Below are 115,343 nucleotides of genomic sequence, written 5' to 3' on the forward strand. Positions count from 1 at the left end.
ATTCCTGAATTTCACGATGGGGTAGTTGCCCTGTAAATCATCAAAAAAAATAGAAGTTATGCGCGTGCTGCTTGTCGAGGATGATCCCATGATTGCCGAGGCGGTTTCGGTGGCGCTGAAGGATGCGGCGTATGCGGTGGACTGGGTGCGCGATGGCGAGAAGGCTGCCGACGCGCTTCGTTATGGCGAGCATCAGGCCGTGCTGCTCGACCTGGGGCTTCCGGGGCGCGGCGGTCTGGAGGTGCTCGCGGCGCTTCGGGAGGGCGGGAGTTCGATTCCCGTCATCATCATCACCGCCCGCGACGGTCTCGGCGAGCGCATCGCGGGGCTGGATTCGGGCGCGGACGATTATCTCGTCAAGCCGTTTGATCTCGATGAACTGCTGGCGCGGCTCCGGGCGGTGATCCGGCGTCAGGGCGGGCAGGCTTCGGGGCTGATCGGCAATGGCCAGATCACGCTCGATCCCGCCACGCACACAGCATTCTGCGGCGAGGAGCGGGCCGTGCTCAGCTCGCGCGAGTTCGCGGTGCTGCACGCGCTTCTGCTCCAGCCGGGCCGCATCCTGAGCCGCTCGGCGCTCGAAGAGCGGGTCTATGGCTGGGACGAGGAGGTCGAGAGCAACGCCATCGATTACCTGATCCACCAGCTCCGCCGCAAGCTCGGCGCGACGAGCATCAAAAACATACGGGGTGCGGGATGGATGGTCGAAAAACAGCCATGACGCCCTCGCTGCAACGGCGTCTGACCGCGATGCTGGCCGGGGCGATCGTGCTGGCGGCACTGGTCGCGGCGGCGACTTCGTTCTATTTTTCCTACCGCGAGGCCAAAGAGTTTCAGGACGACATGCTCCGCCAGATCGCGGTGCTTCAGTCTCGCGGCGAGTGGGAGACCGTTGGAGCCGGAGCATTGTCAGTCCCCTCGTCTTCGGCCTCTCTGAGCGATCCCGAGTCCAGAATCACGATTTTTCATTTCACTGACCGATCCGCGCCGCGCTGGCTTGCCGGGCATCTCGCGCCCGGCTTTCACACGCTCCGGCAGGAGGGCGAACCGGTGCGGGTGTTCATCGTTCACGGGCCGTCCGCGATGACGGCGGTCGCGCAACCGACCGATACGCGCGATGAACTCGCGCTCAACAGCGCCTTGCGCACGCTCGCGCCGGGCCTGTTGCTGCTGCCGCTCATGGCGCTGCTCGTCATGCGCATCGTCCGTTCCGCGCTCAAGCCCGTCACCACGCTGTCGCGCCTGCTCGACCAGCAGCAGCCCGGCCAGCCGGTTCCGCTGCCGGAGCGCGGCATTCCCGAAGAGATAATGCCGTTCGTGGAGGCGCTCAACCGGCTGCTTGGGCGCATTTCACTTTTGCTTGGCCAGCAGCGGCGTTTCATTGCCGACGCGGCCCACGAGCTGCGCAGTCCGCTGACGGCGCTCTCCCTTCAGGCGGAGAATCTCCGGCAGGCGTCAAGCGCCGACCAGATGCGCGCCCGGCTTGTGCCGCTTCAGTCGGGCATCGAACGCGCCCGCCAGCTTACCGCGCAGCTTCTCGATCTGGCGCGGGTGCAGGCGCACCCTTCCGGCGCGGCTCCGGTCGATCTTCCGGCGCTGGCGCGAGAGCTGATCGCCGGGTACCTGCCGCTGGCGGAGGCTCGCGGCATCGATCTCGGCCTTGACGATTCAGGCCCGGTGTTGCTCGACGGCGATCCTGAAAGCTTCACGCTGATTCTGAAAAACGGCCTCGAAAACGCCCTGAAATACGTTCAGCCGGGCGGAACGGTGACGGTCAGGCTCGCCGTCGAACATGGCGACGGAATCGCGGAGGTGATCGATAACGGCCCCGGCATTCCGGAGAGCGAGCGGGAGCGGGTGTTCGATGCGTTTTACCGCACGCCCGGTTCCGGCCAGCCCGGCAGCGGCCTCGGCCTGACTATCGCGCGCGAAGCTGCCCGCTCGCTCGGCGGCGACCTCCGTGTGCTGTCTGGCCCCGATGGCCAGGGCACGGTATTTCGCTACCGGCAACGCGGGCGCGAAGCCGGGTGATTTTTGGAGCTGGAATTCTTCCTTGAAAAAAACTGCAATTGCATTGCCGATCGCTGGTTTATCGATTATCCGGCGGTTGCCGAACGGTGATGCTCCGCTATTAAATTGGCTATGGTTCGCTGAACCTCCGCTCTCTCAAACCGTTCGAGATGAATTCTCCGGCTTTCATCGCCCATTCGCCGTCTCAACCCCTCGTTGAGCACCAGTTGTTCGAGCGCATCGAGCCACTCTTTCGCGCTGTCCGCCAGAAATCCGTTCACCCCTTGTTCAATGGTTGACCTGTTGGCTCCGACATTTGAGGCGACCACCGGTTTTCCGTAAGCCATGTACTGGATCAGCTTGAACGCGCACTTGCCCCGACACCACTCGTCGTCGGTCAGCGGCATGATGCCAATGTCGATTTCGGACAGCCACGATTTCTCGCTTTCCGACGACCACGGCGTCAGTTTCCACGGCGTTTTCATTCCGCTCGCCATTTTTCCGCTCATCAGCGAAAATTGCACCCACGGATATTTTTCGGCGAGCAGGCTGAGCGTTTCATCGATTTGCCGGAGGAAATAGAGATTAGCGTTGATGCCGATCCAGCCGATGGTGACGGTTTTGTTTTTCTGGTGGACGTTGAGTTTTTGCGGCGGAGTTTCAAAAGGGGTCGGCACCAGATGCACGTTGCCGTTGTATTGCTCCGCATAATCCTTGAGCGCATCGCTGCCCGCCAGCACCATGGCCGAGCGTTGCAGTGTGCGGGCGATCCATTGGCGTTTCAGCCAGCTTTCAGGCTCCTGTTTTCCGGTGAGCATCACTTGCTTGACATGGATGGCGTCGTCGAAATCAAAGATCACGTTCGCCTTGCGCGAGAACAGCCAGACCAGCGGCGGCGGAAACACCTTGCGCTGAATCCACACGTAGTCGTAATTTCCGCAAACGGCCAGCGCCCTCGCGATGTTTCTTGACGCCTCTTTTCCCGAAACGCAGAGGGTATCGGCCTGAATGCCGTACTGATTCCAGTGCGGCAGGAACTGCCCCATCCTGTAACGAAAACTCGGACGGTGTGGCGAAAGGTGCAGACACAAAATGGAGATCATGATGATGGTATCGAAAGTTCGCAGTCCGCGCACATCGTTGTCCGTCGGAACAACTTGTTTCATAAGCACTTGAAAGAAATGTAGAGGGCGATGATTAGGCAGGAATTAGGGGAGGCGGGATCATCGGTTTTCGGCGAACTTGCGGTAAGGAAGTGGTGCCGCTAACTCTGCGCTAATTCTCTTTTCGTATCCTGAATCATTCGTTTCATGATCCAATTGACAGAGGAGATAACGTAATGCTGCAAAACACGATGAATAAAAACGATGCCGCCGCTCAGGCGTTGAGCAAGGTGCCGCAGGTGACGCTGATGTTCTGGGCGATAAAGATTCTGGCGACCACGCTTGGCGAGACTGGCGGGGATGCGGTCACCATGTCGATGAAGCTCGGGTACGCCGAGGGGAGCCTGATTTTCCTCGCCTTTTTCGCTGTGGCGCTGCTCTTCCAGGTTTTCTCCGTCGGGTATCATCCGGCGCGGTACTGGGCGGTGGTGGTCGCCACGACGACTGTCGGCACCACCATGTCGGACTACCTCGATCGCACGCTCGGCCTCGGCTACGTCAACTCATCGGCGATTCTTTTGCTTGGCGTGCTGCTGGTGCTGTTTGCGTGGAACCGGATCATGGGCAGGATCGAGTTCGAGGGGATTGCCGACCGGCGCGACGAGCTTTTTTACTGGCTGACCATTCTGGTCTCCAACACGCTCGGCACGGCGCTCGGCGACTTCGTGGCTGACGATGTCGGTCTCGGCTTCCAGCTCGGTGCGTTGCTCTTTGGCGTGCTGATTGTCGCGGTCGCCATCGCGTATTACAAGACGAGCATTTCGCCCAACATCCTTTTTTGGGCGGCCTACGTGCTGACCCGCCCGCTCGGCGCGACGCTTGGCGACACGCTCACCAAGCCGCTCGCGCATGGCGGCCTGTCGCTCGGCCGCATCAGCTCGTCGCTGGTGATTCTCGCGCTCATGGTGGCGGCGATCACGCTCAACCACCGGGCCGAACAGCGCCGCGCCGTGGCGGTCGCATCCTGAATGAGCCGGCGATGAATTTGTGGCGGCTGTTCCGGTGTTTGAAGAGGTTAAACGGGCGTGGTGGTTGTCAAATCAAACCAGATGGAGATGAAGCAGGAGAAGCGCTTTTTCGGGTTGAGCGGCAACGTCTTTTTTGCCGGGCTGGTGAGCTTCTGCATGGACGTCAGTTCCGAGATGATCTACCCGCTGGTGCCGCTGTTTCTGGCCAGCGTGCTTGGGGTGAACAAGGCCATGATCGGCCTCATCGAGGGGAGCGCCGAGTCGATGGCGAGCCTGGTCAAGGTCTTTTCCGGCTGGTACTCCGACCGGCTCGGCAAGCGCAAGCGGCTGATGCTGGCGGGCTATTCGGTCTCGACGTTGAGCCGTCCGCTGATGGCGCTGGCTGGCGGCTGGCATCAGGTGCTGGCCGCGCGTCTCGTTGACCGCTTCGGCAAGGGCGTCCGCACCGCGCCGCGTGACGCCATTATTGCGGATTCCACCGAACCGTCATGGCTTGGCCGCGCTTTCAGCTTTCACCGCTCGATGGACACTATGGGCGCGGTTGTCGGCCCGGCCATCGCCTTTATCGGCTTGCAAGTGTACCACAGCTCTTACCGTCAGCTTTTCTGGCTCTCGAGCCTGCCGGGCGTTCTCGCCGTGCTCATCATCGTCTTCTTCATCCGGGAAAAGCGGGACGCGCCGGTCAGGGCTGACGCTGAAAAGCCGCGGAGTACCGGAGGCGGGAAGCTCGACCGGCGGGCGTGGTTTTTCATCGTGATCGTCGCGGTCTTCGCGCTGGGCAATTCGAGCGATGCGTTTCTGATCCTCCGTGCCGGCCAGCTCGGCGTTCCGGCGGCGATGATTCCCGCCGTTTATCTGCTCTTCAATCTCGTCTATTCCATCACGGCCATTCCCGCCGGAATCGTCGCCGACCGGTATGGCCGCAAGCGGCTCATTCTCGCAGGATTCGTGCTGTTCGCCGCCCTGTACGCAGGGTTCGCCGTGGCGGGAAGTCCGCTTGCCGTGTGGGTTTTGTTCGCACTTTACGGAGTCTTCATGGGGCTGACCGAGGGGATCCAGAAGGCGTTTCTCGCTACGCTGACGCCGGAAGGTCTCAAAGGCACGGCATTCGGCCTCTATGCCGGAGCCGTCGGATTGGCGGCATTGCCGTCGAGCCTGATCGCCGGAGTGTTGTGGGACAGGGTTTCGCCATCAGCGACATTCTGGTTCGGCGCGGCGACAGCCTTGCTCGCAGCCGCGCTGTTCGCGGTGTTTATCGCGGGGATAAAGTCGAAGCCCTCTTTCGGGGAGTGAGGGAGGAGTTGTGCCGAAGGCGGGAATCGAACCCGCACGTCCATTGCTGAACACGGGATTTTAAGTCCCGGGCGTCTACCAGTTCCGCCACTTCGGCAACCTTTCCGGTTGGAACTCGTTTAATGTACTATCTTTAAAGGGAATGCACAAGCTTCAGGGATCGTCGTCCGCCCTCACCCCGCGAAGTGATCGAATCCCCGTTTCATGTCGGCCATGTCGATGGTCATGCCGAAGATGTCGGTCAGCATCATGCCCTCTTCTTTCTCGGAGATTTCGCCGATGACCGTGATGTCGCGGTGGCTGGCGATGAGGTCGTACTGCGATTTCGGGACGGTGAAGAGGAGCTGGTAGTCTTCGCCGCCGGTGAGCGCCCAGTCGAAGACGTCCTGCTGGAACTCTTCGGCCACGGCTCGCGCTTCGGGCAGGACGGGCAGCTTGCTCTCGTCGATCTTCGCGCCGACACCGGAGCGGCGGCAGAGGTGGCCGAGGTCGGAGACCAGGCCGTCCGAAATATCGATCATGGCGGTCGGTACGATGCCCTCTTCGCTGAAAAAGTCGATGATGTCGATGCGTGCTTTCGGCAGCAGGTGGCAGCGAATTGCTTCGGTGTATTCCTGCAACTCGGCCATCACCTCCTTGTTGTACGGTTCGTTGTTGCGCATCTGCTCGATCATCGTCGCCTTTTCACGCTGCAACAGGTGCAGGCCGGCGGTCGAGCCGCCAAGCGTTCCCGTCACACAGATCAAATCGCCCGGCGACGCGCCTTTGCGCAATGTGAGCAGCTCCGGCGTTGTCGTTCCGGTCATTGAAACCGAGATGAACAGCCCCGACGCCGACGACGAGGTGTCGCCGCCCGCGATGGCGAGGCCATAGATTTCGGCGGCGTGGTTCATTCCCTTGTACAGCTCTTCGACCATCTCCACTGGCATCTTCGGCGGTACGGCGATCGAGATCACGGCGTAATCCGGCATGGCGTTCATCGCGCAGATGTCCGAGACGTTGACGCTGATTGCCTTGCTTCCGAGGTGGTGTAGTGGCGTGGTCAAGAGGTCGAAGTGGACGTGTTCGGTCAGAATGTCGGTCGTCGCGACCTGCACCACCGACTCGTCGCTTTGCCACACCGCGCAGTCGTCGCCGATCCCTTCGATCAGCTCCGGTCGCTGCTTTGTGGAGGGGGCGGTAATCTTTGCAAGCCGGTCGATCAGACCGAATTCGCCAATCTCGGAAATAGGGTTATATGACATATATTTGCGTACATTGAATTCAATCCGGAATCCGTTCCGATCCCTTCGTCTGTAAACATAGCCAATTTCTCATTTTCCATGGGCTTTTTTGACAAGTTAGGGCTGTCGCGCCTCAAGGAGGGGCTCACCAAAACCCGCGACACGCTTCGCGACAAACTGGCGTTTGTTTCCCGGGGCAAAACCGAGGTGGATGACGAGTTCCTCGAAGAGCTCGAAAACATTCTCGTTGCCGCCGATGTGGGTGTCGAGACCACGCTTGACATTGTCGATGCGGTCACCGTGCGCTCCAAAGGCAAAACCTACCGTTCGGAGGAGGAGCTGAACGAGATGGTGATGGGCGAAATTCGCAACCTGCTTGTCGAGTCGGGCCACGAGCATCCGGTTGATTTCGACGCGCCGTTGTCGGCAAAACCCTACGTCATCATGATCGTCGGCGTCAACGGCGCGGGCAAGACCACCACCGTGGCCAAGCTGGCGCACAACTACGACAAGGCGGGCAAGAAGGTGGTGATCGCCGCCGCCGACACCTTCCGCGCCGCGGCCTACGAGCAACTCAAAATCTGGGCTGATCGCGCCGGAGTGCCGATCATCGGCCAGGGGCAGGGAGCCGATCCGGCCTCGGTGGTGTTCGACTCGGTCAGCTCGGCGGTTTCGAAGGGCACGGATGTGGTGCTGGTCGATACGGCGGGCAGGCTGCACAACAAGAGCCACCTGATGGAGGAGCTGGCCAAAATCATGCGCGTGGCCAAGAAAAAGATCCCCGAAGCGCCGCACGAAGTGCTGCTGGTGCTCGACGGCACCACCGGCCAGAACGCCGTACAGCAGGCTCGCGAGTTTACGAAGTTCGTCAACGTCACCGGCCTCGTCATGACCAAACTCGACGGCACCTCAAAAGGAGGCATCGTGCTTTCGATCTCCCGCGAACTGAACCTGCCGGTCAAGTACATCGGGGTCGGCGAAAAGATCGACGACCTCCAGCTCTTCGACCGCAAGAGCTTCGTCGAAGCGCTGCTCGAAAAAGAGAAGTGAAAACGTTCAGCCTTGCCGGATCAGATCAGGCATTGCTTTTTCGAGGCACGGCAACAAGGGTTCCAGCTTGTCAATCCTGAAAAGATGCGTACCTGCGGCGGCGTCCTGGGCGCCGAGGCGGTCGGCGACGGGCGTGGTTTCTGGCATTGCGGCGAGCGTTGCGGCGAGTCGCGCTTCAATGCGCTCCGCTCCCGGAAAAATAAACACATGCGCGAGTTCGGCTTCCTCGCGGTCGAGCAAAAAGTCGATGTGCCAGTGCAGTTTTTTATCCCCCCGACTGGCCGGCGCGCGGTATCCCCATGACATGAACAGTTCGAGCAACGCGCTCCTGATGGCGTGCGGCGGCTTGCTGTCGCTTCGCGAGGCGTGACGGAGCAGGCGCGAGGCGAGCGGGAAGCGCCCTTTCGCGCTGCCGAGCGCCGAGCCGACGTAGAGGTAGTGGCTCGGTTGCAGTTCGAGCGGTTCACTTTTGCGGAATTTGCCGAACGCCACTTTGATTGCGCGGTCGAGGTTGATCAGCAAGATGTAGCTGCCCTGTCGGGAATTCTGCCCGAAAATGGTATACTGCATTGCCCGGAATTGCATTATCTTTTATCAGATGCAATAGTAGCGAATCTTCGGCGGATTCCATGACGGTGTGCTGACTGGAACAGGTTGGGAAACGTATGAGGATGCAACAGGATGACGACATGGCTCGGGAGCGCCAGGAGATGGTGGTAGAGCTCAAGCGTTACGGTATCAGCAACGCCCGAGTGCTCGATGCGTTTCTGACGGTCAGGCGTCATCTCTTTGTCGATGCACAGAGCCGGCCCTACGCCTACAGCGACAATGCTATGCCGATCGGATTCGGCCAGACCATTTCGCAGCCCTATACGGTGGCGTACATGACTTCGCTGCTGGTGGAGCGCGTTCCATCCGGCAAGGTGCTTGAAATCGGTACCGGTTCGGGCTACCAGGCGGCTATTCTCGCCGAGCTTGGCTATCGTGTCTATACCATCGAGCGGATTGCCGGGTTGTACGCAGCGGCGGGGCGCGTGCTCGATGCGCTTGGTTTGCCCGTTCACCCGCGTCTCGGTGATGGAACGCTCGGCTGGCCGGAGGAGGCGCCGTTCGACGGCATCATCGTGACCGCCGCCGCGCCGCGCGAGCCGCATACGCTCATGAGCCAGCTTGCCGAAGGCGGCGTGCTCGTTGTGCCGATTGGCGACCTCGGTTCACAGCAGATGACCGTCATTCGGCGCAGGGGCGAGCGGTTCGAGCATGAGATTTTTCACAACTTCGCCTTCGTGCCGCTCTGCGGGCGTGAAGGTTGGGCAGACAACAACGAATAAACAGTCAAAGACAGAAAAGAGAAGTTATGGCACTAATGAGCAAGTTGAGGGATAAAACGCACATCGTGTTGTTTGTCCTCGTGGCGGCGTTCCTTGCCCTGATCGTTTTCGAGTGGGGGATGAACTTCACCGGCCCCACCAGAAAAGCGGGCGTAGCCGGGAAGGTCAATGGCGAGTCGATCTCCATGAATGAATACGAAGCGTTGTACAACAACATTGTCGCCGGGTTCCGGCAGAGCAATCCAGGCGTAGAAATCACCTCCGGCCTCGACGCGAAGTTTCGCGAGCAGGCCTGGAACTATGTTGTCGATCAGACGCTTCTTGCCCAGCTTCTCAAGAAATATGGCATCACCGTCACCGACCAGGAGGTGCTCGACGCGGTCAATAATCCCGTCAATCCGCCAGCGATCATTCGCCAGAACTTCACCGATCCCAGGACTGGCAAGATCGACCGCCAGTTGCTTGAACAGGCGCGTAGCGATCCGAAAGCCAAAGATTTCTGGCTCAACGCCCAGGAGGCGATCAAGCGCGAACTGATGGTCAACAAGCTGGTTATGACACTGAGGACCATGGTTTTCGTTACCGATCCCGAGCTTACTGAAGTGGTGCAGCGCCAGTTCACCACCTTTGCCGGTTCGTTTATTCCCTTTCCGTACAGCTATGCGGGCGCGGAAACCAATTTTCCGGTCAAAGATGACGAGATCAAGGCCTGGTACGACTCTCACAAGGAGCAGTTCCGGGAGGAGCCGGTGCGTAGCGCTGAGTTTGTCTTTTTCCCGTTGACTCCCTCCAGGCAGGATAGCCTTCAGGTTAAAAAGGAGATCGACGGGCTGATTCCGCAGTTCGCTGCGGCAAAGAGCGACAGCGAGTTCGTCAAGATTCAGAGCGACCTGCCGAATTCGGCGAATGTTACGCTTTCAAGAGCGGACTTTTCGCCCGCCGCAGGGCAGGCGCTGTTCAGCTCGCCGAAGCTCGTGCCCGGCCAGATTGTCGGCCCCATCGCCGACGAGGGCTACTACCGCTTGCTCAAGATTAAGAGCGTCACGACCGGCGAACCGGTTGCGAGCGCCTCGCACATTCTGATTCGCCTTAATCCGGCGGACAAGGCCGAGGCCGCGCGCGCCATGGGCCTGCTCAAAAAGATTTCCGAGGAGCTGAAGGGAGGCGCGTCATTCGCCTCGCTGGCCGCTAAATATTCCGAGGATCCCGGCAGCGCCCGCAACGGCGGTTTTGTTGGCTGGTTCACCAAGGATCGCATGGTGCCCCAGTTCGCCCAGGCGGTCTTTGCCGGCAAGCCCGGTCAGATCGTCGGGCCGGTGCAGACCCAGTTCGGCCTGCATATCATCAAGATCGAAGGGTTTGACAACCGGCGCATCGTCTGCTCGGAGGTCGCCCGCCAGATCAAGGCATCGACGCAGACCTCCGAAACGATCAAGCGTCAAGCGCAGGCTTTCCTGACCGAGGCAAAGTCGAAGGGATTTGAAGCGGCGGCGAAGGCGCAGAGGCTCGAAGTGGGCAAAACCGGCGACTTTACGCGCCAGAGCCTGCTCGCCGTGCCGGGCATGGGCGAGGCGATTACTGGCTTCGCATTCAAGGCCAAAGATAGTGATATTTCCGACGTGCTCGATGCCGAGAAGGGATTCGTGGTCGCGAAGTTGTTGACGCAAAACGATACCGGTTATCACCAGCTCGACGCCCAGCTCAAGGAGATGATCAAAACCGAACTGGTTCGTGAAAAACAGGGCGCGGCGCTGAAATCGAAGCTTGTCGCTTTGTCGAAAAGCTCCGGCGGCTCGCTCGACGCCATCGCCGCAAAGGACCCGTCTCTGCGTAAAATCACCTCGAAGGAGATTCGCTGGCGCGACGGCTACATCGACGGGTACGGCGTCGATCCCCAGCTCGTGGAGGGAATGGCGGGCATGAAGCTCAACACGCTTTCGCAGCCGGTACAGACCAGCGGAGGATATGCGCTCGTGCAACTGACCAGCCGCCAGCTTGCACCGGGCACCGATCTTGCCGCCGAGAAACAGAAGGTTTTGCCGCAACTGATGCAGGCCAGGCAGCAGCAGTTCCTTTCCGAGTATCTGCAATCGTATCGCCGGAACGCCAAAATCGAGGATTTCAGGTAGCGCCATTCAGGCAGACCCGATGCCGGAACAGCAAAAAGCCGCCCGGATAATTCCGAGGCGGCTTTTTTGTTATCGAGCTCTTACGGTCTTGCGTGTGATATGCAGGCGGCGGAATCCGGCGCCAGGTTCAGTGCGCCTTGACGAACGCTTCGAGGTGCGCCTTGATGGCCGAGGCGCTGGAGAGTTTCAGGCATTCGGCGGCGAGCGCTTCGCACTCCTCGACCGTGTATTTACCTACCATCGCCTTGAGTGCCGGGATATCAGAGCTGACGATGCTGAACTCCCGGAGGCCGCAGCCAATGAGGTATGGTGTGGCCAAGGGGTCGGAACCCATGTCTCCGCAAAGCGAGACCCGGCAGTGGTTTTTCTGCGCGGTCGAAATGACGCGGTGAAGCTGGCGGATGACCGCCGGGTGGAATTTCTCGAACAGATCCTGCACGATCAGGTTGTTGCGGTCAACGGCAAGGGTGTACTGGGTCAGGTCGTTGGTGCCGATGCTGACGAAATCGACGATTTGCGTGATTTCGTCGATCAGCTCGACGGCCGCCGGCACCTCGATCATGGCGCCGATGCCCGGTTTGTCCAGCGGCTCGGTGGTGAGTGATCTGATATGTTTATAATGCTCCTCGACTGCCTGTTTGATGTGCATGATCTCCTCGACCGACGAAATCATGGGGATCAGCACGTCGATGTTGCCGTGAATGTTGGCCCTGATGACCGCCTGGAGCTGCGCGTCGAGAATCTCCGGCACGTCGATCAGAATCCTGACGCCCCGCCAGCCGAGGTTCGGGTTCGGCTCCTTGACGGGCGAGTAGATGAGCTTGTCGCCGCCGATGTCGAACAGGCGGATGACCAGCGGCTTCGGCGCGAGCATCTCGCCCATCTTGCGGTAATACTCCTGTTGTGCCGCCTCTTTTGGAGGCTTGAGATCGTCGAGGAAAAGATTTTCGGTTCTGAACAATCCCACGCCTTCGGCCCCCATCGAGTCGAGATGTTCGATCTCCTCCTTGAAATCGATGTTCGAATAGACTGAAATCCTCACGCCGCAACGGGTAAAGGCGTGACGATGAGCCATGATCGAGTCATCGGCCTCGCGTTTGCTCTCCTCTTCCCGCTTTTTGAGATAGGTATCGACAGTTTCATCCAGCGGATTAGTGATGACAAGGCCTTCGTTGCCGTCGAGAATGATGCGTTCGCCCGAAACCGCCTTCTGCGAAAAGTTGCCCAGGCCGACTACAATCGGGATGTTGAGCGATTTGCAGATCAGCGAGACGTGCGAAGTTTTGCCGCCGGTGTCAGTGGCGAAGCCCTTGATGTTGCTGCGGCTGAGGAGAATGATGTCCGCCGGCGAGAGGTGGTGCGAGACCACAATGGAGCCTTCGGGCACCCAGGAGTGCAGCTTGCGAATGTGCAGATTTCGGATGATCCGCTCCTTGAGGTCGTGCAGGTCGGCGGCCCGCTCGCGGAAGATGACGTCGTCGGAGTTGAGGAAGTGTTCGAGAAGTTTGCCGAACTCCTGCTCGATAACGATATGCGCGGGCTTCAGCTCCTGGCGGATGCGGCGGGTGATGTTGCCGGTCAGCACCGGATCCTTGAGCAGCATGATCTGCGCCTGGAACAGATCGGAGTAGAGGCGCCCGATTTTGCGGGTGGTCACCCGTTCGATCTTTTTCAGCTCCTTTTCCGACCGGTGCAGGGCGGTCATGAAGCGCTCGATCTCCCCCTCGATGTTCTCCGGCGAGAGGTCGGCGGTTTCGTGCTCGATGGTCTCTCTGACGAATTCGTAGGTCTCTCCGATGGCGAATCCCTTCGCGCTGCCGATGCCTTGATAACGGCGCTCCTTGCCTGTCGAAGCAGGGCGATCGGCAGGGTTTGCGCTCGAGTCCGGCGCGTCGCCGGAATGTTTCGGGGCTTTTCTGTAAACCATGACCGGCAGGGTTAAAAGGGTGCGGCGTCCGAATTGTTGATAAAGCTGTCCATATCGAGCGGCGGCGGCTCCGGCAGGGATGCCTCCGGATAGCCATCTCCACGGGCGGGTTCTGGCTGCTGCTGTCCGCTATCGGCGGCTGTCAGGTAGCTGTTGGCCGTGGACTGGAAGCGCCCGTACTTTTTCAGGAAAAGCAGCCTGACCGTGCCGATCGGGCCGTTTCGCTGCTTGCCGATGACCACCTCGGTTATGTCCTTGGTCGAGGAGCCATCCTCGAAGTTCTTGATGCCGTACATCTCCGGTCTCGACAGGAATATCACCATATCGGCGTCCTGCTCGATCGAGCCGGATTCGCGAAGGTCGCTGAGCTGAGGCCGGCGGTCGCCGGAGCGCTGTTCGACCGAGCGGTTGAGCTGCGCCAGCGCGATCACCGGAATGTTCAGCTCCTTGGCGAGCGCCTTGAGCGAGCGAGAAATCTGCGCGATCTCCTGCTCGCGGTTCGAGCGCCCGTCCCTGACCGGCGTGACGAGCTGGAGGTAGTCAACCACCACCATGCCGATGCCATGCTCCTGCTTCATGCGGCGGGTCTTGGCGGTCAGCTCCATGATCGAGATGCCCGGCGTGTCGTCGATGAAGAGCTTGGCGTCGGCCAGCGCGTCCATGCTGTTGATGATCTTGTTCATCATCTCCGGCGAAATCTGGCCGCGCCTCACGAGCTGCGACTCGACGTAGGCTTCGGCGCACATCAGCCTGAGCGCGAGCTGAATCTCCGCCATTTCGAGGCTGAAGAAGAGCACCGGCGTGTTGAAGTTCACCGCCGCGTTTCGCGCCAGTGCCAGCGCGAAGGCGGTTTTACCGGCGGACGGACGGGCGGCGATGATAATCATGTCCGACGGCTGGAAGCCCGCCGTGTACTCGTCGAGTTCCGAAAATCCGGATCCGATGCCCGTGACCGACGAGTGTGACGAGCCGAGATTCTCGATCATTCTCGTGGCGGTTTTGAGCAACTCCTTGATGCTGGTGGCCTTTTTCTTGACACCCGCCTGCGAGATGTTGAAGAACTGCTGCGAGGCGTTTTCGACCAGATCGAAGATGTCCATCGAGGTGTTGTAGGCTGCGCTCGAAATGTGCGACGAAATCGAGATCAACCGCCGGTAGAGGTATTTCTCCTTCACCAGCCGGGCGTAGAACTCGATGTTCGCCGAGCTGATCACCTTTCCCGAAAGTTCGCCGAGGTAGGGGCGTCCGCCGATGTTCTCCAGCTCGCCTATGCGCGACAGCTCTTCGCTTACCGTGATGAGGTCGATGGCCTGCCGCTTCTGGTAGAGCAGCATCATCGCCTTGTAGATGATCTGGTGGCGCTTTTCGTAAAAGACCGCTTCGCCGTTGTCGCCGAAAATCTGGATCACCTGTTCGATCGGATCGTCTTCGAGCAGGATGCAGGCAAGCACCTCCTGTTCGACCTCCAGCGAGTAGGGGGGCACCCGGCTCTCCTTGCTGAAGTCGATGTCACGGCTCAAATCGAGTTGCGGTTCGCGCGGCTTCATTCCTTTTCTTTTCCTCGTCTTCTCATGGTTTCCTGTGCGGTCAGCCGTTCGGGCAGACCTTGTCGTAATGCGCCCGGAGCATCTGCACATCCTCCCAGCAGAGGCGCTTCCAGTTCGGATTGCGGAGCAGCGCCGCCGGGTGGTAGGTCACGACGCAGTCAAACCCTTTCCACTTGATGATGCGACCTCGCATCAAACCCATCGATTGCGTGTTTTCGAGTATCGTGTTGGCCGCCACTTTGCCGAGCAGGAGCAGCACCTTCGGTTTGATGATGCCGAGCTGTTGCATGAGCCACGGCTTGCAGCAGTCGATTTCGTCCGCGAGCGGATTGCGATTCTCCGGCGGACGGCACTTGATGATGTTGCCGATATAGACGTCTTGGCGCTCGAAGCCGATGGCGAGCAGTATCTTGTCGAGCAGCTGGCCCGAGCGGCCCACGAAGGGGCGGCCCTGCGCATCTTCATCCGCTCCCGGAGCCTCTCCTATAACGAACAGACCGGCCTGGGGATTCCCTTCGCCGAAGACCACGTTTTTGCGCGTTTGGGCCAGACGGCACTTGCGGCATTCGACGGTGATGCGGCACAATTCGCCGAGGCCCTCCAGCGGAGAGTTCGGCTGCGCGGCTTCTTCCGGAGCGGGATCGAACAGGGATTCCTGCGTTATCATGAACGGTCGTGCTTTGAAATTAACGGGGCAGAAGCGATTCGACCGCGTCGAGCAGTCTGGCTGCGGCCTCTTCCTTCGGGAGTAGCGGCAGTTCGGTGACGCCGCCGTCGCGAGCGAGGAGCGTCAGTGCGTTGGTATCGACTTCGAAGCCCGAAGTGCGGCCATCGTACACGTTGAAGGCGACCAGGTCGAGCTTTTTGTCTGCCAGTTTTTTCCGTGCGTAATCGATGCCGCCGGCCGTCTCCAGCGCGAAGCCGACGGCGAGCTGGCCTAGCTTTCGGTTCGTCGCGAATTCGGCGAGAATGTCCGGATTCCTGACAAGACGAATCTCCATCTCCGCTTCGTTCTTCTTGATCTTGCCCTCGACCGGCGCTTCGGGGCGGTAGTCGGCCACCGCCGCTGCGCCGATGAAGAGATCGCATTCGCCGAACAATGGTTGTGCCGCTTCCAGCATTTCGACCGCGCTCTCGACGTCGATTCGCTCCACGCCCGACGGCGTCGGCAGATTGACTGGCCCCGTTACAAGGTGAACCCTTGCGCCGCGCCGCGCTGCGTTGGCGGCGATGGCGAAGCCCATCTTGCCGGAGGAGTAGTTCGAGAGAAAGCGCACACCATCGATTTTCTCCCGCGTTGGCCCGGCGGTCACGACCACCGATTTGCCGCAAAGCGCGGACGCTTCCGGCGCGGCGAGCATTCCTGTGAGCGCCTCGAAGATCGTCTCCGGTTCGGGCATTCGCCCCAGGCCGCACTGGCCCGAGGCGAGCGAGCCGCTTTCGGGTTCCATCAAGCGGCACCCCTGCGCCCTGAGCGTCGCGAGGTTGCGCTGCACCGAGGGGGAGTCGTACATATGGCCGTCCATCGCCGGAACGATGAGCACCGGCTTGCCGGGGCGGAGGGTGAGAAAACAGAGCGAGAGCATGTCGTCGCAGAGCCCGGTGGCGAGGCGAGCGAGGGTGTTGGCGGTGGCGGGTGCGATGACGAACGCGTCGGCCCACTCGCCGAGCGCAATGTGGCGGGTGTATTCGTCTTCCCGTGCCTCATGGCTTGGGAAAATGCCTGTGAGCACTGGATGGTTCGAGACCGTAGCAAGCGACAGTTCGCTGACAAACTTCAGCGCCGACGCGGTGGCCAGCACCTGCACGCCGGCTCCCGACTTTTTCAGAAGCCTGACCAGTTGCGGCGTTTTGTAGGCAGCGATGCCGCCGGAGATGCCGAGAAGAATGTTTCTGCCAGTCAGCACTGTTGACTCAGGAATCGATGGTTCCGTTCTGTGAAAAATATTCTTAAAGGTATTAAAAATAACAACTATACGAAGCTTTACTCTTTTTTGTCTTTGTCTTTCTCCCGCCCCTTCTTTTTCCCGCCGAACAGGTGATCCCAGAACTGGCTCCAGGTGTGGAATTTTTCGCGGTATGACACGCTGACGCCCCAGTTTTCGGTCGGCTTTTGCAGGTTGGTGTAGGTTGCGTCGCTGGTGGTCATGCCATAGGAGCGGAACGCTTCGACGTACACTTTTGGCGTGACGCGGTATTCGATCTTCTGCGACGAACCGTTGTAGTAGTTCGTGGTGGTTCTGCTGCCCGCGACGGGCGTTGTGTTGGTGCCGACAAACCTCACCTTGCCGCCGGTGCCCGGCACGAGCATGGCGTAGGAGACCTCCAGGCCGCTGAGGTTGCCGTTCGCGCCAGCGCCGAGGTTGACGTTGAAGCTCTCAAGCCCGGCCAGATTCTGCACGATACTCGAAACCTGCGAGGAGAGCAGGCCGGTTCCGGCAGAGATGCCGACGCTTGATACGGGGCTGACTCCTCGCGAACCCTGCCGTTCCGGATTGAGGTACCACTGCCTTGAAAAGAGCATCGAGATGACGTTCAGATCGGCGTTTGGATCGACGTGGCTCGACTGGCGCCCGATCATGTTGGCTGATGAGTACGGCTGCGTATCATCGTTCAGGTAGTAGCCCATGCGCACGTCCGGCTTTTCGATGGTGCCGCTGACGGCGATGAGCAGCCGGACGTTGTCGCGCTCGCCGGTCTGGACGTCGGTTGCCGTCACCTGTTTGACGCCATAGATGTCGATCAGGCGGCCATCCCTGATCTCTTCGTTATTCCACGCCACTCGTCCGCTGTTTTCGAGCTCGAAGCTCGTGTTCGAGAAGGTGTACTTGCCGCCGGTAATATCGATCGAGCCGAACAGGCTGAATCGCTGGCCGGTTTTGTTGACCACGAGCGAGAGGTTGTTCATCTGCGCTTCGACCCGTTCGCCCCTGATCCGGTCGAAAATCATGGTGCCCTTGACCGGCGCGCTGTTCGAGAGCCTGAGATTTTTGATTTGCAGGATGTCGAGCAGGTTGTAGTGAAACTCCAGCTTTTCGGGTGGCGCGGCGGCTTCGACCGGTTTTGGCGCGGGACGGCGCGGCACGAATTTGATGAATTTTTCAACGCCGATGTACTTGGCGCTTTCGTTCGATCCTTTGCGGTAAAGGCTGAAGTTGACCGAATTCAGCACCAGATCGCCCTCGGCGACGGGCGCACTCAGCTCGCCGTAGAAACGAAGGTTGCCGGTTGTGCCCCGGATGGTGCCGAAGGAGGTGTCGTCCTTCATGTCCTTTTTGTTGTAGAGCAAGAGGTTGCTGAACGAGCCGCTGAGGTTGACCGTGACCGGCTTGAGGCCGTCGAGGCCGATCATGCCGCTGACCGCGCCCGTGCCATTTTCGGCGTCCTTCACTTCGAGGCGGCCAAAGTCGATGCGCGATGGCGTGCCGATGATCTGGCCGTTGACGCGGTAGGTGACTTGCGTCGGCGCGATGCGGACGTCGGTACCACGGAGGCGGGTGGTCAGGAATATCTCCGGCTTCGGCATCCGGCCAGTAACGCGCAGGTCGGTCGGGATGACTCCTTCGGCATGGTCGAAAATCGGGACGATGTAGGTGATGATGCTGGCCGACAGGTCGTCCGAACGCATCGAGATGCTGACTGGCCGGTTATCGGGAATCCGCGCCTCGAACGGCGAATAGCGCAGTACCAGCGGGATCGATCCGGAACCCGTGATGGTGTTGACTGGTACCGTTGCGGTAGTTCCGGCTGGCGTGGCCGCACCCCGGCTGTTGTACTCGAAACGGAGCTGCTCGCCAGCGTGGCGGGCCGTCAGGTGCACCGCACCGACATTGAGCTGGTCCCAGGTTACGCCGGAGCCTCTCAGGTCGAGGTCGCTCGTCTTCGAACCTGGTGCACCGCTGACGGTAAAGTCCGCGTTGATGGTGCCGCTCATTGGCTTCTGGGCGGAATCGGGCAGGAAGTATTTCGCTTCGGTCAGGTTGATGCCGGAGAGCGTTCCGCGGAAGGTTCCGGAGACGCTGTTGCTGAGCAGCCCGTTCAGTTGCAGCGACTGCGTGCCCTTCGCGAATCTGACGCGGTTGAAACGGATAAACTCTTTTGCGACATCGAGTGTGCCGCCGGGCGCGGTTTGCCAGACGCCACTCGGGGTGGTGAAGGCAAGCCGGTCGATGGAGACGGCGGCAGCGTTGCCGGAGCGCCGGGCAGTGAAGGCTGCGCTTAGCTTTTCCGAGAATCTGGGTATGGCAAGATCGAGCGAGGCCGCAAGGCGGCCATTGTCGAACGATGATACCAGGCGCAGGTTTTTCAGCTCTCTGCCGAACGTGTTTACCGTGCCTGCCGTACCGGAGAGGCGAGCCGCGGCAACGCCAGCCGCCGTGCATTGCATCGAGCCCGTCATCGCGGTGTTGTTCAGCTGGAACGATGGCCCGTTGGAAAGCGTGGTGCTGGAGAGAGCGGTATCCATCGAGAGGCGGCCTCCCGACAAGGTGGCTTTACCGGAGGCGGAGCCTTTGAAGCGGAACTCTTTTGCCGGAAGCAAAGGCTTGAGTGGCGTGAGGTCACGCACGGCAAGTTTGTAGTTGAAGGTCCAGGGCGAAGGTCCGCGCGGAAGCCGAATGGCCGCGGTGCTGCCGGTTTCTCTTGCAATGCAGGCCGCCGCCATTTGAAGGGCCTCAATCATCTGGCTCATCGACGCAGAGCCCTGGACGGCAAGGTCGACGGCTTCACTTTCGAGTGACACCGCCGAGGAGCCGGCGCTCTGCGCGATGCTGGCCGAAATCGCCGAGCGCTCCCTGAAGTGGAAGTCGCTGAACGACGACGGCTCCAGCACGAAGCTGGCCTTGATGTTCAGCGAGGCGGGATCGAACCCCCGCCCTTTCAGATCGAACCGGCCGTTGAGGTCGCTTCTGTAATCCTGAAGTCCGGTGGCTTTGGAGAGATCGAGTTTTTTGACGCTGCCACCAACGCTGTACGAAGGCGCCAGGCTTGAGAAATCGATGAGGCCCGCCATGATGAGGCTGCCGCCGTCAGGGCTTTTGAGGTCGCTTGAAAGATCGGCCTTCTTGCCCTTCAGGTCGAGTGTGACCGAGCCCGACGAGATAGTCTGCTGCTGCCAGAACGCGCTCTTTACGGACGTTTCGAGATGGGCGTTTTCGATGCCGGAAGCGCTGCCGGTACCATTGAACGAGCCCGAACCGGAAAAGCCACTTTTGACGCCTCTGATGCCAAGCAGTCGGTGCGGTTCGGTTTTTTCAATGTTGAAGTCCCCGTCAAGCTGATACTTTCCGCCGCCCAGCCGCTTGGTGTCGAATTTGGTCGATCCGCTGCCGAGGCCAGTCTTGAAATCGATACCGGTCATCCACTGGTCAAGCCGTCCCCTCAACATGCCGCTGAAGTTCACATCACCAGCCTCTTTGGCGAGCGAGCGGTAACGCTCGTCAGTGAGCACCTTCGTGAGCAGTGCTGAAGAGATTTTCGATTTGTCGATTTGCAGATTGAACGAGAGGCTCTCCGGATCGAGGAGGTTGAGTATTTTCCCCTGGAGCGCTACGCTGCTGCCGTCATGCTCGATGCTTACCGGCAGCATTTCGAGGTCGCTGAAGGTGCCTTTCGCATCGCCTTTGATACGGTACACGCCGGAGGGGAGCGCCGGAATCGGGATGAACCGGTTCAGCTCGGAGGTGTCGATGCCCAGCGATTCGATATGGATGAATGTTTTTTTGTTCAGCAGGCTCTTTTTCGAGATGCCGGAGAAAATGTCGAGTCCGTCGATGGAGACCGACAGCTTCGCGTGGCTTTTGGCGGTTTCGAGGTCGAGACCGAGCACGTCGCTTCGTACCGATGAAAAGGCCAGCGATCCGGAACCCTTCTTGAGCGTCAGCCCACGGTCGGGCATGGTGAACTGCATCTGTTTGATCGTGCCCATGAACTCGTACTTGGCAACAAACGCCCTCGACATGTCGAGCTGGAGGTTTTGCAACCGGTAGGCGGGCGCGTTGGCCGGTTTCCATGACACCGTGCTGTTTCTGAGCTTGAGCCGTCTGGCGCGAAATTTCTCGATAGCCAGCATTTCAGGCAATTCCGGATGCCTTCTGGTGAAGATTTTCCCGATATTGAGCTGCCCGTCGGGATACTCGGCGATGCTGGCATGGCCACCGTCAACATCGACCTCCCTGAACGACAACAGCGTGATCTTTGGTCTGAGCAGCGAAAGAAAATTGAACTTCAGGGTGAGTCTGTCCGCGCGGGCCGCGGGTTTTGCGGCTCCTTCCTCGAAGATGCCGGGGCCGACGAGGGTGACCTCATCAGGGAAGCGCAGTTTGACCTCTTTCAGTTCGAGACGTCCCCGGTACTCATTGTTGAACATCGACAGGAGCTGCTTTTTGGCAAACAGATCCACCATGCCGCTGTTGAGCACCAGGGCGGCGGCGATGCAGAGAACGATGACGACGGCCGATGCGGCGGTCATCACGAACAAACTGAATTTCTTGACTCTATCCACCGGTCTGTTGGGGGCAATGAAGTTGAATGATGGTCTCGATGATGCCGGTTGTCGAGCGGCCCTCAAGCAGCGGCACGGTCAAAACGGAGCCGCCGTGTTCGATGACGGCTTTGGCTCCCGCGATTTTTTCGACCGGCCAGTCAGCCCCTTTGACCAGAATGTCCGGCAGGAGCAATTTGATCAGCGTTTCAGGCGTATCGTCGTCGAAGAGCGTGACGGCATCGACCGACGCCAGCGCCGAGAGTACATCAGCCCGGTCTTGCTCCGGCACCACCGGTCTGTTTGGGCCTTTGAGCCGTCTGACCGAAGCGTCAGTGTTCAGCCCGACAACGAGCCGGTCGCCCAGTTCCCGGGCTGCTGAAAGATAGCGCACATGACCGGCGTGGAGAATGTCGAAGCAGCCATTGGTGAAGACGACTTTTTCTCCGGCAGCCTGCCAGTTTCTGGTCTTCAGCACGATTTCGTCTCGGGTGAGCACTTTGGGGGGCATCTCTCTTTTCGGGTCTTCAGATTTCAGGCCTGAAATTCATATTAATAGTAAATATAATCCGAGACGCAAGAGTCCCTAAAAAGTTGTTCGCTCCGTTCGCGGGCGTCTCATTGCCGGTGAAATTTGCCGCCTGCCGTTGTTGCGGTATTCTCTGACCGAGGCCGCACTTTGTGTTTCCCATGTTTTTTCCGGTTTCGTACCTTCAGAAAGGCTTTGCGCTCAGGATTGCTTATTCAGGCGCAGTGCGGCCCTTTTTGACCGTTTTCCGGGATAAAGGATGATTTCAAAGTATGGTGGTTATGAATATGAATGAGGTGCGTGTTTCATGAGCATCGAGCGAAACAGGCGCACAAAGAGAGTTAAACGCACCATGCGCTCGGCATCGAATACCGTGACCTATGGGGCGGTCATGTTGCTTGGCGCTCTGGTTCGGAAGTTGAGCCGGAAACAGACCCGGCGTCTGGCCTGCGTCATCGGGGACTTCATGCACCGGGGCATCGGGCTCAGGCGGGATCTGGTTTACAGGAACCTCAGCCTGACCTTCCCTGAAAAATCTTCAGAAGAGATCGGCCGCATCGCGACGGCCATGTATCGCAATGTTGCCGGTACGCTGCTCGAAGTGCTGCGGCTGCCCTTGATCTGCAACCGCGACGACGCGGCGGCGCTGGTCGATATCAAAGGCGACGAAGCCTTCTGGGAGTGGCATCGTAGCGGGACGACGGGCGCTGTGATGGTGTCAGCCCATTATGGCAACTGGGAGTTGATGGCGATGGCCTTCGGCCTGTTGATCTGCCCCGTTACCATTATCGTCAAGCGGCTGCGCAACGAACGGGTTGATCGCAAGATGAACGAGTACCGGACCATGCGCGGCAACAGCGTGGTCTATCCGAAGCAGTCGGTCAGGGAGGGCTTGCGCCTGTTGCAGAGCGGCGGTACACTGGCCATTCTCGGTGATCAGTCCGATCCCGATGAAGTCAATTTCGGCGAGTTTCTCGGTCGTCGCACCACCATGTTCCACGGCGCAGCCTTCTTTGCGCTCCGGGCGAACGTGCCATTGTTTGTGCCCACGTGCACCAGTAACGGTGATGGACGGTACACGATCAACATTACTCGGGTCAACACCGCTGACCTTACATTCAACAAGGCCGATATTGCCACGCTCGCCGTACGCTACACCAGCGCGATCGAAGCACAGATTCGCCGTCGTCCCGAGGAATGGTTCTGGCTGCACGACCGCTGGAAGCGGGGTCGTGATTGAGGAAAAAGTGGATTTTCAGTATTCTTGATTATTGACGCACACACTTTATGAACGCAGGGAAAAAAGGCGTTATCTACACCTGTATTACTGGTGGGTATGATGAGTTATTGAACCATACATTTATCAGTCCTGAGTGGGATTATGTCTGTTTTTCCGATGATATGGGTATCAACAATGAAAAAAACGCTCAATGGGAAATCAGACCATTGCGTTTTGAAAAACTTGATGATGTTAGGAATCAGCGATGGCACAAGCTGCATCCTCATCTCCTGTTTCCGGAATCTGGGTTGAGTTTGTGGGTTGATGGTAATGTTGATATTTTGGATGGAGAGATCTTTCATGATATAGACAGGGCACTAAACGCCAATCTCTTGATAGCTCCTTCGTTGCATCCGGAGAGGAATTGCATCTATGATGAGTTTGATGCATGTCGTCAGCTTGGTAAGGATGATCCGGATGTCATGGGAAGACAGGAGTATTTGATAAAAAAAGATGGTTTTCCAAAGGCAAAGGGGTTGTTTGAAACAAATATTATTTTTCGATGTCATTCTCACCCGATGGTGATCACTATTATGGAAGAGTGGTGGTATTGGGTGGAGCAGTATTCGAGAAGAGATCAGCTTGGTTTTACCTATGTCCTCTGGAAAAATAATTATACTGTTGAACCTCTCTCGCCTGTTTCGTACAGATTTAGTCCCGGTGTCAGGTTCAGGTATGGTGCTTTTCATATAACAAAGGAGCAGCTGATAAAGGAAAAGGCGGCACTTGAAATAAAGGTGCAAAGATTTGAGGCGTTGATATGCGGGCGACTTGTTAAGGTATTGTACAAAATCAGGAAGTCAACGGTCAAAAGGTGGTGTCGTGTGAAAATGCAGTTACTTAACTCTCTATGTTGTCGTAAATGATGGGCGTTTCAAGTCTGCCAATAGTTTCAGAATCTTGTTCTTTTTCTTATTTCTCTTTCGACATGCTTTGCTGTTTTTAGTAATCTGTACAACGGTTTTTCTTGTAAGGTTTTATAGAAATTATCAATGAGCGCAGTGTTTTGTGTTCGCAGGGTTTCTGATAGCATAATCATCTCACTGATACTTATTTGCGTTTCGTCTCCGCTATCTTTTTCGATTGTTTTTTCCCCGATCATTGAGAGGTCCCCGGATTGAAAACCCTTTTCAAGAAAGTCTGTCGTTTTTGTTATGATTTCGCTGAATCGTCGGTCAATGATGTGCGCTGGTCCCAAGCTTTTTGATGTTGGCTTGTCAGGCATGGAGTGCTTCTCCCAGAACCAGTCTAACCGCCCTTCTTGCGCTATCTTGTAAACAAGTTGATTTTGCCAGCCATGGTTTGGGGGAAATTTGTTTTTTATCTTGAATTCTCCATGTTCTGCCTTGTTTTGCAGGCGTTTCTTTGTTGGATAGGTTAAGTGGGCTGCTTCAATTTCTTTTATGTGTTTGCCTTGGACGTTGCCTTTGAAGTGAATTGCTGAATGTGCCCCTGCTGTTATTTGTAAAAAATCACTGAGTCTTATGATTACTTTTGAAGGAAATGGTATGTCAAAAAATGTGGCATCTCCATCATAAATCAATTCGGGGATCGTTTTGTTTTTTGTGAGGCTTTTATATGGGCGCGTGTTTGCCTTTTTCTCTATCTCTGGATTGGGGACGGATTTATGGATAATGTTTTTGTAGTTATCGAGTATGAGGTCATTAAAATGTCTTGTTGAGATATAGTTGTTGACTGTGTATCTGATTGCCTGGTGACATTTTTCTGTATTTGACAGTATTTTTCTTAACGAAGTTGATTCGTCTACTAATAAGAATTCGTCGGCATCAAAAACATATATCCAGTCAGGGTTTGATTTTTTTGATATCTGTATTATTGTGTTGGTTGCTGCCTCTTGAAAAAAACCGATATTGTTTATCGTTATAATGTGAAGACGTTCTCCCCAGAGTTTTTTAAGATGGTTTAGACCATGAAAGGTTTGGTCTGTGCTGGCGTGGTCAACCACATAGACTTCGTCTACATGGTTTATCAGTGCATGCGATATGGATACGGCGATCAATCCCCATTCATTATGGGCAAAAACAATTCCAACTATCTTCATTGTTTTTTTTGTGAAATATGTAAAAGCCTATATGCTATAGCGTTAACCATGATACTACGCCACGCCAGACATGGTCTTTCAGGTCACGTTGTTTGTTGCCGATTGGCAGCCTGTCCCGTAAACTGGATGTCGTAGAGCATTTTGTACACGCCATTCTTTTCGAGCAGCGCGGCGTGGTTGCCAGCTTCGACCACCTTTCCTCGTTCCATGACGATGATCTTGTCGGCATTCTTGATAGTTGAGAGACGATGTGCCACAACCAGCGCCGTGCGGTTTTCCATGGCGTGGTCGATGGCGTCCTGCACCACCTTTTCCGACTCGTTGTCCAGCGCGCTGGTGGCCTCGTCGAAGATGAGCAGTTCTGGATTCTTGACCATAGCGCGGGCAATGGCAATGCGCTGGCGCTGGCCGCCTGAGAGCTGAATTCCCCGGTCCCCGATCATGGTATCGTACTGTTCCGGTTTTTCCATGATGAACTGGTGCGCATTTGCCAGCTTTGCGGCTTTTTCGATCTGGTCGTGCTCAATCTCTTCATGGACGCCATAAGCGATATTCTGCTCGATGGTGTCGTTGAACAGAATCACCTCCTGGCTGACCACACCGATCATCTTTCTCAACTGTTTGTAATCAAACTCGCGAATGTCAATGTTATCGATGGTGATGCGCCCCGAATCGACGTCATAGAAGCGCATGAGTAGATCGACAGCTGTCGATTTGCCCGATCCCGACTGGCCTACGAGCGCCACCATTTCACCCTTTTTGATTTCGAAGGAGACGTGATCGAGGATGTTCGGGGCGTTGGGATCCTCCTTGTTGTATTTGAAACAGACATCCTCGAAACGAATTGCCTCGTTGAAGGTACTGATGGATCGGTTGCCGTTGACAATCTCTGGTTCGGCGTCCAGCACTTCAAACAGGCGTTCGACTGACACCAGTCCGGCCTCGATAGCGGTGTTTGCGTCGCCAAGCTGCTTGATTGGTCCCATGGTCGAGTACAGCGTGAAGGCGAAGAGCAGGAGTTCATTGGCGGTCATCATGCCGTTGAAGACCTGCAGGCCGCCAAACCAGAGCACCATGGCGATGGCCGCAATCATGAGCGTTTCATTGAGAGGGCCAATCATGTTCTTGAGCTGCGAGATGCGTATGCCGAGCGTACGAAACTCCTTGGTGAACGCCTTGAACTTGTTGAACTCGACCTCTTCGAATGCCGTGGATTTGATGATCTTGATGCCGTTGAATTTTTCCTGCAATACAGAGTTCATGTTGCCCATGTTTACCTGGTAACGGCGCGCCAGGCCCCTGATTTTCTTGCCGATCATGCGGACGAACACAAGGATAAAGATCGACGTGACTGCTGAAAAAAGGGTCAATTGCCAGCTCAGCGTGAGCAGCACGGCAAGAAAGACGATGATGGAAAAAGGGTTTTGCAGGAAGTTGACGAAGGTCGCGCTGATGCTGTTGTTGACGTTTTCGACGTCGTTATAGACGTAGTTCATCAGGTTGCCGACCCGGTTCTTGTTGAAGTAGTCGAGCTGCATTTCGATGATACTGCTGAAGACGTCGTCACGGAGTTTCTTGGCAGTTTTGGTCTGGATGCGGAAAATGATCTGCTTGTTTAGATAGATGAACAGGTTTTTGAGGGCGAATGCCGAGATCAGGAACAGGCAGATTTTTAGGAGCGTCTCTTCTTTGGTGGGAGCGTTGAACATTGCCTGGAACTTTTCGAGAGCCCAGGTTTTCAGCTGAATGGCTTTGCTTTTGAGTGTTTTGTCCCCGGGGTTTTTGCCTGTCGCATCTGTTGTCGATAAACGCTGATCCGGTTGGGGCGGCCTCGTTTTTTGCAGGGCCAACGTTGGATGGGTGGTGGTAGCTGGTTCGGCTTTGAGGGCCGTTTGGTTGGTGGAAAAAACCTCGTTGAGCAGCGGAAGAATCGAATAGATCGACACGACGCTGAAAAGTGAGGTAAGCATGCTCACAACAATGACCAGAGCGATTTTCCCTTTCGATGGAGCTAGGTAGCGAAGTATTCTCAGCAGTATCTTCATGGATAGACACATCCCTCGTTCATATGGCACAAACTTTAATATAATGCAATAATCTGAAACAAAGGGAACCGTTCGTCAGATTATGCTGGCGTGATTTTACTGTGTTTTGTTTAGTGTTTTGACCTTTGCTTGCGGTTTTTTATTTTTTTCAAGCCCTGCTCTATCCCTGAGTACCCCGGCTTCATTTACCCCTACAAAACAAGCCTATACAACAAGCCTATACTCCTATGAGCTGCTCTTTTCAAACCAATCATGAAGGGACTCCCTTTTCAGTATCGGCTGTTATGGCGGTGTATAATCCCAAGCCTGAATTCTTCAGACAGGCCGTTTTGTCGGTGCTTGGCCAGACGATGCCTGTGCTTGAACTGGTGTTGGTTAATGACGGTGGCAGTGATGAGTTCAAGAGCGTTTTGCCGGACGATGATCGGATCAGGGTGTTTACAAAGCCGAATGAAGGGGTGGCTGCAACGCGTAATTTTGCCATTAAGCAATGCCGTGGCGAGTACATTGCGTTTCTGGATCAGGATGATTACTGGTATTCTGACAAACTGGCCGAGCAAATGGCTATGATTTCCGTTAAAGGGGAGGCGTGTATGGTGATTTCCCCGGTGGATATTGTCGATAATCAGGGCGTGCCAATCATAAAACAGAATCGTAAAAAAGTCACAAATAGGTATTTTAGGAAAATAGCGCATCCGGATATTCGTTTTCCGCTTGCCGACGGCAATTTCATATACTCTTCAACTCCGCTCATTCATCGCCGGGTTTTTGAATGTGTCGGTCTGTTCGATTCTTTTACCCAGCCGCATGACGACTGGGATATGTATCTCAGGATCGCTTTAGCCGGGATTTCTGTTCATTGTTACCGTGAACGAGCATTGTCGGTCTGGCGTATGCATGATTCCAACGAGTCACAGAAGCGAATGGCCATGATGCTCTCGAAGTGCGAGGTGGAGTGGAAGATTCTGCAGGGGGGCGTGCCAGAGCCTGTCGCGAAGATCATGCACTCCAATCTTGCGCTGGACCAGATCGTGATGGATAACCTGTGGTACAATGAACGGGAGTTCGCCAGGTTCAGGGAGACGGTGCGTCGTGATCTGCCCGGACTGATGAGGTGCGCCGTGAACAGTGGTCGGCACGATCGTTATGTGACAGGCTATCGAAAGCGGGCTGCCAGCGCAATCATAAAGTCTGCTCGTCGTTACCTGCTCTCTCTTTTCAGCCGCCAGCGATAACACGTTGTACGGTATTGTTGTCCGGAAACTTTTTAAGCAGATCGGCTTCAAACGTGTTCCATTTTCTCAGAATGACCCGTTTAGCAAAGGTGCTCATGTAGTTTGCGATGGGCAGGCACTGGTTGTTGCCGAGTCCGTCGATCAGGATGAGGCGCTGCTGGTTGGGCGTCAGGCGTTGCAGGACGATGTTGTCGGGCTTCAGCTCCCTGACGACAATACGCTCCCTGAGCATGTAGCTCCGGAAGTTGCTGAACAGTTCCGTCAAAACCGTGGCCGGAGGCGTGAGCCGGTCGTCGGCCAGGTAGCTATCGAGCGTGCGGGAGATCGAACCGTCGAAGTCTCGAGCCAGGCTGAACATCACGCCCGAACCCGCGCTGTTTTCTACAGAACCGTAGGTTTTTGCCAGCATTTCCCATGAGATACCGCGTCGCTGGTGGCGACGGTAGTACTTCAGCTCCTGCTTTTCGACATCAGGATTACGGGTATAAGTGATCTTGATGCACTTGTCGGGGTCATCGGGGTGTGCAAGTAACAGAGCCGTGAAGAGCCTTTACCAAGCAATGGTGAATCGGTCAGGTCGAGCACGCTGGTTACGATTGTTAAGAATGTCAACAAATAGTTTTCGTAATTGTAATAAAAAAAAGTTTGTTGCAAAAGCGTGTCGCGTTCTGGATTGTTTTCAGATGTTTGGAGTGAGGCCTATGGCAAGAGCATCGTTATCCCGATCCCGATCCCGATTCGGTTGGGGGGGGGCTGTTGGTCATCTGAGAGCTACGTCATGATGTTGTTGGGGCAATCTCTTGCGGTTGCTCTTCTGTCGTCAGTCAGGTCGGGTCAGCGTGAATGGTGAATTTTCGTTTGCCGGAAATGATCGTGCAGGATGGTTGCCATCTGTTCTTGAACCCGCTGCCGTTCGTATGTTTCCAGAAAGTGTCGGAGGCTTTCCTGGCCCATATTTTTACGTTGTTCTGGATTCAGAATAAGAACTTCGAAAGCTTTTGCCCATTCTTCTTCAGTGTCGGCAAGTATGCCACTTATTCCGTGGATGACTGCTTTTGTATTCGCGCCCACCTTCGAGGCTACGACTGGTTTGCCGTGAGCCATGTATTGCAGCAGTTTGAAGGCGCATTTGCCACGGCTCCATTCGTCATCTTCCAGTGGCATGATGCCGATATCGATCGAATCGAGCCAGCTCTCTTCCGCCTCTTTTGACCACGGCGTGAACTCCCAGCGGGTTTTGAGGCCTTCAGGGGGCTTGCCGCTCATGACCGAAAATCTGACCGATGGGTGGCTTTGCTGGATCGTCGATGCGGCCTGATCAAGCATTTTCAGGAAATAAAGGTTGCCGGTGTTGCCGATCCAGCCGATGGTGACCGTCTCATCGGTCGTCTTTGGTGACGGTGGCTCCAGAAGTTTTCGGTAGGCGGTCGGGACGACGAAGGTGTGTTCGGGATTGAACCTGCGAGCATACTCCGCCAGGGCATCGCTTCCGGCAAAGACCAGTGACGAGTATTTCAGGGCAGTGTTTAGGCGACGGATGATCTGTTTTGATCCCGGCTGGGTCGGTTTTGGCTTGCCATTGAGATAGCTTTCGACAGCATAGAGTGCGTCGTCGTAATCGTAGATGAGCCGGGTTTTTCGTGCAATGATCGAGGTGAAAATGGTGGACAGTGGTTTGCGTTGCAACCAGACGTAATCGTACTCTCCGCTACGGAGCGCAATCGAGAGTTTTTCAGGATAGCTTTTACTGGTGATGCGGAGTGGCTGCATATCAATGCCGTACTCCTTCCAGTAGGGGAGGAACTGCTCGACGCGGTAACGGTAGCTGGCTTGGTTTTCTGCGAGATGCAGACAGAGTATCCGGATCATTGGGAGTTCTCGGATTTGTTGCTTATTCAATAGGTATCATTTTGCCGTGAAGCCCGTCCGCATTTGGAGCGCCAGATTCATCATGACCTCAATTTGTCTTCCAGTCCGTCAACCAGCGCGATCCAGCGGCCATCGGGCATCCGGTGCGGATCGACGGTGTGCATCCCTCTGCCGTTCCAGACCTCGTTTCCTTCTTGGACGACCGGCGTGTCGGAAACTGCCTCCTCGCGGTAGGCGGTAGGCGTCAGCTCGGTGATGCGAAAGCCCCACACCTTGCTGCCGTAGCGAGGCTGGCCGTCCTGCGCGAAGCGGTAGAGCGCCGCGCCGTTCTTGACGACCCGACCGCCGGGTCGCGCGAAGTGGTCGCTGTTTTTGACGACCGGACTTGCCGGATGCTCCCGCCATGGCCCGGTGAGCGTTTCGGCGACATGCAGATGGAGATTGTTCACCTTGCGCATGTAGCTGAAGAGGTACCAGTGGCCGTCGTGAAAGATGATCGACGGGTCGAGCAGCGCCACCTCGCGTTTGTTTCCGCTCAGGAGCGTGGCGATTGGCCGCCAGTCGTCCGGAAACGAGGCGGCCCGGTAGAGGCGGATCGATTTTGATTTGGCGCATTCGGGAATCATGTACACTTCGCCATCGTGTTCAAAAACATAGGGATAGGAGAGGTGGAACCGTTCCCGGAGCACGACGTGGCTGTAGCGCCATGTTTTCAGGTCGTCGCTGACGGCATGGCCGATTTCGCCCATCTTCCGCTTCGTGTTGAGCAGCTCGAAAAAGAGGTGGAACGCGCCGTCCCGCTCTATCATGAACGGATCGGCGATGAATCTCGCGGGCGCATCGGTGACCTCCTTGGCCGTCAGGATCGGATTGCGGATTCCGGCGGCGGGCGAAAGCGTGACGGGATCCGGCCCTTCGTACAGGCCGATCGACCAGACATCGTTTTGCTGCCGCAGCTGCTTTTGCTTCCAGCGCTTGATGCGGTACTTGACGAGCAAGCTGAGTCCGGTAAAGAGCACGATTGCGGTGATGTTGAGGACGAGGGTCATGTGCAGGGGCGATGCTTGATCGGAGAAATTGTGCCCGTTAATTTAAACGATTTCACGCTTCTCTCCCAATGGCGCGGGCCATGAGCCGCCTCACGGCGTCAGCGACGCTTTCCGGCTTGATGCCGCTCACTTCGCCGGTCGGCGAGATGACGATTTCGTACGGAATGGCGTAGGGGCCGAAGCGCGAAATGTCCTGCGGCGCTTCGCGGTACAGCCCGGCGACGGGTGTGCCGGTGGCCGAGGCGACGTGCACCATCGAGGTGTCGGGCGTCACCAGCAGCCGCAGCTTCGCCACGATGCAGCTCGCTTCGTAGAGGTTCCGCGTTGGCGGCGAGGCGACGGCGTTCGGGCACTGCTCTTCGAGGCGGCGCTTGGCATCCAGATCGTCCGGCCCGGAGAGCACCACGAAGCGCTCACCGGGGAAGCGTTCGAGCAGCGCCCGCCACTTCGCCTCCGTCCAGAGCCGGTTCGGCTCGCCCGCGCTGATGTTGACGCCGATCGGACGTATGTCTTCTGCCAGCCGTGATAGCAGTTGCCATATCTCGTTTGATACCGGCATGGCGGGCAGCGATGGGCGGCACGCCTCTGTATCTGCCGTGACGCCAAGCAGCGGGAGCAGGGCGCAATTTTTCACCGCCATGTGGGCGTGAAACTCCGTGTCGAGCAGGCGGTCGTAGAGTCCTTCGTGGAACGGGTTGTTGTGCCCCACCTTGAAGCGGGCGCGAATGAGCGCCGACTGGAGCAAAAACCAGGTCGAGGGGTGATCCTTGGTGTTGAAGAGCAGGTCGAACTTCCGCGAAAGCACTTCCCGGAAATAGCGCCGGGGCTGTTTCTTGACGAGGTGAACTGCCGTGACCTGCGGGTCGTTCATGAAGAAATTTGCTGAGGCGCGGCTGAAGGTGATGAGGTGAATTTCGAGATCGGGAAAGGCCTGCCGCAGATTCCTGACGAGCGGCGTGAGCAAGACGCAGTCGCCGAGTTTTTCCTGCGCGAGAATGGCGACGGAGCGCAACGGGCCGCTGAATTCGGCGCTGCCGCTTCTCGTGCGGGCGAGGCGTTGCAGCGAGCGGGCGAAAAGCTGGCGGAACTGCCGCTTCTTCTTTTTTCGGGGCTTCATCTCCGGGCTGTTTTTCCGGGCCGCATCCGGCGTCATCGATGTTTCGGGATTTTTCGTTATCGAGCAAATCAATGTACGCCATTTTTTATCTTTATGCAGGTCTATCGATTTTCCTGGCAGTAATCTTTTCAAACCATGAGCTTGACAAAAAAGCTGGTCGTGGTGCTCGGCTCCAAGCCGAACGCGGATATTCCTCTGGGAGACGCGGTCTATTGCGCTAACGCCGCCATCGGTTATTACGCAGAGATGGTCAGCCGATTTCCGCGCGTGGTGAGTGTTATGAGTCCGGATGTGATCCATCCTAAAGAGTTCAGGGAAGGGGTGCCGGATAGAGCGTTGAATCAGCGGCAGTTTCAGATGGTCCTCGCCTCGCGGCCCGAAAAAATGATTCTGACAAGAACCGGTCATTTTGAATTTCTGAAGGAGACGCTTGCCGGGGCCGGGTTCAAATCTCCCATGGAGGCTGTTTCGGCGCAAGAGCGGCGAGCGCTTGTCGGCAAAATCAGCGGCTGTTATGATCCGATTGTCACGAGCGATTTTTTCCGGCTGCCGCTGGACAGGAAAATCCGCTACGCCGGTTCGCTGGCAAGCACTTTCCTGAAGCGTCTGCTCAATAAGCGCAAAGATTGCGGGGCTGTTTTCAGGCCATCGACGGGCATTCTCGCGCTCGTTTTCGCCATCGCCGAACATGGCCGGACTGCTGACTACGTCATTTGCGGTATTGGCGTCCGGAAAAGGAACGAATACCTCAGCGGCAAGCAGGTGAAGGGGCATGATCTTCCGCATCATGTTTTCGCCGATGTCAAGGTGCTCCGCAAGCTGGCCCGCCGCTACAATCTTTTCACCACCGAGCCGGAGCTGGAGCACCTCGTTCCGCGTTACCGCTCCGGTTGAGCGCTCGCCGCGATTGCTCCGTTTTCCTCGGGAGCTTTATGGCCTTTGCTGTCGTCATCGCGAGCCATCCCGACAAGTCGGGACACGATACCCCGCGCGAACCTTGAACATCCAGACAAAAACCAATCATTCTCGATTGTAGGAGCGGGTTTTGTGCCCGTCTTCTTCCTCGGTCAGTTCATGGAATGCTGCGAAGCGAAGCGGCAATCCACCCCGCTTGCGCTGGTTTATCGCCATGTCTTTCGTTGCCTGATTGCCATTGAATAACCATCGCAAGAGGGCGAACACACAGGTTCGCCCCTACGGTCGGGAATGACGGGTAATCATGTTTTCCGTCATCATCGCTCGTGGTCAGACTGGCGCGCCGGTCAGCACCGCCCGGCTTTTTCAGCGAGCTTCGATTGCAGGTGTTTTTCGAGATTGTCGATCATGATTGGCACGGTGAAGTGCGTTTCGACGCGCTGGTGTCCGGCTTTGCCGTAGGCTTCGAGGAGGGCGGGGTTGTCGATGATTTGTTCGATGGCCTCGGCGATGGCTGCCGGATTTTTCGGCGGGATGATGAGACCGGTGTCGCAGACGAGGCTTTCCGGGCTCGCGCCCATCAGCTCGCGCGCGCCGTTCACGTCGGTGGCGATGACCGGCTTCTGCATGGCCATCGCCTCCATGACGACGTTCGGCATCCCTTCGAAAAGCGACGCCAGCACGAAGAGGTCGCACCCTTTGAGGAAGGGGTAAATGTCGGGCGTGAAGCCGAGGAAGACGAACGACCCTTTGAGGCCGAGCGCCGCGACCCTGTTTTTCAGCTCGATTTCGAGCTTGCCTTCGCCCGAAATGGCGAAGAGGAGGTCGTCGCGCTTGCGCTTCAGCATGGCGGCGGCGTCGATCAGGTACTCGAACCCCTTCTGTTTCGATAAACGTCCGGCGCTGTAGATGATCTTTTTGCCGGGGTAGCGCGAGGCGAAGTCGAACGCCGTGACCTCTGCCGGAATAGTGAGGCCGTTGTAGATCACCTTGACGAAATTTTCGCTGAACCAGCCGTACCCGGCGTAGGCTTCGCGGATGGTGCGGCTGTTGGTGACGATGCCGTCGGTCAGGCGCGTGAGCGAGAGTTTGTGCTTCCATTTCTTGCTGCACAGCAACATGCCGTGTCGCGCCAGCACCACGGGCCGCCCGACGAGCCGCGCGGCGAGGCCCGCCACGCGCACATCCTTGTTGAGGTTGCAGATGAGGATGTCGGTCTGGTGGCGTTTCATCCACGCGGCGATTTTCAGCGTCGCCAAGGGGCTGAAGTCGCCGCGAATCTCCATCACCTCCGTACGGACGCCGCTCCCGGCGGCGTAATCGAGCAGCCGGGAGTTGCGCTTGCTGGCGAGCACCACGTTATGGCCGCGATCGGTCAAGCCTTTGGCGGCGTTGACCATCCACTTTTCGCCGCCGCCGAATTTGTTGCGGCCAATGGAGTTGATGAAGAGTATGTTCACGTGCCTTTTTTTCGATCATTGATTTCTGAACAGAATTCGAACAGGTCTTTGCGCATCAGCTCGATCGAGAATCGCTGCATTATCGTTTGGTGTGCATTTGCCGCGACAGAGGCGATTTTGCCGGGGTTTTTGTAAAGCTCGCTGAATATCTCCGCAAGCCGTTTTTCGTCACCGTAGCGGACAAGAAAGCCATTCCGGCCATCTTCGATCAGCTCATCGGCTCCTCCAGAGAGCGTACTGACGGGGACGCAATGGAGCGCCATGCTTTCAAGAAGCACGTTTGCCAGACCTTCGGATGTCGATGCCGAGACAAACAGGTCGCAGGCGCGCATCACGGGATAGGGATTGGTCAGATGGCCGGTAAAGCGCACCCGGCCAGAGATGCCGAGATCAGCCGCAAGCTTTTCGAGCGACTCCCGCTCAGGACCCGTTCCCGCGATCACGAGTCCGGCATCGGTTATCTCGTTGCTGCCAGCGCTAAAGCGGGCGAAAGAGCGAATGAGGTAGTCGAATCCTTTGCGCGGGATGAGCGCTCCGGCAGCGCCAATCGTGAATGAAAAAGGTTTTTTACAGGGCAGCACGGAGTCTGGTTCCAGTTTTTCCCGGTCGATGCCATTGTAGATTACCCTGACCTTGTCCGGGTCGATCCACGGAGAGAGAGCAAGGGTTCGCCGAATTTTGTCGGCATTGACGATAATGCCATCGGCCAGCCAACCGTAGATCAGTCGCTGAACAGGCGTATTTTTTAGCGGGCGGTCGATGCCGAGACGGAGGATGTTTGCTGCTCCGGTGAGGCGGCAAACCAGACCGGCAAGTACGTAATCCTTGCGTTTCGTAGGGATCAGAATGTCGATTTTTTTTCGCCAGACGAGTCTGACCAGGCTGAAGATGGTGGGTAGATCGAATTCCCAGCGGAATGGCAGGCGAACTTTTTGGACGTCGATATGGTCGCCGATTGCTGGGTCGCGGTACGCGAGCATCACCAAGTGTTCATCGGCGAGGGCTTCGGCGGCCATTTTGGTCCATTTTTCGTTGCCACCCCATCCGCGACTCGCGGAGTTCAGGAAGAGGAAGTTCACCGGTTCGCGGGTTTGCGGAATTTATCGAAATCTGTACGTGCTTCTCTCATCGTTTCGCCGCCACCTCCCGGCAGAAGCTGGCGATTTCGCTCGCCATCCGCTCCATCGAAAATTGCTCGACGATCCGCGTCGTCGCTTGCCGCGCGAACTCCGCTCGGCGCTCCGGCGATTTGACGAGCAGTTGCAGGGCACTCGCCAGCGCCTCCTCGTCGCCGTAGTCGAGCAGAAGTCCGTTCCGGCCGTCGTCGATCACCTCTTCAACGCCGCCCGCCCGCGTGCTGATCGGCGCGTTGCCGAGGTACATCGCTTCGAGCAGGGCGTTGGGCAAGCCCTCGTTGGTCGAGGTGACGGCAAAAATGTCGCTCGCGGCGAGCCACGAGTAAGGATTTTGCTGGAAGCCCGGAAAGAGCACGCGATCCGCGAGTCCCAGCTCGTCAGCCAATTTCGCGAACTCCTTTTTCTGCGCGCCGTCGCCGATCAGCACGATTCCGGCGTCACGGTTGCCGCTCGCTTCGACGAAGCGCGAGAAGCTGCGGATGAGGAAGTCGTACCCCTTGTTCCAGGTGAGCCGTCCGAGGCCGGTGATTGTCACCGGGAATGGCTTGGCGACGGTCTGTTCCGAGCGCCGCCGGTCGAGTTCGGCGATGTCGAGGCCGTTGTAAATGACGCGGATCTTCGCTTCGGGGATGTAGCCGGTTTCGAGCAGGGTCTTTTTGATTTTGCTCGCGTTGACGATGATGCCGTTGCTGAGGGTGTGGTACATGAAGCGCTGCCAAGGCCATTTCAGCTTGCGGTCCGCGCCGAGGCGTAGAATCATCGCCGCGCCGGTCATTTTTCCGGCCAGACCGCCGAGGAGGTAGTCCTTGCGCTTGGTCGGGATGACGACCTCGATGCCGTTTTGGCGAATGATCGCCACCATCCGGAAGAGCGTGTAGAGATCGATGTGGCTGAGGCAAGGGAGGCGGAATTTCGGCAGGTCGAAGTGTTTGCCCACCGCCTCCTTGCGATAGATGAGCGAGACCTCATGCTGCTCCGAAAGCTTGCGGGCGGCCATCCGCGTCCATTTTTCTGTGCCGCCCCACTCCCGCGCGGAGTTGACGAAGAGAAGCTTCATGCCTCAGAGTCTGCCGTCGATGGCGTCGGTTGGCAGTACGCCCTTCACGTCGTAGATCACGGCGTTATCGCCAGAGCGGAGTTTGCCGATGGCCATTTCCGCGAACGCCGCGTGCGCGACGGCGAGAATGATGGCGTCGTAACCGCCTTCGACCGGCGCGTCGATACAGTCGAGTCCATATTCATGTCGCACCTCCTCCGGGTTAGCCCAGGGGTCGTGAATGTGCACCTGCGCGCCGTACTCCCGCAGTTCGGCCACAATGTCCACGGCGCGGGTGTTGCGGATGTCGGGGCAGTTCTCCTTGAAGGTGATGCCGAGCATGAGCACCTTTGAGCCTTTGACCTTCAGGTCGCGCGAAATCATCAGCTTGACTACCTCCGAGGCGACGTAGCGCCCCATGTTGTCGTTCAGGCGGCGGCCCGCCAGAATGATCTCCGGGTGGTAGCCGTACTCCTGAGCCTTCTGCGCCAGGTAGTAGGGATCGACGCCGATGCAGTGGCCGCCGACCAGACCGGGCCGGAAGGGCAGGAAGTTCCACTTCGTCCCGGCGGCCCGGAGCACGTCGAGCGTGTCGATGCCCATGCGATTGAAGATCATCGCCAGCTCGTTGACGAAGGCGATGTTGATGTCGCGCTGGGAGTTCTCGATCACCTTGGCCGCTTCGGCGACTCTGATCGACGAGGCCAGGTGCGTGCCCGCCGTGATGACCGAAGCGTACAGTTCGTCGATTTTGCGGGCGGCTTCGGGCGTGGAGCCGGAGGTCACCTTTTTGATTTTCGTGACCGTGTGCTCCTTGTCGCCGGGGTTGATCCGTTCGGGAGAGTAGCCCACGAAAAAGTCCCGGTTGAACGTGAGGCCCGAGACCCGTTCGAGCACCGGCACGCAATCCTCCTCGGTAGCGCCGGGATAGACGGTCGATTCGTAGATGACGATGTCCCCCTTTTCGAGCACCTGTCCGACCGTTTCGCTCGCCCGGATGAGCGGGGTGAGCACGGGGCGGTTGTGCTTGTCGGTCGGTGTCGGCACGGTGACGATGTAGATGTTCGCTTTGGCGATCTCCGCGATCGAGGAGGTGACGAAGAGGCCCTTGTCGCCATCGGCGGTCAGCGGGTTGCTCGCTGTGAGCACCGCGCCGAGCGCCTCCGCATCGACTTCGAGCGTCGAGTCGCACCCGTTGTTGAGCTCTTCGATCCGCTCCTGCTTGATGTCGAAGCCGGCCACCGGAAATTTTTTCGCGAACTCGACGGCGAGAGGCAGGCCGACGTAACCCAGGCCGATCAATGCGATCCTTGTTTTGTCCATTGTTACTGGTTGATCATTGAGAGTTTCGCTCAGGCATTTTCGTTATGGCGCTTCCGGGGATTTGCTCTTCGGACAGGCGGCGAGGCTGTTCGCGTTCGGTATAGGCTCAGCTCGGGCTGCAAAATCGGATAAAAAAGCAATGTAACTGCCAGCCAATATAAAAAATCGTCGTGATTTTTAGCTGGCGCGGCTGGTCTGGCGCGCTTGCTTTCTCGTTATTTACAAATGATATTGCTGTAATTATTTGCTGGCAAAGCCAAGCTGTATAGGGGAACAATGGTTCCTCGCTGTTCCAAGTGGGTAGGGCGACATTGAGTTTGCCGCCCGGAAATACCACTTTTTCAGAAACGATTCGGCCAGTGCTGGCGGCTGACTAAAAAGTCCTGAAACGCCAGACGCATCCGGCCTATTGTGCTCGTCGACTATCGTGGCGATCGTCTTGACCGCCATTGACCTGGCCATGAACATAAGGAAACGGATTGCAGCTTGAGAAGACCGCACTCAGGAGAGGAGATTTGCGGTACTCTGGCCGTCAGACAGGCCTTGTGCTGAAAAAAGTTGAGGTGACGCCAGGTTGCCTCTGAAGTTTCACATAGGCTTTCATGCCTTTTTGGCCGCACTCTGGGCAGCAGAATACGCTACCCGGCACGGTACGTCGGACGTTAAAAAAACGAACTCAAGCCGTGGAAGCAGCAAGGATGGGTAAGCCCGCCGAAGCAACTTGATCGCCGAAAGCCGTGGCCGGAGCAGTTGGAAACTCCAGCCACGGCTTTTTCTGTTCGGCGACAGGTCGCCCGTAAACGCTCAGACCTTGAAGAACTCGCGGTACCAGGCGATGAAACGGTTGACGCCCTCCTGCACCGTGGTTTCGGGCTTGTAGTCAAAGTCTTTGACCAGGTCGCTGACATTGGCCCAGGTCGAAGGCACGTCGCCCGGCTGGATCGGTAACAGATTTTTTTCGATGGTGACACCGAGTGCGTTTTCGAGTGCTTCGATGTAATCCATCAGCTTGACCGTCTTGTTGTTGCCGATGTTGTAAACGCGGTACGGGGCGGACGAGGTGCCGGGATCGGGGGCCGCGCCGCTCCAGTCGGGGTTCGGCTGGGCCGGATGGTCGAGCACGCGCACGACGCCCTCGACGATGTCGTCGATGTAGGTGAAGTCGCGCTGCATGTTGCCATAGTTGAAGACATCGATCGGGCGGCCTTCGAGCGCGGCTTTGGTGAAGAGGAAGAGCGCCATGTCGGGCCGTCCCCACGGGCCGTAGACCGTGAAGAAGCGCAGGCCGGTGGTTGGAATGCCGAACAGGTGGCTGTAGGTGTGGGCCATCAGCTCGTTGGACTTTTTGCTGGCCGCGTAGAGGCTGACCGGGTGATCGACGTTGTCGTGCACCGAAAAGGGCTGGCGTTCGTTCAGGCCGTAAACCGATGAGCTTGACGCATAGCAGAAGTTGCCGAGGCTGTTGTGGCGGGCCGCTTCCAAGAGGTTCACGAAGCCGACGATGTTCGAGCTGACGTAGGAGGCGGGATTGGTGAGCGAGTAGCGCACGCCCGCCTGGGCGGCCAGGTTGCAGAGCGCGTCGAACTTCTCCGCCTTGAAGAGGTTGTCGATGCCCTCCTTGTCTTCGAGATTGAGCTTGACGAAACGGTAGTTCGGATATTTCGACGACTGCACGGTTTTGCCGTATTCGATGGCGGATTCAGCGATGCCCGAGTACGCCAGACGCCCGTACTTGACCCGCTGGTCGTAGTAGTCGTTGATGTTGTCGATGCCGACCACGTCGTCGCCCCTCGACGCGAGTCGTTCGCAAAGATGGAAGCCGATGAATCCGGCAGCGCCGGTAACGAGGATTTTCATGCAGTGTGTATGATTTGAAGCCCATCTGTGGGGCTGTTTTCGGGAGCAGGTACGCCACAATCTGGCGGTTCGACTGCGCCGGGAATGTGTTTGTGAACTTAAAGATAATCAGCTTTTTGGGAAAAAAGCGTTTCATTCAGGATGAAAACGAACGCTGTTTTTGCCCATTGTCTGCTCTGTCGAAAATAGGGTATCTTTCTGCCTGCAATGATACAATCATTTTTCAACCGATGAACCGTGCTTCATGAATTTCCCTGACGATCCGAAGCCGCACCGGCGGCCCCGTTTTTTCGATACCGTTTTGGTTTTGCTTTTCGTATTGGCCGCCTATCCGATTGTTGGCGCGCTTCTGACCATACTGGTGGCGGGGGGTAATCCTTTCGGCAATGGATTCGAAGCGGCAACCCATTCGTTCGTGGTGCGTCTTCTCGTAGCTCAGGCATTCGGGCAGATGGTGGTGCTTGCGCTTCCGGTGTTCTGGCTTGCAAGGCGCTTTTCCGGCGACGGATTGTTCGGCAATACAACGCTTGAGTGGCTGGGGATCAGAAAGCACGGCGGCAGCCGACCTGCGTTGATAGCCGGGGCCGGAATGCTGCTGTTGCAACCCGCGCTGTACAGCATTGTCGAGTTGCAGACGCTTCTGCTGCCTTATCTTGGCACTTTTGGGAAGTCGCTTCTGCAGGAGCAGGCCACGCTTGACATTTTTCTCAAAAAACTTGCCGGAGGTGCGTCGATCGGGGGGAGCGTCCTGTCGATTCTTGTGCTTGTCCTGACTCCGGCGATCTGCGAAGAGCTGTTTTTTCGCGGGTACATCCAGAAAAGTTTTGTCCTGAGCCTTTCCCCGCAAAGGGCGGTGCTTTTTACAGGGATTGTGTTTGCCCTGTTTCACATGGAGTGGTTCAATTTCGTGCCGCTGACTTTGCTCGGGTGGTATATTGGGTATATTTACTGGAAATCTGATAATCTCCTGGTTCCCGCCGTCGCGCACGGCACCAACAATCTGGCCGCGCTCGTTCTGCTAAAAAGCGGCATCGATTCAGGCAGCGCAACTGATCCGTCTTCCGGATTGCTTGTTTCCTGGCCGTGGTGGGGTCTTGTGGTGGTTTCGTTGTCTCTTTTTTTTCTGCTGATCCGGTATTTTCCGGTGAGGCCGGCATTGCAGGATGCCGATAACCCGATGCCTCCCGGGCATCGCTGGAAATCTCAGTGTTGATGCAAAGCAATCTCATGCAGAGAGTGGCGGTTGCCATTGTGGGCATTCCGCTGTTACTCTGGCTCAATATGCAAGGTGGTTTGTATTTTCTGGGGCTGGTGCTCGCGCTCAGCCTCATGGCGACCTGGGAGTTCTGGCGCCTGGCCACGCATCGGGCACATCCGCCGTCGGTTGTTATTCTGCTGCCGCTGACTGCCTTTGTGCAGCTCGATTTCTATTACGGCTTCATCGGCTACTGGGAGGCGATTCTCGCCGTGGTCATGCTTCTGTATGTGCTTGAAATATGGCGGAACCAGGGTTCCCAGTTCATGAACCTCGGTGCGACGCTTGTCGGTCTGCTCTACGTGAACCTAAGCTTTGGTGCGTTGCTCAGGCTCCGCTTGTCGGAGACCACCGGCGAGGGTTCCGGCGAGGCGCTGGTGCTGCTCATGTTGCTGTGTGTCTGGGCGGCGGATATTTTCGCCTATTTCGGCGGACGCGGATTCGGAGGCAAGTTTATCAAAAAGAGGCTCTTTGCGCGCATCAGCCCGAAGAAGACCTGGGAGGGCTATCTTGCTGGAATTGCCGGAAGCGCGCTGGCGGCGTGGGCCTGCTCGGCGTACATCTCCGGCTGCCCCGACGGGCGGGCGATACCGGCGGGCCTGCTCATCGGCGTGGTCGCGCCCGCAGGCGACCTGCTCGAATCGATGTTCAAGCGTGATGCGGGAGTCAAGGACTCATCGGGTGTCATTCCGGGGCACGGCGGTGTGCTTGACCGCTTTGATACCGTGATGTTCGTCTCCCCGCTGCTCTATTTCCTCGTGCATCACTGGTGATCTTTCACCGGTTGATGCCGGTACATAAAAGAATGTTTTTCTTATATTCCGGTTTTGTTTTTAGAGGAACTCCTCTGTTGACGGTATCGTGATCTTCGGTTTGCCGGAACCAGGTCTGGAGCACCTGCGGCAGTCTTGCTGTTCGCGGGTTTTCCCCGTTTTTGGCTACTCTGCCTTTTTTCGGTTCTGCGGCTCGCGGCCAGACAATCCGGCATGGTTCCCCGGAGAATGCGGTTTCCCGATCTTGCGTCCACACTCTGCAATGCTGTCATCGACCATGAAAATCGAAGCCCTTCTCACAGAAAAGCACATCAACCTGAATCTCGGTTCCAGTTCAAAGGACGAGGTGATCGATACGCTGATCGCTATGGTGGCTGATCATGACAAGGTCAGGGATTTAAAGCAGCTTGCCGAGGATGTACGAAAGCGGGAACGAGAGATGTCCACGGGCATCGGCAAGAACATCGGGTTGCCGCACGCCAAGACCTCGGCGGTGACCGAACCGGTGCTGGCACTCGCCACGCTTTCCAATGAGGTCGATTTTGAGTCGATCGACAACCAGCCGGTGAAGATCGTGTTCCTGCTTGCCACGCCGGAGACCATGCTTGCCGAGCATCTCAAACTGCTCGGACGCATCACCAGGCTTGCGGGCCGGGACGATGTTCGCCGCAAGCTCATCGACGCGGCAACCCCCGCAGATGTGCTCGAACTTTTCAAGCAGGAGGAGAGGGATCTCCCCCAGATTTAATTTGATGACCGCAAGGCAGCTATGACACAGTTCCAAGGAGTGAAAGGGACGAGAGATATTTTTCCTGATGAGATTTCGAGATGGCACTATGTCGAGGGGGTTGTCCACTCGGTAGCCGCGCTGTACGGATTCAGCGAAATCCGTACGCCTGTTTTCGAGTACACCGAGCTCTTTCAGCGCGGCATAGGAGCGACCACCGATATCGTCGGCAAGGAGATGTTCACCTTTCTTCCCGATCCCAATGGCCGCTCCCTGACGCTTCGTCCCGAGATGACCGCAGGCGTGATGCGCGCCTGCTTGCAGAAGAACCTGCTCTCGCAAGCGCCAGTGCACAAGCTCTGGTACATTAGCGATCTGTTCCGCAAGGAGCGCCCGCAGGCTGGCCGTCAGCGCCAGTTCACGCAGTTCGGCGCGGAGCTGCTCGGTGTATCCAACCCGGCGGCGGTGGCCGAAGTGCTTACCCTCATGATGCAGGTGTTTGAAACGCTCGGGCTGCACGGCTTGCGACTGCGCATCAACTCGCTTGGCGACCTCGACGACCGTGCGCGGTATCGCGAGGCGCTCCGGGCCTACTTCCAGCCTTACGAGGCCGACCTCGACGAGTTGTCGAAGGAGCGGCTTAAAAAGAATCCGTTGCGCATCCTCGATTCGAAAAATCCCGCTTTGCAGGAGATGATCATGGGCGCGCCGAGGCTCTACCATTCGCTCAAGCCGGAGTCTGTGGCCGAATTCGAGCAGGTGCTCGCCTATCTCGACGACAGGCAAATCGCCTACAACGTCGATCACCTGCTGGTGCGCGGACTCGATTATTACTGCCACACGGCTTTCGAGGTGACCAGCTCCGAGCTTGGCGCGCAGGACGCTATTGGCGGCGGCGGGCGCTACGACGGCTTGGCGCGTGAACTTGGAGCTTCCGCTGATCTGCCCGCCGTGGGTTTCGCCGTCGGCATGGAGCGGCTCATGATTGTCATGGAGAAGCAGGGGCTGTTCGCGACGCTCAATCCGCATGGTCCTCTTGTTTCTGTCATCATACAGCAAAAGGAGCTTGCCGGGCATGCCATGCAGGTCGCTTTCCATTTGCGCAAGGCAGGCATCAAAACCGAGATCGATCTTGCCGAACGGAGCATGAAGGCGCAGATGCGTGACGCCAACCGAATGGGTTCGGCCTACGCGCTCTTCGTTGGCCAGTCGGAATTCGAGTCGGGCATCTATGCGCTCAAGAATCTCGTCACTTCCGAGCAGACCTCGCTCGATCTTGACGCCATCATCGAGGTGTTGCGCGAACCGGCGGCGCGGGAGTCGCTCAGGCCATGAGGCCGCAAGTGACCATCTACGGCAAGCCGGAGTGCTGCCTCTGCGACGATGCGCTCAAAGTGCTCGAAGCAGTGCGTAAGCGGATTCCGTTCGATATCGAGAAGCGGGACATCTCCGGCAACGCGGATCTCATCGAGCGTTACGGGTTGAGCATTCCGGTCATCTTCGTCGATGGCAAACTCGCCTTCAAGCACCGGATCGACAAGGAGCGCCTGATTGCTCTGCTCAAAGGGCAATAACTGCCTGTACCCAGCAGCATCTGAACTACCGGTTCGGGTTGGTGATTATCGATGGTATCATGCATTTTTTTTCGAAAAAGAGTCCGTACAGACGGAACGATGTATTGAGGTTGACCATATGCTGAAATTCATTCTTCTCTTGATCGCCCTGTGGCTGGTTGTGCGTTTTTTGCGGCGTCTGATTGGTTTGACTTTTTTTGTCAGGAGCGATGATCGTATGGGGGGCGGCCTCTCATCGTTTTCTTCTTCCGCCGGACGCCAGGCGCAGGTTGAGGAGGCAGAGTATGAAGTGATCGACAGCCAGATCAAACAAAAGGAGTAAAACGCGCAGATTGCGCGATAGTTTTTGGTTTGTGTTCGATTTTTTTTATATATTGTAAGTCATTGGAGCACTAGTCTGTTAAAAGCAAAGTTTCTGAAAGTGGGGGATCCCCACTTTTTTGTTTTCGGAAATTCGAGCGAAGCAATTGATGCGATGACGGATGATTTGATAAAGAAGGCGATTGGCGAAACGATCGGTGAACTCTCTGCCACAAGCGGTGAAGAGATTTACGTTGTCGAAGCTGCCATTCGCGCGGGCGGCAGGAAAATCGAACTGACCGTCGATACCGACAAAGGGGTCAGCATCGATCAGTGTGCAAAGCTAAGCCGGGCCATCAGGGCGCGTCTTGAAGCGTGCGAAGAGGATAGCATGCTTTCGAGCGGAGAGTTCGATCTCATGGTTTCATCTCCCGGTATTGGCGAGCCGATCCAGGTGCAGCGTCAGTACTTGCGGCATCTGGGCCGTTTGATCCGGGTGAACTACCTCGACGAAGAGGAGCAGCCGAAGGAGATTACGGGCAAGTTGCTCGAAGCCGCCGTCGGGCCCGAAGCCGAGCAGCCATCGATCACCATCGAAGCCGTCAAAGAGGGGCGAAAAAAGAGAACCGCCGGAGAGCCGCCGGTGACGATTCGCCTTGCCGATGTCGTCAGGGCGGTGGTGCAGACCGAGTTGTAATAAGTTATAGTTCCGTGAAGTGCAAGAACGAATCGCAGACTATTTTATATCAATAAAGATCACACAGCGATGCCAAGAAAGCAGCTAAAGGGTGAAACTCATGATCAGAAGGCGCAGATTGCCAGCGCTTTCGGAGAAATCGAGCAGTCGAAGATTTTTCTGGACAAGCGTTCCGAAAGCGCTGCTGTCAAGATGGATATTGCCGACCTGCTCAAGGAGATCATCCAGAAACAGCTCAGGAAAGATTACGATCCCGAGGTGGAGTCCAATATCTTCATCAATCCCGAACGCGGCGATTTCGAGGTCTATATTCTGAAAAAAATCGTCAAAGAGGTCGATCTTCCCACTATCGAAATCGGTCTCGACGAAGTTCGCCAGATCGACGATTCGCTTGAGCTGGGTGATTATTACGAGGAAGGGCCGATCAAGCTCGATGATTATCTGACCCGCAAGTCGATACAGATCATCAAGCAGTCGGTGCAGAAAAAGGTTCGCGATCTGGAGCGCCTGGCCGTGTACGAGGAATGCCTCGAAAAGGTCGGCGAGGTGGTGGCCGGTGAGGTTTACCAGGTCAGACCGAACGAGGTGATTTTTACCTACAATACCTCCAAGGATCATCGTGTGGAGCTGGTGCTGCCGAAGTCGGAAATGATGAAGAAGGACAACCCGCGCCGCACGCCGCGTATGAAGTTGTACGTCAAGCGCATCGAGCGCGAGAAGGTCAAGGTGCGAAACGACGACGGCACCGTTGAGGAGCGAGAGAAGCCGGACGGCGGTATGAAGGTGATCGTTTCGCGCGTCGATGACCGCTTCCTTTACAAGCTCTTTGAAAGCGAGGTTCCGGAGATTCTCGATGGTTTGATCGTCATCAAGGGCATCGCCCGCGTGCCGGGCGAACGAGCCAAGGTTGCGGTTGAATCGACCAGCTCGCGTATCGATCCGGTTGGCGCTACGGTCGGTTACCGCGGCAAGCGCATCCAGAGCATCGTCAAGGAGCTGAACAACGAGAACATCGATGTCATCTACTACACCGACGAGCCGCAGGTGTTCATCGCCCGTGCGCTGCAGCCGGCCAAGATCGACCCGATGACCGTGCACGCCGACATGAAGACCCGCAAGGCGCGCGTTATGCTCAAGCCCGACCAGATCAAATACGCTATCGGCAAGAACGGCAACAACATCCATCTGGCCGAAAAGCTGACGGGCTATGAAATCGACGTCTATCGCGACGTGATCGACAAGTCGCTCGAAGACCCGAACGACATCGACATCATCGAGTTCCGCGAAGAGTTCGGCGACGATATGATCTACCAGCTGCTCGACGGCGGTCTCGATACGGCCAAGAAGATTCTGAAAGGCGGCGTCGAAAAAATCGAGGAGGCTCTGCTCGGCACGCAGAAGAGCGAAGAGCTGTTCGTCTTTAACAAGACTCGCAAGCCGGTCAAGCCAAAAGAGCGCCGGATCACCGACGACGAAAAGCGCTACTGGAAGAAGATCGCCGAGACCATCTATCGCACCGTCAGGGAGCAGTTCAACGATGAAGATCTCAAGGCGCTTCTCGATGACAGCCATGAACGGTCGCTCAAGGGCGACGGGATCGATCCGGAAGAGATTCGGGACAAAGAAACAAACTGAGAATGAGTACAGGATTTCCGGGCAGGCGTCGGGGCGGCGAGTGTGAAGGAATTCCGGCAAGAGGATAATTATCCAGGAGGAGTCAATGGCCATCGAGGAAAAGCAAAGCAGGTTCCGTATCAGTGATATCGCCAAGGAGCTGCAGGTCAGCCCGCGGGAAGTTCTGCAGTTTGTCAAGCAGGCAGGGGGCAAGGTTGCCTCGACCTCTTCAATGGTGGGCGAGGACATGCGTGACATGATTTTCGGCAATTTCAGCCAGGAGAAAAAGCGGGTTGATGAGGCTCGCAAGATCAGGGCTGAAAAGCAGAAGCGCCTGACAAGGCTCGAAGAGCAGTCGAGGAAAGCGTACGAAAAGGAGCAGCAGCTCAAGGAGAGCCTGAGCATCGCTCCTCTTCCGGCACCTGTGCTGCATGCGCCCGAAGTCAAAATCGAGATTCCTCCGGAAACCGCAACAACGCCCGTTGCCGCCGAGCCGCCCGCCATTCTTCCGGTTGTTTCCACGCCGCAGCCGGAACCGGTTGCCGACCTGCCACTTGTCACCGAACCTGTTGTCGCCGAGCCTGTTGCTGAAGCAGAGCCTGTGGTTGAGGCGCCTGTTGCGGAGACCGCAGGACCGGAAGTAATGACGCCGCTGGTTCAGACCCTGCCCGAGTCGATGCAGGCTTACGAGGCGCCGCAGAAGATCGGTGGCCTGACGGTTCTCGGCACGATCGATGTCATCAGCGAAGCGGAACGGAAAAAGAAGTCCCGCAAGAAGAGCTTCAGGGAGAGTGCCGTTGAACTCAAGGGCGAGTTTGAAAATGTGCTGAGTGTCGACAGCGAAGATGGTGAAGCAGCCAAGAAAAAGGCAGCCAAACCTGATGGCGGAGAGGACGTCGGTGTCAAGAAAAAGAAGGGCAAGAAGAAAAAGAAGGTCGAGATTGACGACAAGGTCATCTCCAAGAATATCAAGAGCACCATCAGCGGCATGGACGACAGCGGCTTGTCTGGCTCTCGCCAGAAGTTCCGCAAGCAGCGCCGTATGGAGCGCGAACGCGAGTTCGAGGAGGCCGAGGCGATGCGCGAGGCTGAAAAGACTCTGATCAGGGTCACCGAGTACGCCTCACCGCACGAGCTGGCCGAACTGATGGGCCTGACCGCCAAGGAGATCATCCAGAAGTGCTTCTCGATGGGCAAGTTTGTGACCATCAACCAGCGTCTCGACAAGGAGACCATCGAGTTGATCGGTCTTGAATTTGGTTTCGAGGTCGAGTTCATCTCGGAAATCGAAGCAACGACGACCGAAGAGCTGGTGGACAATGCGGAGGATTTGCAGACCCGTCCGCCCGTGGTGACCATCATGGGTCACGTCGATCACGGCAAGACCTCGCTGCTTGACTACATCCGCCGAAGCAACGTGGTTGCGGGCGAATCGGGTGGCATCACCCAGCACATCGGTGCCTACGAGGTTTCGCTCGATGACGGACGCCATATCACCTTTCTTGATACGCCGGGTCACGAGGCCTTCACCGCCATGCGTGCTCGCGGCGCCCAGGTGACCGATATCGTCATTTTGGTGGTGGCTGCCGACGACAGCGTCATGCCGCAGACCATCGAGGCGATCAATCATGCCAAGGCGGCGGGCGTGCCGATCGTTGTGGCGATCAACAAGATCGACAAGCCCGAGGCCAACGTCGAGAAGATCAAGGCGCAGCTTTCCGAGGCGGGCGTGCTGGTCGAGGACTGGGGCGGCGAAAGCCAGTGTCAGGAGATTTCAGCCAAGAAGGGTATCGGCATCAGCGAGCTGCTGGAGAAAGTGCTCGCCGAAGCGGAAATCCGCGAATTGAAGGGTAACTATTCCAGAGACATTCTCGCCAGCGGCGTCATCGTTGAATCCGAGCTTGACAAAGGCAAGGGCGTGGTTTCAACCGTGCTGGTGCAGCGCGGCTTCCTGAAGGTTGGCGATCCGTTCGTGGCTGGGAACTCGATGGGCAAGGTCAGGGCGCTCATGGACGAGCGCGGCAAGCGCATTCACGAGGCCGGTCCCTCGACGCCGGTGCGCGTGCTCGGCTTCGAGGATATGCCGCAGTCCGGCGATGTGCTGACCGTGATGGCCTCCGACCGCGATGCCCGCGACCTGGCCCAGAAACGCCAGATTATCAAGCGTGAGCACGAGTTCCGCCGCAGCACCCGCGTCAAGCTCGACAGCATCGCTCGCCAGATTAAGGAGGGGCTCAAGAAGGAACTCAGCGTCATCATCAAGGCCGATACCGACGGCTCGATCCAGGCGCTGGCTGACGGTCTGATGAAGATTCACAACGAAGAGGTCAAGGTGCAGATCATCCACCAGGGGGTCGGTCAGATCACCGAAACCGACGTGCTGCTGGCCGCCGCTTCGGACGCGATCATCATCGGTTTCAGGGTGCGCCCGAATGTCAACGCCAAGCGGCTTGCCGAGAAAGAAGACCTCGACGTGCGCTTTTACAGCGTTATCTACCACGTGCTCGAAGATGTGGAGAAGGCGCTCGAAGGTATGTTGTCGCCTGAACTGCACGAGGAGAGCCTCGGTTCGCTTGAGATCCGCCAGGTCTTCAGGGTGCCGAAGGTGGGCAATGTCGGCGGCGCTTACGTGCTGGAAGGCAAAGTCTCGCGCGACGCAAAAGTCCGCCTGCTGCGCGATGGTGTGCAGATTTTTGAAGGCCAGCTCGACTCGCTCAAGCGCTTCAAGGATGACGTCAAGGAGGTCGATGCCGGCTACGAGTGCGGCGTCAGTCTCAAAGGGTATGACGATATCAAGGTGGGCGACGTGATCGAGGCCTACAAGATCGTCGAGAAAAAACGCAAGCTCTGAGCTGAAAGGAGAGCCCTCATGTCAATACGTACCGATAAAGTCTCCTCGCTGTTGCAGCGGGAGTTGAGTGCTATTTTCGAAAAAGAGCTGCCAAGAAGCGGCCCGCTGGTGACCGTGACCGAGGTGAGAATGACCGCCGATCTTGGTATCGCCAGGGTTTATGTGTCGGTGATCGGATCCGAGGCGCAACGAGCAGAGGTGATGGAGTATCTGGATGCCGAAAACAAGATGATCCGCAAGACGCTCTCTGCGAAAATTCGCCACCAGTTCAGGCGGATTCCTGAGCTGGAGTTTTACGAAGATCGTCTGTTCGAGCAGGCCAACCGGATCGAGCAACTGCTCAAATCGGTCAAGCCTGCCCGGGATGAAGAGCAGCATTAACTCCGCATTGTTTGGAATCGGGATCACGATGATCGATCAAGGCCGCATATCCGTTCTGAGCGAAGAGGGCGACTATCTGCTGGTGGACAAGCCGCTCGACTGGACATCGTTCGATGTGGTGGCCAAGATTCGCGGCGCGTACAAGCGCAATGGCGCAAAGCGGAAGGTTGGGCACTGCGGCACGCTCGATCCAAAAGCCACCGGTTTGCTGATCCTTGCCACGGGGCGCAAGACCAAGACCATCTCGTCGCTTGAACTGCTCGACAAAGCCTACGAAGGCACGATCAGGCTCGGAGCCAAAACGGTGAGTCACGATACGGAGAGCGAGGAGTATGATCTTCGCGACGTGCCTAGCCTCGACGAGAGGGCGATCCGCGAAGCCGCCACGTCGATGATCGGCGAGCGGATGCAGCAGCCTCCAATGCACTCGGCAGTCTGGCACAACGGCAAGCGCCTCTACGAACTGGCGCGGCAGGGTCACGAAGTCAAGGAGCGCAAGGCTCGCCAGATCGAGATTCACCAGTTCGAGATTACCGGTATTGAGTTGCCGTATGTCCATTTTTACATCAGGGTCTCCAAGGGTGCCTATATCCGGGTGATTGCCCATGAACTTGGGGAACTGCTTGGTGTTGGCGGTTATCTCAAATCATTGAAACGGGTTGCGATTGGTCAGTACCAGCTTTCGGATGCGATGAGCGTCGATGCTGTTGTTGACGAAATAACCCGTGCCGCTTCGGTCATCGAAGAGTAAAACCGCAAGGAGTATGCGCGTCGTAGTTTTGCAGGGCGATACGGTCCTTGATTCCGTAAACGGTTTGCCGGTTCAGCTTTCACCGGAGCCATCGGCGGTGACCATCGGTTCGTTCGACGGACTGCATGTCGGTCACCGGAAGATCGTCGGTTCCATGATCGGACACGCCAGGGAGCTGGGTCTCAGAAGCGTCGTGGTGACCTTCGAGCCCCATCCGAGAATCGTGCTCGAAGGTGGCGATGGCTGTCCGGTGCGCTTGCTGACAACCTTCGACGAGAAGATCAGTCAGTTTAGCTCGATGCCGATTGACCTACTCTTCGTGGTGCGCTTTGACCGGCAGTTCGCCTCGAAAAGCTCCGAAGCGTTTATCCGCGAAGTGCTGGTGAAGATGCTCGGCGCGCGCCATGTCACCGTCGGCTATGACCACGGCTTCGGCAAACGGCGGAGTGGAAGCGAAGAGACGCTGCACATGCTCGGCGCGGAGTGCGGCTTCGGCGTCGATGTGGTCGGCGAAGTGATCGTTGCCGGTTCGCCGGTATCGAGCACTCGGATCAGAGGATTGCTTGAAGCGGCAAGGATACGGGATGCCAACGAATGTCTCGGGGCACCGTACGCGATTAGCGGCACGGTGGTCGAAGGCGACAAACTTGGTCGCACCATCGGGTTCCCGACGGTTAATCTCGCCCTTCCCGACCGTTGCAAAATGGTTCCGGCCCATGGAGTCTACGCAGCCAGTATCGAGATTGACGGCAGGGAGTACTCTGCCATGATGAACATTGGTCGTCGTCCGACTGTATCGGAAGATGGCGAGGTGAGGGTTGAGGCTCACATCATCGGGTTTTCAGGAGATCTGTATGGACGGTTTCTGATTGTGAGGATGCTCGATTTTATCAGGGAAGAACGGCGTTTCGCATCAATCGACGAACTCCGGACGCAGCTCGAACTCGATAAAAAAGAGGCGGGATTCTGCAAGAAATAATGTTATATTAAAGGCTATTTTTTATTTCGTTATTTACTAACATATCATAGAGCAAACATCATGGGTCTGACAAAAGAACACAAAACCGAGATTATTACGAAGTTTGGTGATTCTGCGACGGATACCGGAAAAGCGGAAGTGCAGGTTGCCCTGTTCACCCGCAGGATCACCGATCTGACCGGTCACCTTCAGCAGCATCCCAAAGACAAACACTCACGCCGTGGCCTGCTGATGCTGGTCGGCAAGCGCAAGCGTGTGCTGAACTACCTGAAGAAAGTCGATATCGAGCGTTACCGCAAGGTGCTTGCCGATCTCGATCTGCGTAAATAATGGGCTGTATTGTACGCTGGAACCTGCGGGGCCTCTGCTCCGCAGGTATCTTCAAGAATGTAAGAGGGGACGTGTATGTTGGAAAGCATGACCGGATACGGCAGCGCCGAGCGTTCGGAAAAAGGCATGAAGGTGCTTGTCGAACTGCGTTCGGTCAATAATCGTTTTGCCGAAATCGGCGTCAAGCTGCCCAGGCAGTTGCTGTCGTGGGAGCTGGAGGTTAGGGAGCTGATCCGTGCCAGTTTCCAGCGGGGCAAAATATCGGCGTTTGTCCAGCTTCAGCTCGAAGAGGCCGAAGCGTTGCCGGTGACTGTAAACCCTTCGAAAGTGAGGGGCTACAAGGCTCTTCTTGAAACCGTCCGCCGGGAGGCGGAAATCGAAGCTCCGGTAACCCTCGATCATGTGCTTCGTTTTTCCGAGATTTTCGAGCCTGACCACACCATTCTGGAACACCCGGACGAGATCTGGCCTATCGCTCAGTCGGCACTTATTGAGGCTATCGGCAATCTCAAGGAGATGCGCCGGAAAGAGGGTGAAGAGCTTGCGATTGACTTCCTGTCGAGGATCGACGAAATCGAGCGCACGCTCAAAGAGATCAAGGAGATTGCCGCTGGTAATCTCGAAACGATCCGCAAGCGGCTGGCCTCGAAAATCAGCGCCATTGCTGGGTGCGATGTCGAGTACAGCAAGGATCGCCTTGAAATGGAGATCGTCATGGCCGCCGAGCGGCTCGACATCACCGAGGAGTGCATCCGCTTCAGCAGCCATAACAAGTTTTTCATCGAAGAGCTGAACAACAGTTCGAGCGGCTCGGGCCGCAAGCTCAATTTCCTCCTGCAGGAGCAGCTCCGCGAGGCCAACACTATCGCGTCCAAGTCGCAGAATGCCGATATTTCGCAGAAAGTGGTGCATATCAAGGAGGAGCTCGAAAAGGTCAGGGAGCAGTTGCAAAACATCGAATGAGTCTATGAGCGCAGAACAGGTTTTGGACCAGGGCAGGCTGATCGTCTTTTCCGCGCCTTCCGGCACCGGGAAATCGACGGTTGCAAAACTCGTGATGGAGCGTCTCGGCTCTCTCGAATTTTCTGTTTCGGCTACCACGCGCCAGATGAGAGCTGGCGAGCGCGATGGCGTCGATTACCACTTTCTCTCCCGCGAAGAGTTTGAGAAAAAGATCGCTGAAAATGGCTTCATCGAACACGAGTTCTTTTTCGGTAACTTCTATGGGACGCTCCTCGACAAGACCATCGATGCGATCAAAGCGGGCCACAATCTGCTTTTCGATCTCGATGTGAAGGGTGCGCTGAACCTCAAGAGAATTTTTGGAGACCAGGCGCTGCTCGTTTTCCTCAAACCCCCAAGCATGGAGGAGCTTGCCCGCCGCCTGCAGGCGCGCGATAGCGAGAGTGCCGAAGCGCTGAAAAGCCGTCTCGAACGAGCGGAGATGGAGCTTTCCCATGCCGGAGAGTTCGATTTTGTCGTGGTCAACGACGATCTCGGGCGCACCGTCGATGCGGTTGCGACGCGGATCGCCGAGTTTCTTCCACAACCATAACGCACTATTGCCATGTCGGTCAAACCTGTCGATTTGAACAAGCTGAGAAGTACGCATGAAAATCTCTACGAAACCGTTGTAGCCATTTCAAAGAAAGCGAGGGAGATTCAGGAGGAGGAGCGGGCTGAACTCGAAGAGCGCCTGCTGCCCTACAAGGAGATGATCCGGAACCCCGCGTCGGAGTCCGAATCGGAGAAGGTGTTTCCTGAGCAGATTGCCATCAGCGTGGCGTTCGAGTGCCGCGAAAAGCCTACACAGCAGGCGCTGGCGCAGTATCTCGATCACCAGTACGATTATGTGCTCGAAAAGAGTCCCGAAACGAAAGTAGCGCAGAACGAGGATGAAGATGAATCTGACAGGGATTAACCAGATCACGCTCCGGGTCAACGACGTACGGTTGTCCGAAGAGTTCTATGCCGGAATTCTCGGCTTCCGGGTCGATTACCGCGCCGGGGCGAACATCTCCTACCTCCGGATCAATTCCGACATGCTTGTGCTGGTCAAGGCGGAAACGCCGGGGACCGCCGATGCGCGCGACATCCGCGTGGATCACTTCGGATTCAGGCTGGCCTCTGACGCCGAGGTCGATGAGGCCGCCGTCTATCTCGATGACCGCGGCGTGCACCTGGTGACCCGGCCCGCGCATCGCCGCGAAGGACGCGCCTTTTTCGTGATGGATCCGGATGGCAACCTGATCGAATTTTATTCGATGAATGCCACCGGCCTTCAGCCCCTGGCGGAAAACATTGATACCCGTACGGCCAGCGATATTGCCTCAGACTCCCGCCGGGAGCTTGCCGCTGGCCGCGATCTCAAAAAAACGAGACGCTCACGAAAGTAAGCCGGTTCTTGCCGTTTCTTTGCACCCCAACTCTTTGACGGGATAATTGCCATGCATATCGGTGTTTTGACCGGCGGCGGCGACGCTCCCGGCATCAACGCGTGCATCAAGACCATCGTGACGATCAGCACGGAGAAAGGGTATCGGGTGACCGGTATCCGCAGGGGCTGGAACGGTCTTCTGGCGTTTGATCCCGATGATCCGGCATCCCGCACGGAGCATATCGTCGATCTTGACTCCGAGCTTGTCCGCAGAATCGATCGTACTGGCGGCACCCTGCTTCACACCAGCCGCATCAATCCCGGCAACCTCAAAAAGAAAGAAATTCCACCATTTCTTCGCAACTCGCCACACCTGTTGCGCACGGGCTTGCATCACTCCGGAAACTTTGATCTGACCGATCATGTGTTGCGGAGTATTGATGCGCTTGGCCTGGATGTCATCATTGTCATCGGCGGTGACGACACGATCGGCTATGCCGATCACCTGGCCAAAGCTGCTGTCAAGGTGATTGGCGTGCCAAAGACGATGGACAACGATGTTTATGGCTCGGACTACTGCATCGGGTTTGGCACGGCCGTTACCCGCAGTGTCCAGTACATTCATCAGCTGCGTACCAGTTCCGGCTCGCACGAGCGAATCACTATTGTCGAGCTGTTCGGTCGTAGCACCGGGGAAACCTGCCTCGTCAGTGCCTACCTGGCCGGTGTTGACCGCGCCCTCATTCCGGAAGTGCCTTTCGACCCCGAAACTCTCGCCGATTACGTTATTCAGGACAAAGCAGCCAATCCGAGCCAATATGCCATGATTGCTATCAGTGAAGGTGCGCGGATGATTGGCAGCAAGATGATCGAATATTGCGGACGGCGGTACGACGAGGATGGCCATGAGCCTGCCGGAATTGGCCAATTGACCCGTGAAACCATCTCCATGCTGACCGGCCAGGATGTCATCTGCCAGCAGCTGGGCTATCTGATGCGTTCAGGTATTCCCGATGCTCTGGATCTGATGGTCGGCTTCAATTTTGCGCAGCTTGCCGTGGAACTGATTGCAGAAGGCACCTTCGGTGTCATGGTGGCGCTCCAGAAAGGCATCTACACCTGTCTCCCCCTTGCAGAGGTGTCGTCAAACACCAAGCAGGTCGATATCAGTGAACTGTATGACCCGCGCTACTACCGCCCGAAGATGCGAAGCGTCATGGGCAAGCCGATGTTTCTTTATTAGCGGATTACCGATATGGCTTGGAACACTGGAGATTGGGTGGTGGGGCTGTGCCCGGATTGGCCAGATCAGTCGGATATGACCAATCCCACCGATTTTTTCAGCAATACTTTTCGCCTTGCAGGAGCAGTTCTGCTTCCCTGAGTTGTTCGGGGGTGTTGATGCCGCGGATTTCGTTGGCATCGGCTACCTTGAAGGCGCACACTTTTTTGCCTTTTCCAAAGCAGATACCGAACACATCGGTGAGATAGTACTCCCCTTGGGCGTTTTTGTTGGTGATGCCGTGCAGGGCGGAAAACAGCTCGTTGGCGTTGAAGACGTAAACGCCGGAGTTGATTTCAGTTACCGCTTTTTCTTCTTCCGTGGCATCTTTCTGCTCGACGATTCTGAGCACCTCTTCGCCCGCATCACTTCTGATGATCCGCCCGTATCCTGTTGGGTCGTCCATCTCGGCGGTCAGTACCGTGGCGACAGCTTGCCGCGAACGATGGAAGTCGATCAGCTCTCTGAGTGTGCGCCCGGTGAAGAGCGGCGCGTCTCCCGAGAGGATGATAATCTCTCCGCTGAAATCTTTCAGGAACGGTTCAGCCTGCATGATGGCGTGGCCGGTGCCGAGTTGAGGCTCCTGCAAGGCATAATCGAACGGAAAACCGGCGGTTGCAGCCCGAACCAGCTCGGCCTGATGGCCGATGATGAGCACGATCTTGTCGGGATCGAGCGCCTGCGATTTTTCGATGACATACGCCACGAGCGGTTTGCCATTGGCCTCGTGCAGTACCTTCGGGAGAGCCGATTTCATTCGCGTGCCTTTACCGGCGGCCATGATGACGATTGCCAGGCTCATAAAGTTCTTGCTGAGGGGTTGAGATGGCTTCAGCCAAGATATTCGTCTTCGGAACCTACCCGGTGGCGTCGCTTCGGATTGTTCATCCGGTCAACGATGACAATCATCGGTTTCCAGTTGCGCGCCTCTTCCGGTTCCATTTCGGCGAAGGTCATGATGATGATCTCGTCGCCGGGCAGCGCGCAACGGGCCGCCGCGCCATTGAGCTGGATTTCGCGCAGTCCGCGTGTTCCCTCGATGATGTAAGTCTCGAATCGCTCACCGTTGTTGTTATTGACAACCAGCACCTTTTCATTGGCGATCATATCGGCCATGTCAAGCAGCTCCTTGTCGATGGTGATGCTTCCTTCGTATTCCAGGTCTCCACTGGTGACAATGGCGTTGTGGATCTTGGATTTGAGCATGTGTAATTTCATAACGACGCAAACAGAGTCGAATTATTTTGATAAGGCTTCACCGCTGGCATGGAAAATCCTGTACCGTTTCATGGCGTCATCGCTTTCAAAGCCATAGCCTCGTATGGTACGGGAGGGGCCTGAAATGGTGACATATTTGTCGGACCGTATCATACGGTTGCTGCTTGATCGGGAGATATGTTCGGTGCGAATGACCGTGTTGTCCGCTGAACGGATGACGACGTTATCGAATGCTTCGATATCCTGATTGTCATGCACGATGCCTCGACCTGCCGTTATCAGGGTTACGCTGCCATCACGGTTGATCAGTTGTACGTTGATTCCTCCATCGAGCCGGATTTCCTGTTTCTCTCCCTGACGGTATTCAGCTGCATGACGGGCGCTGACAATCGTTTTGGTTCTGCCATTGTCAGAAACCACCAGGGTGACATTCCAGCTTTCCTGGGAAGGCATATCTTTTGCGTAAACAGCAGCCGCCGGCGTGCGAGCCTCCTTTTTGGGAGCACTACAGCCAGCGGCACCGAACACTATTGCCAGAGAAAAAAAAGTTGTCCGGCGAAAATTCAAAGGGCTTCCAGGCGAATGTTACTTGATGTTCAACTTGTCGAGCACCTTGTAGGTGATATCGGACTGCTCATCGCCGTACACACGGGCGTTCTTGTCGAAAATCATGCTGTACCCGTCTTTTTTGGCGACCGTGGCAACGGCGACGTCGATTTTCTGACGGATAGGAATGATAAGCGCCTGCTCTTTCTGAGCGAGCAGCCTCTGTTTTTCCAAAGCGCTTTTCTGCAGGTTCTCCTCTTGAGCGCGAAGCTCTTTCTCTTTCACTGCGTTTGGTTTCCTTTCTTTCTGATAAGCTTGGATGGCGCTCTGGAGCGCGCTCTGCTGTTTGGCAAGCTCTGCGTTGCTCTGGTTTTTCATCGCCTGGAGGGTCTGGTCGGCGGCTTTGGTTTCCGGCATCATCTGGAAAATCTTGCCATAATCGACCACGCCTATTTTCTGGGCATTATCGGCAGCAAAAGCCTGTGGAGCCGAGAAGCTCATACCGAGCGTGAGCGACATGAACAGAAATCCTGATACCGCTTTTTTGATTCCTTTGAAATCTGACATTATCGGTGTGTTTAGGTTTTTCATGATACAGCGTGTACGGTTCTTTGTTATTGTCATCGAGAATCGATACCCCAAAAAATAACATTTCCGGTTTTAAAATACTATTGCAGCCGAGAAAAACAGGATGAGAGAAACATTCTCTGCGTTGTCGTTACCGTTTGGTTTTTTGAGCGTTTCAGGGGGTACGTTTCCTGAAAATCTGCCCGGGCTCCTGCTCTATGATCCGTTTTAGCTCAAGCTCGAACAGATGCACCAGAAGGGCGTCTATCTTCAGACCGGTTTTTTCAGCGATCAGGTCGATATGCATTGCGCCTGACTGAAGCGCTTCGACGATGCACGACTCCTCGATGTTCAGGTCGAACGGTTCGGAAGCTTCGGGATGTGTTTTCAGCGCAGGATGTTGCGCTGGGTTGAGTTCGGCGAGAATGTCTTCAGCGGAAAATACCGGCTTGGCATGGTTTTGCTGGATGAGGTAGTTGGTGCCGCGTGAGGTGCCTGAAAAAATACTTCCCGGTATAGCAAATACTTCGCGATTCTGTTCGAGGGCATAGGACGCCGTGATCATCGAGCCGCCCTTGATGTCCGATTCGACGATCAGCGTGCCTTGGGCCAGGCCGGCGATCAGGCGGTTTCTTCGCGGAAAATTGCCCGGTTCGGGCTTGATGCCGATCCACTCTTCCGAGACGATCGCGCCTCGTTCGAGTATCCTCGGCCAGAGTCGCCCGGCGGGGTCGGTGTAGATGCGGTCAATGCCGCATCCAAGCACGGCGATCGTCACGCCATTACTCTCCACCGCTGCGCGGTGCGCCATCATGTCGATGCCGTATGCCAGGCCGCTGAGGATGGCGTAACCGTTGTTTACCATTTCGCGGCAGATGAACTCGGTGGCCTGCTTGCCGTATGCCGTGGCCTTGCGGGTGCCGACGACGGCGAGCGAGGGCACGCAGAGCGCCTCGGGATTGCCGCGAGCGAAAAGCAGAAGTGGCGGATCGTAAATCTCTTTCAGGAGTGGTGGATAAGCCGGGTCGAGAATCGTGATGACCGAGGCTTCCAGCCGTTCCGCCCGTGCGAGCTGATTTTCCCCCTTCTCGCGCGCTTTGTCGCGCCACGCCGGGTTTGCGAGCCGCTCGGCGGTTTCGCGGGCGGTGGTCTCTCCAATGCCGGGAATCTGGCGCAGGGCATCATAGTCCGCTTCGAGGAGTGCGGGGGTCGCACCGAAACGGTTCAGCAGGGCGCGAGCTCTCGAGGGGCCGATGCCGGGAAGCTGCGAAACGATGAGCAGCAAAAGCGCTGCGCCTGGCTCAGGGGTTGTGGTCATGGTTGGGGGCAGGGGAGTTGAAGAGCGTTCGGGGGGAGGGGCGACCCCCCGGAACAAGCTCAGAAATCGCGCTTCATGAGAATGTTGGCAAAGCCTCTCAGATAGCCGCGTCCCTCCTCGAACGGAAGGGCGTCGAGCGCTGCCAGCGCTGCTTCGGTATCCTCGTTGATTTTCGCCCTGGTCTCGTTGAGCACACCGCACTTCTCGAAGATCGCCTTGACCGCTGGGACGTTGTCGGGCGAGGTGCCGTTGTTGTCGAAGATCGATTGTAAAAGCTCGCGGTCAGCGCCTTCGGCCAGTTCGAGCGAACGGAGCAGCAGCCAGGTCTTTTTGCCGTTGATGACGTCGCCGCCCGGCACCTTGCCCGACTTGCCGTCTCCGGCCATGATGTCGAGATAGTCATCCTGAATCTGGAAAGCTCGTCCGATCTTTTCGCCGAAGGTGACCAACGCTGCGATCTGCTCCGGCGTGCCGTCGCCCGCAACGCCGCCCGCTTCGAGCGCCGCCGAGATGAGTCGCCCCGTCTTTTTGGAGATCATGTCGAGGTAGTCGGCGATGGTGACATCCTTGCGCTGTTCGAGCTCCATGTCGAGCGCCTGCCCTTCGCAGATCGTGATGTTGGCATCGTTGAAGATGTGGATTATTTCGGCGTGGCGCGAACTGATCGCCTTGAGTGCCAGCTCGTAGGCGTAGGCGATCATCATGTCACCCGAAAGAATCGCCGCGTTGACATTCCACTGCTTGTGCACGGTGGGACGGCCATGGCGCAGATCGGCCTGGTCCATGATGTCGTCGTGCATCAGGGTGAAGTTGTGCAGCACCTCGATACCGAGGGCAACGCCAAGCGCGTTGTCGGACTTGCCGCTGACCGCTTCGGCGGCAAGCAAAGTCAGGAACGGACGGATTCGCTTACCCTTTCCTTCGAGAATGTAGCGCGCAGGGTCGTAAAGGGTTGCCGGCTTCTCTTTCGGAAAGCAGGCGGCAAGCGCTTCGTTGATCTTTGCATGGTATTGCCGGTACTTGCTTTCAACCTGTGCTTGGGTAATCGGTGAGGACATGACTGCTGTCGTCAGGGTTTACGGTAGATTCGTGCGTGTTTAAGCTGTTCGATGGTGGCCGATCCGGTCAGGAACATGGCCGCCCGAAGATCGTTTGCCCATGTCCGGATCGTCTCTTCAAGCGTCCCCGAGTGCAGGGCCTTGAGCAGGTGCTGCGCGGAGGCCGCGATGTTGGCGCCGAGTGCGATTGATTTGGCGATGTCGAGTCCGTTGCGGATGCCGCCCGACGAGATGACGCTGAGTGCGTCGTACTCCGGGTTTTGCCGTTTCAGCGTCTGGATACTGGTTAGGCACTCGGCGGTCGGGATGCCCCAGTTCAGAAATTCATCGAGCGCCGATGGGCTGAAGCGCTCCTCGTGGCCGAAGCGGTCGAGGTAGCGACACTCTTCGACCTTCTGCCAGCTGATGCCGCCCGCTCCGGCCACGTCGATGGCCCTGACGCCCGCGTCGGCGAGTTTCCGGGCGACGGTCGCCGAGATGCCGCAGCCCACCTCCTTGGCGATGACCGGCACGCCGATGGTGGCGGTGATGTCGTGCAGCCGGTCGAGAAATCCGCTGAAGTCGGTGCCGCCCTCCGGCTGGAACAGCTCCTGCGCCGGATTGAGATGCACGATGAGCCCGTTGGCCTCGATCAGATCGATCAATGTCGAGAGCTGATCACGGCTCAGTCCGGCGGCTACTTCGGGCGCGCCGATATTGGCGAAGATCGGCACCGAGGGAGCCGACGAACGCACGACCGAGAAGCTTTCGCGATGCGATGAACCTTCGAGCGCCTGGCGCATGCTGCCCACGCCGAGCGGGATGCGGAAGCGCTCGGCCGCTTCGCCAAGAGCACGGTTCAGGGCGAGTGCATTACCGTAACCTCCGGTCATCGAAGAGATCATCAGCGGCAAACCGATAGCATGGCCGAGAAACTCCGTCGAAAGGTCGATCTGCGCAAAATCGACTTCGGGCGCGGCGTTGTGCTCAAATCTCCAGGAATCAAGACCAGTATCCTGCCCGTCGAAACAGACCGGCCGGTTAAGGCAGATATCGACGTGGCTATGCTTGCGTTCGGCGGTTATGGCTGCGCTGGCTTCTTGCATTGACGGATAGCGGCTCCCGGGTTGAACAATTTTTAGAGGTGCTCTGTAAAGTATAACTTATGGCAAATATACCATAACTTTTTTCGGGCTTGTCCGGTTTGCGCCTTATGTTCAGAACCCTGTTCGATATAGCCATCAGGCACATTCTCGGGCGCAAGCGCCAGACGCTGACCACTATGCTTGCTGTCTCTGTCAGTACGATGGTGCTCATCACCACCATTTCGCTGACGAGAGGGCTGCTCGATTCGTTCACTGAAACCATTATCGACGCGGCGCCGCATATCCGGATCAAAGGCGAGAAGATCGATCCGATGCCGACCAACCTTTTTGATTCGCTGGCTGTTTCGAGAAAGGCTTTCGTGACCGACAATATCGGCAGGGATGAACCCGAGGAGGTGCGCAATTACGGGAGAATCCTCGATATTGTTTCATCTCAGGCGTTCTCCGGAAAAGTCGTCGCCGCGTCGCCGTTCGTCGAGTCGCAGATCATTGCAGTCAAGGGGAATCGCACCCAGCCGGTGGTGCTCAAGGGAGTGGATATTGATCGCGAAGATCGTATTAGCCACATCGGGCGCAGCCTTACCTCCGGCGATCTGGTGCTTTTCAGAAAAACCCCAGATGCGCTGCTGGTCGGCAGTTCCGTAGCCACAGATCTCGGCGTGGAGCTGAACGACCAGGTCACCATCATTACGCCCGACGGACGCAGTCGGCAGGGCAAGGTCACCGGAATATTTTTTACCGGTATTAACGCAGCCGATAACACGATTCTCTCGTCACTCAAACTCGGCCAGATTGTCGAGGGAATGCCACCCAACAAGGTTACCGGCATAGCGCTGAAGGTCGTTGATCCCCTCAATGATGCGCCACTGGCTCGGGATCTGGAGCGGATGACCGGCTACCGGTGCCTGACCTGGCAGGAGGAGAATGCCAGTGTGCTGGTGCTGTTCAAGCGGATCGGTTCCATCGTCCTGTCGCTCGTGGGATTCGTTGGCGTGGTGTCGGGATTTGGCGTGGCCAACATCCTTGTGACGACCGTGTTCGAGAAGAGCCGCGACATTGCCGTCATGAAGTCGTTCGGCTTCTCGTCGGCGCAGATGGTGGGGCTGTTCGTCTTCGAGGGCTTTCTCGTCGGCCTCGGCGGCGCGCTGACCGGCGGCATCTTGGCGACCGGCTCCATTGGCTTTCTGGCCAGCCTGCACATCGAAAGCTCGCAGGGGCCACTCACCAAAAGCGGCTTTAGCATGTCGTGGAATCCCTGGTACTTTTTCTTTGTCATCGTTGTGACGGTCATCATCAGCACGATTGCGGCAGCGATTCCTTCGCTCCGGGCAGCAAGGCTGGAGCCGGTGACGGTGTTGCGGGAGAGCAATTTGTAGAGGGAAGATCGGCCGGCTCGGACTTATCCGACTGACCTGGCGAATTCTTCACCCCCGCGCCTTCCATTCTGCCGCGCTCCGGGTGCTGCAATAAATACAGCTTGTAGTACAAACCGCGCTGGGCGAGCAGCTCCTGGTGGGTGCCGGTTTCGCGGATGGTGCCTTTGTGCAGCACCACGATTTTGTCGGCGTGCTGGATCGTCGAGAGGCGGTGGGCGATGATGATCGAGGTTCGGTGCTTCATCAGCCGGTCGGTTGCCTGTTCGATGAGCGACTCGGTTTCGGTGTCGACCGAGCTGGTGGCTTCGTCGAGCACGAGAATGTCCGGGTTGTAGAGCAGCGCCCGCACGAAGGCGAGAAGCTGCTTCTGGCCCGCCGAGAGGCCGGAGCCGTTCTCGCGGATGCGGTAGTCGTAGCCGTCCGGCAGCTTTTCGATGAAACGGTCAGCGCCTACGATGCGTGCCGCCTCGTGAATCGTTTCGTCCGAAATCGATGGATCGCCGAACGAGAGATTCTCACGGATCGAACCGGTGAAGAGCACCACATCCTGCATCACTACTCCTACGAGCTTGCGCAGATCGTGGCGGGGAATGTCGCTCAGCTCGATGCCGTCGATGGTCACTGAACCCTTTGCGTAGGGATAAAATCTCGAAAGAATGTTGATGAGTGTGGTCTTGCCGCTGCCGGTTGCGCCGACGATGGCCACGGTTTCGCCCGCCTTGATCTCCAGCGAAATGTCGCGCAGCACCCAGTGCTCCTCGTCGTAGGCGAACCACACCTTGTCGAAACGGATCCGATCCCGAAAAGAATCGAGTGAGTGAGCGCTCTCCGTCGGTTCGGCATCGAGCGGCTCTTCGAGCAGCCGGAAGATACGGTCGGAGCTGGTGATGGCGGTCTGCATAATGTTGAACTGGTCGGAGAGGTGCTGCAACGGGCGGAAGAAGAGCCAGATGAACTGCACGAATGACACTACCACGCCCACCGACAGATCGGTCTGCATGATGCGCGTCGCGCTGAACCAGACCACCAGACCCGCCGCCGCCGAGCTGAGGAACTCGATCAGCGGGGAGTAGATCGAAAAGTAGAAGACCGTTTTGATGTTGGCGTCGCGGTGGTCGGCGTTGATGGCGGAGTGCTTCATGAACTCGGCCTCTTCGCGCGAGAAGAGCTGCACCACCTTCATGCCGGTGATGTGCTCCTGGAAAAAGGCGTTCAGGCGGGCCAGATGCGTCCGGACATCGAGAAACGCCTGGCGCATCTTGTTCTTGAAAAAGATGGTCGAGTAGATCATCACCGGCAAAATGCTCAGCACGACCAGCGTCAGCCGCCAGTCGGTCAGGAACATCATCGCCACGATGAAGAGCAGTTGCAGCATGTCGCCGATGATGGTGATGAGGCTGCTTGACAACATTTCGTTGAGCGCCTCGACGTCGTTGGTGGTGCGGGTGATGATGCGCCCCACCGGGTTTCGGTCGAAGTAGCGGATCGGCAGGCGCTGCAAGTGGCGGAAGATGTCGAGGCGGATGGCATAGACCGCTTTCTGGCCGATGAGCTGTGTCAGCCAGGTGGCGGCGTACTGCTTGACGCCGTCGAGCACGATTACGAGCAGCATCAACAGGCTGATGACGGCAAGGCCCTTGTGGTCGCCCTTGGCGATGTGGTCGTCGATGGCGATGCGGGTCAGCCAGGGGCGCAGCGGCGTCAGGATCGCGCCGAAGGCGGTCAGCGCCACCGCGCCCGCCACCAGCCCCTTGAAGGGCTTGATGTAGCCGAGCAGCTGCTTGATAATATAGCGGTCAACGGAACCCTTTTTCCGATTGCCGAGGGTTTCGTCCTGCTGCGTGCGGAATCCCGATGCCGCTCCTGCGCCCATTCTCATGCCTGTCAGTTCTTGGCCGGATTTGCCGAAGCGGCGGTTTCGATCTCTTCGATGAAGCGCGCGGCAAGGGCGTCGGCCTCTGCCTGCGTCGAGGCTTCAGTGTAAATCCTGACGATCGGCTCGGTGTTCGAGGGGCGAAGGTGCACCCATCCATTCTCGAAGTCGAGCTTAAGGCCGTCGAGGCGGTTGCACTCCGCATCGGGATGGTTTGCCGCCACCGTGTCGAAAATTCTGTCGAGCGACTCTTTCGAGAGCGTCGTTAGTTCGACCTTCTTTTTCGACATGAAGTAGTCGGGGAAGGTTTTGCGGAACTCCGAGAGCGTGCCGCCTGTTGCGGATTTCCACCCGGCGAAGGCCTGGATGAAGAGCGCGATGCCGGCGAGCGCGTCGCGTCCGTAGTGCAGCTCCGGCAAAATGATGCCGCCGTTGCCTTCGCCGCCGATTACCGCCTCTTTCTCCTTCATCACCTCGATTACGTTGGCCTCGCCGACTTTCGCGCTGAAGCACTCGACCTCGTGCTTGCGGGCGATGTCGAAGAGCGCGTGGCTGCTCGACAGGTTGTTGACCACCGGGCCTTTGTGGTGCTTCAGGTAGAAATCGGCGCATGCGATGAGGGTATATTCTTCGCCAAAGAGCGTCCCGTCCTCGCACACCAGTGCGAGCCGGTCAACGTCGGGATCGACGATGATGCCGAACTCGCAGCTCTCGCTGGCAAGAATCGCCATCGTCTGGCGGAGGTTCTGCTCTATCGGCTCGGGGTTGCGCGGAAAGATGCCCGTGCCTTCGCAGGCGAGTGTCTTGATTTCGGTGATGCCCAGCTTGCGGCACAGCTCCGGCACGATGTACGAACCGGCCCCTTCGACGGCGTCGATCAGCACCCGGAAGTTCATGCTTTTGACGAGGTCGAGGTCGAGGCAGGAGAGCTTCAGGATTTTGTCGATATGTGCGGCGTCCCACGAGCCGTTTGCCGTCACGGTGCCGATGCCATCCCAGCGGGCGAAGTCGAACGCTTTTTTCTCGGCGATCTCGAGCAGCTCTCCGACGTCGGACGCAGTGAGGAATTCGCCCTTTTCGTCAAGCATTTTCAGCGCATTCCACTCGACGGGGTTGTGCGAGGCGGTGACGATCAGGCCGCCGTCGGCGCCTTCACCGGCGGTGGCGATCTCGACTGTCGGCGTGGTGGTCATGCCGACGTCGATCACGTCGCAGCCGCAGAGCGAGAGCGCGTTGGAGACCAGACCGGTGATGACGGCGCCGGTCGGACGGCTGTCTCTGCCGATGACGATTATCGGCTTCGCCAGCGAGCCGGGATTCAGCGCCTGTTTCCGCCGCCTGATCCAGGTGGCGAAGGCCATGGTGAATGCCGTAAGGTTTTCCGGGGTGAGGCTCTTGCCGACCACGCCGCGGATGCCGGAGACGCTGATCATCAAGCTCATTGGCTTATAATCGTGAGAGTTGACAGTGATATGCTGTTTTGTTGCGGGGGGAATATACAGAAAAAAACACCGAAGCCTGCTTGTCCGTCTGGCGGATTCTGTCAATAATTTGTTTCGATATTTTTTAATTTTCGAGCCGGGTTCGTATATTAAATGCCTTTTGTTGCGGATACCGCACACTCTTAACAAGCATATTATAACAGCACAAGGTTATGCCTCTACACAAATCAGCCGAAAAAAGACTCAGACAGGCAGCGCGCAGAAATGAAAGGAACCGTGCCCGTAAAAAGGAACTCAAGGGCGTTTTGAAGAATATGCAGAAGCTGATCGACGCCAACGCAGCAAAGAGCGAAGTCGAGGCGGCATACAAGGCTGCCGTGCAAAAGCTTGACAGACTTGGCGTGAAGCGCTACATCCACCCCAACAAGGCGTCGCGCAAGAAAGCACAGCTGACCAAAGCGCTCAACAACTACACGCCGACTGCTAGCTGATCATCGGGCTTCTGCAAGCGTGCCGCGAGCGGGCGATGTTTCATATTCAGTCATACCCGGCCAGCAGCTGGCGCTTTGAAGGCGCTAAGAGTTCGCAAACCGGGTATTGTCCATTCCATTCATCATGTTCGCATTTTTGAGAGGTGAGCTGGTAACAGTCTCCCGTGAGGAGGCGGTTGTCGAGGTATCCGGCATCGGGTACCTGCTGCACATCTCGTCCGGCACGAGCCGCCGCCTGCCCCCGGAGGGGAGTCAGGTTCGTCTCTTTACCCATCACTACGTTCGCGAGGATGCTCAGCAACTTTTCGGCTTTCTCGACGAAGAAGAGCTTCAGCTTTTCCGCTTGTTGCTTACCATCGGTGGAGTCGGACCGAAGCTGGCGATGGCTGTGCTGTCGGGTCTGAGCGTTGGCGAAATCCAGGAAGCGATTGTCGCCAATCGTCCGGAAACCCTTTACGGCATTACCGGTGTGGGCAAAAAAACCGCCTCCCGTATCATTCTCGAACTGAGGGACAAGATTCTCAAAATCCAGCCAGCGGCAAGCGGCAAAACGGCGGGTGCGCCTCAAGCTCTTCAACTGAACGAAGATGCCCTCGCGGCGCTCATGACGCTCGGTTTTCCGAAGCCAGCGGCTCAGAAAGCCATTTCGGGCATTCTGGAGACTTCTCCCGGCTTGTCGGTCGAAGAGGTTGTCAGGGCCGCGCTTATCGCTATTCACAACAACTTCTGAGTCACTGTGGATTACCAGCAAGCTATCGATTTCCTGTTTCCCCTTCATCGTTTTGGCATCAAACCCGGCCTTGAACGTATCGAAGCGCTGCTCGACGTGCTCGGTCATCCGGAGCGCAAACTCGGCACCATTGTGCATGTCGCCGGAACCAACGGCAAGGGCACGGTAGCTTCGTGCGTTGCTTCGATTTTCAGCACCTCGGGCCGCAAAACCGGCCTGTTCACATCGCCGCACCTGGTCGATTTCACGGAGCGGATCCGCATCGACGGCCAGCAGATTGGCCAGGCGCGAGTCGCTGAATATTGTACCAAGCTGCAACCGGCGGTCGAAACGGGCGCGACCTTTTTCGAAACGACCACGGCGATGGCGTTTGCCTTTTTCGCCGACGAAGGCGTCGATGCCGCGGTGATCGAAACCGGCATGGGGGGGCGGCTCGATGCGACCAATGTCGTGCAACCGGAGATTGTTATCATTCCGAGCATCGGCATGGATCACACCGAGTGGCTCGGCGGGAGCCTTCGCGAAATAGCCGCCGAGAAGGCGGCGATCATCAAGCGGTGCTCGCGCGTTTTCACCGCCGTGCCGGAAGCGGGCGAGGCGTTCGCGCCGATCCGCGAGGCCGCCGAAGCGGTGGGCGCGGAGCTGCATCAGGTTGAGCGGGAGGCGGAGTGTTTGGTGGAGGAGGTTTGCCCGGGCGCTCTCGCCCTGCGAATTTCGCTCGATGGTGGCGAGTCGCGGCAGTTTCGGGCTGCGCTCACCGGCTCATTCCATGCGCCGAACGTTTGCCTTGCCGTCATGGCCGCCCGTTCCGAGGGGATCTCGTGGGAGCATATCGATGATGGGCTGGCAAGGCTTGGCGCTTCGGGTTACCGGGCACGCCTGGAACGAATCGCGGACAAACCGGTGGTGATGCTTGATGTCTCCCACAATCCGGAAGGGATGCAGAAAACCGCGCAGTCGATTCTGGAGCTTCGAAACTGCTTCCGCTTCCTGTACGTGATCATTGGCGTTGCGGCCGACAAGGATGCTGCCGGTATCGTTCACCATATCGCGCCGATTGCCGACGAAATTGTCGCTGTGGATCTGCCGGTGGAGCGGAGTCTTCAGGCGGAGGTGCTCGAGCGGTTGTGCGTGGAAGCCGGGGCGCAGTATGTCAGCTCGCGCCACTCGGCTGCCGAGGCGCTGGAATTTCTCGATCAGCGCGTCGAACCCGAAGATATGATTCTGGTGACGGGTTCTTTCTATCTTTCCGGAGAGGTGGCGGCGATGGAGCGGTTTCGTTCACCGGGTGCATCGGCCGGCGCGATATGATTCATCTGTTTTTACATAAAATATTTTATATTCGTGTTGACCTCTGAGATTCTCCAGCCAAGGCAGGAGCCTTCCGCTGGCGGTTCTCCTGGTAAATACCGGTTTCATTACATACCATCTTACCTCATACGGCTTCTTTTCTCATTTTCATGTCGCTTTCTGCAGGATCGAAGGTGTCATTCACCATATCCGGCGGCCATCGACGATGATCCCGTTGTTTCTCCTCAGTGATTACGCATGAGGCAGTTCTTTTACTGCATCCTTAACCATTAAGCGTTGACCAATCAATAATGTCGAACAATTCGGTATCCAAAGGCCTGGACATCAATGCACTCCAGAAGAAAAAGGTTCATGAACTCAATGCCATCGCCAAAGAGCTTGGCGTGATTACTGCCGGTTTTCGGAAGGAGGAGTTAATCTACAAGATTATCGAGGCGCAGTCCCTGAAAAATCCTGATTCCGAGAGTGGACAGGTAATGGTCAATACCGGAGTGTTGCAGGTCATACCCGAAGGCTACGGTTTCCTGCGATCCTCAAACTACAACTACCTCTCTTCCCCCGACGACATCTACGTTTCTCCTTCACAGATCAAGCGTTTCAACATGCGAACCGGCGACACCGTCTCCGGTCAGGTCAGGGCGCCGAAAGAGGGAGAGCGCTTCTTTGCGCTGCTGAAGATCAACACCATCAACGGAAAGGATCCCGAAGTGACCCGCGAGCGTCCTTTCTTTGAGAACCTGACGCCGCTCTTTCCCCATTCGCGTCTCAAGCTCGAAACCCGTCAGAACGAGTACTCCGGGCGCATCATGGATATTTTCACGCCCATCGGCAAAGGCCAGCGCGGCCTGATCGTCGCCCAGCCGAAGACCGGTAAGACCATTCTGTTGCAGATGATCGCCAACGCCATCATCAAAAACCATCCGGAGGTTTATCTCATCGTACTGCTTATCGACGAGCGCCCTGAGGAGGTGACCGACATGGCTCGCAGCGTGGAAGCGGAGGTGGTCAGCTCGACCTTCGATGAGGATCCGGAGCGGCACGTGCAGGTGGCCGACATGGTGCTTGAAAAGGCCAAGAGGCTGGTTGAGGTTGGTCACGACGTGGTGATTCTGCTCGACTCTATCACCAGACTCGCCCGCGCGCACAACACCATCATTCCGCATTCCGGCAAGATTCTCTCCGGTGGTATCGACGCCAACGCGCTCACCAAGCCGAAGCGCTTTTTCGGCGCGGCGCGAAATATCGAGGAGGGGGGCAGTCTAACCATTATCGCCACGGCGCTGGTCGATACCGGTTCGCGCATGGATGATGTTATCTTCGAAGAGTTCAAAGGTACTGGTAACATGGAACTTGTGCTCGACCGGCGTCTTTCGGAGCGCAGAATCTTTCCGGCCATCGATATTCTCCGCTCGGGAACCCGAAAAGAGGAGCTGCTGTTTACCCAGGAAGAGCTGTCGCGTACCTGGCTGCTTCGGAAATACCTCGGCGACAAGAACCCCATCGAATGTATGGAGTTCATGCGTGAGAAAATCGTTGAAACCAAGGATAACAAGGAGTTCTTCAAGTACATGAATGCCTGACCTGATTGATCGGGCTGATTCTGCGAATCCGTCGAATTGGCCCATCGGATTCAACTTGCCGCTGTTTCCGGAGTAAAAGTGTCCTCCGGTATTTTTAATTTGGAAGAATTCTCTTGAGGCCCTATATTACTTGCCTTCTAAAACAAAGGAAAGAATTTACTATTCATGCCCTGCGGAAAAAAAAGAAAACGCCATAAAATGGCAGTACACAAACGCAAAAAGATGCGCCGTAAGAACAGGCACAAGAAGCGTTTGCGGTACCAGAACAAGTAGGCTTGTAAAAAGCCGTGAAGCTTGGTTGAGAATATAGCTCAGTCGGTAGAGCAACTGCCTTTTAAGCAGTGGGTCGAAGGTTCGAGTCCTTCTATTCTCACTGGGTACAAGTTTGTTCCCTGAAATACATGCAAAATGCCCGAGTGGTGGAATTGGTAGACACACCATCTTGAGGGGGTGGCGCCGTTAGGTGTAGGAGTTCGAATCTCCTCTCGGGCACATAAACAAAAAAGCCGCAATACGCGGCTTTTTTGTTGTCGTGAAGAAGCTCATCTTCAAGCATGCGGCTTCCTGTTCCGGCGGGTCGTTCCCTTGAGGGTGCTTGCTCTGCAGAGTCGGCCCTTAAGGTTCACGCCGACAAATAAACAGAAGCGCTCCTCTTTGATTGAGAAATGTTTAACGGTACTTTTTCGTTACAGACTCACGGCATAACACCGCTTCCGTTGAAACGATAACTGTTCCTGACATTATGCACAAACTTCAGGTTGATATTCTCGGATTGTCAACGAGTCCGCATACCAACGGCGCCTACGCCTTGATTCTTTATGAAGTAGAAGGCAAACGCAAATTGCCGATCATTATTGGTGGGTTCGAGGCCCAGGCTATTGCGCTCAAGCTCGAAAACATAAAGCCGCCTCGCCCGTTCACTCATGACCTGTTCAAGCAAGTTGCCGATGCTTTTGATCTTCATGTCAATGAAGTGCTCATTGATGAACTGCACAACGAAACCTTTTATGCGAAAGTTATCTGTGAGATGGGGGGAGTGGTGCATGAAATTGATGCGAGGCCGAGCGATGCCATTGCTATAGCGGTTCGTTTCAGTGCTCCGATTTTCGTTTCGGAAGAGATCATGAACGAGGCGGGCATTGTCGAAGAGCGGCCCAAAGAGGATGAAGAGCAGCCTGCCGCCGAAGAGGTTGTCGAGCATCAGGGGGCAGCGCCGGAACCGGCCCAGGGCGAATCCGTTGCCGAGGAGCTGAACCGGAAGCTCGAAGAGGCGATCAACCGTGAAGATTACGAGGAGGCGGCGCGAATAAGAGACGAGCTTTTGCGTCTCAGGAAGGGCGGTAAAGGTGAGGCATAGCCTCCATTAGTGTGCCCGCCAAATCCTTTCGGAGCCATAAAAAAGCCATGACTAAAAACTTTTTAGTCATGGCTTTTTTAGTTTCCAGAAAAGAGCGGTCAGTCGTTGGGCTGACCGAACGAGAAGGTAAAGTTCCAGCCCTGCGGCTTTTTGCCCGGTTCAGACGGGACGGAGTCAAAGCCGTAACCGTAGTCGATGCCGATCTGGCCGATGATTGGCAGATAGAGCCGCAGACCGATACCGGCTGATTTTTTCAGATCGGTCAAATTGAAGTCGGAGGCGCTGGCCCAGAGGTTGCCCGCTTCGGCAAACGCCAGGGCATAGATGCTTGCCGATGAACTCAGCGTGAGCGGATATCGAACTTCGGTGGTAAACTTTGAATAGACTCGTCCGCCGTACAGATCGGTTTCACCCTCGAACTGCTGACCGAGGCTGTGGTCGGGATAACCCCTGAGCGGAATGGTCGGCAGGGATGACATGCCGCTGCCACCCATGTAGAAGTAGTCGGTGTAAGGGATATAGTCGTCCTTGCTGAAGGTGTTGAGGTATCCCTGCTGCGCCGCGACGTTCACGACCAGGTTGTGCGAAACCGGGAAAAACCAGCTTGTTTTTCCGATCAGTTTGTAGAAGTTGATTGTTCCGGGTAACACGCCTCCAGCCAGCTGAGCGGTAAAGACGTTTTTGCTTCCATGTCGCGGATAGATCGGGTTGTCGATACTGTTTCTGCTGATTGTCTGGGTGATCGAGAACTCCTCGGCCTCTTCAGGCGCATTCGTCTCGTTGAGGAAGCTGACGAAGCCGCCCTTGGTATGCAGGTAACCCAGGCGCCAGCTGATAGCGAAATAGTCGTCTGGCCAGGTGAGTCTTCTTCCGATGGTGATGTCAGCGCCGTACTGGTTGATCGTCTTTGTGGAGAGGTTGCTGCTGGTCAGGTCGTAGGTCTGCTTGGTCTTGAAGGCGGTGAAGCCCAGAGAGGTATGGGTGCCGAACGCCCAAGGATCGCTTGCCGACAGCGAAAGGGTGCGATAGTGGTTCGATCCGAACTGCCATTGCAAAGCAAGTGTCTGGCCGTCGCCGTGAGGCAGGGGGTGGTATGCCGAAGGATTGAACAGGTCGCCGAACGAGAAGTTGTGGAAGGTCAGGCCGAGCGAGCCGGTGCCGCCGCTCGAAGCGCTGTAGCCGATGGCAGCGTTGAAGGTGTCGGTCTGCCGTTCAGTGACGTTGTAGGTCAGATCGACCGTGTCGTTTTTTGCGTTCGGCTGGATGTCCGGTGTCAGGGTTTCAGGGTCGAAATAGTTGAGCATCGAGAGCTCCCTGATGCTTCTGACGACGTTCTTCCGGCTGAAGGTATCGCCCGGAATGGTATAGAGTTCCCGCCGGATGACGTGATCCTTTGTTTTGGTATTTCCCTTGATGTTGATGATGTTCAGCGTGTAAGGGTCGCCTTCGGTCAGGGTGATGACCAGATCGACCTGATTTGGCTGTACCACCTGCTCTTCGAGCTGCGCCCTGAACGACAGGTAGCCCCGGTCGAGGTAGAGAGAACTGACGTCGGAGTGATCCTGCGAAAAATTCAGGCGTTCGTTGATCTTTTTGGCGTTATACAAGTCGCCCTTTTTGATGCCGAACGTTGTGTCAAGTATCTGGGTCGTGGCGAAATCCTTGGTGTTACCGATCCAGGTGATGTTCCGGATGTGGTATTTCGGCCCCTCATCGACGTAAATATCGAGGATCAGCCCCTTTTTGTCGTCGGTGTAGGTGATCGTGTCCTTGACGATGCGCGCGTCGCGATAGCCATTGTCGCGATAGAATTCAACCAGCAGGTTCTTGTCCTCCTCGAACTTGTCCTTGTCGAGCTTCGGCTGGCCGAAAATCTTGCGCCACCAGGAGTTCTGCGAGGTCTCTTTGAGAACTCCCCGGAGTTTGCTCTCTTTGAAAGCTGTATTGCCGTGGAAGCGGATTTTTTCGATGACAACCTTGCTGCCTTCGTGAATGGTAAAGATCGCTTTGACTTTGTTCTCGCCGATATTCTGAAGGCGGTACTCCACGCCGGCTGTCAGATAGCCTTTCGCTGCATACTGCTTTTCAATTCTGTTCTCGGCGTTCAACAGCTCCTGGTTGCTTATCCGGCGTCCGGGGTTCAGATTGGCGGTGTTCAGCAACTCCTTTGTTTTGAATTTGTGATTGCCCTGGAACTCGACGCTTTGGAGGACAGGGAGCTCGGTGACGACAAAGGTCAGCTTGATGTTGCCGCTGCCAAGATCGGTTTGTTCGATCTGGATATTGCTGAAATATTGCAGATTCCAAAGGTATTGCAACACGCCGGGAATCTCCTGACCCGGGACAGTAATCCGGTCATTGATTTTGATAGGCAGGCTTTTGAGCAATTCAGACTCCTTGATGGTCTGAAGTCCGCTGAAAGTAATTTCGCGAACGGTGAACGTCCGGGTTTCCTGTATGGGGGCTGGTGCCGGACGCGCCGTAACGGATCCGTTTGCCGGAGTCGAAGGCTTTGCCTTGGCGAAAACCGAAGATGAGGGGATGTTGAGCAGAGCCAGAACAATCAGGAGTGCTGATAACTTGTCTGGTGGAAATGGTGTCGTTTTCATGAAAGGGCTGATTGGTTCTGTGGTTCAGTTCGGTGTTATTCTACTTCATTGGTCTTCAGTTGCTCGCTGGTTTTGCCAAACCGCCGTTCGCGTTTTTGAAACTCCCGGATGGCTTCATACAATTCGTTGCGCCGGAAATCGGGCCAAAGGGTGTTACTGAAAATGATTTCGGAATAGGCGTTTTGCCAGAGCATAAAATTGCTGATGCGGTACTCGCCGCTGGTTCGTATCAGCAGATCAGGATCAGGCATTGATGCGGTTGAAAGATACGAAGCAAATAGATTTTCATCTATGGTTTCGGGATCGAGCAAACCCTGTTTTACCTGAAGGGCGATGTGCCGACAAGCCTGGGTGATGTCCCATTTTCCGCTATAGCTCAGGGCGATGGTCATGGCCATGCCTCGGTTTTTTCTGGTCAGCTCTATGGTTTCATCGAGTGTCTTGCGCACGTCATCGGGGATCATCTCCATATCTCCGATGACCTCCAATCGGATATCGTTTTCAAGCAGTTTCACGGCCTCTTTTCTGAGCACCTTGATGAGCAGCTTCATCAGGGCCGAAATTTCAGGTTTCGGTCTTTTCCAGTTCTCGATCGAAAAGGTGAACAGCGTCAGGTTTTCGATGCCGAGTTGCGAGGATGCCTCGACCACATCTCTCACCGATTCAACACCAGCCACATGGCCTGCAATGCGCGACTTGCCTTTGATTTTCGCCCACCGGCCGTTTCCGTCCATGATGATGCCGATATGTCGGGGAAGCACGCAGGATGATTTCAGCGTTTCCTGGATTCGGGTATCTTCAGGATCAGATTTCGATGTGAACCACTGGGGCATGTAAGAGTAGGAAAATCAATGGGTTAATGCTGTTCATCGGAACTCGCAGCTTTTAGAGGGGGGTTCGTTCTTATCCTTGAAGCGCGCAACCTCCATGAAATTGAATTATAGACAGTTATTTGTTATTATACAAGTTTGATGGCGGCAGAGCCCACTGGACTCTTCCGGCCGGCAGCGCCCTCTATCCGCAGGAGTTGTTGTCCCGCCGCAACATGCAGATGAACGATCTTCAATTTATAATCTAGCCGAATAAACGTGCAGTTTCATGGTTACGAGGACCTCAGGTCCAGACTGCTCTCAGGTGAGCTAACCTGTGAGCAGGTGATTTCAGATTATTTACAGCGCATCGATTCCAGCCGCGACGACAATATTTTCACCGTCGTGTTTCATGACGAGGCGATGGCTCGCGCCCGCGAGCTTGACAGCAAGCTTCAGCGCGGCGAAGCGCCCGGGGTGCTTTTCGGTATGCCGATTGCCATCAAGGACAACATTGCCATGAAGGGGGCGCCTCTGTCGTGTGCCTCGAAGATTCTCGCTGGTTACGAAAGCGTCTATGACGCTACGGTGATCAAGCGGATGCAGGCCGAGGATGCCATTTTTGTTGGACGCACCAACATGGACGAGTTTGCGATGGGCAGTTCCAACGAGAACTCCGCCATCGGCCCGGTACCCAACCCCTACGATAAAACCCGCGTGCCCGGTGGCAGCTCCGGCGGCTCGGCGGCAGCGGTGGCTAACGATCTCGCCATGGTGGCGCTTGGCTCCGATACCGGCGGTTCGGTTCGCCAGCCTGCAGGTTTCTGCAACATTATTGGTCTCAAGCCAACCTATGGCCGTATCTCGCGTTACGGCCTCGTCGCCTTCGCTTCGTCATTCGACCAGATCGGCCTGCTCGCCGCCAACTGCGACGACGCAGCGCTCGTGCTTGGTGTTATTGCCGGAAAGGACGAGCATGATGCAACCTCGTCGCACCACGACGTGCCGGAGTACGATACCGCGATGGATCACGTCTCCGTCGATGGGCTGCGCATCGGCGTGCCGCGCGCATTTTTCCCCGAGAGCCTCAATGCCGACGTGGCCGGAGTGGTCAAGGCAGGGCTGAAAAAGCTCGAAGAAGCGGGCGCGGAGCTGGTCGAGATCGACCTGCCGGAGAGCGATTACGCCATCGCGGCCTATTACATTCTTGTCACCGCCGAAGCCTCCTCGAACCTCGCACGGTTCGACGGCGCACGCTACGGCTACCGTTCTCCCGATTCGCCCGACCTTTCGAGCATGTACGTGAACTCGCGCACCGAGGGATTCGGCGCGGAGGTCAAGCGTCGCATCATGCTTGGCACCTACGTGCTTTCGGCGGGCTATTACGACACCTACTACAAAAAAGCGCAGCAGGTACGCCGCGTCTTCCAGGACAAGTATCGCGAAGCGTTCGAAAAGGTCGATGTGATCTTCGGGCCGACCTCGCCCTTTCCACCCTTCGGCATCGGCGACAAGATGGACAATCCGCTCGAAATGTACCTGGCCGACGTCTTCACCGTCCCGGCCAGCATTGTCGGGATGCCCGCCATCAGCGTGCCGGTCGGCTTTGACAGCCTTGGCCTGCCGGTTGGCGCCCACCTGATCTGCAACTTTTTCGAGGAGGGCAAGATGCTTGGCATTGCACGCCATCTCCAGACCTTGTGTCAGACAGCTCCGTCCAACTGACGGTTTTTTTTCATCACCAAAACGAATATCGGCATATGAGCGTACTGGTCAATAAAGATACCCGCCTGGTCGTCCAGGGAATTACTGGCGGCGAGGGAACCTTCCACACCTCGCAGATTCTGGAGTACGGCACCAACGTCGTCGCTGGCGTCACTCCTGGCAAGGGCGGAATACTCTATAACGGCAACGAAAAGGATCAATTCTGCCGTCCTGTGCCGGTCTTCGACACCGTGCAGGAGGCTGTGGACAAGGCCGAAGCCAACGCGACGGTGATCTTCGTGCCCGCGCCATTTGCTGCCGACGCCATCATGGAGGCCGCCGCCGCCGGACTGAAGGTTATCATCTGCATCACCGAAGGCATTCCGGTCAACGACATGATGAAAGCCTACAGCTACGTGCAGGCAAAAGGCGCGGTGCTGGTTGGCCCGAACTGCCCCGGCGTCATCACCCCCGGCGAAGCCAAAGTCGGCATCATGCCGGGCTTCATCCACAAAAAAGGCACCATCGGCGTCGTTTCGCGCAGCGGCACGTTGACTTACGAAGCGGTGCACCAGCTCACCGAAGTCGGTCTCGGCCAGTCCACCTGCATCGGTATCGGCGGCGACCCGATCATCGGCACCCGCTTCCTTGACGCCGTCAAGCTGTTCGCCAAGGATGATGAAACTGAGGGTCTCGTCATGATCGGCGAGATCGGCGGCAGCGCTGAAGAGGAGGCCGCCGAGTACATCAAAAAGTACTTCAAAAAGCCGGTTGTGGGCTTCATCGCGGGCCGCACTGCCCCTCCCGGCCGTCGCATGGGTCACGCGGGAGCGATCGTTTCAGGCGGCAAAGGCACCGCCGAAGAGAAGATCAAGGCAATGGAAGCTGCAGGCATCAAGGTTGTCGAAAACCCCGCCGACATCGGCGAAGCGATGCTGAAAGCGCTTGGTAGAGCCTGAAGGCTTTCGGTCCAGTTACAAAAAAGAGCGCTTTCGAGCGCTCTTTTTATTGGTGGGAGACAGATCAGTCAGAATCAGACGGATCTGAGAAAAACTACAACCCCAGTGTTACCAGATCGTGGATATGCACAATCCCCACCGGACAGCGCTTTTCATCACACACCATAAGCTGGGTGATGCGGTGGGTTTCGAGAAGTTCGAGGCAGGCTTTGGCCTTCATGTCGGGCGCGACGGTTTTCGGGTTGGGGGTCATCACCTCGACCGCTTTTTTGTCGAGAAATGACTCGCCGGTCTGCACCAGCCGCCGCAAGTCGCCGTCGGTGAAAATGCCGGTGAGCTTGCCCTCTGCATCCACGACGCCGCTGACGCCGTAGCGCTTGGAGGTCATTTCGAGGATGAGGTCCGAGAGCATTGCATCTTCGCTGACGACGGGCAGGGCATCGCCGGTGGCCATCACGTCGCCGACCCGCATCGTCAGCTGTTTGCCGAGCGAGCCTTTGGGGTGGGTGAGGGCGAATTCCTGGTCGGTGAAGTTCTTCTTTTTCATGAGGCAGATCGCCAGCGCGTCACCCATCGCGAGCATCGCCGTGGTCGAGCTGGTTGGCGCGAGGTCGTAAGGGCACGCCTCCTGCTCGACGCCGGTGTCGAGCACCACGTCGGCGTTCATCGCGAGGTAGGAACGAGGGTTGCCGGTGAAGGCGATGATGGTCGCCTTCCGCTCCCGGAGCGCCGGGAGAATGAAGTTCAGCTCCTCAGTCATGCCGCTTTTGGAAAGGCAGATGACCGTGTCGCCCTCCGAAACCACGCCGAGGTCGCCGTGCGCTGCTTCCGCCGGATGGAGGAAAATCGCCGTGGTGCCGGTCGATGAGAGCGTCGCCGCGATCTTCTGGCCGATGATGCCCGATTTGCCCATGCCGGAGATGATGATCTTGCCTGTGCAGGCGAGCATCAGATCGATTGCTCTGGAAAAGTTCTCGTCCAGCCGCTCGCTCATCAGGCGGATGGCTTGGGCTTCCTGCAGAAGGATGTCCTTGCCCTCCTGCGTGCTGGTTGCTTGTTCTTTCATCGTTGCTCATGTGGTTTCGGCAGCGGCGATCCGGTTCGCCGCCAAAAGCTGGAAATATTCATTTTTAATCCGATATTTGCGCTATAATCCGGAAAATTCATGATATTTTCAAAGCCAGGGCGAAAGTTGTTTCGGCCTGTTGCGAACGGGAGTGTCGTGACGTGACGGCTCTTTTCTGTTCCCGGAAACTGTTCATGCTAACCATAACTTGCGGATTATGAGCTGGATTTTCATTTTCGGATTTGCCCTGTCGGTCTTTTTTCTGCTTATGTATTTTCTTTCCAAGTTCGTCAATCATATGAAGATGGAGCAGAACATGGAGATCGAATCGTTCAAGGATAGCCTGATTGACAAGGACAATCCGGTCGGTCTGACGGGTGAAGAGCTCGAAAAGATGAAGCAACAGCAGGCCGAAGCACAGGCGCATCTGCGCGAGGTGATCTCCAAGATTCCCGTTATCCAGAAAGATGGCAAGTTTCAGGTCGATATGGACGCCGTCCGGCAGCAGAAAGCGGCGGCAGCCAAAACCAACGGCTCGACTGGCCCGGCGACCGGTAAGAACTGACCGCGACCTCCAGCAGCCCAACGAATGTTCTCCAAACTCAAGCTTCTCGCGAAGGATACGGTCATCTATGGCGCGAGCACCATTCTGGCCCGCAGTCTTAACTACGTTCTTGTTCCGCTCTACGCCAACAAGCTAACCACCTTCGACAATGGCATCCAGGCGGTGATTTATGCCAACATCGCCCTGGCGAATGTCATTTTCACCTACGGTCTCGAAACCTCTTACCTGAAGGTCGCCTCCGACGTCATCAAACGGAACGAGGATGAACGTCCGCTGTTTTCGACGGCTTTTTTCAGCCTCTTTGTTACCTCAATCCTTTTTTCGGCGCTGATGCTGCTCTTTGCGCCGTCGATTGCCGTAGCCATCGGACTTGCACCGGAGTCTGGGGTGTTCATCCGTTACGCCGCAGCGATCCTGTTTCTCGATACGCTGCTCGTCGTGCCATTTGCCGAACTTCGGCTGAAGCGCAAGGCGATCCCGTTTGCGCTGGCCAAGGTGATGGGCGTGGTCGGCGGCGTCATCAGCACCTTTGTGCTCATTCTCGGACTTCATGCGGGTCTGTCCGGCGTGTTCATCGGCGAGGCGCTCGGCTCGGTGGTCAGCCTGCTGTTCATTCTGCCGGTACTCAAAAATCTCAAACCCACGTTCTCGCCCGGCATGTGCCGGCAGTTGCTTGGCATTGGTTTGCCCTACGTGCCGACCGGCATCGCTGGCCTGCTCATCCACCTGATCGACCGGAATCTCCTGATCCGCATTCCGCAGCAGGACATCGACCGCCTGTATGGCGCGGGGTTCCAGGCTTCGGATATCACCGGTATCTATGGTCGGGTGGCGGCGTTTGGCGTGGCGCTCCAGATGTTCATCCAGATTTTCCGCTTCGCCTGGCAGCCGTTTTTCCTGCAACATGCTGACGATCCCGAAGCCAAGCCGCTCTTCAAGCAGGTGATGAATCTTTCGGGCATTGCAGTGATTGTGCTTGCCGTGGCCTGCACTTTTTTTGTGCCCGATCTGGTGCGCTACCACTGGGGCGGCAAGCTCTATCTGTTGCCGCCGAAATACTGGATGGGCATGTCGATTCTGCCGTGGATCTTTTTCAGTTACGTGTTCGACATGATTTCAACCAACCTGTCGGCAGGCATTCTGATTACCGGCAAGACCAAATATCTGCCGGTCGTGACCTTCGCGGGAGCCGCCGTGACGACGCTCGGGTGCTGGATTCTGATTCCGCTTGGCGGCATGGATGGCGCGGCGGTGGCGATTCTGCTCGGCGCGGCGGTGATGTGCCTCTGCATGGGGTGGTACTCGGTGCGCTTCTACCCGATCAGTTACGATTGGGGCCGCCTGTCACTCTTGCTCGGCGCGGGGCTGGCGTTCGCAGTATGGCATGACGACCTGCTCGTCTGGCTTGCCGGTTTCGGGATCAGCGGCCTGCTTGCGATGATGGTGAAACTGCTCATCGTCTTGCTCTATCTCGTGCTCGGCACGCTCATTTTCCGCAACGAGGCGTCGGCTGTCGTGAAGATGGTGCAGAGAAAATTGCGTCCGGCGGGAAGTTCCGGCAGCCGATGATCCGTCTCGCCACCGTCCAGTTTACGCCACGTCTCGGGGAGCGCCAGGCGAATCTCGAAGCGATCCGGAGTTTGCTCGATCCGGTCGAAGCGGACATTGTCGTGCTGCCGGAGCTGTGCTCCAGCGGCTACTTTTTCACGTCGCGTGAAGAGCTTGCGCCGTTTGCCGAATCGCCGGGCGGCGTGGCGTGCAGTTTTTTCCAGGGCCTCGCCGACGCGAAGCGTGCGATCATCATCGCCGGAATGCCCGAAACGGCGCAAGGTTGCTTCTACAATTCGGTGTTCGTGTTCCGGCCCGGCGTTGCTGACCCGCTCGTTTACCGCAAGTCTCATCTTTTCTACAAGGAGCGCTTCGTGTTTGAGCCGGGCGACACCGGCTTTCCGGTGATCCGCGACGAGCAGCTCGACATTTCAATCGGCATCATGCTTTGCTACGACTGGCGTTTTCCGGAGGTGTCGCGGGTGCTGGCCCTCGGCGGGGCCGACCTCATTGCCTGCCCGTCCAACCTTGTCACCGATGCATGGCGCAAGGTGATGCCTGCTCGCGCTATCGAGAACAAGCTGTACGTCGCCGTGGCCAATCGGTGCGGTACTGAAACGAGGGGTGATGAGACGCTGCTGTTCAAGGGGTGTTCGGCGGTGTACGATCCTTACGGAGAGACGGTCGCACTTGCCGACGCTGACAACGACCGGGTGCTGCTGGCGGAGATCGATCCACGATCATGCCGCGACAAGAGCTTCAACGAGTTCAACGATATTTTCGCCGACCGGCGGCCCGAGCTGTACGGCGCGATCTGCTGTCCCCGCCGCTGAAGTCCTCGATCTCCGCTTACCGTTTTTCAGCCATCCGGTTGATCCTGCTGACCAGTTCGGAGGGCTCCATGCTGTTTTTCGTGGCGATGTCGCGAATCGACTCTCCCGGCGCGGCCTCGATGCCCTGCTGCTTCAGCGCCTGTTGCAGTGCGAGTGGTGAGACGCCGATGGTTTCGGCGGCCTCCGTGAGTGTTTTGCGGCCCCAGCCCGATCCCTGAAGTTCACCGGATTGCTTGCCTTTCGAGATAATGCCGTAGAGTTTCTCCACCTTCACGCCGTTTTTGTCGGCGATCTCCGTCAGCGTCTGTCGGGTGTCACGTACCTCGATGCCCGCCGCGCGGAGTTTTGCCACCATCTTTTCCGCCGGATCGTTCACCTGCGGCAGCGCGCCGAGTTCATCGAGCGGCATCGCTTCGGCGTGTGGCACGGGTGGGCCGCCGGTTTTGTTTTCCCAAGAGCCTGAAAGCCGGTCGCCAAGGGCGATGATCTGCTCGAAAGGCGGCAAGTGCCATAAGGTGCCGGCAGCAAGTACGGCAAAAAGAAGGAGTGAAGTTACAAGTTCTGCGGGGCTGTTCAGGCCCTTCGATGCTTTGGTCTTGATGTAAGAGAGGAACGCTTTCCAGTTGATGACGAACAGGTGGAAGATCGACAGGATGATGAAGGCGAAGCCAAAAACAACATGCTGGTTCTGCCAACCTTTTTTGGTCAGTCCGAATATATTCCAGTCAGTCCAGTTTGCTACCCTGCCCGGGGGCGAGATGTAGAGCACAATGCCTGAGATGAGCATCACGAGGAAGGTCAACAACAGCCCTGTGCTGATGAAGACACGCCACTTGAAATGTTGCTGGACAGTCATGCCTGTTACCGGATTATCAGGGTTCAGGAGCCGATGGTGGGATTGGGCCTCGATGATTGTCTTCCCGATCTTCCCGATGGGGTCGGCCTTTCCATAAAGTCATTTTCTGGTACCTGACGGTGTAGATATTGCTGAGCAGCTTTTTCAGGGAATCTCGTTGGGTTAGTGTGCAGAGCATGGCAAGTTCATGGAAATGGAGGGCAAGATCCTTTTCGAGCCACGCCTGGCGTTTGCCCAGGCTGTCTGCGATGGCTGAAAGTTTCTGCAGGTCGGGATCAGGCTTGACCGCTTCGGAGATCATCTCCTTTTTGAATTCGATAATCTTCTGCACAGCGGGCATGGTCTTGCGGAAATGTTCCTGTCGGAGTTTTCTGAATGCCGTTTTTTGCTGATCAGTCAGCGCCAGCTTGTTTCCCCCACGCGGGCTGGTTCCGCTATAGAATCGGGTGATTTCAACCGACTGGTAACGTTGATTGACGTAGTTTTGCCACCAGAGCACTCCCATCAGGGTGATGTTGAGTATGACCAGAAGCACCAGGGCTGTCGTGACGAAGCGCTTGGAAGAGAGAAAATCCATCGGTAACCACTAAAAATTCATTCCACAAGTTACTGGCTGCACAATGCGGATCGCATCGTTGCAGGCTTTTTGCCGTTCAAAGTGTTCATGCGCCGGTTTCAGCGGTCGATAGTCGTCTGATCGTCGTAATAGGAGAGCGCCGGACCACCGTAGTCTTCGGTTAACGATTCAGCAATGGCTCCTGAAGAGCCGGTTGCTTGCGGTGTCCCATGCATAAAGAGCATGAGGGCCGAAGCGATATTCAGCATCAGCAGAAGAGCCATGAAGGCGAGTCTCGGATTGAAAGCCCCGCCGGGCAACGCTGACCATGAAGTTTTTTTAACCTCCATTGCCTCGATCCGCTGCATAAGCCGTACCCTGAAGAGATGATCCACCTCCACCCGGGGCATCTGGTCAAGCAGCCCAATGGTCTTCATGACCTCAGCGTTGCGTTGTTCAGTAGTTCTGTTCATGGCTTTTTACGTTTTCATCAAATGTGACGTCGAAACATTTAAAATCTTGTGTCGAACGGAGCACTCAGTTACCTGAGCGGTAATGGCGTTCAAGACGTGATTGCAGATTTTTTTTTGCCCGGTGAATCAGCGACTCGACAGCCGGGATGGTTGTCTGGAGGATATCGGCAATTTCCTGGTTGCTGTATCCGTCCTGCTTGCTCAGAAGGAACGCCGTTTTCTGGTTGTCGGGCAAGCCGTCGAGCGCATTTTGCAGTACGCTGAGTCGTTCCTTGCTGTCGAGCACGTCGGCAGGGTTATCGTTGCTGGCTGCGGGTATCGAGTCTGCCGGATCATCGATTCCGATGACTCGTTTGAGCGAGCTGAACCGTTTCTTGCGTTTCAAGCGGCGCAGGTGATCCAGCGACTTGGTGACCGCGATCCGGTAAATCCAGGTCGAGAGTTTCGACTCCTCACGGAATTTGTCGAGTGATCGATAGACCTCTATGAACACCTCCTGCGCCAGATCTTCGGCATCCTCACGATTGAAAACGAAGCGGTAACAGGTGTTGACGACCATGTCTTGGTGTTCGGCGACAAGTTCGCTGAATGATCGGTCCACTGATGTTGGCGCCTGCTGCTGCAATAGACAAATGTTAGGGCAAATCGAAAATAATTTCCGGTAATTCTGCGCTTTGAAAACAAAGCGCAGGGTCGTCTTTCAGATCAACGCAAGCGTTTTGCGTTTTCCGGAACTGTTCGGTGTCGGGCGCACGGTAAGACGCCATTTTGCCGGGTTTCTTGCGCTGTTTTAAGCGAGTCTGGATGCGAAAGCGAGCACTTTTTCCACTTTTTCAGTGGAATCGGCTTCGCAATAAATCCTGAGCACCGGCTCGGTGCCCGAGGCCCTGATGAGCAGCCAGCCGCCCTCGAAATGGTATTTGAAGCCGTCCAGGTCGTTGAAGCTGGTGACCGGATAACCGGCGATGCTCTTCAGCTTGCCTCCGGACGCTGCTTCGATAATGGCCGCTTTCTTCGATTCGGCTACTCGCAAATCAAGCCTGTTGTAACTGAAAAAGCCATACTCGTCATACAGTTCCTCGACAAGTCCGGTAAGCGTTTTCTGCCGCCGTGCCATGATTTCAAGCATCAGGAGGCCGGTATAGACGCCGTCCCGCTCGGGCAGGAACGAGGTAATGCCGATGCCGCCGGACTCTTCGCCGCCGATGAGAATGTCGTTGGTGGTCATCAGGCGGCTGACATATTTGAAGCCGACCGGCAACAGGTGCATTTTCAAATCGTGTTTCTGGCAGATTCTGTCGATAATGTCGGTCAGGGCAAAGGTTTTGGCCACTTCGCCACGCTGGCCTTTCTGTTCGACAAGGTATTTGAGGACGATGGCGAAGAGCTTATGCGAATCGACGAATTCTCCCTTCTCGTCGAGCATCCCGATGCGGTCGGCGTCGCCGTCATTGATGATCGCCACGTCGGTCTCGACTTCCTTGAAGAACTCGACGAAATCAGTGATGTATGGCGGAATCGGCTCGGGATTGATGCCGTCGAAGCCCGGATTGACCGAGCAGTGGTAGCAGTTGACCATCGATTCATCGAGCAGGCGGGTGACGATGTCCTGACCCGCACCGTACATGGCGTTGTGAGCGATCTTCAGTCCCGACTCGCGGATCAGCTTCAGGTCCAGCTTCGATTCGAGATAGGCAATATATTCCGACTTGATGTCGGTCATGGTGATCAGGTTTTCCGCTGGTTTTACCAGTGTGGAGGGATCGATGCCGGACAGATTTTTCTCGATTTCGTCGATCACTTCCGGGTGCGCCGGCCCGCCGTAGGAGGCCTTGACCTTGAACCCGTTGTAGATCGGCGGATTGTGCGAGGCAGTGATCATGACGCCGCCGGCGAGCTTGTGTTCCCTGGTATAGAGCGAAACCGCCGGTGTGGAAACGAAGCTGCTGGAGAGGAAAACCTTGAGACCCATCGACGAGAGCACCTCCGCGGTGTAGCGGGCGAACTCCTTCGACATGAAGCGTGTGTCGTAACCGACGCAAACGCCATTTGACTTGTCCGGATGCGAGAGAAAATATTTTCCGGAAGCGAGAGCGGCCAGCTTGAGATTGTCGTAAGTGTATTCTTTGGCTATAATTGCCCTCCAACCATCGGTTCCGAATTTGACTTGCATTCTCTAGTAGATTTGATATAATGGTGTTGACTGGCCAAGGCCTTTTCCGGTATCCGGAAGCGCAAACGTGACACAAAATACGGTTTTCTGTTCGATGATGCAATCAACGCAGATGACGTGCCGAAGGAAGCTTTTCGTTCTGGCCGGTGAGGTCTCTGGCGACCTTCATGCGGCAGGCCCCGTGCGCGAGCTGCTCGCGGCCCGGCCCGATACGAAAGTGTTCGGCGTCGGCGGACGCAAGCTGGCCGAACTTGGTGCGGAACTGCTTTACACCACCGACCAGATGAGCATCATGGGTTTTGTGGAGGTGCTCAAACACGCGGCGTTCCTGCGCAAGGCGATCCGCGAACTCAAGGCGGCCATCGTGCGTGAAAAGCCCGATGCGGCGCTCCTCATCGACTATCCCGGCATGAACCTGCATCTGGCGGCTTTTCTGAAGAAACAGGGGGTTCCGGTGATCTACTACATCTCCCCGCAGGTGTGGGCGTGGAAGGAGCGGCGGGTCGAGAAGATTCGCGCCTGCGTTGACCGGTTGCTGGTGATTTTCGACTTCGAGGTGGAGTTTTACCGTCGCCATGGCATCGATGCGGAGTTCGTCGGCAATCCGGTTGTCGAGGAGCTGGCGGAGCTGAAGTTCGCGCCCAAGCCTGAGTTCCTCGCGCGGATGGGCATCGATTCCGACGCCCGCATCGTCGGACTGCTGCCAGGCAGCCGCAAGCAGGAAATCGAGAAGATTTTCCCCGAAATGCTCGGCGCGGCAAAACACATCGGCGAGCAGGGCAAAACCGTCTTCCTGCTCGGCAGGTCGCCGCACATCGATCCAGCGCTCTACGATCGGTACCTCCGAGAGGCGGGCATCGAGCCGCTCGACTGCACGTCGTACGAAGTAATGCGGTACAGTGATCTGGAGCTGGTCACCTCCGGTACGGCGACGCTCGAATCGCTTTGCTTCGCCGTGCCGATGGTGGTGCTCTACAAGACCTCGCCGCTGAACTATTTCATCGGCAAGCGGCTGGTGAAGCTCCACAACATCGCGCTGGCCAACATCGTTGCCTGCGGATTGCTGTCGGAAAAACAGGCCGTGCCAGAGCTGATCCAGCACGAGGCGAACGCCGGAAACATCAGCAGGAAGGTGCTGGAAATTCTTTGTAATGACGCCGTATCGTCGTCGATGCGGCGCGAACTCAGGGAGGCGCGGGGGCGGCTTTCCTCGGATTCGCCCTCACGCCATGTGGCCGCCGTGCTGTTTGAATATTTATGACCTGCCAACCATGACTACGATTATCAACTACCTGACCGCTCATCCGGTGGTGCTTGGCATCGCGGTGATCTTTTCGCTTTTGATTGTGCTTTCGTTTGCACGGCGGGTTCTGCGCTTTCTGATCGTTTTGGCGGCCCTTGGCATTCTCTACGTTGCCTGGGTAAGCTGGCACGGCGGCAACCCCGCCGAAAAAGCGGAAAAGGCGAGCAAGTCGGTAAAGCAGGCCGTCCACAAGGGTGAGGGCGCGATGAAGGCGGTCGACTGGCTTTTCAAAAGTGAAGACCATCCTCGGAAAGAAGAGGATAACTGACGATAGAAAAGCGAGTTATCAACCCTCTTATCTGCTGATCGCTCCGGTCGGGCAGTGGTCGATCAGCTCTTCCCGGATCGTGACTGCATCTGCCGAAGCCGACTCCAACGTGCGGATGCAGATGCCGCAATCGATGCACTTTTCCCGTTCGAAACGCATGTCGCCTGACCTGTCGATGCTGAAGTATTCGTGGGCCTCTTCGGTGGCCGGTGTTGCCACGCCGAACGCCGTGGCCAGATTCCGCAGGCGGCAATCGTCAACCGCCTGGCAGCGGCATCGCAGGCAGCGTTTGGCCTCCTCTCGCGCCTTTTCCGGATCGTACCCCGTTACCGCCTCCTCGAAGCTCTGGCGTCTCGATTCCGCCTCAAGCTCCGGCACGGCAACCCGTGCCGCAGGCCTCGCCCGGTCGTAGAACTGGTGCGGGGCCTTGTCTCGCGCTCCGTACGATGAGTTGAACATCGACATTCCTGTTGCTGCCGGATCGCCGCCGTTGAGGTAGCGGTCAATCGCTTCAGCGGCGAGGCGACCCTGCCGGACAGCTTTGATGGCGAGGTCGGGGCCGCTGACGCAGTCGCCCGCCGCGAAGACGCCCGCCGCGCCAGTGAGCATAGATTCTCCATTGATTTTGACTGTTCCGTTGCGCTCGACGCCGATACCCGCTGCCGCTTCAGCCGGGAGGTCAACCTGCTGGCCGGTGGCCGAGATGACCGTGTCGGCGTGGAGCGTGAACTCCGATCCCGCGACGGGAACCGGGCGGCGGCGTCCGCTCGCGTCGGGTTCGCCGAGCTGCATTTCGACCGCCGTGACGACAAGACTATTCGCTCCTTTTTCAATCGCGACCGGCGCGGCCAGCAGGCGAAGCTCGACGCCCTCGGCGACCGCCTCCTCGATTTCCAGCCGGTTAGCGGGCATCTCTTCGCGTCCGCGGCGGTAGAGAATCGTCACCGATTCCGCACCGAGCCGCAGGGCGGTTCGTGCCGCGTCGATGGCTGTGTTGCCGCCGCCGATGACGATCACCGACTTGCCGGGCGCGGCAGCTTTTCCGTCCGCAACATTGGCGAGGAAACCGATGCCGCTCTGTACGCCGTCAAGCTCTTCGCCCGGAATGCCGAGCTTCGATGCCTGGCTCGCGCCGATGGTGAGCAGCACGGCATCGTGCTCCTGCTGCAATTCCTCCAGGTTTGCGTCCTTGCCGAACAGGGTCGAGAAGCGGAACTCCGCGCCCATCTTCACGAGCGGCTTGACGTCGGCGTCGATCACCGCTTCGGGCAGGCGGAACTTCGGGATGCCGTAACGCATCATGCCGCCCGCTTTTTCGTTCGCATCGAGAACCGTCACCGCGTGCCCGTCGAGCAGCAGATACCAAGCGGCGGTCAGACCCGCCGGGCCTGCGCCGACGATGGCCACGCGCTTGCCGGAGGCCGGTTTGCGCTCCGGAAGTCCCGATCCTTCAACCATATCCTGATCAGCAGCGAAGCGCTTGAGGGCGCAGATCGAGACCGGCTCGTCAACGCCGTGGCGGCGGCACGCCTCCTCGCACGGTGCGGGGCAGACGCGACCGAGAATGCCCGGCAGCGGAATGGTGCGGCGGATGATTTCGAGCGCTTCGCGGTCGTTACCTTTGGCGATGGCCGAGACGAATCCGGGAATGTCGCAACCCGCCGGGCAGGCCAGCTCGCACGGCGCGAGGCAGTCGCCGCAGTGCCGGGCAAGCAGCCGTTCAAGGCTCTGGCGGCGCATGGCGTCGAGCTCGGCATTGCTCGTTTCGACCACCATCCCTTCGCTTACCTTCGTGCTGCACGAGGGGATGAAGCGGTTTTTGCCCTTGATCTCCACGATGCAGATCCAGCACGAACCGGTCGCTTCGATCTCTTTGTGGAAGCAGAGCGTCGGGATGCGGATGCCGTTTTCGCGGGCCGCTTCGAGGATGGTCTGTCCCGGAGCCGCCTGCACGCTGCGGCCATCGATAATGAGGTTGACGGATTTCATGGTCGGTATCATTTCGTGGTTGCGTTCATGCGTTCGGGTTGGAGGAGCCATCGCCGAAGGTCTTGTCGATATAGTTGGCCACCTTTTCGAGCAGCCACATGGGGGTCGAGGTCGCACCGCAGATGCCGACGCTTTCGACCGGTTTGCCGTTTTCGCCGACGAACCATTCGGGCCGGATTTCATCCACATCCTCGATGAAGTAGCTGTGTGGATTGGCGTCTTTGCAGATCGAGTAGAGCACCTGGCCGTTCGAGCTTTTGCGACCCGCCGCAAAGACGATGCAGTCGTTCGCGAGCGCGAAATCGCGCAGCTTGCCGTTGCGGCTCGAAACCTGGCGGCAGATAGTGTCCTTGAAGACCAGCTTCGGCATCGCGAGAGCGCCGGTTTTTTCGGCGGTGATGTCGATGTCGCGCACGGCCATCCACTCGCCGCTCTGTGTGCCGGGGTTGCGGTGGCCGTGTTCGGCGAAGAGCTTTTCGAGATTCCTCTTCAGCTCGTAAAAACCGGGCACGTCCATCGTGGTCTGCGAGATCAGTGCTGTTTTGCGGCTGAGGTCGAGCGGGGCGATTTCCTCTGGATCCGACAGGTCGGGATGCTTGATGACGACCCCTTCGTCATCGCACTGGCCGTTGATGCCGATCACCTCTGGGTGAACTTTCTTTCCGTAGATCACCACCTGGTAACCGAGCTGGTGCAGCATTTTGGCGGTCCTCTGCAACTTTGCCACCACGGGGCAGGTAGTATCGGTGATCGCGAGATTGTTCTTCCGTGCGGTTTCGTAGGTCGAGGGCGGTTCGCCGTGTGCGCGGATCAGTACCTCGGCATTCCGGAGCTCTTCGAAGGCCGGAATGTCGATGGTTTCCATGCCGAGCGCTTCGAGCCGCTTGACCTCCACCTCGTTGTGCACCACATCGCCGAGGCAGTAGAGCTCGCCGGACTGGGCGAGTTTCTCTTCCGCAACGTGAATCGTGCCCTGCACGCCGATGCAGAAGCCGGACGATGTTCTGTCAAGATTGATTTTCACTGGTCTCTCCGGTATGGTAAGGCCGTCGCCTTCAAGGTTCAGATTTTGCCGGAAAAGATACGATTAAAATGGGAAAGGCAATGGCTACATCCCTACCAGCTCGACGTCGGGGAGTTCGGTGCCCATGAAGAGGCGGTAGAGTTCGCGGAACTTCTGCGGGAGGTCGCTGACCATGAGATGCGGCAGCGCTTTTTCGGGGCTTTGGTTCAAGAGGCCGCGAGCTGCGAGGAGTTCTCCGGCTTTGCTGGCAACCGCTTCGGCGGAGTCGATGATGGTGATTTCCGGCCCGGTGATGCTTTCGATGATCTTGCGGAGAATCGGGTAGTGGGTGCAGCCGAGCACGAGGGTGTCGATCTCTTTACCGGTGAAGGCAGCCAAGTATTCTTCGGCGACAAGTCTTGTGGCAGGGTGATCGATGAAGCCCTCTTCGGCGAGCGGTACGAAAAGCGGACAGGCTTTCGGAAAAACTTCGAGTGTTTCTTTCTCCTCGCGGATGGCGCAGGTGTAGGCGTTCGAGCCGATGGTGGCCTGGGTGCCGATGACGCCGATGCGGCCCGATTTCGTCTTCTGCACGGCCAGTTCCGCGCCAGCTTTCAGCACGCCGATGACCGGAATGCCTCCGGCAGTCTGCTCGACTACGTCGAGCGCCAGCGCTGACACGGTGTTACACGCCACGATGATGAGCTTCGGCTGGTGCTTCATCAACAGCTCGGTGTCCTCGCGGGCATACTTCCGAATCGTGACCTGCGATTTCGAGCCGTACGGTACGCGAGCCGTGTCGCCAAAATAGATGATCCGCTCAGAGGGCAGTGCGGCCTGCACGGCCTTGACGACGGTCAGACCACCGATGCCCGAATCGAAGATGCCGATAGGACTGTCAGATGAAACCTTGTGCTGTGGCATGGCGTCTTACACATTAAACCGGAAAGTAATCACATCCCCATCCTTGACAACATACTCTTTGCCTTCGGAGCGCATTTTGCCGGCCTCTTTGACCTTCTGCTCCGAGCCGAGAGTTATCAGGTCTTCGTAGGCCATCACCTCGGCCCTGATGAAGCCCTTCTCGAAGTCGGAGTGGATCGCGGCGGCGGCTTCCGGAGCGGCGGCGCCCTTGCGGATCGTCCAGGCGTGAACCTCCTTGACGCCTGCCGTGAAGTAGTTGTGCAGGCCGAGCAGGTTGTAGGCGGCCATGATCAGGCGGTCGAGGCCCGACATTTCGAGGCCGAGGCTTTCGAGGAAGTCCGGACGCTCCTCTTCGGGCAGCTCGGCAATGTCCGCTTCGGCTTTGGCGCTGATGATGAGCATTTTCGAACCGTTCTCTGCTGCTATCTTCGCCACCGTTGCGGTATGCTCGTTACCATCAGGCAGGTCGGTTTCAGCCACATTGGCGGCAAAAAGCACCGGCTTTGCCGTGATGAGGAAAAACTGTTTCGCCATGGCGCGTTCTTCGTCGTTTTCGAGAATGCTGCGCACCGGCACGCCCTCGCCGAGTCCGGCCACGATCTTCTCGGCCAGATCGACCAGCGCCTGCTGATCTTTCTCCTTGCGGGCACCCTTGCGCAATTTGTCGATGCGCTTTTCCATGCTGTCGAGGTCGGCCAGCATCAGCTCGGTCTCGATGGTGGCGATGTCGCCCGCCGGATCGATTTTGCCTTCGACGTGGATGATGTTCGGATCCTCGAAGCAGCGTACCACGTGAATGATCGCGTCAACCTCGCGGATGTGCGAGAGGAACTGGTTGCCAAGTCCTTCACCCTTGCTGGCACCTCTGACCAGACCGGCAATATCGACGATTTCGAGCACCGCAGGCACGATCACCGGAGTCTTGACGACGCGGGCGAGTTCACTGAGGCGCGGATCGGGCACGAGCACGGTGCCGACGTTGGGTTCGATGGTGCAGAACGGGTAGTTGGCGGCTTCGGCCTGCTTGGCCGTGATAGCATTGAACAGCGTCGATTTGCCGACATTGGGCAGACCGACAATGCCGCAGCGAAGTGACATGGGCGGAGATGTTTGTTGAGAAAAACGGTTTTAACATGTAATCAATTCGTTTGGAAAAAGCAAATTAATTTTTTACAATTACAGGCTATTTTAAAATGCATTGGAGAGCCCTATCGAAAAGAAACCGATCATCGTCGCCATAGACGGTCCGGCAGCATCCGGTAAAAGCACGACCGCCAAAATTCTTGCGGCCCGGCTCGGATACACCTACATCGATACCGGAGCCATGTACCGCTCCGTGACCCTCAAGGTGCTTCGTGAAGGTTTGCTCGACGAGATTCGGAAAGATGAGACCCGCATTGCCGAACTCCTTCAGACGATCACCATCGGCTTTCAAGGGCAGCGGGTTTTTCTTGATGGTGAGGATGTCTCCGAAGCGATCAGGGAGAACCGGGTCAGCCGCGAGGTCAGTTTCATCAGCTCTCTCAAGCCGGTTCGTGACAAACTCCGCGAGCTTCAGCAGGAGATGGGCCGGAAACGCGGCATCGTCATGGATGGGCGCGATATTGGCACCGTCATTTTCCCCGACGCCGAGCTGAAAATTTTTCTTATTGCCGATCCGGCGGAGCGCGCCAAACGGCGTCATGCCGAGCTTCTGCTTAAGGCTGGCGGCGCGGCGGTTCCCTCTGTCGAGGCGCTTGAAGAAGAGATCAAGCAGCGCGATCGCGATGATGAGCAGCGCACCCACGCGCCGCTCAAACGTCATCCCGATGCGGTTCTGCTCGATACTTCGAATATGACCATCGACGAACAGGTCAACGTCGTGTACGATCTGGTCAATAAAATTGTGGAGCAGCAGAGCCTGTGATGGCCTGTTGCCTTTGAATGTGAACAGTGTTCTTTCGTGTCATAACTCATAACCATAAAAACCGGCAGCCGAAATCTCTCGCGACTGACGGCAAATCATCAGAGAGGAAGGAAAACATTAATGTCAGAAACAACAACGCTGGAAACGCCGAAGCCGAAAGTGCCGGGCAGAAAAAAAGTCAAGATTTTCGCTCACTACGAACCAGCCGAGCTTGAGCAGATGGAGTCGCTCTACACGAGCACCCTTTCGGAGATCAGTGAAGAGGAGATCGTCAAGGGTCGAATCGTTTCGATCTCCAACAAGGATGTCACCATCGACGTGGGCTTCAAATCGGAAGGTATCGTTTCGCTTCTCGAGTTCCGTGACGATGACGAAATCAAGGTCGGCGATGATGTCGAGGTCTATCTCGAGAACATCGAAGACAAGATGGGGCAGCTTATTCTTTCCAAAAGGAAAGCCGACGTGCTTCGCATCTGGGACAAGATTTACGATTCAATCGAGAACGACACCATCATCAATGGCAAGATCATCAACCGCGTCAAGGGTGGCATGACGGTCTCCCTGTCGGGTGTCGAGGCCTTCTTGCCCGGTTCGCAGATCGACGTCAAGCCGGTTCGCGACTTCGATGCCCTGGTCGGCAAGACCATGGACTTCAGGGTCGTCAAGATCAACCCGGTCACCCAGAACATTGTCGTCAGCCACAAGGTCATCCTCGAAGAGGAGTATGCGGCCAAGCGCGAGGAGATGCTTGCCAACATCAAGGTCGGCATGGTTCTCGAAGGCACCGTCAAGAACATCACCGATTTCGGTATCTTTGTCGATCTCGGCGGTCTGGACGGTCTGGTGCACATCACCGACATCACCTGGGGCAGGATCAACCATCCGTCCGAAGTGGTCGAGCTCGACCAGCCGATCAAGGTCGTGGTCGTCGGCTTCGACGAGAACACCAAGCGTGTTTCGCTCGGCATGAAGCAGCTCGAAGCCCATCCGTGGGAAAACATCGAAATCAAATATCCGGTTGGCATCAAGGCGACTGGCCGCGTGGTTTCCATCACCGATTACGGCGCCTTCGTCGAGATCGAGAAGGGCATCGAGGGTCTTGTTCACATCTCCGAGATGAGCTGGACGCAGCATATCAAGCATCCGAGCCAGTTCGTGTCGCTCAACCAGGAGGTCGAGGTCGTCATCCTCAACATCGACAAGGAGCACACCAAGCTGTCGCTGTCGATGAAGCGCGTGTCGGAAGACCCGTGGATCGCCCTCTCCGAGAAGTATGTTGAGGGTTCGCTGCACAAGGGCACGGTCAGCAACATCACCGATTTCGGTGTATTCGTGGAGCTGGAGCCTGGCGTTGACGGTCTGGTGCATATCTCCGACCTGTCGTGGACCAAGAAGATCCGCCACCCCAGCGAGCTGGTCAAAAAAGGCCAGGAACTCGAAGTCAAGGTGCTGAAATTCGACGTCAACGCACGCCGCATTGCGCTTGGCCACAAGCAGATCAACAACGATCCCTGGGGCGAGTTTGAGCAGAAGTATGCCGTCGGCGCCGAGTGTACCGGGGCGATTTCGCAGATCATCGAGAAGGGCGTCATCGTCATTCTCCCCGGCGAAGTCGATGGCTTCGTGCCGGTGTCGCACCTGTTGCAAGGCGGTGTGAAGGACATTCACTCTTCCTTCAAGATCGGCGACGAGCTGCCGCTCCGCGTCATCGAGTTTGATAAGGAGAACAAACGCATCATTCTCTCGGCGCTCGAGTACTTCAAGGACAAGAGCAAAGAGGAGATCGAAGCGTATCTTCAGGCTCACCCGAACGAGAAAAAAGAGATCGAGGCCGCCAGCGCCGAGCTGGAGCCGCAGCCGAAAGGCCGCTGATTTTTTTTTCATATGGTTGTTACAGCCAAAGCCGGAAAGACCCCTTCCATTTGTGAAGGGGTCTTTCCGTTTAGGATGGAAGGGGAGAAAGAGTAAAATGGACTTGGCGGGTATTGTGGGCAAAGTTGAAAGGGTTTTCCTGTCAACCATGTCCGCTTTTTTTCAGTAGCCGTAGCTTTTGAGGAGGTTCTTTTTTTTGCGCCAGTCGGGGCGGACCTTCACGAAAATTTCGAGGTACACCGGTCGGTCAAGGAGTTCTTCTATTTCCTTGCGAGCGGCCTGGCCGAGTTTTTTGATGGCCGCGCCCTTCTGGCCGACGATGATCTGCTTCTGGCTGTTGCGTTCGACAATGACCGAGCAGCGGATCAGCTCCTTGCGGCTTGGGTTGTTTTCGTGCTGCTCCTTGAATTCATCGATGACTACCTCGGTTGAGTAGGGAATTTCGCGCCCGTATTGCAGAAAGATTTTTTCGCGGATGATCTCGCCGACGAAAAAGCGCTCCGGCTCGGTGCTGAGAATGTCATCCGGCCAGATCGGTTCGTCGAATGGTAACAGTGGCCTGAGCAGCTCGACCAGCTCTGGTATGTTGCCGCCGGTGAGGGCTGACAGGGCGAGCGTCGCCACGGGCTTGTACTTGCTTATGATCTCCGTTTGCGCCTCTTTGGCGGTCTCTTCCGGCACGAGGTCGGCTTTGTTCAGTGCGATGACGAAGGGTTTGCCTGTAGGCTTCACCCACTGTTCGATCAGTTCGCTGGCGAATTTCCGGTCGATGGGTTCGTCGCCTTTCTGGAACGGGATGAGCGCGACAATGACATCTGACTCCCGGAGCGAGCGCCGGGTGATTTCGAGCATCGATTCGTGCAGCGATTGCTTTGGGTCCATGATGCCGGGAGTGTCGAGAATAATGATCTGGCTCCGGTCGTCATGGTAAATTCCGGTAATTTTTTTTCTTGTCGTTTGCGGTTTTGGGGTGACAATCGATAGCTTGTGATCCAGCAGACGGTTCAGTAGGGTCGATTTGCCCGCATTTGGCGCGCCGACAAAGGTTACGTGGCCGCAAGAAAATAGTGGTGGCTGCACAATAATGATTTCTCTTGTATGATTTGGGTGCCGGGATACGTGTGGAAAACCTGTTCCGGTGGTTTATGGAGCTGTTTCCCGGCAAGATAACATGATCTCTCTCCTCTTTACGGACAAGTGATGGAAAAGTACAATAAATTTGATCTTTTATGGCTTCTGGTTCCCCTGTCGGGCCTGATCGTCATGGGACTTATGGCTGTTTACAGCGCTACCAATGGCTCGACCGAATCGGTTCCCCTCTTTTACAAACAGCTCTCCTGGGCTGTCACAGGAGCCATTGCGGCCTCTATCATTTATTTCATGGATTATCGCGTCGTAAAAGATAATGCCTACTTTATGTATGCGGCTGGCATTATTCTGCTGATAGCGGTGCTTGTCTTCGGAAAGAAGGTGGCTGGAGCGACAAGCTGGGTGCGTTTCGGTATGTTCAGTTTTCAGCCCTCCGAACTCACCAAAATGTTTACCATCATTGCGATGGCGAGGTTTCTGTCGGACGACCAGACCGATATTGGCAACATGATGGATCTCGGCAAAGCGCTTGCCATTGCGCTGGTTCCCGCCGGACTTATCATGCTTCAGCCGGATATGGGCACGACGCTGACCTGCCTGTCGTTTATCGTTCCCATGATTGTTCTGGCCGGTTTCGATCTCTATTATATTCTGCTCGGGGTGGTTCCGGTGGCTTTGATGCTTTCCGGTTTTTTCAATCTGACCATTCTTGCGACCATTGCCGTTCTTTCGATGGTCATGTTTTTCCTGCTCAGGAAAAAGTTTTATTTACACCAGTTCCTCGTTACCGGAGGAGGTTTGCTGGGCGGATTGCTGACCTGGAAGTTTACTTCAGTTATTCTCAAGCCTCACCAGATCAAGAGAATTCAAATATTTCTTGATCCGACAGCCGATCCACGGGGTGCCGGATACAATGCGCTTCAGGCTAAAATTGCCATTGCCTCAGGCGGGATTTTTGGGAAAGGATTTCTTCACGGCACGCAAACTCAACTTCGGTATATTCCTGCGCAGTGGACGGATTTCATTTTCTGCGTGATTGCCGAAGAACTGGGATTTTTGGGTTCGACGTTATTGCTTCTGCTCTTTGCGGCCCTTGTGCTTCGTCTTGTCTGGATGGTCGGAGCTATCAAGAACCGTTTCGTCGAACTGTTGCTTGCCGGATATGCCTCGTTGCTTCTGACTCATGTGGTGATCAATATCGGTATGACTATTGGCGTTATGCCTGTTATTGGCGTTCCCCTTCCGTTTATTTCATATGGTGGATCCTCTCTGGTCGCGAACATGATGATGGTTGGCCTTGCCATGAACTTTTCAAAAAACCGGAGACATATCGGTTATTGAGATGAGGATGAGTTTGTGTGACAAATAAAAAAAGGCCATCGTTTCGGATAGCCTTTTCGTCGAAAAAATAAAGTGATTTATTTCGTTGTTTTTTCGGTTATTTTTTGATCTGATAGATAAAACGTTTGCCGCCTTCACCAACAGGAATGCGTTCGATTTCCGGATCCTGATTGCCATATTTGTTGAACCAGAGACTGACTGCGGTGCTTTTCGTCTGAAGGGCGGCAGCGATTTCACGAGGCTTGAACGCCTTGTCGGGATTAGCTTGAAGCAGTTGTTTGATCGATATACCGAGTTTTCCGCGTCCGAACTTGGCCGTTGCCGGCTTTGCCACAGGACCGCCTTCAATTTTTGCAAGAGTGCTTTCGAGCTTTTTTATAATGGCATTCAATTCGGCTTCGTAAGGCTGAATGCTTTCTTCAAATTGACGCTGCATTTCAGCAATTTTTTCCTTCAGTTCATTTTTTTGCTGGTTCAGTGCCTTGAATTCATCTACATTCAGGAGGTAAAGATCAAATTTGTCCGGTGCAACTTCTTTTTTCATAGTGTTCATGATTTGCTTGTGTAACAGGTATAGTTTGAAAAACAAAAGAAATATAACAGGTTTGTATGCAATACTGCAATAAAAAAATATGAGTTAGTTTTAAGACTATAATGCAGCTGCTGTATTATCAGTGTGTATAAGTCGTGTGTTTGGGTTGCAGTGTTTTTGTTATTATTCCCTTGATTTAAAAGATCGCATGTTTTATGAAACAGAAAAGTGTCGCTGCTGTAACTCTTGGTTGTAAAGTGAATTATGCCGAAACATCGTCCATAGTCGATGCGTTGGTTTCCCAGGGATGGCAATTAAATGCAATCGATGACGGAGCGGATGTGCTCATTATTCATACCTGTGCTGTTACCGGTGAAGCAGAACGAAAGTCAAGACAGCAGATAAGAAAAATCATAAGAAATCATCCGGGAAGCAGGGTTGGGGTGATTGGTTGCTACGCACAGCTTGATCCGAAACGGATTGCTGATATCAAGGGCGTTTCATTCGTGCTGGGTACAACTGACAAGTTTGAAATCGCCTGGTACGATGGTGAATCCTTGCCGAACGATTCCGAACCCTTGGTAAAAGTTTCTCCTGTCGATAAGGCAATAACCGCGCATCCGGCGTGCTCAATGCTTTCTCAGCCTGAAAAGGGAAGAACCAGAGCTTTTCTGAAAATCCAGGATGGTTGCAGTTTTGGTTGCGCTTATTGTTCGATTCCTCTGGCGAGGGGGCGTTCACGCTCGGTGTCTCTTTCAACGGTGCTCGATAGGGCTCAAAAAATTGCTGATGCCGGTTATCGTGAAATCGTGCTTACCGGTATCAATATTGGCGATTACCAGGATGGAGATACCCGCCTGTCCGGTTTGCTCCGGCGTCTCGAAACGATTGATGTCAGCAGGATTCGAATAAGCTCGGTGGAACCACAGCTGCTCGATGACGAGTTGATCGATATTGTTGCAGCTTCCGGCAAGATCATGCCCCATTTCCATCTGCCGTTGCAGAGTGGCTCCGATACTGTGCTTCGGGCAATGAGGCGGCATTACGACACAGCATTTTATCGCGAGCGGCTTATGAAAGCACTCTCCTTGATCAGGGGGTGCGCTATCGGTGCCGATGTGATGGTTGGTTATCCTGGCGAAAGCGAGCGCGATTTTGAAGAGATGTGCCGTTTTATCGAAGAGTTGCCGGTTGCCTATCTGCACGTTTTCACCTGTTCGCCACGGCCAGGCACGAAGCTTTTTGCCGAAATAGCTGAAAAAAAGCTGATTCGCATACCTTCCGCTGAAAGCTCGTCGCGAGCGGCCAGGCTTGGCGTGATCGGCGAACGGATCGAACGGCGCTTTGCCGAAGCGTTTATCGGTAGTACCCTGAAAGTGTTGTTCGAGGAGGCCTCGGCGCTTCCGGGAGGAGCAGTGCGCTGGAGCGGATACAGTGAGCATTACCTCCGGGTGAGCGTCGATACCAGCGCCGGGGAGCTGCGAGGTCAGGTGCGGGAGGTGATCATCGATGGCTTCGGAGAGGGTTTGCAATTACATGGCAGACTCTTATCTTAAATTTTTACAAGCAGAAGGCGTCTTTCCGAGGTCTGGCGTCGGTGGTGCCCCGTTTCTGGCAGTTTTCACCAAATCAGCAAAACCCTCTACAGTTATGCCCATCAAATCCAGAATCCGTACTGTTCCCGATTATCCGAAAAAAGGGATCATGTTCCGTGACATTACCACCCTTATCAAGGATCCGGTCGGATTCCGTCTGGTGATCGACAACATGACCCAGCATTATCTGTCCAACGGAGTCGATTTTGATGCGATCGTGGGTATTGAGTCCAGGGGTTTCATTCTCGGTGGCGCGCTTGCCTATACGCTTGGCAAGGGATTCGTGCCAGTCAGGAAGCCAGGCAAACTGCCGGCGGATGTGGTGCAGCTCGAATACGAACTCGAGTATGGTACCGACAAGATCGAGATGCATACTGACGCTCTTGTTCAAGGGCAGCGCGTGCTTCTGGTTGATGATCTTCTTGCTACGGGCGGCACGGCTCTTGCCGCTGCCGGACTGGTCGAGAAGCTCGGCGGTGTCGTGGCAAGCATGGCCTTCATCGTCAATCTGCCCGATATTGGCGGCGAAAAGAAGATTCGTGAAAAAGGCTATAACATCTACTTCCTGACAGAGTTCGAAGGTGATTGATACCGTTCGATCTCGAATGACTCATGACTTGTTGCTCTGATTTTTTGAAACGTAGCGCGGTGGCGGCCGCTACCACGCTTATTTTTTCTTTGACCGTTCCTTCCGTGGCGTTTTGCGCATCCGGGGGCGGGGAGCACTCATTCCTGCCTCCGGTCTGGCTGGCAGCACCGTTCGTGGTGCTGCTTCTGATGATCGCTACCGGTCCGCTTTTCTATCCGAGATTCTGGGAACACCATTATCAGAAGGTTTCGATCGTTCTGGGTGTTCCTGTAGCGCTCTGGTACGCCTTCATGGCGGAACATGGCGGGCACATGCTTCTGCACACCCTTGAAGAGTACATCTCCTTCATCGCCCTGATATCTTCGCTTTTCGTTGTGGCTGGAGGCATCCTGATCAAAATCGAACGGCGGGGGACACCGCTGCTCAATGCGCTTTTGCTTCTGTTTGGCGCAGTGCTTGCCAATGTTGTTGGTACGACTGGTGCCTCGATGTTGCTGATCAGGCCATATCTCAGGGTTAACAAAGGACGCCTGAAGCCATTTCATATCGTTTTTTTCATCTTCATCATCAGCAATATCGGTGGTGCGCTGACACCGATCGGGGATCCGCCGCTCTTTCTCGGCTTTCTGCGCGGCGTACCATTCTTCTGGGTGATTCAGCATCTTTGGCTGCCCTGGCTGGTGACGATCGGGTTGCTTACGGCTATTTTTCTGGTGCTCGATCTGAAGGCAGGGAAGAACGAGGCCGAGCAGGAATATTCTGGCCGTATCACGTTGATCGGGCGCAGGAATTTCCTCTACCTGATTCCGCTTATCGGCTCGATCTTTCTCGATCCTGCCGTCATTCCGGGATTTCCGAGCCTCCAGGAGATTTTTCATGTGCCTTTTGGCATCAGGGAGGTCATCATGCTGACGATCGCGGTCGTTGCCTACAAGACGGCCAATCAGGATGCCCTCGGGGGCAACGAGTTTAACTTCGAGCCGATCAAGGAGGTCGCGTTCCTTTTCGTGGGCATCTTCGCCACCATGATTCCTGCGCTTCAGCTGATTGGTGCGTATGCGCAGTCCCATGCAGCTGAATTTACGGTCACGAAGTTCTACTGGTTCACCGGAATTCTCTCCGGTGTACTGGATAATGCACCGACCTACCTGAACTTTCTGGCTGGAGCGCTTGGCAAGTTTGGTCTCGATTCCAACAGCATTGCCGATGTCGTGAAGTTTTCCCGGGGCATGGACTCACCGATCGCCGGTGACGTCCCTTCGACGCTTTATCTCATGGCAATATCGGTGGGCGCGGTCTTTTTCGGCGCGTTCACCTATATCGGTAACGCTCCGAACTTCATGGTCAAGAACATCGCCGAACAGACCGAGGCCGATGTTCCCTCTTTCGTGGAGTATATTTACCGCTATTCGATTCCGGTGCTGCTGCCGGTATTCGGAATCATCTGGTTTGTGCTGTTCCACTGGTAGCCACGCTGTTTCCTGCCGTTCCGGACAGCAAACGGCAGGATCGAAAGCTATTAAGCGCACGGTCAGCTCTCGTCCGGCACTCAAGACAAAAGTGACTGACCTCTCTCCGTTTCGCTGTTATCCTGACCCCCGCCCGATTCTTTTGCATGGGATATCCTCCGGTGAAGATCATCGCTTCGCCGGCGTTGTGTTGCCGTGGCGGTTATTTGTTGGCTTTCAGGCTTTCGCTGACCGCGTGCTTGAACTCTTTGGAGATTTTGAAGGTCGGCACATTTTTTGGCTCGACGGTTACCTTTTCACCCGTTCTTGGGTTTCTTGCCTGCCGGAGATTCTTGTAGCGAATGTTGAACGACCCAAATCCCCGGATTTCAATGCGTTTTCCGGCTTTCAGCGAGTCGATGATGCTTTCGAACAAGCAATCAACGACCGATTCGGTTTCGTTTTTGGTCAGACCTGTGCGTTGGGCGATCACGTTCACCAGGTCGGCTTTGGTGGTTGTCTGTCCCATGGTAATGTGTGCTTGGGTTATAGGTTTGCCAATACTGCTGGTTAATACCAAAGGCGGATTGCTACTAAAACAAGAAAAACAGCGAACATCCTTCTTAAAAGATCGTTTGAGAGTTCAATTGCCAGCTTTGCGCCGAAGAAAGCGCCGGCGAAAAGGCCCAGGGCGATGATCAGTCCGAACCAGATGTGCTCCGTCGTGATCTTGCCGGCCTGATAATATTCGTATACGCCGAGAAGTCCGACCGGCAGCAGCAACGCTATGAGTGACGTCGCACTGGCGGTTTCTTGGCTCATGCCTAAAAAGAAGATAAGTGCCGGAACGATGATCACGCCACCGCCCACGCCGAACATGCCGGACAAGAGGCCTGCGGCGATTCCCGTAATGAGCAGAATGAGATACTGCATGATGATGCTTGTCAAAAAAAGATATTTTGTTGTTACGCTGTCGGCGGCATTCATGCCGGAGAGTTTGCAACAGCTGTTTCCGAACTGACGATAGCGTCGATTTCCTCCGAATCGAGCGACTCCTTTTCAATCAAACGAGCAGCCATTTCGTGCAGAATCCGGACATGCGCTGTAAGAATTTTTCGTGCATTGTCCATGCATTCGGTTATGATTCTGCGCACCTCGACATCGATCTGAAGAGCTGTATCCTCGCTGTACTCCCTCACATGCGAATAGTCTTTGCCGAGAAAGACCTCCCTGTGTCCGTCGCCGTAATTGATCGGGCCGAGCTTGTCGCTCATACCCCAGTTTTTCACCATTTTCCGGGCAATCTCGGTTGCTTTTTCTATATCGTTGGCCGCGCCGGTGCTCACCTCATTGAAGATCAGCTCTTCTGCTGCCCGGCCGCCAAGTGCATAGGTGATCATGGCGATCAGGTACTCCCGGTTCTGGGTATAACGGTCTTCGAGCGGCAGGTAGGCGGTTTGGCCGAGGCTGCGGCCTCGCGGGATGATCGTGACCTTGTGAATCGGGTCGGAGCCGCTGGTGAATTTCGAGACGATTACATGGCCGGCCTCGTGATAGGCGGTCAGCTTTTTCTGCTCCTCGGAGATGTACATGCTCCGGCGTTCGGGGCCCATAAGAACCTTGTCGCGCGCCTCTTCGAAGTTGTCGGCGGTGATTTCGGTCTGGTTGTATCGCGATGCGAGCAAGGCCGCTTCATTGACCAGATTGGCCAGATCGGCTCCCGAGAAGCCCGGAGTGCTCTTGGCAATCGTCTCCAGATCGACCGAACTGTCAAGCGGCTTTTTTCTTGTGTGAATTTCCAGAATTGCTTTGCGTCCGCGAATGTCGGGTTTGTCGATGGTGATCTGCCGGTCGAACCTGCCAGGTCGCAACAGCGCGCTGTCGAGCACATCCGGGCGGTTGGTCGCAGCAATCAGGATCACGTTGTCCCTGGCGGTGAACCCGTCCATCTCCACCAGGAGCTGGTTTAGCGTCTGCTCACGTTCGTCGTGGCCGCCGCCGAGGCCCGCGCCACGGCTCCGGCCAACGGCGTCGATCTCATCGATGAAGACGATGCAGGGCGAATTCTTTTTGGCGGTTTCGAACAAATCCCGAACTCTCGCCGCGCCGACGCCGACGAACATCTCCACGAAATCAGCGCCCGAAATCGAGAAAAACGGTACCTTGGCTTCTCCGGCGATTGCCTTGGCGAGCAATGTTTTGCCGGTTCCGGGAGGGCCGAGCAGCAGCACGCCTTTGGGGATTTTACCGCCGATCTTCTGGAACTTCTCAGGGTTCATGAGGAACTCCACGGTCTCCTTCAGCTCCTCGATCGCTTCATCAACACCAGCCACATCATTAAACGTTACCTTGACGTCAAACTCGCTGATGAGTTTGGCTCGGCTCTTGCCAAAGCTGAAGATGTTTCTCTGTACGTCGTTCTGCATCGACATTCGTCTGAAGATGAAGAAGTAGGCGAAGCCGAACAGTCCCCACGGCAGCATGAGCAACAGAAAATTTGAAAACTCGTCGCTGCTCTGGGTGATCTTGACCTGGACGCCGCTCGCCGAAAGGCTGTCGGCCTGGGCGCGGTCGAAGCCCGGAAGCCTGACCATGAACTGGTCGGAGCGTACAGTGGAACCACTGGTCAGTCGAAGGCTGTCGGGCGCCTTGAGCTTTCCGGTTAGCAGGGCGGAGTTGTCCTGGCTGGTTTTGACGGTCACTTCAGACAGAGACCCTCCGGAAACAATTGAACGGTACTCATTATAGGAGATTTCCGGGGAGATGTCCTGGGAGAAAAAGCGCTGGAAAACAAAAAGACCAAGCACTGCCAGCATCAGGAAGAGGATGAACCTGGGGAATCTGTCCCCGTTTCCCTCCTTTCCGGGAAAGCGGTCGTCCTGATCCGTATCTCTGTCTGGCGGCATGAAACGGTTGTCGGGCCGGTTTCGCGGAGCCTTGTCGTTGCTTTTATTTGGCTGCATCGGGAGCTGTTTGGGTGATGCAAGATAACTTACGATGTAATAAGTAATTAAAAGTAAAACTTTGGCGGAAACCAAAAAGTTTATCGTGTGCCTGCTCTGGCAAGTTTTTTTGATGTGATTTTCTTGCCGCAGCCGGAGATATGGTTTCCATGGACCGTCCGGCGCTCATTTTTCCCGAGCTTGCTCAAATTCTCTTGTTATTGCCAAATGCAGTGAGAATTTTTTTAAATTCCATGCGTTTCGAAAGCGCTCTTGGAATATCTGCACGTTTAGATTTCCGGAAGATGCGCCTGACGTCACAATCTGCCGAAATTATTTAACACCTGATCTTTCGTATTATGGCCGGTCAAAAGGTTAGAACGCGATTTGCCCCATCTCCAACGGGATACCTCCATGTCGGCGGTCTTCGCACTGCACTGTACAACTATCTGTTCGCCAAGAGAATGAACGGGGATTTCGTTATCAGGATCGAGGATACCGACCAGAGCCGCAAGGTCGAGGATGCTGAAAAGAAACTCATCAGTACGCTCGAATGGGCTGGCATCATCGCTGATGAAAGCCCGATGCACGGCGGCAACTATGGCCCGTACGTGCAGTCGCAGCGTCTCTCCATCTATCGTGACTACTGTACGCGTCTGCTCGAAGACAAAAACGCCTACTACTGCTTCTCGACCCCCGAGGAGCTCGAAGAGAACCGCCAGCTTCAGCTCAAACAGGGGCTTCAGCCCAAGTACAATCGCAAGTGGCTGCCCGAGGACATGGGTGGCAACATGCCGGAATCCGAAATCAAAAAGAAGCTCGACGAGGGCGCGCCTTACGTGGTGAGGATGAAGGTACCGGACTACGTTTCGGTCTGGTTCGAGGATATGATTCGCGGCCCGATCGAGTTCGATTCCGCCACCATCGACGACCAGGTGTTGATGAAGTCCGATGGTTTTCCGACCTACCACTTTGCCAGCGTCATCGACGATCACCTGATGGAGTTCACCCACATCATTCGTGGCGAGGAGTGGCTGCCTTCGATGCCGAAGCACCTGTTGCTCTACGAATTCTTTGGCTGGGAGCCGCCGAAGTTTGCGCACCTGCCGCTTTTGCTCAATCCCGACCGCTCCAAGCTCAGCAAGCGCCAGGGCGACGTGGCCGTGGAGGATTACATGCGCAAGGGCTACAGCAGCGAGGCGATTGTCAACTTCGTGGCGCTGCTTGGCTGGAACGAGGGCGAGGGGAGCGAGCAGGAGGTGTTCAGCATGGAGGAGCTGATCTCGAAGTTTTCGCTCGAACGGGTCGGCAAGGCTGGCGCTGTGTTCAACGTCGAAAAGCTCTCGTGGCTGGAGAAGCAGTATATCAAGACCCGGCCTGTTGAAAAGATCGTGGGCAACATCAAGCCGGTGCTCCAGGCGAAGCTGGCCGAGTTCTCGCCGGAGATGTCCGTCGAGCGCATCACTTCCGACGACTATCTTGCCAAGGTGGTCGAGCTGATGCGGGAGCGCGTCAATTTCGAGCACGAGTTCGTGACCTTCAGCAGCTACTTCTTCTTCGAGCCGGAAAGTTATGAAGAGGAGGCCGTGGCCAAGCGCTGGACGCCCAACGTGCCACCGCTGCTTCAGGAGTTTGCCGATCTACTCGAAGCGAACGACGACTTTACCGCCGAAAACATCGAGGCGCAGCTCAAGGCGTTCGTGGCTCCGAAAGGCTTGAAGCCCGCCGTGCTGATTCATCCGATCAGGATCGCCGTCTCTGGCGTCAGCTTTGGCCCGAGCCTCTACCACATGCTCGAAGTGCTTGGCAAAGAGGCGGTGCTTCGCCGCATCCGCCGCGCCATCGAGCGCATCGAAGTGCCGGCAGCCTGATCGTCCGATCCCGGGGCATTCCGGTGCCCCGCGGTCGGAAAAAGTTCTTTTTTGTTTGGCGTTAAAAAGGCAATTGCTATATTCACCTCACTCCAATTGGACAGATAGCTCAGTTGGTAGAGCAAAGGACTGAAAATCCTTGTGTCGGGGGTTCGATTCCCTCTCTGTCCACCAAAAAACTGCCCTCAAAGCCCCTGAATCTTCAGGGGTTGTTGCTTTTATGGCGCTCCTCCCTCTCTTTTTCAGCCTTCCGGCCAGCACATATATTTTGCTTCTGTGGGCCATTTTTCGCAGTTCGGTTGTGCATCAAACAGAGCCGGAACTGATTATTTTGCTGCTTGCGGTAGCGCTCCTGAATGGATCGACAGACGGGCGAGTGCCCCATCCTCAGGCTTGCTGGTGGTGATGAAATGACGGGAAAGCGCTATCTTGATGAAATTTTTACTGTCTCATTGCGATAGTTGCGGGTTTAACAAGATCGTTGGCCAAGTCCTGGATATGCGCATCCGAGTCCTTCTTTTTCCTTCAATCTTTCTCGTGCAGGTTGTTCAGGCTTCCTGCCCGTTGTGCGGTGATTCCGTCAGCCCGTTTTCCCATCCTCAGCTTCCGGTATGAACATCACGACCGATTCTCTTCAGCAGGCATGGCACCGGCTCGATGCTCCGGGTTCCTACGAGTGGTGGTATTTCGATGCCGAAGATGAATCAGAAGGAATCTCCGTAGTTTTTATCTGGTTTGTCGGCTTTGCTTTTTCGCCCTACTACCTGAGCCATTACGAGGAGTGGAAAGCCCATCGCCGGGACGACCAGCCATATCCGCTAGACTACGGAGGCTTCAGCTTTCAGCTCTATCAGGATGGTCGCGAAACCATCAATTTCATCAAGGAAGGGGGGCGTGAGCTTTTCGCCTCCGAAGATGGTGGAATCGGTGTGCGGTTCGAGGGGAACCGTTTCGTTTACGATCCCCTGCGCGACGAGTATCGCCTCAGCATCGACTTTTCATTTCCGGCTCGCGACCGATCGGTTCAGGCATCCTTCTCTTTTCGCCCTCTGCACCGTTTCGATTACCACTTCGATACCGATCTGCACGCTGGCGTCGATTTCCGTCACCAGTGGGTTCTGAGCGTCCCCAAAGCCGAGGTGCATGGCCTGCTCGATATCACATCGCTTTCGTCGGACAAACGTCAGGTTCTGCAATTCCGTGGACGGGGCTACCACGACCACAATCTCGGCACCGTACCGATGTACGAATCAATCGACCGGTGGTACTGGGGGCGGACTTTTTCGAGACGTTGCGACCTGATCTATTACGTGGTTTTTTTGCGCGGCTGTTCCGCCGAGCCACAGGCGGTACTTATGCTTCTCGATCATAAAACTGGACGGCAGTCAACGTTCGACGCAGTACGTGTCAGCGAGAGTCGCTTTACCAGAGGGCTGTTTGCACCGGTTCACGGAAAAACATTACGGCTCGAAGCGGAAGGCGTTAGCGTGGAGGTGCAGCACCAAAAGGCGCTCGATACCGGCCCGTTCTACCTCCGGTACACCTCACTGCTCTCGATGATGATCGGGGAGGAGGCGCAGGAGGAGGTGAGAGGTATCTCTGAGTTTCTGAATCCTGCACCGCTGAAGTCGAGGTTGATGCAATTTTTTACGGCAAGTCGTGTCTGGCGTGCTGGCAAGCAATCTGCCATGTATGTCCTGTACAATTTTTTCAAGCACCGATTTGAAAGGGTTCATAGGATAAATAGGAAAAAATTTTAACTTCGGCGTTAAGCTTTACAATCAATCCGTGTTCCCGGCATCCTCACCAAGCCTGAACAAGGGCACATTCCGGTGAAGTATTCACGAGATGCCGTCAGGCGGTTGATGCTTTCTTGATTCATACACCTCAAGTTATTTAAAGGAGATAGTAATGGCGCAAACTGGTAATTTCAAAAGCCCGGCAAGAATGAGTTCGCTGGGTCAGGGAGCCGCTCCCGCTTCAGCCGGTGCGGTTACCGGCGGCAAACCTCGTGAAGAGGGGCTCAAAGGAGTCGATTTCGAACGCAGAGGTTTTCTGCAAAAGATTGTCGGCGGAGTGGGCGCTGTCGTTGCAGTCAGCACGCTCTATCCGGTTGTCAGGTACATTGTTCCGCCAGCCAAAAAGATCAAGATCGTCAACGAGCTTGCTGTCGGTCCGGCATCGGATGTTCCGAACGGCACGGGAAAAATTTACCAGTTCAATGACGACAAGGTTATCGTGGTCAATCATGGGGGCTCCCTGACAGCGGTCAGCGCCATCTGCACGCACCTTGGCTGCCTGGTGCACTGGGATGAAGCCGCTGACATGATTGCGTGCCCCTGCCACGGCGCAAAGTACACGCAGGATGGCAAGATCATCTCCGGACCTCAGCCCTTGCCGCTGAAGCAGTACAAGGTAAAGATTGAGGACGGTAAGATTGTTGTTTCGATAGCGTAATTATCCAATACCTGAAACTCAAGGGAGTCAACTCATATGGCTGAAAATACCCAAAATCCGGCCGCAGGTACTGCACCTGCCAAGCCGAAACCGGCGGTCCCAGGTGCGGCAAAGCCCGCCGCCCCCGGAGCTGCCAAACCCGCTGCCAAAGCCCCCGCCAAACCGGCGGCTCCGGCGGCCACCGCACCCTCCGGCGTCTACAAACCTCCGGTAGATCGTCCGGATCCGAATCCTTTCAAAGATTCCAAAATGAGCGGCGTGGCCTCATGGTTCCAGGAGCGTTTTTACGTGCTCAATCCGATCATCGATTACATGAAGCACAAAGAGGTGCCGAAGCATCGCCTCTCCTTCTGGTACTACTTCGGCGGTCTCGGACTGTTCTTCTTCATCATCCAGATCCTCACCGGTCTGCTTTTGTTGCAGTACTACAAGCCGACCGAAACCGACGCTTTCTCTTCGTTCCTGTTCATCCAGGGCCAGGTTCCTTTTGGCTGGCTGATCCGCCAGATTCACGCATGGAGTGCCAACCTGATGATCCTGATGCTGTTCATCCACATGTTCAGCACCTTCTTCATGAAGTCTTACCGCAAACCGCGTGAGCTGCTGTGGGTCAGCGGCTTCATTCTTCTCGTGCTCACCCTCGGCTTCGGCTTCACCGGCTACCTTCTGCCGTGGAACGAGCTGGCCTTCTTCGCTACCCAGGTCGGTACAGAAGTTCCGAAGGTGGCTCCGGGCGGCGCTTTCCTGGTCGAGATTCTGCGTGGCGGTCCCGATGTTTCCGGCGAGACTCTTACCCGCATGTTCTCGCTGCACGTCGTGCTGCTTCCCGGCCTGGTGATGCTGGTGCTGGCTGCTCACCTGACCCTCGTGCAGGTGCTCGGCACCTCGGCTCCGATCGGCTACAAAGAGGCCGGTCTCATCAAAGGCTACGACAAGTTCTTCCCGACCTTCCTTGCCAAGGACGGCATTGGCTGGCTTATCGGCTTCGCCCTGCTTGTCTATCTGGCCGTGATGTTCCCCTGGGAGATTGGCGTGAAGGCAAACCCGCTCTCCCCGGCTCCGGTGGGCATCAAGCCGGAATGGTACTTCTGGGCGCAGTTCCAGTTGCTCAAGGACTTCAAGTTCGAGGGGGGTGAGCTTCTGGCCATCATTCTTTTCACCATCGGTGGCGTTGTCTGGATGCTGGTCCCGTTCCTCGATCGTCAGGCTTCGCAGGAGAAGAAAAGCCCCATGTTCACCATCTTTGGTCTGCTGGTTCTGGCTTTCCTGCTCATCAACACCTACAGGGTCTATGACTCTTATGTTCTGCACCTGCCGAAATAAGTGATTGGTTCGATATGCAAATAGAAAAAGCCCGGAAATCCGGGCTTTTTCTATTTGGCGCTTTTAGCGGGAAGCGGCCGTTGTGGATGACCGGCTTACTTTTTGCCTGCTGCCAGTTTCAGCAGTGCCCCCAGTTCGTAGCCGCTGATGAAAGCGGACATTTCGAGCTTTTCGATGGCGTCGAGCCATGTTTGCAAAACGGTTTTGCCACTCGGCGATTCGTTCAGCATCAGATTCTGCACCATGAGCCATGAGGCGAGCAGGGTGAGCTGGCGTTCGCGGAACCACTCTTTGCCGTGCAGGTGCTGTACCTGCATGAAGGTTCTGAAGTGGTGGTCGCCCGATTCGTGTAGAGTTCTGATTGAAGCCATGAGCTGCTCATCCGGAGTTTCATTGTTGCCGGGTTCTGTCCTTGGCGAGAGCAGGCAGGAGATGAGATCGACAGCTTCCGCGCTGTTGACCGGCCAGGAGGAGGTGGCTTTGTCGGTGAAGACCTTTTTTAGGGTATTGCCGAGCAGCCACTGGCCGATGATCTGCTTTTCGAGAAGCCCGTTTTCGCGTACCATCTCCTGAATGCAATTAAGGGCGATCAGGGGTTTGGCCAGCGAGTGAAATGTTTGGTTCGTTTCTTCGTCGAGGCCGAGCGAAACTTGCACGCGCTTGATGTTCTCCACTTCTTCGAGCAGCGATTCGTAGCCGAGGGCTCTGAGGTAGCTGTTCGCGGCTTTTTCGGCAATGCCGGAGGGCGGCGTCAGCGGCTGCTCCATGATCTCCGCAAAGCGTTCCGCAACGGCTTCGAGCAGCGATTCGCACTGCATTCCGAACGCTTCGGCGAATTTTTCCGGTTTGCCGAATGCGCTCTTTTCCGATTTGATAAAGCTTTCAATTGCTGTGGCTACGATCTGGTGAATCGGCCGCAGGCTCATCGAGAGTGCTTCGATTTCAATCGACGCGACACCCCGTCCGTTCAGCTCCTCGCAGACCTGATCGTACGGTTTGAGCTTCGAAGGCCGGACGACGCGGAACTCCATGAAGAGATTGTACTGGTAGCCGCCAAGCGCGATGTACAGGCCATCATTTCGCACTTGCGAGCACGAGCGGATGAACTCCAGGCCGCTTCTCTGGTCGCGGAAGATGACGTAGCTGTCGTGCTCGCTGGGTAGCGAGAGCGCGTCGCCGAGCAGCGTCTGCTTCATCGAACCGTTGTCGAGCTTTCCGGTGGAGATCCGTATCCACCCCTCCGAGGCTTCGTAGCGGTTATTGAAGATAAAGAGGCTCTGCTTGCCGTTGTGCTGGTTGGTGTAGGCGAAGACGTTTTCGTTCACCTGTCCGTCCGGCGCGAAGAGGTCGAAGAGCTGGAAGTGCGCGACCCCTGCGAACAGCGAGCGCTGCTTCATGACCGGGAAGATTTCTCGGTAGTGCCGCTCGACCAACTCTTCGTCAGGGCGCTCGTCGTAGTAGGCTTTGGCGTACTCCATGCCATACTTTTCGGTGAAGCCTTCCACCTGGCCATGGCCAATCATCGGCAGGCCCGGCATCGTCACCATCATCATGCAGACGCCGAAATATTTGTCGCCCCGTCCGAACTGCGCGATGGCAGTATCCTCGTCGGGGTTGTTCATGAAGTTGACGTAGCGCTTCAGAATCTCCGCGTCGAACTCCAGCGTCTTTTTGATCAGCCCGCGGTAGCCCGCGTTGTCCTCCTTTTTGAGCATGTGCATGAAGGCGCTGTTGTAAACGCGGTGCATTCCGAGTGTGCGGACGAAGTAGCCTTCGAGCATCCAGAACGCCTCGGCGAGCAGCAGCGTGTCGGGTACTTCCTGGGCGACACGGTCAACTACCTCGCGCCAGAACTCCTGCGGCATGGCGGTCTCAAACTCGGCCATGCTCATCGACCATGCGCCGCGTGACGGAATGCCCGGCGCGTGGCCGTGCATCGGGAACCAGAGACGCTGGATGTGCATTTTCGCCAGCACCATTGCCGCGTCGAAACGGATTATCGGGAACATGCGGGCCACGTGCAGAATCTGCTGGATCACCCCTTCGCGCACCTCCGGATCGAGGAAATTAAGCTGTGCCGTGTCGTTCCACGGCATGGAGGTGCCGTCGTTGCCGTGGTAGATGTAGCGCGTGTCGCCGGTCAGGTGATCGACCCGCTTGAAGGTAACCGCGGCGTCGGAGCGGTTCCAGTAGCCATCCTCGATGTGAATGCTGTAGCGGCTGTCTTTGCTCAGGTTCGGGCCGTTGTAGGTGTAGTTGGGATAGGGCGGCTCGGCGGTCGAGAGGAACCACTCGGGCCGGTTGCGCACCAGTTCCGAGTCGATGCCGGTGTGGTTCGGCACCATGTCGCTGGCGAGCCGGATGCCGCGCTGCATGGCGCGGTTGCGCAGATCGACGTAGCCCTTGTAGCCGCCGAGCTCGTGAGCGATCTCGTAACTTTCGAGCGCGTAGGCCGATGCTTTGGCTTCCGGATTGCCCTGAAGCTGCTTGATCTTGCGCGATGCGTAGCTGCGCTCCCAGAGGCCGATGAGCCAGAGGGCGGTGAAGCCACGACCGGCGAGCAGGTCGAGCTCCTCGTCCGGAATATCCTGCAATCGCGCGATGTGACGACCGTACTGGCGCGAGAGCTGGTCGAGCCAGACGTAGGTGCTCTTGGCGATCATCACCACTTCGGGCATCCACGACGAATCGTGCGAGTAGCGCGCCGGAGCGTTCGCAAGATCGTCGTAGGAGGGCGCGTGCGCCTCCTTTTCGCCAAACGTGCCGCCATGAGTGGTCTGATCCTGAGCGAGATTTTCAAAAAAGAGGTAGCGATCTTCGTCTTCAATCAGCACGATGGCCTCGTCGAGCAGCGCCCGCCACGGTGAATCCGAAAGCAGGTCACCCCAGTGCAGCCTGATGAATCGAAGCTGGTCGAGCAGCGAGTCAGGCGCGTACCGCGATGGATTCAGGAGCAGCTCTTCCAGATTGCTTGCGCTACCGATGGGTCCCGAAGAGCGTATAGCCTGTTGCATGGCCTTCACAAGGTGCGGATAAGCCTGATCGCCATGCAGTTCATGATCAGAAATCAGTCTGGAAAACTCCTTCAATGCAGGATTTCTGTTGTTGATCCACACAAGGAAGGCCTCTTCGAGCACTGCGGTTCGACTTGAAGGGTTTTTCAGGCTGGTTTCGAGAGTTGTTTTCGAGCGATAGATGTTCCAGGTAGGAAACCGTTCGAGGAATTTGCCGAGGTACTCGATGGTATGCCAGTGCGAGGTTTCACTTTCCAGAACCGTAAGTGCCGCGCTCTGGAGGCCTGAGGTCTTGTCGATAATATGGTGTTGCAGCTCATGGAGCAGCTTCATGGCGTGAAATTGCGCGGGCAAAATTTTTTTTGCCTGTTCGCCCTCAACCAGGCTGATCTGCCGGTTGATCGCTTCGGTCTGTCGCTCGGCGAGCGCCATAGCCTTATGCCGGTCAGTTGGCAAAAGCAGCAGCTCAGGATCGTCGAGGTGATAACGATCCCTCGCCACCCTGTTGATGTAGAAATGTTCTTTCGCGGAAATACGGCTATCGATGCTCATAGGGCAGGTTTGGCGATCTCTGGATTTTTCAGATATGGCAACAAGTTAATCAATAATTGATTCCGGCTGAAACACGGTTTTTCAGAAGTGTTTTTGGTAAATAGGTGCTTTTTGTCGTGTATTATTGCATCAGGGAAGCTGTCAGCGCAATAACTTCGGATTGAATGTTTTGCAGCCAGAGGTATCTCTGAACGCGCGATTTTAAAAAAATGTATATATAGTAGATTTAAAGGCTAAGTCGCTTGAGAAGCTGCGTCGTGGAAACATGACCATCGTTGACCGAAGACCAACAACCACCATGAAGGGTATCATTCTTGCCGGAGGGTCAGGCACCCGTCTGTATCCTGTGACCAAGGGCGTATCGAAGCAGTTGCTTCCGGTGTACGACAAGCCGATGATCTACTATCCGCTCACCACCCTGATGCTTGCCGGTATCAGGGATATTCTCGTCATTACCACTCCCGATGATCAGTCTTCGTTCGTCAAGCTGCTCGGTGATGGAAGCGACTGGGGCATCAACCTTTCCTATACGGTTCAACCCTCGCCCGACGGACTGGCGCAGGCTTTCATTCTCGGTCGCGATTTTATTGGCGATGACGATGTCTGTCTCGTGCTTGGCGACAACATCTTTTTTGGTTATGGTTTCAGCGGGATGCTCGAAGAGGCGGTTCATGTGGTCGAGAGACGGAGAAAAGCGGTGGTTTTCGGCTACTATGTCAGTGATCCTGAGCGTTACGGTGTAGTCGAGTTCGATTCGGACGGGCAGGTGTTCTCCATAGTTGAGAAGCCGGAAAAACCGAAATCGAACTACGCGGTCGTGGGGCTCTATTTCTATCCGAACGATGTGATTGATATTGCCGCCAGCGTCAATCCGTCGTCGAGAGGGGAACTCGAGATCACCTCGGTGAACCAGACGTACCTCGATCGCGGCGATCTGGTTTGTTCCATCATGGGGCGTGGATTTGCCTGGCTCGATACCGGCACGCACGAATCATTCCAGGAGGCAGGCAACTTCATTGAAACCGTCGAGAAGCGGCAGGGGCTCAAGGTAGCCTGCCCAGAAGAGATTGCCTGGCGGAACGGCTGGATCGGCGATGCCGACATCGAACGTCTCGCCTCGCCGCTCCTCAAGAACCAGTATGGGCAGTATCTGCTCAATCTTCTGGAACGGAGAATCTGAACATCAATCCATCAAGTAGTACTGTAACCTATGCAGATCATCCGGACCTCAATTCCTGACGTTCTTCTGTTCGAACCAGAGGTGTTCGGCGATGAACGCGGCTGGTTTTGCGAATCT

At 56.3% G+C, this 115,343-nt stretch carries 102 protein-coding genes and 4 tRNA genes (1 of these 106 running past the window's edge); 57 read left to right on the forward strand and 49 right to left on the reverse strand.

Features of this window, described 5'->3' with window-relative positions; translation table 11 throughout:
- Positions 1–58 precede the first annotated feature (58 nt).
- Entirely contained in the window at positions 59–721 is a 663-nt protein-coding gene (locus AYT24_RS00990; protein ID WP_010931888.1) for a response regulator transcription factor, read from the forward strand.
- A complete protein-coding gene (locus AYT24_RS00995) occupies positions 697–2,031 on the forward strand; it encodes a sensor histidine kinase (RefSeq protein ID WP_010931889.1) in 1,335 nt (444 codons plus the stop codon). The genes AYT24_RS00990 and AYT24_RS00995 overlap by 25 nt, the downstream gene beginning before the upstream one ends.
- Before the next feature lie 65 nt (positions 2,032–2,096).
- Here the strand turns inward: AYT24_RS00995 and AYT24_RS01000 are convergent, their stop codons facing one another.
- Positions 2,097–3,176 (reverse strand): glycosyltransferase family 4 protein, encoded by a 1,080-nt coding sequence (locus tag AYT24_RS01000; protein ID WP_164926811.1) that lies wholly within the window; start codon positions 3,174–3,176, stop codon positions 2,097–2,099.
- Between the two features lie 188 nt (positions 3,177–3,364).
- Here AYT24_RS01000 and AYT24_RS01005 point away from each other — a divergent pair, with 188 nt between their 5' ends.
- On the forward strand, positions 3,365–4,141 hold the full coding sequence (locus tag AYT24_RS01005; RefSeq protein ID WP_164926812.1) for a COG4705 family protein: 777 nt from the start codon (positions 3,365–3,367) through the stop codon (positions 4,139–4,141).
- 60 nt (positions 4,142–4,201) lie between these two features.
- Complete coding sequence (locus AYT24_RS01010) at positions 4,202–5,434, forward strand: MFS transporter (RefSeq protein WP_226986828.1); 1,233 nt, start codon at positions 4,202–4,204, stop codon at positions 5,432–5,434.
- Between the two features lie 11 nt (positions 5,435–5,445).
- Here AYT24_RS01010 and AYT24_RS01015 read toward each other — a convergent pair.
- Both AYT24_RS01015 and thiL read right to left on the reverse strand, forming a co-directional pair.
- Positions 5,446–5,531 (reverse strand) — tRNA-Leu (locus AYT24_RS01015).
- 76 nt (positions 5,532–5,607) lie between these two features.
- Positions 5,608–6,678 carry a thiamine-phosphate kinase gene (thiL, locus tag AYT24_RS01020; RefSeq protein ID WP_010931893.1) on the reverse strand — a complete coding sequence of 357 codons (1,071 nt, stop codon included), beginning with the start codon at positions 6,676–6,678 and terminating at the stop codon, positions 5,608–5,610.
- 78 nt (positions 6,679–6,756) lie between these two features.
- Between thiL and ftsY the strand changes: the two genes are divergently transcribed.
- Entirely contained in the window at positions 6,757–7,707 is a 951-nt protein-coding gene (gene ftsY, locus AYT24_RS01025) for a signal recognition particle-docking protein FtsY (protein ID WP_010931894.1), read from the forward strand.
- A 6-nt stretch (positions 7,708–7,713) separates the two neighbouring features.
- On the opposite strand, the gene AYT24_RS01030 is transcribed toward ftsY, so the two are convergent.
- Positions 7,714–8,277, reverse strand: a complete 564-nt coding sequence (locus AYT24_RS01030) for a GIY-YIG nuclease family protein (protein WP_164926813.1) — start codon at positions 8,275–8,277, stop codon at positions 7,714–7,716.
- A 101-nt stretch (positions 8,278–8,378) separates the two neighbouring features.
- Here AYT24_RS01030 and AYT24_RS01035 point away from each other — a divergent pair, with 101 nt between their 5' ends.
- Together AYT24_RS01035 and AYT24_RS01040 are read left to right on the forward strand one after the other, a co-directional pair.
- Entirely contained in the window at positions 8,379–9,038 is a 660-nt protein-coding gene (locus AYT24_RS01035) for a protein-L-isoaspartate(D-aspartate) O-methyltransferase (RefSeq protein ID WP_226986876.1), read from the forward strand.
- Between the two features lie 35 nt (positions 9,039–9,073).
- Complete coding sequence (locus tag AYT24_RS01040; RefSeq protein WP_319792419.1) at positions 9,074–11,167, forward strand: peptidylprolyl isomerase; 2,094 nt, start codon at positions 9,074–9,076, stop codon at positions 11,165–11,167.
- A 127-nt stretch (positions 11,168–11,294) separates the two neighbouring features.
- On the opposite strand, the gene ptsP is transcribed toward AYT24_RS01040, so the two are convergent.
- The 6 genes from ptsP to rfaE2 all read right to left on the reverse strand — a co-directional run bounded on the left by ptsP (position 11,295) and on the right by rfaE2 (position 21,633).
- The gene (ptsP, locus tag AYT24_RS01045; protein ID WP_010931898.1) at positions 11,295–13,094 is read right to left on the reverse strand and encodes a phosphoenolpyruvate--protein phosphotransferase; all 1,800 of its coding nucleotides are present in this window, start codon (positions 13,092–13,094) and stop codon (positions 11,295–11,297) included.
- Between the two features lie 11 nt (positions 13,095–13,105).
- Positions 13,106–14,641, reverse strand: a complete 1,536-nt coding sequence (gene dnaB, locus AYT24_RS01050) for a replicative DNA helicase (protein ID WP_010931899.1) — start codon at positions 14,639–14,641, stop codon at positions 13,106–13,108.
- 40 nt (positions 14,642–14,681) lie between these two features.
- Entirely contained in the window at positions 14,682–15,308 is a 627-nt protein-coding gene (locus tag AYT24_RS01055) for a uracil-DNA glycosylase (protein ID WP_010931900.1), read from the reverse strand.
- A 19-nt stretch (positions 15,309–15,327) separates the two neighbouring features.
- Positions 15,328–16,548 (reverse strand): bifunctional phosphopantothenoylcysteine decarboxylase/phosphopantothenate--cysteine ligase CoaBC, encoded by a 1,221-nt coding sequence (gene coaBC / locus AYT24_RS01060; protein WP_010931901.1) that lies wholly within the window; start codon positions 16,546–16,548, stop codon positions 15,328–15,330.
- 77 nt (positions 16,549–16,625) lie between these two features.
- Positions 16,626–21,110 (reverse strand): translocation/assembly module TamB domain-containing protein, encoded by a 4,485-nt coding sequence (locus AYT24_RS01065; RefSeq protein ID WP_226986829.1) that lies wholly within the window; start codon positions 21,108–21,110, stop codon positions 16,626–16,628.
- A 25-nt stretch (positions 21,111–21,135) separates the two neighbouring features.
- Positions 21,136–21,633 carry a D-glycero-beta-D-manno-heptose 1-phosphate adenylyltransferase gene (gene rfaE2, locus AYT24_RS01070; protein WP_010931903.1) on the reverse strand — a complete coding sequence of 166 codons (498 nt, stop codon included), beginning with the start codon at positions 21,631–21,633 and terminating at the stop codon, positions 21,136–21,138.
- Positions 21,634–21,958: 325 nt separating this feature from the next.
- On the opposite strand from rfaE2, the gene AYT24_RS01075 reads away from it, so the two are divergent.
- Both AYT24_RS01075 and AYT24_RS01080 read left to right on the forward strand, forming a co-directional pair.
- On the forward strand, positions 21,959–22,891 hold the full coding sequence (locus AYT24_RS01075; RefSeq protein WP_010931905.1) for a lysophospholipid acyltransferase family protein: 933 nt from the start codon (positions 21,959–21,961) through the stop codon (positions 22,889–22,891).
- Positions 22,892–22,938: 47 nt separating this feature from the next.
- Positions 22,939–23,796 carry a glycosyltransferase domain-containing protein gene (locus AYT24_RS01080; RefSeq protein ID WP_010931906.1) on the forward strand — a complete coding sequence of 286 codons (858 nt, stop codon included), beginning with the start codon at positions 22,939–22,941 and terminating at the stop codon, positions 23,794–23,796.
- Positions 23,797–23,822: 26 nt separating this feature from the next.
- On the opposite strand, the gene AYT24_RS01085 is transcribed toward AYT24_RS01080, so the two are convergent.
- Both AYT24_RS01085 and AYT24_RS01090 read right to left on the reverse strand, forming a co-directional pair.
- Entirely contained in the window at positions 23,823–24,992 is a 1,170-nt protein-coding gene (locus AYT24_RS01085) for a glycosyltransferase family 2 protein (RefSeq protein ID WP_164926814.1), read from the reverse strand.
- An 83-nt stretch (positions 24,993–25,075) separates the two neighbouring features.
- Positions 25,076–27,037 carry an ABC transporter ATP-binding protein gene (locus AYT24_RS01090; RefSeq protein WP_164926815.1) on the reverse strand — a complete coding sequence of 654 codons (1,962 nt, stop codon included), beginning with the start codon at positions 27,035–27,037 and terminating at the stop codon, positions 25,076–25,078.
- Positions 27,038–27,264: 227 nt separating this feature from the next.
- On the opposite strand from AYT24_RS01090, the gene AYT24_RS01095 reads away from it, so the two are divergent.
- On the forward strand, positions 27,265–28,272 hold the full coding sequence (locus tag AYT24_RS01095) for a glycosyltransferase family 2 protein (protein WP_164926816.1): 1,008 nt from the start codon (positions 27,265–27,267) through the stop codon (positions 28,270–28,272).
- Here AYT24_RS01095 and AYT24_RS01100 read toward each other — a convergent pair.
- From AYT24_RS01100 to AYT24_RS01115, 4 genes are all read right to left on the reverse strand, one after another.
- Positions 28,256–28,807, reverse strand: a complete 552-nt coding sequence (locus AYT24_RS01100; protein WP_226986877.1) for a YrbL family protein — start codon at positions 28,805–28,807, stop codon at positions 28,256–28,258. The two genes, AYT24_RS01095 and AYT24_RS01100, sit on opposite strands and share 17 nt — an antisense overlap.
- Before the next feature lie 299 nt (positions 28,808–29,106).
- Complete coding sequence (locus AYT24_RS01105) at positions 29,107–30,141, reverse strand: glycosyltransferase (RefSeq protein ID WP_164926817.1); 1,035 nt, start codon at positions 30,139–30,141, stop codon at positions 29,107–29,109.
- An 80-nt stretch (positions 30,142–30,221) separates the two neighbouring features.
- Positions 30,222–31,190: a glucosamine inositolphosphorylceramide transferase family protein gene (locus AYT24_RS01110; protein WP_010931913.1), complete on the reverse strand. Its 969-nt coding sequence runs from the start codon at positions 31,188–31,190 to the stop codon at positions 30,222–30,224.
- Between the two features lie 52 nt (positions 31,191–31,242).
- The gene (locus AYT24_RS01115) at positions 31,243–32,307 is read right to left on the reverse strand and encodes a glycosyltransferase family 9 protein (protein WP_164926818.1); all 1,065 of its coding nucleotides are present in this window, start codon (positions 32,305–32,307) and stop codon (positions 31,243–31,245) included.
- Positions 32,308–32,442: 135 nt separating this feature from the next.
- Between AYT24_RS01115 and AYT24_RS01120 the strand changes: the two genes are divergently transcribed.
- Positions 32,443–33,201, forward strand: a complete 759-nt coding sequence (locus AYT24_RS01120; protein WP_164926819.1) for a hypothetical protein — start codon at positions 32,443–32,445, stop codon at positions 33,199–33,201.
- Positions 33,202–33,569: 368 nt separating this feature from the next.
- Here the strand turns inward: AYT24_RS01120 and AYT24_RS01125 are convergent, their stop codons facing one another.
- The 5 genes from AYT24_RS01125 to AYT24_RS01145 form a co-directional block, all read right to left on the reverse strand.
- Positions 33,570–34,682 (reverse strand): glycosyltransferase, encoded by a 1,113-nt coding sequence (locus AYT24_RS01125; protein WP_010931917.1) that lies wholly within the window; start codon positions 34,680–34,682, stop codon positions 33,570–33,572.
- Positions 34,679–35,761, reverse strand: coding sequence for a glycosyltransferase (locus tag AYT24_RS01130; protein ID WP_164926820.1), 1,083 nt, complete (start codon positions 35,759–35,761; stop codon positions 34,679–34,681). Before AYT24_RS01130 ends, AYT24_RS01125 begins: the two co-directional genes overlap by 4 nt.
- Before the next feature lie 46 nt (positions 35,762–35,807).
- Positions 35,808–36,875, reverse strand: coding sequence for a glycosyltransferase (locus AYT24_RS01135; protein WP_164926821.1), 1,068 nt, complete (start codon positions 36,873–36,875; stop codon positions 35,808–35,810).
- Between the two features lie 3 nt (positions 36,876–36,878).
- Positions 36,879–38,177, reverse strand: a complete 1,299-nt coding sequence (locus tag AYT24_RS01140; protein ID WP_010931920.1) for a nucleotide sugar dehydrogenase — start codon at positions 38,175–38,177, stop codon at positions 36,879–36,881.
- A gap of 804 nt (positions 38,178–38,981) precedes the next feature.
- A complete protein-coding gene (locus AYT24_RS01145; RefSeq protein WP_010931922.1) occupies positions 38,982–40,034 on the reverse strand; it encodes an NAD-dependent epimerase in 1,053 nt (350 codons plus the stop codon).
- A gap of 244 nt (positions 40,035–40,278) precedes the next feature.
- Here AYT24_RS01145 and AYT24_RS01150 point away from each other — a divergent pair, with 244 nt between their 5' ends.
- The 18 genes from AYT24_RS01150 to AYT24_RS01235 all read left to right on the forward strand — a co-directional run bounded on the left by AYT24_RS01150 (position 40,279) and on the right by AYT24_RS01235 (position 55,886).
- The gene (locus AYT24_RS01150) at positions 40,279–41,247 is read left to right on the forward strand and encodes a CPBP family intramembrane glutamic endopeptidase (RefSeq protein ID WP_010931924.1); all 969 of its coding nucleotides are present in this window, start codon (positions 40,279–40,281) and stop codon (positions 41,245–41,247) included.
- Between the two features lie 14 nt (positions 41,248–41,261).
- Entirely contained in the window at positions 41,262–42,062 is an 801-nt protein-coding gene (locus tag AYT24_RS01155) for a phosphatidate cytidylyltransferase (protein ID WP_319792420.1), read from the forward strand.
- A 277-nt stretch (positions 42,063–42,339) separates the two neighbouring features.
- Positions 42,340–42,810 (forward strand): PTS sugar transporter subunit IIA, encoded by a 471-nt coding sequence (locus AYT24_RS01160; RefSeq protein WP_164926822.1) that lies wholly within the window; start codon positions 42,340–42,342, stop codon positions 42,808–42,810.
- A 21-nt stretch (positions 42,811–42,831) separates the two neighbouring features.
- Entirely contained in the window at positions 42,832–44,124 is a 1,293-nt protein-coding gene (hisS, locus tag AYT24_RS01165) for a histidine--tRNA ligase (protein WP_010931928.1), read from the forward strand.
- A complete protein-coding gene (locus AYT24_RS01170; protein WP_010931929.1) occupies positions 44,121–44,363 on the forward strand; it encodes a glutaredoxin family protein in 243 nt (80 codons plus the stop codon). The genes hisS and AYT24_RS01170 overlap by 4 nt, the downstream gene beginning before the upstream one ends.
- A gap of 118 nt (positions 44,364–44,481) precedes the next feature.
- On the forward strand, positions 44,482–44,685 hold the full coding sequence (locus AYT24_RS01175; RefSeq protein ID WP_164926823.1) for a hypothetical protein: 204 nt from the start codon (positions 44,482–44,484) through the stop codon (positions 44,683–44,685).
- A 153-nt stretch (positions 44,686–44,838) separates the two neighbouring features.
- Complete coding sequence (gene rimP, locus AYT24_RS01180) at positions 44,839–45,360, forward strand: ribosome maturation factor RimP (protein WP_010931931.1); 522 nt, start codon at positions 44,839–44,841, stop codon at positions 45,358–45,360.
- 69 nt (positions 45,361–45,429) lie between these two features.
- The gene (gene nusA, locus AYT24_RS01185; protein ID WP_010931932.1) at positions 45,430–46,995 is read left to right on the forward strand and encodes a transcription termination factor NusA; all 1,566 of its coding nucleotides are present in this window, start codon (positions 45,430–45,432) and stop codon (positions 46,993–46,995) included.
- An 85-nt stretch (positions 46,996–47,080) separates the two neighbouring features.
- Positions 47,081–49,825: a translation initiation factor IF-2 gene (infB, locus tag AYT24_RS01190; RefSeq protein ID WP_010931933.1), complete on the forward strand. Its 2,745-nt coding sequence runs from the start codon at positions 47,081–47,083 to the stop codon at positions 49,823–49,825.
- Between the two features lie 18 nt (positions 49,826–49,843).
- On the forward strand, positions 49,844–50,206 hold the full coding sequence (rbfA, locus tag AYT24_RS01195; protein ID WP_010931934.1) for a 30S ribosome-binding factor RbfA: 363 nt from the start codon (positions 49,844–49,846) through the stop codon (positions 50,204–50,206).
- Between the two features lie 28 nt (positions 50,207–50,234).
- A complete protein-coding gene (truB, locus tag AYT24_RS01200) occupies positions 50,235–50,957 on the forward strand; it encodes a tRNA pseudouridine(55) synthase TruB (protein WP_010931935.1) in 723 nt (240 codons plus the stop codon).
- 13 nt (positions 50,958–50,970) lie between these two features.
- The gene (locus AYT24_RS01205) at positions 50,971–51,936 is read left to right on the forward strand and encodes a bifunctional riboflavin kinase/FAD synthetase (protein WP_010931936.1); all 966 of its coding nucleotides are present in this window, start codon (positions 50,971–50,973) and stop codon (positions 51,934–51,936) included.
- Positions 51,937–51,996: 60 nt separating this feature from the next.
- Positions 51,997–52,266: a 30S ribosomal protein S15 gene (gene rpsO, locus AYT24_RS01210; protein WP_010931937.1), complete on the forward strand. Its 270-nt coding sequence runs from the start codon at positions 51,997–51,999 to the stop codon at positions 52,264–52,266.
- 75 nt (positions 52,267–52,341) lie between these two features.
- On the forward strand, positions 52,342–53,229 hold the full coding sequence (locus tag AYT24_RS01215) for a YicC/YloC family endoribonuclease (RefSeq protein WP_010931938.1): 888 nt from the start codon (positions 52,342–52,344) through the stop codon (positions 53,227–53,229).
- A 4-nt stretch (positions 53,230–53,233) separates the two neighbouring features.
- Positions 53,234–53,821, forward strand: a complete 588-nt coding sequence (gene gmk, locus AYT24_RS01220) for a guanylate kinase (RefSeq protein ID WP_010931939.1) — start codon at positions 53,234–53,236, stop codon at positions 53,819–53,821.
- A gap of 12 nt (positions 53,822–53,833) precedes the next feature.
- Positions 53,834–54,187 carry a DNA-directed RNA polymerase subunit omega gene (locus tag AYT24_RS01225; protein ID WP_010931940.1) on the forward strand — a complete coding sequence of 118 codons (354 nt, stop codon included), beginning with the start codon at positions 53,834–53,836 and terminating at the stop codon, positions 54,185–54,187.
- Positions 54,168–54,662: a VOC family protein gene (locus AYT24_RS01230; protein ID WP_010931941.1), complete on the forward strand. Its 495-nt coding sequence runs from the start codon at positions 54,168–54,170 to the stop codon at positions 54,660–54,662. The genes AYT24_RS01225 and AYT24_RS01230 overlap by 20 nt, the downstream gene beginning before the upstream one ends.
- Positions 54,663–54,713: 51 nt before the next feature.
- Positions 54,714–55,886, forward strand: a complete 1,173-nt coding sequence (locus AYT24_RS01235) for a 6-phosphofructokinase (RefSeq protein ID WP_010931942.1) — start codon at positions 54,714–54,716, stop codon at positions 55,884–55,886.
- A gap of 97 nt (positions 55,887–55,983) precedes the next feature.
- Here AYT24_RS01235 and AYT24_RS01240 read toward each other — a convergent pair whose 3' ends face one another.
- The 7 genes from AYT24_RS01240 to fni all read right to left on the reverse strand — a co-directional run bounded on the left by AYT24_RS01240 (position 55,984) and on the right by fni (position 61,717).
- Positions 55,984–56,727: a sugar phosphate nucleotidyltransferase gene (locus AYT24_RS01240; RefSeq protein WP_010931943.1), complete on the reverse strand. Its 744-nt coding sequence runs from the start codon at positions 56,725–56,727 to the stop codon at positions 55,984–55,986.
- 29 nt (positions 56,728–56,756) lie between these two features.
- A complete protein-coding gene (panD, locus tag AYT24_RS01245) occupies positions 56,757–57,143 on the reverse strand; it encodes an aspartate 1-decarboxylase (RefSeq protein WP_010931944.1) in 387 nt (128 codons plus the stop codon).
- Positions 57,144–57,164: 21 nt separating this feature from the next.
- Entirely contained in the window at positions 57,165–57,710 is a 546-nt protein-coding gene (gene lptC, locus AYT24_RS01250; RefSeq protein WP_226986830.1) for an LPS export ABC transporter periplasmic protein LptC, read from the reverse strand.
- 18 nt (positions 57,711–57,728) lie between these two features.
- The gene (locus AYT24_RS01255) at positions 57,729–58,256 is read right to left on the reverse strand and encodes an OmpH family outer membrane protein (RefSeq protein WP_164926824.1); all 528 of its coding nucleotides are present in this window, start codon (positions 58,254–58,256) and stop codon (positions 57,729–57,731) included.
- 175 nt (positions 58,257–58,431) lie between these two features.
- Positions 58,432–59,574, reverse strand: a complete 1,143-nt coding sequence (gene dprA / locus AYT24_RS01260; RefSeq protein WP_164926825.1) for a DNA-processing protein DprA — start codon at positions 59,572–59,574, stop codon at positions 58,432–58,434.
- Between the two features lie 59 nt (positions 59,575–59,633).
- Complete coding sequence (locus AYT24_RS01265) at positions 59,634–60,632, reverse strand: polyprenyl synthetase family protein (protein ID WP_010931948.1); 999 nt, start codon at positions 60,630–60,632, stop codon at positions 59,634–59,636.
- An 11-nt stretch (positions 60,633–60,643) separates the two neighbouring features.
- The gene (gene fni, locus AYT24_RS01270; RefSeq protein WP_010931949.1) at positions 60,644–61,717 is read right to left on the reverse strand and encodes a type 2 isopentenyl-diphosphate Delta-isomerase; all 1,074 of its coding nucleotides are present in this window, start codon (positions 61,715–61,717) and stop codon (positions 60,644–60,646) included.
- 107 nt (positions 61,718–61,824) lie between these two features.
- On the opposite strand from fni, the gene AYT24_RS01275 reads away from it, so the two are divergent.
- On the forward strand, positions 61,825–63,093 hold the full coding sequence (locus tag AYT24_RS01275) for an ABC transporter permease (RefSeq protein ID WP_010931950.1): 1,269 nt from the start codon (positions 61,825–61,827) through the stop codon (positions 63,091–63,093).
- On the opposite strand, the gene AYT24_RS01280 is transcribed toward AYT24_RS01275, so the two are convergent.
- A complete protein-coding gene (locus tag AYT24_RS01280; protein ID WP_010931951.1) occupies positions 63,011–64,972 on the reverse strand; it encodes an ABC transporter ATP-binding protein in 1,962 nt (653 codons plus the stop codon). The two genes, AYT24_RS01275 and AYT24_RS01280, sit on opposite strands and share 83 nt — an antisense overlap.
- Before the next feature lie 5 nt (positions 64,973–64,977).
- Positions 64,978–66,408, reverse strand: coding sequence for a phosphoglucosamine mutase (gene glmM / locus AYT24_RS01285; protein WP_010931952.1), 1,431 nt, complete (start codon positions 66,406–66,408; stop codon positions 64,978–64,980).
- Positions 66,409–66,620: 212 nt separating this feature from the next.
- Between glmM and rpsT the strand changes: the two genes are divergently transcribed.
- The 7 genes from rpsT to AYT24_RS01320 all read left to right on the forward strand — a co-directional run bounded on the left by rpsT (position 66,621) and on the right by AYT24_RS01320 (position 71,877).
- Positions 66,621–66,899: a 30S ribosomal protein S20 gene (gene rpsT / locus AYT24_RS01290; RefSeq protein WP_010931953.1), complete on the forward strand. Its 279-nt coding sequence runs from the start codon at positions 66,621–66,623 to the stop codon at positions 66,897–66,899.
- Between the two features lie 124 nt (positions 66,900–67,023).
- Positions 67,024–67,629 (forward strand): Holliday junction branch migration protein RuvA, encoded by a 606-nt coding sequence (gene ruvA, locus AYT24_RS01295; RefSeq protein WP_010931954.1) that lies wholly within the window; start codon positions 67,024–67,026, stop codon positions 67,627–67,629.
- A 6-nt stretch (positions 67,630–67,635) separates the two neighbouring features.
- Positions 67,636–68,940, forward strand: coding sequence for a bifunctional folylpolyglutamate synthase/dihydrofolate synthase (locus AYT24_RS01300; RefSeq protein ID WP_164926826.1), 1,305 nt, complete (start codon positions 67,636–67,638; stop codon positions 68,938–68,940).
- Positions 68,941–69,230: 290 nt separating this feature from the next.
- Positions 69,231–70,520: a transcription termination factor Rho gene (gene rho / locus AYT24_RS01305; RefSeq protein ID WP_010931956.1), complete on the forward strand. Its 1,290-nt coding sequence runs from the start codon at positions 69,231–69,233 to the stop codon at positions 70,518–70,520.
- A 300-nt stretch (positions 70,521–70,820) separates the two neighbouring features.
- Positions 70,821–70,893, forward strand: a tRNA-Lys gene (locus AYT24_RS01310).
- A gap of 37 nt (positions 70,894–70,930) precedes the next feature.
- A tRNA-Leu gene (locus AYT24_RS01315) sits at positions 70,931–71,012 on the forward strand.
- A gap of 250 nt (positions 71,013–71,262) precedes the next feature.
- Positions 71,263–71,877 carry a bifunctional nuclease family protein gene (locus AYT24_RS01320; RefSeq protein WP_010931957.1) on the forward strand — a complete coding sequence of 205 codons (615 nt, stop codon included), beginning with the start codon at positions 71,263–71,265 and terminating at the stop codon, positions 71,875–71,877.
- A 98-nt stretch (positions 71,878–71,975) separates the two neighbouring features.
- Here AYT24_RS01320 and bamA read toward each other — a convergent pair whose 3' ends face one another.
- Positions 71,976–74,486, reverse strand: a complete 2,511-nt coding sequence (bamA, locus tag AYT24_RS01325) for an outer membrane protein assembly factor BamA (RefSeq protein WP_010931958.1) — start codon at positions 74,484–74,486, stop codon at positions 71,976–71,978.
- A gap of 35 nt (positions 74,487–74,521) precedes the next feature.
- Positions 74,522–75,319 (reverse strand): isoprenyl transferase, encoded by a 798-nt coding sequence (locus AYT24_RS01330; RefSeq protein WP_010931959.1) that lies wholly within the window; start codon positions 75,317–75,319, stop codon positions 74,522–74,524.
- 255 nt (positions 75,320–75,574) lie between these two features.
- Between AYT24_RS01330 and gatA the strand changes: the two genes are divergently transcribed.
- Positions 75,575–77,020, forward strand: coding sequence for an Asp-tRNA(Asn)/Glu-tRNA(Gln) amidotransferase subunit GatA (gatA, locus tag AYT24_RS01335; protein WP_010931960.1), 1,446 nt, complete (start codon positions 75,575–75,577; stop codon positions 77,018–77,020).
- A 35-nt stretch (positions 77,021–77,055) separates the two neighbouring features.
- Positions 77,056–77,958 (forward strand): succinate--CoA ligase subunit alpha, encoded by a 903-nt coding sequence (sucD, locus tag AYT24_RS01340; protein WP_010931961.1) that lies wholly within the window; start codon positions 77,056–77,058, stop codon positions 77,956–77,958.
- Between the two features lie 94 nt (positions 77,959–78,052).
- On the opposite strand, the gene AYT24_RS01345 is transcribed toward sucD, so the two are convergent.
- Positions 78,053–78,952, reverse strand: a complete 900-nt coding sequence (locus tag AYT24_RS01345; RefSeq protein WP_010931962.1) for a KpsF/GutQ family sugar-phosphate isomerase — start codon at positions 78,950–78,952, stop codon at positions 78,053–78,055.
- Positions 78,953–79,241: 289 nt separating this feature from the next.
- On the opposite strand from AYT24_RS01345, the gene AYT24_RS01350 reads away from it, so the two are divergent.
- From AYT24_RS01350 to AYT24_RS01360, 3 genes are read left to right on the forward strand one after another with little or no spacing between them, the layout of a single operon-like run.
- Entirely contained in the window at positions 79,242–79,589 is a 348-nt protein-coding gene (locus AYT24_RS01350; RefSeq protein WP_164926827.1) for a hypothetical protein, read from the forward strand.
- 24 nt (positions 79,590–79,613) lie between these two features.
- Positions 79,614–81,158: a lipopolysaccharide biosynthesis protein gene (locus AYT24_RS01355; RefSeq protein ID WP_010931965.1), complete on the forward strand. Its 1,545-nt coding sequence runs from the start codon at positions 79,614–79,616 to the stop codon at positions 81,156–81,158.
- Positions 81,155–81,970 (forward strand): nitrilase-related carbon-nitrogen hydrolase, encoded by an 816-nt coding sequence (locus AYT24_RS01360; protein WP_010931966.1) that lies wholly within the window; start codon positions 81,155–81,157, stop codon positions 81,968–81,970. The genes AYT24_RS01355 and AYT24_RS01360 overlap by 4 nt, the downstream gene beginning before the upstream one ends.
- Positions 81,971–81,986: 16 nt before the next feature.
- On the opposite strand, the gene AYT24_RS01365 is transcribed toward AYT24_RS01360, so the two are convergent.
- The 5 genes from AYT24_RS01365 to AYT24_RS01385 form a co-directional block, all read right to left on the reverse strand.
- Positions 81,987–82,826 (reverse strand): DUF4405 domain-containing protein, encoded by an 840-nt coding sequence (locus tag AYT24_RS01365; protein WP_010931967.1) that lies wholly within the window; start codon positions 82,824–82,826, stop codon positions 81,987–81,989.
- Positions 82,827–82,842: 16 nt separating this feature from the next.
- Entirely contained in the window at positions 82,843–83,403 is a 561-nt protein-coding gene (locus AYT24_RS01370) for a Spy/CpxP family protein refolding chaperone (protein WP_164926828.1), read from the reverse strand.
- 98 nt (positions 83,404–83,501) lie between these two features.
- Entirely contained in the window at positions 83,502–83,855 is a 354-nt protein-coding gene (locus AYT24_RS01375; RefSeq protein WP_010931969.1) for a hypothetical protein, read from the reverse strand.
- Between the two features lie 64 nt (positions 83,856–83,919).
- The gene (locus AYT24_RS01380; RefSeq protein WP_010931970.1) at positions 83,920–84,456 is read right to left on the reverse strand and encodes an RNA polymerase sigma factor; all 537 of its coding nucleotides are present in this window, start codon (positions 84,454–84,456) and stop codon (positions 83,920–83,922) included.
- 189 nt (positions 84,457–84,645) lie between these two features.
- Positions 84,646–86,028 (reverse strand): phosphoglucomutase/phosphomannomutase family protein, encoded by a 1,383-nt coding sequence (locus tag AYT24_RS01385; protein ID WP_010931971.1) that lies wholly within the window; start codon positions 86,026–86,028, stop codon positions 84,646–84,648.
- Positions 86,029–86,140: 112 nt separating this feature from the next.
- On the opposite strand from AYT24_RS01385, the gene lpxB reads away from it, so the two are divergent.
- Together lpxB and AYT24_RS01395 are read left to right on the forward strand one after the other, a co-directional pair.
- The gene (gene lpxB, locus AYT24_RS01390; protein WP_010931972.1) at positions 86,141–87,289 is read left to right on the forward strand and encodes a lipid-A-disaccharide synthase; all 1,149 of its coding nucleotides are present in this window, start codon (positions 86,141–86,143) and stop codon (positions 87,287–87,289) included.
- Positions 87,290–87,299: 10 nt separating this feature from the next.
- Entirely contained in the window at positions 87,300–87,599 is a 300-nt protein-coding gene (locus tag AYT24_RS01395; protein WP_164926829.1) for a hypothetical protein, read from the forward strand.
- Between the two features lie 27 nt (positions 87,600–87,626).
- On the opposite strand, the gene AYT24_RS01400 is transcribed toward AYT24_RS01395, so the two are convergent.
- The 4 genes from AYT24_RS01400 to ychF all read right to left on the reverse strand — a co-directional run bounded on the left by AYT24_RS01400 (position 87,627) and on the right by ychF (position 92,613).
- A complete protein-coding gene (locus tag AYT24_RS01400; protein WP_010931974.1) occupies positions 87,627–89,588 on the reverse strand; it encodes an FAD-dependent oxidoreductase in 1,962 nt (653 codons plus the stop codon).
- Positions 89,589–89,613: 25 nt separating this feature from the next.
- Positions 89,614–90,612 (reverse strand): 4-hydroxy-3-methylbut-2-enyl diphosphate reductase, encoded by a 999-nt coding sequence (locus tag AYT24_RS01405; RefSeq protein ID WP_010931975.1) that lies wholly within the window; start codon positions 90,610–90,612, stop codon positions 89,614–89,616.
- Between the two features lie 84 nt (positions 90,613–90,696).
- A complete protein-coding gene (murI, locus tag AYT24_RS01410; protein ID WP_010931976.1) occupies positions 90,697–91,515 on the reverse strand; it encodes a glutamate racemase in 819 nt (272 codons plus the stop codon).
- A gap of 6 nt (positions 91,516–91,521) precedes the next feature.
- On the reverse strand, positions 91,522–92,613 hold the full coding sequence (gene ychF / locus AYT24_RS01415) for a redox-regulated ATPase YchF (RefSeq protein WP_010931977.1): 1,092 nt from the start codon (positions 92,611–92,613) through the stop codon (positions 91,522–91,524).
- Positions 92,614–92,713: 100 nt separating this feature from the next.
- Here ychF and cmk point away from each other — a divergent pair, with 100 nt between their 5' ends.
- Positions 92,714–93,421 (forward strand): (d)CMP kinase, encoded by a 708-nt coding sequence (cmk, locus tag AYT24_RS01420; protein WP_010931978.1) that lies wholly within the window; start codon positions 92,714–92,716, stop codon positions 93,419–93,421.
- A 120-nt stretch (positions 93,422–93,541) separates the two neighbouring features.
- Complete coding sequence (gene rpsA / locus AYT24_RS01425) at positions 93,542–95,293, forward strand: 30S ribosomal protein S1 (protein ID WP_010931980.1); 1,752 nt, start codon at positions 93,542–93,544, stop codon at positions 95,291–95,293.
- A 162-nt stretch (positions 95,294–95,455) separates the two neighbouring features.
- Here rpsA and era read toward each other — a convergent pair whose 3' ends face one another.
- Positions 95,456–96,373 (reverse strand): GTPase Era, encoded by a 918-nt coding sequence (gene era, locus AYT24_RS01430; RefSeq protein ID WP_010931981.1) that lies wholly within the window; start codon positions 96,371–96,373, stop codon positions 95,456–95,458.
- 120 nt (positions 96,374–96,493) lie between these two features.
- On the opposite strand from era, the gene rodA reads away from it, so the two are divergent.
- Complete coding sequence (gene rodA / locus AYT24_RS01435) at positions 96,494–97,723, forward strand: rod shape-determining protein RodA (RefSeq protein ID WP_164926830.1); 1,230 nt, start codon at positions 96,494–96,496, stop codon at positions 97,721–97,723.
- A gap of 97 nt (positions 97,724–97,820) precedes the next feature.
- Here rodA and AYT24_RS01440 read toward each other — a convergent pair whose 3' ends face one another.
- Positions 97,821–98,267 carry a hypothetical protein gene (locus tag AYT24_RS01440; RefSeq protein WP_164926831.1) on the reverse strand — a complete coding sequence of 149 codons (447 nt, stop codon included), beginning with the start codon at positions 98,265–98,267 and terminating at the stop codon, positions 97,821–97,823.
- 203 nt (positions 98,268–98,470) lie between these two features.
- Here AYT24_RS01440 and mtaB point away from each other — a divergent pair, with 203 nt between their 5' ends.
- From mtaB to AYT24_RS01455, 3 genes are all read left to right on the forward strand, one after another.
- Positions 98,471–99,811 carry a tRNA (N(6)-L-threonylcarbamoyladenosine(37)-C(2))-methylthiotransferase MtaB gene (mtaB, locus tag AYT24_RS01445; protein ID WP_164926832.1) on the forward strand — a complete coding sequence of 447 codons (1,341 nt, stop codon included), beginning with the start codon at positions 98,471–98,473 and terminating at the stop codon, positions 99,809–99,811.
- A gap of 94 nt (positions 99,812–99,905) precedes the next feature.
- Complete coding sequence (locus AYT24_RS01450) at positions 99,906–100,439, forward strand: adenine phosphoribosyltransferase (RefSeq protein ID WP_010931985.1); 534 nt, start codon at positions 99,906–99,908, stop codon at positions 100,437–100,439.
- A gap of 23 nt (positions 100,440–100,462) precedes the next feature.
- On the forward strand, positions 100,463–101,908 hold the full coding sequence (locus AYT24_RS01455) for a sodium:proton antiporter (protein ID WP_010931986.1): 1,446 nt from the start codon (positions 100,463–100,465) through the stop codon (positions 101,906–101,908).
- A gap of 202 nt (positions 101,909–102,110) precedes the next feature.
- Here the strand turns inward: AYT24_RS01455 and AYT24_RS01460 are convergent, their stop codons facing one another.
- The 4 genes from AYT24_RS01460 to AYT24_RS01475 are packed head-to-tail and all read right to left on the reverse strand — an operon-like array spanning position 102,111 to position 105,001.
- Positions 102,111–102,422: an HU family DNA-binding protein gene (locus AYT24_RS01460; RefSeq protein ID WP_264357666.1), complete on the reverse strand. Its 312-nt coding sequence runs from the start codon at positions 102,420–102,422 to the stop codon at positions 102,111–102,113.
- 35 nt (positions 102,423–102,457) lie between these two features.
- Entirely contained in the window at positions 102,458–102,820 is a 363-nt protein-coding gene (locus AYT24_RS01465; protein WP_164927201.1) for a sulfite exporter TauE/SafE family protein, read from the reverse strand.
- A gap of 50 nt (positions 102,821–102,870) precedes the next feature.
- Positions 102,871–104,850, reverse strand: coding sequence for an ATP-dependent zinc metalloprotease FtsH (gene ftsH, locus AYT24_RS01470; RefSeq protein WP_010931989.1), 1,980 nt, complete (start codon positions 104,848–104,850; stop codon positions 102,871–102,873).
- Positions 104,837–105,001, reverse strand: coding sequence for a hypothetical protein (locus AYT24_RS01475; RefSeq protein ID WP_164926833.1), 165 nt, complete (start codon positions 104,999–105,001; stop codon positions 104,837–104,839). Before AYT24_RS01475 ends, ftsH begins: the two co-directional genes overlap by 14 nt.
- Positions 105,002–105,188: 187 nt before the next feature.
- Here AYT24_RS01475 and gltX point away from each other — a divergent pair, with 187 nt between their 5' ends.
- From gltX to AYT24_RS01500, 5 genes are all read left to right on the forward strand, one after another.
- Positions 105,189–106,700, forward strand: a complete 1,512-nt coding sequence (gene gltX / locus AYT24_RS01480; RefSeq protein WP_010931991.1) for a glutamate--tRNA ligase — start codon at positions 105,189–105,191, stop codon at positions 106,698–106,700.
- Between the two features lie 98 nt (positions 106,701–106,798).
- Positions 106,799–106,874: transfer RNA gene (locus AYT24_RS01485), tRNA-Phe, on the forward strand.
- A gap of 437 nt (positions 106,875–107,311) precedes the next feature.
- Positions 107,312–108,460, forward strand: a complete 1,149-nt coding sequence (crtC, locus tag AYT24_RS01490) for a hydroxyneurosporene dehydrogenase (RefSeq protein ID WP_010931993.1) — start codon at positions 107,312–107,314, stop codon at positions 108,458–108,460.
- Positions 108,461–108,611: 151 nt separating this feature from the next.
- Positions 108,612–109,157 (forward strand): ubiquinol-cytochrome c reductase iron-sulfur subunit, encoded by a 546-nt coding sequence (locus tag AYT24_RS01495; RefSeq protein ID WP_010931994.1) that lies wholly within the window; start codon positions 108,612–108,614, stop codon positions 109,155–109,157.
- A gap of 36 nt (positions 109,158–109,193) precedes the next feature.
- Positions 109,194–110,480, forward strand: coding sequence for a cytochrome b (locus AYT24_RS01500; protein ID WP_010931995.1), 1,287 nt, complete (start codon positions 109,194–109,196; stop codon positions 110,478–110,480).
- A gap of 95 nt (positions 110,481–110,575) precedes the next feature.
- Here the strand turns inward: AYT24_RS01500 and AYT24_RS01505 are convergent, their stop codons facing one another.
- Positions 110,576–114,046, reverse strand: coding sequence for an alpha-amylase family glycosyl hydrolase (locus tag AYT24_RS01505; RefSeq protein ID WP_010931996.1), 3,471 nt, complete (start codon positions 114,044–114,046; stop codon positions 110,576–110,578).
- A 298-nt stretch (positions 114,047–114,344) separates the two neighbouring features.
- Between AYT24_RS01505 and rfbA the strand changes: the two genes are divergently transcribed.
- A complete protein-coding gene (gene rfbA / locus AYT24_RS01510) occupies positions 114,345–115,226 on the forward strand; it encodes a glucose-1-phosphate thymidylyltransferase RfbA (protein WP_010931997.1) in 882 nt (293 codons plus the stop codon).
- Between the two features lie 30 nt (positions 115,227–115,256).
- Positions 115,257–115,343, forward strand: the 5' end (the start) of a protein-coding gene (gene rfbC / locus AYT24_RS01515; RefSeq protein ID WP_010931998.1) for a dTDP-4-dehydrorhamnose 3,5-epimerase. It continues 471 nt past the right edge of the window; 87 of the gene's 558 nt are visible here — the first part of the coding sequence; it begins with the start codon at positions 115,257–115,259; its stop codon lies beyond the right edge, outside the window.

It is taken from the genome of Chlorobaculum tepidum TLS (assembly GCF_000006985.1).
Lineage (GTDB): Bacteria > Bacteroidota > Chlorobiia > Chlorobiales > Chlorobiaceae > Chlorobaculum > Chlorobaculum tepidum.

Coding starts and splice junctions, on each gene's coding strand:
- AYT24_RS01265 (WP_010931948.1), bottom strand. CDS start 60,632: ATGTCCTCACCGATTACCCAAGCACAGGTTGAAAGCAAGTACCGGCAA.
- AYT24_RS01170 (WP_010931929.1), top strand. CDS start 44,121: ATGAGGCCGCAAGTGACCATCTACGGCAAGCCGGAGTGCTGCCTCTGC.
- AYT24_RS01500 (WP_010931995.1), top strand. CDS start 109,194: ATGGCTGAAAATACCCAAAATCCGGCCGCAGGTACTGCACCTGCCAAG.
- AYT24_RS01135 (WP_164926821.1), bottom strand. CDS start 36,875: ATGAAGCTTCTCTTCGTCAACTCCGCGCGGGAGTGGGGCGGCACAGAA.
- AYT24_RS01235 (WP_010931942.1), top strand. CDS start 54,714: ATGCATATCGGTGTTTTGACCGGCGGCGGCGACGCTCCCGGCATCAAC.
- AYT24_RS01375 (WP_010931969.1), bottom strand. CDS start 83,855: ATGAACAGAACTACTGAACAACGCAACGCTGAGGTCATGAAGACCATT.
- fni (WP_010931949.1), bottom strand. CDS start 61,717: ATGCAAGAAGCCAGCGCAGCCATAACCGCCGAACGCAAGCATAGCCAC.
- AYT24_RS01505 (WP_010931996.1), bottom strand. CDS start 114,046: ATGAGCATCGATAGCCGTATTTCCGCGAAAGAACATTTCTACATCAAC.
- AYT24_RS01160 (WP_164926822.1), top strand. CDS start 42,340: ATGAAAATCGAAGCCCTTCTCACAGAAAAGCACATCAACCTGAATCTC.
- glmM (WP_010931952.1), bottom strand. CDS start 66,408: ATGAGCTTGATGATCAGCGTCTCCGGCATCCGCGGCGTGGTCGGCAAG.
- ftsH (WP_010931989.1), bottom strand. CDS start 104,850: ATGCAGCCAAATAAAAGCAACGACAAGGCTCCGCGAAACCGGCCCGAC.
- AYT24_RS01255 (WP_164926824.1), bottom strand. CDS start 58,256: ATGTCAGATTTCAAAGGAATCAAAAAAGCGGTATCAGGATTTCTGTTC.
- mtaB (WP_164926832.1), top strand. CDS start 98,471: ATGAAACAGAAAAGTGTCGCTGCTGTAACTCTTGGTTGTAAAGTGAAT.
- AYT24_RS01475 (WP_164926833.1), bottom strand. CDS start 105,001: ATGGAAACCATATCTCCGGCTGCGGCAAGAAAATCACATCAAAAAAAC.
- ftsY (WP_010931894.1), top strand. CDS start 6,757: ATGGGCTTTTTTGACAAGTTAGGGCTGTCGCGCCTCAAGGAGGGGCTC.
- dprA (WP_164926825.1), bottom strand. CDS start 59,574: ATGACCACAACCCCTGAGCCAGGCGCAGCGCTTTTGCTGCTCATCGTT.
- AYT24_RS01215 (WP_010931938.1), top strand. CDS start 52,342: ATGTTGGAAAGCATGACCGGATACGGCAGCGCCGAGCGTTCGGAAAAA.
- AYT24_RS01450 (WP_010931985.1), top strand. CDS start 99,906: ATGCCCATCAAATCCAGAATCCGTACTGTTCCCGATTATCCGAAAAAA.
- AYT24_RS01040 (WP_319792419.1), top strand. CDS start 9,074: ATGAGCAAGTTGAGGGATAAAACGCACATCGTGTTGTTTGTCCTCGTG.
- AYT24_RS01095 (WP_164926816.1), top strand. CDS start 27,265: ATGAGCTGCTCTTTTCAAACCAATCATGAAGGGACTCCCTTTTCAGTA.
- AYT24_RS00990 (WP_010931888.1), top strand. CDS start 59: ATGCGCGTGCTGCTTGTCGAGGATGATCCCATGATTGCCGAGGCGGTT.
- rpsA (WP_010931980.1), top strand. CDS start 93,542: ATGTCAGAAACAACAACGCTGGAAACGCCGAAGCCGAAAGTGCCGGGC.
- lpxB (WP_010931972.1), top strand. CDS start 86,141: ATGACGTGCCGAAGGAAGCTTTTCGTTCTGGCCGGTGAGGTCTCTGGC.
- AYT24_RS01440 (WP_164926831.1), bottom strand. CDS start 98,267: ATGAAAAAAGAAGTTGCACCGGACAAATTTGATCTTTACCTCCTGAAT.
- AYT24_RS01085 (WP_164926814.1), bottom strand. CDS start 24,992: ATGAAGATAGTTGGAATTGTTTTTGCCCATAATGAATGGGGATTGATC.
- AYT24_RS01140 (WP_010931920.1), bottom strand. CDS start 38,177: ATGGACAAAACAAGGATCGCATTGATCGGCCTGGGTTACGTCGGCCTG.
- AYT24_RS01030 (WP_164926813.1), bottom strand. CDS start 8,277: ATGCAGTATACCATTTTCGGGCAGAATTCCCGACAGGGCAGCTACATC.
- rfbA (WP_010931997.1), top strand. CDS start 114,345: ATGAAGGGTATCATTCTTGCCGGAGGGTCAGGCACCCGTCTGTATCCT.
- AYT24_RS01005 (WP_164926812.1), top strand. CDS start 3,365: ATGAATAAAAACGATGCCGCCGCTCAGGCGTTGAGCAAGGTGCCGCAG.
- truB (WP_010931935.1), top strand. CDS start 50,235: ATGATCGATCAAGGCCGCATATCCGTTCTGAGCGAAGAGGGCGACTAT.
- AYT24_RS01080 (WP_010931906.1), top strand. CDS start 22,939: ATGAACGCAGGGAAAAAAGGCGTTATCTACACCTGTATTACTGGTGGG.
- AYT24_RS01205 (WP_010931936.1), top strand. CDS start 50,971: ATGCGCGTCGTAGTTTTGCAGGGCGATACGGTCCTTGATTCCGTAAAC.
- AYT24_RS01175 (WP_164926823.1), top strand. CDS start 44,482: ATGCTGAAATTCATTCTTCTCTTGATCGCCCTGTGGCTGGTTGTGCGT.
- AYT24_RS01495 (WP_010931994.1), top strand. CDS start 108,612: ATGGCGCAAACTGGTAATTTCAAAAGCCCGGCAAGAATGAGTTCGCTG.
- sucD (WP_010931961.1), top strand. CDS start 77,056: ATGAGCGTACTGGTCAATAAAGATACCCGCCTGGTCGTCCAGGGAATT.
- AYT24_RS01055 (WP_010931900.1), bottom strand. CDS start 15,308: ATGATAACGCAGGAATCCCTGTTCGATCCCGCTCCGGAAGAAGCCGCG.
- AYT24_RS01000 (WP_164926811.1), bottom strand. CDS start 3,176: ATGAAACAAGTTGTTCCGACGGACAACGATGTGCGCGGACTGCGAACT.
- AYT24_RS01105 (WP_164926817.1), bottom strand. CDS start 30,141: ATGATCCGGATACTCTGTCTGCATCTCGCAGAAAACCAAGCCAGCTAC.
- AYT24_RS01385 (WP_010931971.1), bottom strand. CDS start 86,028: ATGCAAGTCAAATTCGGAACCGATGGTTGGAGGGCAATTATAGCCAAA.
- AYT24_RS01065 (WP_226986829.1), bottom strand. CDS start 21,110: ATGACCGCCGCATCGGCCGTCGTCATCGTTCTCTGCATCGCCGCCGCC.
- AYT24_RS01120 (WP_164926819.1), top strand. CDS start 32,443: ATGAGCTTGACAAAAAAGCTGGTCGTGGTGCTCGGCTCCAAGCCGAAC.
- bamA (WP_010931958.1), bottom strand. CDS start 74,486: ATGAAAACGACACCATTTCCACCAGACAAGTTATCAGCACTCCTGATT.
- AYT24_RS01150 (WP_010931924.1), top strand. CDS start 40,279: ATGAATTTCCCTGACGATCCGAAGCCGCACCGGCGGCCCCGTTTTTTC.
- AYT24_RS01465 (WP_164927201.1), bottom strand. CDS start 102,820: ATGCAGTATCTCATTCTGCTCATTACGGGAATCGCCGCAGGCCTCTTG.
- rimP (WP_010931931.1), top strand. CDS start 44,839: ATGACGGATGATTTGATAAAGAAGGCGATTGGCGAAACGATCGGTGAA.
- AYT24_RS01360 (WP_010931966.1), top strand. CDS start 81,155: ATGATCCGTCTCGCCACCGTCCAGTTTACGCCACGTCTCGGGGAGCGC.
- AYT24_RS01145 (WP_010931922.1), bottom strand. CDS start 40,034: ATGAAAATCCTCGTTACCGGCGCTGCCGGATTCATCGGCTTCCATCTT.
- gltX (WP_010931991.1), top strand. CDS start 105,189: ATGGCCGGTCAAAAGGTTAGAACGCGATTTGCCCCATCTCCAACGGGA.
- AYT24_RS01230 (WP_010931941.1), top strand. CDS start 54,168: ATGAATCTGACAGGGATTAACCAGATCACGCTCCGGGTCAACGACGTA.
- AYT24_RS01110 (WP_010931913.1), bottom strand. CDS start 31,190: ATGACCCTCGTCCTCAACATCACCGCAATCGTGCTCTTTACCGGACTC.
- AYT24_RS01320 (WP_010931957.1), top strand. CDS start 71,263: ATGCACAAACTTCAGGTTGATATTCTCGGATTGTCAACGAGTCCGCAT.
- AYT24_RS01330 (WP_010931959.1), bottom strand. CDS start 75,319: ATGCCCCAGTGGTTCACATCGAAATCTGATCCTGAAGATACCCGAATC.
- AYT24_RS01225 (WP_010931940.1), top strand. CDS start 53,834: ATGTCGGTCAAACCTGTCGATTTGAACAAGCTGAGAAGTACGCATGAA.
- dnaB (WP_010931899.1), bottom strand. CDS start 14,641: ATGAAGCCGCGCGAACCGCAACTCGATTTGAGCCGTGACATCGACTTC.
- AYT24_RS01075 (WP_010931905.1), top strand. CDS start 21,959: ATGAGCATCGAGCGAAACAGGCGCACAAAGAGAGTTAAACGCACCATG.
- AYT24_RS01155 (WP_319792420.1), top strand. CDS start 41,262: ATGCAGAGAGTGGCGGTTGCCATTGTGGGCATTCCGCTGTTACTCTGG.
- AYT24_RS01395 (WP_164926829.1), top strand. CDS start 87,300: ATGACTACGATTATCAACTACCTGACCGCTCATCCGGTGGTGCTTGGC.
- thiL (WP_010931893.1), bottom strand. CDS start 6,678: ATGTCATATAACCCTATTTCCGAGATTGGCGAATTCGGTCTGATCGAC.
- gmk (WP_010931939.1), top strand. CDS start 53,234: ATGAGCGCAGAACAGGTTTTGGACCAGGGCAGGCTGATCGTCTTTTCC.
- hisS (WP_010931928.1), top strand. CDS start 42,832: ATGACACAGTTCCAAGGAGTGAAAGGGACGAGAGATATTTTTCCTGAT.
- rpsO (WP_010931937.1), top strand. CDS start 51,997: ATGGGTCTGACAAAAGAACACAAAACCGAGATTATTACGAAGTTTGGT.
- rho (WP_010931956.1), top strand. CDS start 69,231: ATGTCGAACAATTCGGTATCCAAAGGCCTGGACATCAATGCACTCCAG.
- AYT24_RS01365 (WP_010931967.1), bottom strand. CDS start 82,826: ATGACTGTCCAGCAACATTTCAAGTGGCGTGTCTTCATCAGCACAGGG.
- AYT24_RS01355 (WP_010931965.1), top strand. CDS start 79,614: ATGTTCTCCAAACTCAAGCTTCTCGCGAAGGATACGGTCATCTATGGC.
- AYT24_RS01400 (WP_010931974.1), bottom strand. CDS start 89,588: ATGAAATCCGTCAACCTCATTATCGATGGCCGCAGCGTGCAGGCGGCT.
- ychF (WP_010931977.1), bottom strand. CDS start 92,613: ATGTCACTTCGCTGCGGCATTGTCGGTCTGCCCAATGTCGGCAAATCG.
- AYT24_RS00995 (WP_010931889.1), top strand. CDS start 697: ATGGATGGTCGAAAAACAGCCATGACGCCCTCGCTGCAACGGCGTCTG.
- AYT24_RS01345 (WP_010931962.1), bottom strand. CDS start 78,952: ATGAGCGAGCGGCTGGACGAGAACTTTTCCAGAGCAATCGATCTGATG.
- crtC (WP_010931993.1), top strand. CDS start 107,312: ATGAACATCACGACCGATTCTCTTCAGCAGGCATGGCACCGGCTCGAT.
- ptsP (WP_010931898.1), bottom strand. CDS start 13,094: ATGGTTTACAGAAAAGCCCCGAAACATTCCGGCGACGCGCCGGACTCG.
- AYT24_RS01455 (WP_010931986.1), top strand. CDS start 100,463: ATGACTTGTTGCTCTGATTTTTTGAAACGTAGCGCGGTGGCGGCCGCT.
- AYT24_RS01350 (WP_164926827.1), top strand. CDS start 79,242: ATGAGCTGGATTTTCATTTTCGGATTTGCCCTGTCGGTCTTTTTTCTG.
- AYT24_RS01115 (WP_164926818.1), bottom strand. CDS start 32,307: ATGAAGCCCCGAAAAAAGAAGAAGCGGCAGTTCCGCCAGCTTTTCGCC.
- ruvA (WP_010931954.1), top strand. CDS start 67,024: ATGTTCGCATTTTTGAGAGGTGAGCTGGTAACAGTCTCCCGTGAGGAG.
- AYT24_RS01275 (WP_010931950.1), top strand. CDS start 61,825: ATGTTCAGAACCCTGTTCGATATAGCCATCAGGCACATTCTCGGGCGC.
- murI (WP_010931976.1), bottom strand. CDS start 91,515: ATGCCACAGCACAAGGTTTCATCTGACAGTCCTATCGGCATCTTCGAT.
- AYT24_RS01240 (WP_010931943.1), bottom strand. CDS start 56,727: ATGAGCCTGGCAATCGTCATCATGGCCGCCGGTAAAGGCACGCGAATG.
- nusA (WP_010931932.1), top strand. CDS start 45,430: ATGCCAAGAAAGCAGCTAAAGGGTGAAACTCATGATCAGAAGGCGCAG.
- rfaE2 (WP_010931903.1), bottom strand. CDS start 21,633: ATGCCCCCCAAAGTGCTCACCCGAGACGAAATCGTGCTGAAGACCAGA.
- rbfA (WP_010931934.1), top strand. CDS start 49,844: ATGTCAATACGTACCGATAAAGTCTCCTCGCTGTTGCAGCGGGAGTTG.
- infB (WP_010931933.1), top strand. CDS start 47,081: ATGGCCATCGAGGAAAAGCAAAGCAGGTTCCGTATCAGTGATATCGCC.
- AYT24_RS01090 (WP_164926815.1), bottom strand. CDS start 27,037: ATGAAGATACTGCTGAGAATACTTCGCTACCTAGCTCCATCGAAAGGG.
- rpsT (WP_010931953.1), top strand. CDS start 66,621: ATGCCTCTACACAAATCAGCCGAAAAAAGACTCAGACAGGCAGCGCGC.
- AYT24_RS01370 (WP_164926828.1), bottom strand. CDS start 83,403: ATGGATTTTCTCTCTTCCAAGCGCTTCGTCACGACAGCCCTGGTGCTT.
- rodA (WP_164926830.1), top strand. CDS start 96,494: ATGGAAAAGTACAATAAATTTGATCTTTTATGGCTTCTGGTTCCCCTG.
- panD (WP_010931944.1), bottom strand. CDS start 57,143: ATGAAATTACACATGCTCAAATCCAAGATCCACAACGCCATTGTCACC.
- AYT24_RS01035 (WP_226986876.1), top strand. CDS start 8,379: ATGCAACAGGATGACGACATGGCTCGGGAGCGCCAGGAGATGGTGGTA.
- AYT24_RS01280 (WP_010931951.1), bottom strand. CDS start 64,972: ATGAGAATGGGCGCAGGAGCGGCATCGGGATTCCGCACGCAGCAGGAC.